Below are 111,950 nucleotides of genomic sequence, written 5' to 3'. Positions count from 1 at the left end.
CAGATCCGCCGTTTGATCGTATCGACCACGCGGCCCTCGCGCGTCAGAAAGATGCGGACAGTATAATCGCCCTCGGTCAGCGCGGCAGGCAGGGCGACATCGGTGCGAAACAGCGTCTGTTCGGTCAGTTGCACCCCGCCTTCGCGCAGGGAGTATTTCCCATCACCCGTGCGTATGCGTTGCAGCGCATCCACGAAGGCGGGCGCCTCGTCCGCCTCGGACGCGATCCCGACCGAGCGGATGGCGCGGGGAATTGTGATGCGATGGCGCAGGTCATCGGTTTCCGACAAGACCTGTGCCAGCGGACCCGAGGTCACTACGGCATAGAAACTGGGCGCCCGGTCAATCTCGACCGCCGCGTTGTTCTGCCATATCCCCCAGACCCGATCCTTGCGCCGCACGGCGACCGGGCCTTCCGGCCCCTCGACCGTAACAATGACCTGGATGGTCGGGCCGCGCGGCGGCGGCGCCTCGCGCTTCACCGCACCGTAGATCAGGATTTCCGCCCCGGCATAATCGGCGGTGATCGACACGGATGACTGGCTCAGCCCCGCGACGATTTCCTCGCCGGGGTCATTGGCAAGGGCAGGCGAGGCGACCAGAAGAAGCGCGAGAAACAGCCCCTTCATGGCAGGCGCCCCGGCGTGATCGAATAAAACTCCTCGGGTGTCAGCAACAGGTCCAGCCCGACGCGGAAACAGACCGCCAGCACCAGAAGCGCCAGCATGATGCGCATCTGGTCGGCCCGCAGCTTCACGCCCACCCGCGCGCCGATCTGTGCGCCGATCACGCCGCCTCCGATCAGGGTCAGTGCAAGAAGGATGTCAACCGTCTGGCTGGACACCGCATGCATGACGGTGGTGAATGCGGTGACGAAGATGATCTGAAACAGCGAGGTGCCGATCACCACCTTGGTGGGCATGCCCAGCAGGTAGATCATCGCGGGCACCATGATGAAGCCACCGCCTACACCCATCACCGCCGACAGGAAGCCCACGATGGCGCCCACGCCCAGCGGCGGCAGCACGCTGATGTAAAGGCCCGAGGCGCGGAACTTCATCTTCAGCGGCAGCCGGTGCACCCAGGTATGGACATGCGCGCGTCGCACCTCCACCTTGCCCGCCTTGCGGGCGCGCAGGATGGCCCGCAGGCTTTCCTGAAACATCATCAGTCCGACGAGGCCCAGAAACAGCACATAGGACAGTTGCACGAACAGATCGACCTGCCCCGCGGCGCTGAGCAGCGAGAAGACCCAGATGCCGAGGGCCGAGCCGATGAAGCCGCCGACCAGCAGCACGACCCCCATGCGGAAATCCACCGCCTTGCGCTTCAACTGTGCCAGAACGCCGGAAATCGACGAAGCAACCACCTGATTGGCTCCGGTGGCCACCGCCACGGCGGGCGGAATGCCGATGAAGAACAGAAGCGGCGTAATCAGAAAGCCGCCGCCCACCCCGAACAGCCCCGACAGAAAGCCGACGATCGCACCGATCCCGATCAGCGCGAAAGCGTTGACAGAGACCTCGGCGATAGGGAGGAACAGCGTCATGGGCGGGTCCGGTCGGCGAAGGGTCTTCAGGGAGCGGGTGTCTTCAGGAAACGGGCAGGCCCGTCCTCAAGACTTGCGTTCTTCCGCCTGCCTTGTCAAACGCTTGTCCGGCGCAGTGGCTGCACCGGACTGTCGCACGTTGCATCCTTGCCGCGCTGCGGCGCGATCAGCGTTCCTTCACATAAGGCTCGCCGCCCGCGCGCGGCGGGACTGCCTTGCCGATGAAACCCGCCAGAATGACCACGGTCAGGATATAGGGCAGCGCCTGGGTGAACTGCACCGGGATCATCACGAAGCCGAGGTCGATGCTCTGATACCGGATCGACACCGCCTCCAGCAGGCCGAACAGCATGCAGGCCGCCAGCGCATACCATGGCCGCCATTTGGCGAAGATCAGCGCGGCCAGGGCAATGAAACCCTTGCCGGCCGTCATCTCACGTCCGAAGCCCGCCGCCAGTGCCGTTGAAAGGTATGCCCCCGCCAGACCGCAAAGAATGCCGGTGATCGCCACCGCCGCATAACGGATGCCGGTGACGGACACGCCGGCCGTATCCACCGCCGCCGGGTTTTCGCCCACCGCCCGCAGCCGCAGGCCAAAGCGGGTGCGATACAGCAGCCAGGCCGAAGCCGGAACCAGCGCGATGGCGACATAGACGAGGATCGAATGGCCCGAGATCAGTTCCGAATAGATCGGTCCCAGCACCGGCACGGGTGCAAGGCTGCCCGCGAAAGGCAGGGTGATCGGCTCGAACCGTGCGGCACCTTCCAGCGAGGGGGTGCGCCCGCCCAGCCCGAACCATTTCTGCCCCAGCAGAACGGTCAGGCCAGAGGCAAGGAAATTGATGGCCACCCCGGAAATCAGTTGGTTGCCCCGGAAGGTGATAGAGGCCAGGCCATGGAGCCCCGCCAGCATCAGCGAGGCGAATATCCCCGCCAACAGCCCCAGCCAGACGGATCCTGTTGCCGCCGCCGCCGCCGCCGAGGCGAAGGCCGCGATCAGCATCTTGCCCTCCAGCCCGATGTCGAACACGCCGGATCGTTCGGAATAAAGCCCCGCCAGACAGGCAAGCAGCAAGGGGGTGGCCAGTCGCACCGTGGAATCAAGAAGCTGGATCAGCGCTGCGAAATCCATCATTGCCCCCCCCGGCCTGACGCAAGGAACATCCGCTTCAGCGGCGCCCGCACCATTTCATCCAGCGCGCCGGTGAACAGGATGACCAGCGCCTGAATGACAGTGATCAACTCGCGCGGGATCTTCGTCCACAGCGCCAGTTCCGCGCCGCCCTGATACAAAAAGCCGAACAGCAGTGCCGCGAAGAACACGCCGACCGGATGGCTGCGCCCCATCAGCGCCACCGCGATGCCGATGAAGCCCGCACCCTCGACGCTGTTCAGCAGCAGCCGGTTTGCCTCGCCCTGCACGGTGTTCACTGCCATCAGACCCGACAGCGCGCCGGAAATCAGCATCGCATACATGGTGATGCGCACGGGGGAGATACCGGCATAGATCGCGGCCTTTTCCGATTTGCCGAAAGACCGGATTTCATAACCCAGTCGCGTGCGCCAGATGATTGCCCAGACCACCACGCAGGCGATCAGCGCGACAAAAAGGCTCACATTGGCGGGGGTGCCCTTGGCAAAGGGAATACCGATCCAGCCCAGCATCTGATGCAGGTCGGGCAAGTTGGTTTCTGCCGGGAAACGGGCCGAGGCCGGGTCCATCTGGCCGCGCGGGCGCATGACATTGACCAGCAGATAGTTCAGCAGTGCCGCCGCGATGAAGTTGAACATGATCGTGGTGATCACGATATGGCTGCCGCGTTTCGCTTGCAGCCAGGCTGGCACCGCCGCCCATGCCGCGCCAAAGGCTGCCGACAGCACGACCGAGGCCAGGAGCGCAAGGCTCCAGTGCGGCCAGGGCAGCATCAGGCAGGCGATGGCCACGCCCAGCCCGCCCAGCGTCGCCTGTCCTTCGCCGCCGATGTTGAACAGCCCGGCGTGGAAGGCGATGGCCACTGCCAGCCCGGTGAAGATGAAGTTGGTGGCGTAGTAAAGCGTATAACCCCAGCCATAGGTGGACCCCAGCGCCCCGGTGACCATGATCTTCAGCGCCTCGACGGGATCTTCGCCGATGGCGAGGATCACGAGACCCGAAATCACGAAAGCGATGATCAGGCTCAACAGCGGCACCAGCACCGCATCGGCCCATTTCGGCATCCGGCCCATGTTACGCGGCCTCCCCGCTGACACCGGCCATCAACAGGCCCAGTTCCCGTTCGTTCGTCTGGTCGGGCAGTCGTTCACCCATGATCCGGCCATCGAACATCACCGCGATACGGTCGGCGAGCGACATGATCTCATCCAGCTCGACCGAGACCAGCAGCACTGCCTTGCCCGCGTCGCGCAGCGCGACGATCTGCTTGTGGATAAACTCGATCGCGCCGATGTCCACGCCGCGCGTCGGCTGCCCCACCAGCAGCAGGTCGGGATTGCGCTCGATCTCACGTGCGACGACGATCTTCTGCTGGTTACCGCCCGAGAAATTCTTGGCGGCCAGTGTCGGGATCGGCGGGCGCACGTCGAAGGTCGCCATCTTCTTTTCGCAATCGGCGCGGATGGCATCATTGTCCATCAAAAGCGCCGACTTCTGATATTCCGGCGCATGGTGATAGCCGAAGGCCACGTTCTCCCACGCCGTGAAATCCATGATCAGCCCCAGAACCTGCCGGTCCTCGGGCACATGGGCGATGCCATCGGCGCGACGGCTTTGCCCATCGGAATGGCGGCCGGTCAGATCCAGCTCGCGCCCGTTCAGCCGGATGGTGCCGGTGCCGCGCGCGATGCCGCCCAGCACCTCCAGCAGTTCCGACTGGCCGTTGCCTGCGACGCCCGCGATGCCCAAGATTTCGCCCGCGCGGATGGTCAGGCTGATTCCTTTCAGCCGCTCGACCCCCTGCGGATCGCGGACGCGCAGGTTTTCGACCTCCAGCACGGTCTGGCCGGGGGTGGCGGGCTTCTTCTCGACCTGCAACAGCACCTTGCGGCCCACCATCAACTCGGCCAGTTCCTCGGGGCTGGTCTCGGCGGTGCGCACTGTCGCTACCATGGTGCCGCGCCGCATGACGCTGACGGTATCGGTGGTTTCCATGATCTCGCGCAGCTTGTGGGTGATCAGGATGATGGTCTTGCCCTGATCGCGCAGTCCTTTGAGGATGCGGAACAGATGGTCCGCCTCGGCGGGTGTCAACACGCCGGTCGGTTCGTCCAGAATGAGGATGTCGGCCTGCCGATACAGCGCCTTGAGGATTTCGACACGCTGCTGGTGCCCCACGCTCAGATCCTCGATCAGTGCGTCGGGGTCCACATCCAGTTCATATTCGCGGGCCAGATCGGCCAGCACCTTGCGCGCCTTCGCCAGAGAGGGCGCCAGCATGCCGCCCTCTTCGGCGCCAAGGATCACGTTCTCCAGCACCGTGAAATTCTGAACCAGCTTGAAATGCTGGAACACCATCCCGATGCCGGCGCGAATGGCGCTCTGGCTGTCGGGGATGGAGGTGACGCGGCCGTCAATGACGATCTCGCCCGCATCGGCCTTGTAGAAGCCATACAGAATCGACATCAGCGTCGATTTCCCGGCGCCATTCTCGCCGATGATCCCGTGGATCGACCCCTTTGCGACCTGGATCGAGATGTCCTTGTTGGCCTGCACCGGCCCGAACGCCTTCGAGATGCCCCGCAACTCGATTGCGAAGGGGGCGGCAGATGCCTGCCGCCCCGAAATGTCTGCGCCGCCCATGCGGATCAGAAATTGGCCGCCGGACAGGTATCGTCCGACATGTAGTCATGCACGACCAGTTCGCCGGACTTGATCTTCTCGGCAGCGGCATCCACCGCGGCCTTCATCTCGTCAGAGACGAGGGGCGCGTTGTTCTCGTCCATCGCATAGCCCACACCGTCTTCCTTCAGGCCCAGCACATTGAAGCCGGGTTTGAGGTCTGCACCTTCCTTGAAAGCCTCGTAAACCGCGACATCGACACGTTTCAGCATCGAGGTCAGAACCTTGCCGGGGTGAAGGTGGTTCTGGTTGCTGTCCACCCCGATGGACAGGATGCCCTCATCCGCCGCGGCCTGAAGCACGCCGATCCCGGTGCCGCCCGCCGCCGCATAGATCACATCAGCGCCTTGCGATTTCTGCGCTTTCGCCAGCTCCGCACCCTTCACCGGATCATTCCATGCGGCAGGGGTGGTGCCGGTCATATTGAGGATCACGGTCGCATCCGGGTTCGCCGCCTTGGCACCCTGGGCATAACCACAGCCGAACTTGCGGATCAGCGGAATGTCCATGCCGCCGATGAAGCCGACAGTGCCGGTTTTCGAGGCCAGGGCGGCCATCATGCCAACCAGATAAGACCCTTCATGTTCCGAGAACACCACCGATTTGACGTTCGGCTGTTCGACCACCATGTCGATGATGGCGAATTTGGTATCCGGGAAATCGGGGGCCACGGTGTTCAGCACATCGCCAAAGGCGAAGCCGGTCATCACCACCGGGTTGGCGCCGGATTCGGCCAGACGGCGCAGCGCCTGTTCGCGCTGGGCTTCCGACTGCATTTCCAGTTCCTTGTAGGAACCGCCGGTTTCCTTGGCCCATTTTTCGGCCCCGTTGAAGGCGGCCTCGTTGAAGGATTTGTCGAACTTGCCGCCCAGATCGTAGATGATCGCCGGATCGGCCGAAGCTACTGCCGAAGACAGCGCCAGCGTTGCCGCCGCGCCGAGCAGGGTTTTCATCAGGGTCATGGAATACTCCCGGTTGTCGTTACAGTGACCAGCCCCCTGCCATCAGTCACGGGGCGGGGGTCTTGCAAGCATTGTAGGGCGGCGAGACCGGGATCGGTCAAGATGGAATCGCGGGATGTGGCTCCGGGGTTTGATCTTCCGGTCAAAATGCCTTCATTTGCTGCATTCCGGGGCAGGGCCAACTGTCCGGGACATGATCAGCCCGTCGATGCGCCGCCCGCCTGACGCTGCGTAATATCCGCGCCTGCAACCGCTTTGAGCGAATCCCTGCTGCTGGTAAAGTGCAATTGCGGGGGTATTTTCGGCCGAGACTTCCAGAAACGCCATTTCGGCCTGCCGCTTCCGCGCGGCGTTGAGGAACCCCGCGACCAGGCGCGCGCCGATGCCCTGACGCCGCGCCTCGGGGAGGACAGCAAGGGTCAGCAATTCCGCCTCGCCAGCCACGGCGCGACCCAGCAGAAAGCCCTGCGGTTCGGTCAGCAAGAAACACAGGGGATCGGTCGCCAGACCGGCAAAGTCGCGCGCCGACCAGGGGGCGGGCGTGGTGAAGCAGCGCGCGTGCAGGGCGGCCATGTCCTCGGGCGTCATGGCAGGATCACAGGCGGTGGGTCGGCGGGGGGCGCCGCATCGGCTCCGCGCAGGTAGAAGGGGGCCGGGCGGGGGCCGGGGGCGCGGGTCGCGGCGATCCGCGCAATCGCCTCGGCCAACGCAACGGCCGGGGGCAGGGCGTCGGGCAGGGCGCTGCCGGTGACATGCGGCGCCTCCGGCAGGGCATTGGCAGGCATCAGCCGTGCTGTTTCCAGCCCCGGCAGGCCGAAACCCTGCACGTAGGCCTCACCGCGCCTTGCATCCTCGGCCACCAGAAGCGGGCGAGGCAGGCCATCGGCCAGCGCCTCCAGCCGTGTGACACCGATCGCCGGGACGCCAAGCCCCAGCGCGAGGCCGCGCGCTGTCGCCACGCTGATCCGCACGCCGGTAAAATTGCCAGGTCCGGTGCCGACGCCAAGCCGCGTCAGATTGCCCCAGCCGATATTGGCTTCGGCCAGAAGCTCCTCTAGCAGCGGCAGCAGACGTTCGGCCTGACCTTTCTCCATCGGTTCCAGCCGGTTCAGCACACGACCGTCCGGCAAAAGCAAAGCGGCCGCGCAATGCGCGGCCGATGTGTCGAAGGCCAGAACGGTCTCAGGCGGCAACGGGGCGCACCTCGGTCACCTCGGGGATGTAGTGGCGCAGCAGGTTCTCGATCCCCATCTTCAGCGTCAGGGTCGAGGAGGGGCAGCCCGCGCATGCGCCCTGCATGTGCAGGTAGACCACGCCGCGATCAAAGCCATGGAAGGTGATGTCGCCACCATCCTGCGCCACGGCCGGACGCACACGGGTATCCAGCAACTCTTTGATCTGGCGCACGATGTCGTCATCTTCCGCCGCGTGATTGCTGGCGTGACCGCCGCCAGAAGCTTCGCCCTGCATCACCGGGGCACCCGACTGGTAATGTTCCATGATCGCGCCGAGGATCGCGGGCTTGATATGGTCCCAAAGGCTGCTTTCCGCCTTGGTTACCGTCACGAAATCCGAGCCGAAGAACACGCCCGTCACACCCGGCACCGCGAAGATGCGGCTGGCCAGCGGGCTTTTCGAGGCAGCCTCGGCGCTTGGAAAATCGGCAGTGCCGACATCCAGCACGGCGCGGCCGGGCAGGAATTTCAGCGTGGCGGGGTTCGGGGTCGATTCGGTCTGGATGAACATGGGTAATCTCCGACGGTATTCATCGGATATGCGCCCGGTGGGCGGTCAAGTCAAGTTTGGAACCGTTCTAAATCTGTCCGCCCGATCACTCGTCCGTGTAATAGGCATACATCTGTTCCAGTGCGGTCATCGGGCGCAGTGGGCGCGTGTCGGCCTGATGCGAGAAATAGACCAGTGAATCCTCTGGCTTTTCAGGAGCCGGCTGCACCGGGGTTGCGGGGGTTTTGCGGAGGCGCATGAACATGGCGGAACCTTTCGTTCGTGTCCGTCCTCCCTGTGGTCAATATATGCTGCATTGCGGCGATAATCGAGTCCGTATGCTGCAATTGCGAAATTCCGTTACGGCATGGCTTCAACCAAGACCGCGCCGCAGCCGGTTCAGCATGATGCGCACGATCAGCCGGTGCGCTGGCCCGACTGGCAGCATGTAGACCCGGCCAAAGCGATTATGCGTCACCACCGAAGCGGTGATCGCTACATCTGGCCCGCTGCAATCGGTCGAGATCATCACATCCAGATGGCGGTCGCGGGCGGTCAGCACAAGCTGGTCGTCGCTGATCGCCTCGACGGTGAAGAAATCCATCCGGTCGCCGGGTTTTGGCACACCCGCCGGGCGGCCACTGAAACCGCCGATGCGTTCCACCCCGAAGCGGGAAGAAATCGCGTCGCGGATGCGGAAGGCGAGTTTCAGTCCGGGCAGCGGGTCCGCCATGATGCGGTTCCAGACCTCAAGCGGGCCAAGGGCGCGGGGCAGGGTGACATGCTGGCTGGCGTAATAGGCCAGCCGGTCACGCGGGGCGACAAGGGCGGGGGTCATGCGCGCCGCCCCGCGAGGGCCGTATCGTCAGGTTCGTGGGTGGTGTTCATGCGCGCCTCCTGCTGTATTCAGAATGCCGCAGCGCGGCGTGCGGGGCAAGGCGGCGCGACGATTTGCCTTTTGCCGCAGCGATGCCCAGATTGCGGGCATGACGCGCCGCCATGCCCCTGTCCGTGCCCCGATCCGTCGCCTTGCACGGCTGGCTCTGGCTCTCCTGCTGTTGGCGTCGCTGGGGGGCGGTTTCCTGAGCCTGCGGGCACTGGCCCGCGATCCGGCGCTGCATCTGTTGGTCGAACGCGGCGCTGAGGAGTATCGCGCCGCTGTCGATGCCGCCCTTGCCCGTCGGGCGACCGAGGGGCGGGTGGCGGGCCTGCTGTCGGGCTATCTGGCCGCCAGCCCGAGCGACTGGGTGGCGTTGCGTGCGGTCGAAAGGGTGGCGGCTGAACGGGGCCTGCCGCTGCACCCCACATTGGTCGGGCGGATTGAAGCCGCCTGGGCCGAGGATACCGCGCCCCTTCGGTTGGCCGCCGATTGCGCCGCCTGTGCCTGGGACATGGGGAATTGTTCCCTGTCGCAAGGGTTGATCTGCAACGCGCCGGTCACGCTCTCGCCCGTGGGCGACATGCTGGGCCTCGCCCGGCAATCCGGCAACTGGTGGGCGGGGGCCGAGGTGGACCGGCTGGATCTGGCGTTATCAGCGGTGGGGCTTGGGGCGACGGCCCTCACCATTGCCTCGGCCGGCACCTCCTCCGGGGCCAGCCTTCCGGTAAAAGCGGGCGCTTCGGGGCTGCGGCTGGCCAAGGGGATGCGGCTGATGAACCCGCGCCTCACCGCACGGCTGCTGCGCGTCGCCGACGAGGCGCTGGACCCGGCCGCCCTGCGCGCCGCGCGCAGCCTCGACGACCTTGGCGCCGCGATCCGTCCGGCCGCGCGGGCCGAGATCACCGGGCTGGCGACCGGCCTTGTGCGGATGCAGGGGGCCACTGATCCCACAACCGCCCTGCGCCTGATGCCTCATATCGATGATGCCGCCGATGCGGCGCGGCTGGCGCGCGGGGCCGAGGCGCTGGGGCCTCGCACCCTTGGCGCGGTGGAGGTGCTGGGCAAGGCCCGGTTCCTGCGGCTGGGTCTGCGGGTCAGCAAGACCGGCGTTCTGCTGGGGGCAAGCCTCGCGGGCCTGATTGCCGCGCTTGCGGGCCTTGCCGGTCATCTGGGCCAAAGCCTCGCGCTGCGTCTGCTGCGCCGGGCTGTGCGCTAGGCGCTTCCGACTCTAAGGCATCGCATGGGGCGGTGCAGGCACAGTTCCGCACAGACCCTGTGCCCGCCTGCGCCTTATCGCAGAGCCCGTCTGGCGCTACCTTGGGGCAAAGCACAGGAGTTTCCGATGACCACCCCGCATATCGCCCCGCCCGACGCCCGCATCGGCCATGTTCACCTCAAGGTCTCCGATCTCGACAGGGCGCTGGCCTTCTATTCCGACATCCTCGGCTTTCCGCTGACCCAGCGCTATGGCCGCGACGCGGCCTTTCTGGGCGCGGGTGGCTATCATCACCATATCGGCCTGAATACTTGGGAGTCGAAGGGCGGCAAGCCGCCTGCGCCGGGCACGACCGGGCTTTACCACACGGCCTTCCTTTATCCTGACCGCAAGGCGCTGGCCAATGTGCTGAAGCGGTTGGTCGAGGCTGGCATCCAGCTTGACGGTGCCGCCGACCACGGCGTCAGCGAGGCGATCTATCTGCGCGACCCCGATGGCAACGGGGTGGAGCTTTACCGCGACCGCGACGAAGCCGACTGGCCGCGTGATGCGGCGGGCAATCTGGCCATGTTCAACGCGCATCTGGATCTGCACAAGCTGCTGTCCGAGGCGGATTGATCGTCAGGCCGGCTGTGGGCTGGCGCGGCGGGCGGGGGCAAACATCACTGCATTCCCTGCCAGTGTCAGTGCCAGCCCGGCCACGGCCAGCGGCGTCCAGACAAAGCCCTCCCACACGGCAGAGGCCATCAGCGCGATCACCGGGAACAGCACGGTCGCATAGGCCGCGCGCCCGGTGCCGATACGCGCTACCAGCATCAGGTAGGTGGTGAAGCCGACGATGGAGCCGATGATGGACAGATAAGCCAGCGCCGCCAGATAGCGGGGCTCGTGCGGCACCACCATCGGCGTCCCGCTGAAGGCCATCGCCGCCAGCAGCATCAGCGCGCCGTAGCCCATGCCCCAGGCATTCGCGGTCAGAGGCGGGATGCCCGCCGCCGAATTCCGGCGTGACACCATGTTGCCCAGTGAAAAACTCAGCGTGCCGCCCGCCGCCAGCGCCAGACCCTTCAGCGTATCCACATCGACGGCATGACCCCAGAGATCGGGCGCGAACAGCAGTGCCAGCCCCGCCGCCCCCAGCGCCGTCGCCAGCAGGGCGCGCGGGCGGATACGGTCGCCAAAGATCAGCCGCGCATTCACCGCGTTGAAGATCGTCGCCAGCGAGAAGACCACGGATACAAGGCCCGAGGGGATGAACCGTGTCGCATTGTAGAAGCACAGGAAGTTGACCGAGAACAAAAACACCCCTTGCAGCAGGATGAAGCGATGCGCGCGCAAGGGCACCGGCGTCAGTCGCCGGAACAACGCCAGGACCGGCAGCATCAGCAGGGCCGCCAGCGCGAAACGGTAGAATACCGAGGTCAGCACCGGAACGGGACCGATCTGGAAGGCAATGGCGATCCAGGTGGTTCCCCAGATCAGGACAGTGGCGGCGAAGAGGGCAATGTTTGTCATGCCGCCTTCCTGCCATGCGGCGCGAGGACGCGCTTGCACGATCTTGCGCAATTCACGCGCCGCCCCGTTCCGGCGGCGCGGGCGGGCTGCTAGTCTGGCGGCATGACCACGCTCGCCGCCTCTGTGTTCCAACGCCTCAGCCGCTCCAACGCGCGACTGCTGGGCGCGCGCGATCTTGGCGCGGGCTTCGGGCTGGCGGCATGGGAAAATGCGCAGGATCGGGTACGCTATGAAGAAACCCGCCATCACGTCCTGAGCCTTTATACAGAAGATGGCACCAAAAGCCGCCGGGTGGACCGGCAGGTCGCCGTGGGGCATCCCGGTGCGCTGTCGCTGATGCCGCAGGGCGCAAGCTCGGAATGGCAGATCGACGGGCGGTTTCGCTTCGTACATCTTTATATCCCCGATGCCGAACTGCGCGCCTTTGCGGCCGAAACGCTGGACCGTCCGCCTGCCGCCGTGGTGCTACCCGAGGTGACTTTTGCGGATGACCCGGTTCTGGCAGGGCTGCTGGGGCAACTGGCGCGGGCTGAAGGCGTGCTGGCCAGCCGGGGGATACAGGTCGAGCTTTTGCACCACCTGCTGACAGCGCCGGGCTGGGGGCAGGCTGCGTCCGCCCCCCGGCGCGGCGGGCTGGCCCCGGCGACGCTGCGGCGTCTGCGCGCCCGGATCGAGGAGGAACTGGATCAGCCTTTGCGCCTTGCTGATCTGGCCGCCACCGCCGGATTGTCGGAGTTCCACTTCCAGCGCGCCTTCCGCGCCAGCACTGGCCTCAGCCCGCGCGCCTGGGTCGAACGCCGCCGCATGGTGCGAGCCGAGGTGCTGATCGCGGAAGGGCAGCCACTGGCCGAGGTGGCTGCCGCCTGCGGCTTTGCCCATCACGCCCATCTGACCCGCGCCTTCCGTAAGGCGCATGGCGTGGCGCCCTCTGTCTGGCGCGCGGGATTGTAACCGCACATCCTCGCGCTGGACCTTGCCCCGCCCGGGTGGTTTAGTGCCGGGGAAAGGAGTCCTCCCATGGCATTCGGCAAGAACATCCGCACCTTTTTTGAAGGCAAATGGCACGAGGGCGACGTTTCCGTCATGCGTGCCGCCGATCACGGCATCTGGCAGGGATCTTCGGTCTTTGACGGCGCGCGCTGGTTCGACGGCATCGCTCCCGACCTTGACCGCCATCTGGCGCGGGTGAACCGTTCGGCCGAGGCGCTGATGATCACGCCGACGATGGTGGTGGAGGACATGCTGGAAATCGCGCGCGAGGGCCTGCGCGCCTATGGCCCGGATCAGGCGGTTTATATCCGCCCGATGTATTGGGCCATCGACGGGTCGGATCTGGGTGTTGCCCCGGCGGAAAACTCGACCGGCTTCGCGCTCTGCCTTGAGGAAGTGCCGATGCCGCCCGCCACCGGGCAAACCACGCTGACCCGCACACGCTTCCGCCGCCCCGTGCTGGAAGATGCGGTCTGCAATGCCAAGGCGGGCTGCCTTTACCCCAACAATGCCCGGATGCTGGTCGAAGCCAAGCAGAAGGGATTCGGCAATGCGCTGGTGGCGGATGCCATGGGCAATGTGGCCGAAACCGCCACGGCCAATGTGTTCATGGTGAAGGATGGCGCGGTCTTCACCCCCATCGCCAACGGCACCTTCCTGTCGGGTATCACCCGCGCGCGCCACATCGCCAATATGCGGGCAGAGGGGATTGAGGTGCAGGAAACCGTGCTGACCTTCGCTGATTTCGAGGCGGCGGACGAGGTGTTCCTGTCGGGCAATTTTGCCAAGGTCACCTCGGTTTCGCGCTTTGACGACACCGAATACCGCAGTCGTGCCATGACCGACCGCATTCGCGGCCTTTACATGGACTGGGCGCACAGCGCCCCGGCCCGTGCGGCCTGACGGCACGATCTTGGAGCAGACGGTCTTCAGCTTCCGTGGCCTGTTCGGCGTGCCTGTCGAGGTGCGCCAGTCGGTCGCCATTCTGGCGCTGATGATGGCAGGATTTTCGCTGATGCGGGGCGGCAGCCTTGTCATCACCGCGATTTTCCTGTGCATCCTCATTGCCTCGGTCTACCTGCACGAGCTGGGCCACGCATGGGGCGCGCGCGTGCAGGGTCTGACGGTCAACCGGATCGTGCTGCATGGCGGCGGCGGCTTCTGCGAACATCGCCGCAGCAGTTTCAAGCAGGACGAGCTGATCGTGGCCATGGGGCCGCTGGTGAACCTCGCGCTCTGGGCCGTGCTGGGGCTGGGGCAGGAGGCGGTGTATCAGCTTGCGATTTCCGACCCGTCCTGGGCGCGGTTCGGCATTGCCATCGTGCCCTGGCTGGGCCTTGCCGCGACGATGAACCTGTTCCTGTTCTTCTACAACATGGTCCCGGTGCTGCCGCTGGACGGTGGGCGGCTGTTGCAGATCGGTCTTCGGCGGTTCTGGCCGCCCGCGCAGGCCATCCGCATCGCAGGGGCCATCGGGGTGGTGTTCTGCATCCTGTGGTTCCCGATGCTGATCTGGGTCTTCCTCAACACCGGCTGGCTTCTGTTCTTCATCCCGTCGCTGGCGTTGCATCTGGCCATGGCGCGGGGTGAGGCGCATTATTGACCCGGCACGGGCCGCGCTTGCCAAGCCGGCGCCGCCCCGCCACTATGCCCGCACCGGGATACCGCCGGGCAGGAGAGAGAGATGCGCAAGTTTCTGGTCGTGCTGGACGACAGCCGCGAATGCCTCAACGCCATGCGCTATGCCGCGCTGCGGGCGGCCCATACCGGGGCGGGGGTGCAGATCCTGTCGATCATCCCTCCCGAGGAATTCCAGCACTGGATGGGTGTCGCCGACCTGATGCGCGCCGAGGCGCGCGAGCGGATCGAGGCGCATTTCGAGGTCTTCGCCAAGTGGATGCGCGACAAGCAGGGGGTGAACCCGGAACTGGTGATCCGCGAGGGCGACCCGGCCAACGAAATCCTTGCGCAAGTGCGCGAGGACACACAGATCGGCGTGCTGGTTCTGGGCGCGGGCACCGAGAAAAGCGGCCCCGGCCCGCTGGTCACCACGCTGAGCCGCAATTCGGGCACCCTGCCGATCCCGGTGACCATCGTGCCGGGGGATATGTCGAAGGAACGGCTGGAGGCCATTACCTGACGGCCAGAGCGGCGGAGGGTGCGGAGGGGGCTCTGCCCCCGCGCCTGCGGCGCCCCCCGGGATATTTAAGGACAGAAAATGCAGATGTGGTGCACCCGGAGGCCGGGCGCACCAACAGTGATCACACCTCGCGCGAGCGGATCATGCCCACGATGTCATAGACCTCGTTGATGATCGGGCGGGCGATGGCTTCGGCCTGTGCAGCACCGCGGCCTAGGATTCGGTCGATTTCGGCCGGGTCCTGCATCAGGCGGTTCATCTCGGTCGTGATGGGCGAGAGTTTCGCCACGGCGAGTTCGGCCAGTTTCGGTTTGAAGCTGCCGAATTGCGCGCCCGCATATTCCTTCACCACATCCGCGGCGCTCATCCCCGCGAGGGCGGCGTAGATGTTCACCAGATTGCGCGCCTCCGGCCGGTCCTTCAGGCCATCGAGCGTGTCGGGCAGCGGCTCGGGGTCGGTCTTGGCCTTGCGGATCTTGGCTGCGATGGAATCGGCGTCATCGGTCAGGTTGATGCGGCTTTGATCCGAGGGATCGGATTTCGACATCTTCTTTGACCCGTCGCGCAGCGACATGACGCGGGTGGCCGCACCCTCGATCACCGGCTCGGTCATCGGGAAGAAGGTCACGCCATAGTCGTTGTTGAATTTGGCCGCGATGTCGCGGGTCAGTTCCAGATGCTGTTTCTGGTCCTCGCCCACCGGAACATGCGTGGCCTTGTAGGCCAGAATGTCGGCCGCCATCAGCGCCGGATAGGCGAACAGCCCCAGCGAGGCGTTCTCGCTGTTCTTGCCGGCCTTGTCCTTCCACTGGGTCATGCGGCCCATCCAGCCCATCCGCGCGACGCAGTTGAAGATCCATGCCAGTTCGACATGCGCCGTCACCTGGCTTTGGTTGAACAGGATCGAGCGCGCCGGGTCGATGCCCGCCGCGATGAAGCCCGCCGCCATCTCGCGCGTCTGGTGGCGCAGTTTGGTCGGGTCTTGCCAGACAGTGATCGCATGCATGTCAACAAGGCAATAGATCGTCTCGCCACCCTCGTCCTGCTTTTCGACAAAGCGCTTCAGTGCGCCAAGATAGTTGCCGAGGGTCAGGCCACCCGAAGGCTGGATGCCCGAAAACACGCGGGGGGTGAAAGTCTGAGGCGTTTGGACCGGCTCGGACATGATGTTCTCCGTCTGGAAATGGCTGTGCCTTCCGCTTACCTTTGGCGCGAAGGGGCGTCAATGAAGGCCCTGCGCGACATGAGGCGAAGATGCAGAACCACGACGATTTGACCGAACCGCCGCTGAACCCCTTGCCCTGGGTGGTCTGGGCGCTGGTGCTGCCCATCCTGGCGATGGAGGTGGTGGTGAGCCTTGGCCAGCGCGGGATCGTGGGCGGGCCGGGCGGCGTGGGCTGGCGGCTGGACGCAATGGAACGCTTTGCCTTTTCGCCCGACCTTCTGCGCTGGATGGCGGAAAATCATGTCTGGCCGTTGGACGGGCTGATCCGGCTGGTCAGCTATCCTTTCGTGCACACGAGCTTCACCCATGCGGTGTTTGTCGTGGTGATGCTGCTGGCGCTGGGCAAGATGGTGGGAGAGATCTTCCGCTGGTGGGCGGTGCTGGTGGTGTTCTTCGGCGCGGCCACGGCCGCGGCGGGGATCTATGCCGCCGTGCCGGGTCTGGTTCAGCCGCTGGTTGGTGGTTATCCGGCGATCTACGGGCTGATCGGGGCCTTCACCTTCCTGTTGTGGGTGCGGCTGGCCGGGGAAGGGGCTAACCAGTATCGCGCCTTCACGCTGATCGGCTTTCTGCTGTTTGCGCAATTGCTGTTCGGGGTGTTTTTCGGCGGCGGCACCGAATGGGTGGCCGACATCGCGGGCTTCGCCACCGGCTTCGTGCTGAGCTTCGTGGTCAGCCCCGGTGGTTTTGCCCGCGTGCGGGCGCGGTTACGCGAACGCTAGGCGCGCTTGCGGCGCAGCGCCGCTTTGAACTCGGCCAGACGGAAAGCGCCGATCAGCGTGCCGAAGCCGAAGTAGCTGACGATACCGCTGGCGACCAGCGCCCCCAGCGCCAGCCAGCGCCAGCGCGCGGCATCCAGCGCAGGCCCCAGCAGCAGCGCGGCCGCCCAGAGCACGACACCCATCACCAGCGCGGCGACCACAATGCGCCAGATCCGGGCGCGGAAACGGGCGTCGAAATGCGCCTCCGGTCCCATGGCGCGTGATCCGCGCCAGAGCTGCCAGACCATGACCCAGCCCGAAACAGTGGTGGCCAGCGCCGCCGCCATGAAGCCGATCACCGGCATCATCCCGATCGCGAAGGCAAGGTTCACCACCATCGACCACAGCGCATAGCGGAACGGGCTGCGGGTGTCTTCGCGCGCATAATACAGCGGCTGGAACACCTTGTGCAGCACGAAGGCGGGCAGGCCAAGACCATAGGCCGCCAGCGCCAGTGCGGTATTGGCGGCGTCGTCCGACCCGAAGGCGCCGCGCTGGAACAGCACCTGCACCAGCGGCAGGGCGATCACCACCAGCGCCACGGCGGCGGGAATGGTCAGCGCAAGCGCGAATTCGGCGCCCCGGTTGAGGCTCGCCCGCCCGCCCTCGGCATCGCCCGCGCGCAGCCGGCGGCTGAGGTCCGGCAGCAGCGCCGTGCCGATCGCAATGCCCACCACGCCCAGCGGCAATTGGTAAAGCCGGTCGGCAAAGGACAGCCATGTCACCGCGCCCTCGGTATGCGAGGCGACCTGACGACCGACCAGCAGGTTGATCTGCACCACCCCGCCCGCAAGGATCGCCGGGCCTGCGATGATCGCCAGCCGCTTCAGATCCGCGCTCCACCGGGGCCAGCCAAGGGTGAAGGTATGCCCGGCGGCGCGGGCCGAAAACCAGACGAAGCCGAATTGCATCACCCCGGTCAGCGGCAGCGTCCAGGCCAGCGTCATTCCCATGTTCCAGCCCTGCCAGTCGGCCAGTCCCATGGCGGCGATGAAGGCGAGGTTCATCAGAACGGGCACAAAGCCCGCCTCGGTGAACCGGCCCTTGGTGACCAGCACGCCGGAGACCAGCGCGACAAGGCTGATGAACAGGATGTAGGAAAACCCGATCCGGCCATAGATCACCGCAAGGTCAAAGCGTTCGTCCCCGGCAAAGCCAGAGGCCATGGCCCAGACGAGCGCGGGCATCGCTACTGTCCCGAGGATGGTGAACACCACCAGCAGCCATGCCATGCCGTTGAACGCCTCTTGCGCAAAGCCCTGCGCATCCTCGCCTGCCTCGACCTTCTTGGCGAACATCGGCACGAACGCCTGATTGAAGGCGCCCTCGGCAAAGAAACGGCGGAACATGTTGGGCAGCGACTGCGCCACGAAGAACGCGTCCGACACCGCGCCCGCGCCCAGATAATTCGCCATCAGGATGTCGCGGGCAAATCCCGCACCGCGCGACAGAAGCGTCCACCCGCCAAGGGTGACGACATTGCGGATCAGGCTTTTCGTCATGTGCTACCCTTGGGCCTGCGCCCGTTTGGCCCCCTCGGCAATGGCTTGGCGCAGCTTCCTGTCCAGCGCCTCCTGCCGGTGTTTCTGGTGCAGTTTCAGGCCGAACATGTCTTTCACATAGAAGCTGTCCACCACCTGCGCGCCGAAAGTGGCGATCACCGCCGAGGCGATATAGACATTGTTCGCCGCCAGTGTGCGGGTCAGATCATACAGAAGCCCCGGACGGTCGCGGGTATCCACCTCGATGATCGTGTAGATTTCGGAGCCTTCGTTGTCGAAGGTGATATGGGTCGGAAAGCGGAACTCGCGCTCGCGCTTCTTCACCTTGTCGCGGTCGGCCAGCGCCTCGCGCGGGACAACCTCGCCGCGCAGGGTCTTTTCGATCATCTGGCGCAGGCGGGGCAGGCGGCTGACCTCGTAAGGGTGGCCGTCGGCATCCTGTATCCAGAAGACGGCCGTGGCATAGCCGTCCTTTGACGTATAGGTCCGCGCATCCACCACATTGGCGCCCACCAGTGCCAGCGCGCCAGCAAGGCGCGAGAAGATGCCAGGATGATCGGCCAGCGCGAAACAGGCCCGCGTCGCGTCGCGCGCCGGATCCGGGTGCAGGTCGATGCGGATTTCGGCATCGTCCAGCCCGCGCAGGAGCCGGGCAAAGACCGCCTGTGTTTCCGTCAGCAAGCCTTGCCAATAAGGGGCGTAGTGCCGCGCCAGCTCGGCCCGCAGATCCTTGGCATCCCAGTCGGCCAGAACCTCGCGCAACTGGCGTTTCGCCTCGTTCTCGCGCCGCTCGCGGTTGACGTTTTCCAGCCCGTTTTCCAGCGCCTCGGCGGTTTCGCTGTGGAGGCGACGCAGCAGCATGGCCTTCCAGTTGTTCCATGTGCCGGGGCCGACGCCGCGAATGTCACAGACTGTCAGCACGGTCAGCAGGTCCAGACGTTTGCGGGTTTTTACCGCCTTGGCGAAATCGCGCACCGTGCGCGGATCACCGATGTCGCGTTTCTGCGCCATGTCGGACATCAGCAGATGATAGCGCACCAGCCATTCGACGGTTTCGCATTCTTCCTCGTTCAGCCCCAGACGCGGCGCCACGCGGCGGGCGATCTGCGCGCCGAGGATCGAATGATCCTCGGGCCGGCCCTTGCCGATGTCGTGCAGGAGCAGGGCGACATAAAGCACCCGGCGGCTTACGCCCTTTTCCAGAATGTCCGAGGACAGCGGCAGTTCCTCGACCAGTTCGCCCCGTTCGATCTGCGCAAGGGTCGAGATACACTGGATGATGTGTTCGTCCACCGTGTAATGATGGTAGACGTTGAACTGCATCATCGCCACGATCGGTTCAAACTCGGGGATGAAGGCGCCCAGCACGCCGAGTTCATTCATCCGCCGCAAGGACCGTTCCGGGTTGCCGTGCTTCAGCAGCAGGTCAAGGAAGATACGCTGCGCCTCGGGGTCTTCGCGCATTTCGTCGTCGATCAGCCGCAGGTTCGCCGCGATCAGCCGCATGATGTTGGGATGCAGCAGATAGCCGGTGCGCAGCCCCTCCTCGAACACCCGCAGCATGTTCAGCTTGTCGGCAAGGAAGGCGCGCGGCTCGGCCGCGTCGATGCGGCCCTGCACCAGACGGAAGCCCGCCCGCACCGATTTGCGGCGGCGGAACAGGCCCATGATTCCGGCCTCGGGCTTGGCATGGCGGGCTTCAAGCTGCGTCAGGAACACGCGGGTCAACTCGCCTACCCGTGTGGCGTGGCGGAAGTAATCCTGCATGAACACCTCGACCGCACGGCGCCCGCCGCTGTCGTGATAGCCCATGCGCGCTGCCACCTCGACCTGCATGTCGAAGGTCAGTTGATCCATGGCGCGCTTGCAGATGTAGTGCAGATGGCAACGCACGGCCCAGAGGAAGTTCTCGGCCCGGTTGAAGGTCTCGTATTCGTCCTGCGTCAGAAGGCCCGCCTGCACCAGCCCCGCCGCATCCGGCACACGGTTGAGGTATTTCCCGATCCAGTAGAGCGTTTGCAGGTCGCGCAACCCGCCCTTGCCCTCTTTGACATTAGGTTCCAGCACATAGCGCTGGCCACCCTGCCTCTTGTGCCGGTCGGCCCGCTCCGCCAGCTTCGCCTCGATGAATTCGGGGCCGGAGTTGCGGAAAAGCTCGGCCCAGAGCGCGGTGTCCAACTCATGCGCCAGCGCGGCGTCGCCGGTGATGTGGCGATGTTCCAGCAGCGCGGTGCGGATGGTGATGTCCTCGCGCCCGAGGCGGATGCAATCCCTGACCGTGCGCGAGGAATGGCCGACCTTCAGCTTCAGATCCCACAGGATGTAAAGCATGGTCTCGATCACGCTTTCGGCCCAGGGGGTCATCTTCCACGGCGTCAGGAACAGCAGGTCCACATCGGAAAAGGGCGCCATTTCCGCGCGCCCGTAGCCCCCGACCGCAAGCACCGACAGGCGTTCTGCCTCGGTCGGGGTGGGCAGCGGGTGGAAATGGTGGCGGGCCAGTTCAAAGGCGGTGCTGACCAGACCGTCGGTCAGATGGCTTTGCGCCCGCGTCAGGGCGCGCGCCTCCAGCGGACGTTCCGCGAAGGCCGTCGCCAGCACCGAATTGGCGGTGGCCTTGGCCTCGGCCAGATGGCGGACGGCTATGGCGCGGGCTTCACGCGGGTCGGTTTCGGCCGCGATCGCGGCACTGATCTGGCTGGAAAGCGCGCGGGGGTCGATGATCTCGACCCCCGGCAGCAGCATGTCCTGCATCGACAGGGCGGCGCGGTGCACGCTTGTCCCCGGCCTCAGAACCCGGCGCCGGCAAAGCTGCGCGGCGCGGGATCGAGGATTGAAATCTGGCCGTTCTGGATGGTGGCGACCGCCAGCCCGCGTTCATTGGTGCCGTCGCCCCGCAGGCGGAAAATGCCGTTCACGCCGACGAAACCCGACCCTTGGGTCAGCCCCGAAGCCGTCAGTGCGTTGCGGTTGCCTTGCTTGACCAGCGCGCCGATGGCGGCAATCCCGTCATAGGCCAACCCAGAAATCGGCAGCGGCGGTTCGCCATAGGCCGCCTGATAGCGGTTCTGGAACTGGTTGTAGAGTGCCGGGTCCGGCAACGCGAACCAGCCGCCCTGCACACCGGGCAGGCTCAGCGTGGCGGCCGGAATGTCCCAGCGCGTCAGGCCGATCAGCGCGGTATTGGGCGGGCTGACACCATTGTCGCGGAGCGTCTGGCTGATCAGCGGCAGCGCGCCTGCGGTATCGGCGGTGAGGAACACGGCCTGCGCGCCGGAATTGCGCGTTGCGGCGGCGATTGCAGGCGCGGCGGAGAGGATGCCGTTCTGCGAGAATTCATAGGATTCGACACCGACGATCTGACCACCCGCGGCCGAGACTCCGCGCTGGATCGCGGTGCGGCCCACTTCGCCCTGGATGTTGCGGTCATGCACCAGCAGCACGCGGCTTTTGCCCGCGCGCACCGCGAAACGGCCCAGCCGGTCGGCCGTGTTCTGGAACGTCGGGCCAAGGACAAAGACATTGCCCCCCGCGATGTCGGTGTTGTTCGAGAACGACAGCACGTTCACGCCCCGGCTTGCGACCGCCACCCCGACTGCATTCGCCTCCTGGGCATAAACCGGGCCAAGGATGATCTTCGCGCCTTCGTCCACGGCCTTGATCGCCTGCGCCTGCGCCCGGCCCGGCTGTCCGGCGGTGGGATAGACGCGCAGGTCGATCCTCACGTCGCCCAGATCCGAAATCGCCAGCCGCGCCGCATTCTGAAGGCTGCGCGCCAGAAGTTCGTCGCTGGCCTGACCCGAGCCCGAGGGAATCAGCAGCGCCACCGGCACCGGCGCGCCGGGGTCGATCTGCTGACCTCCGCCTGCACCCGGCCCCGCAACAGGAACGCAGGCTGCCAGAACGGCAGCGCCGACAACAGCAGTCGCGCGGGCGGCGGCGCGCAGCGGCACCATTCGGGCCAGCGACTTGCGGGCCAGACGGAAAACGGGGAACATACGGACTTCCTCACTGTCAGGGCGTAGCGGTCGCAGGCGAGAATACGCGCCACCGCCGCCGAAGTAAACTTGGAGGCCGCAGCCCATGTCCGATCCGCGCCTGTCCGCCGGCAGACCCCCGCCGAAACCCGCACCGGGGCTGTATTTCGTGGCTACTCCCATCGGTGCTGCCCGCGACATCACGCTGCGCGCGCTGGATCTTCTGGCGACCGCTGATGTTCTGGCGGCCGAAGATACCCGCACCCTGCGGCATCTGATGGAAATTCACGGTATCCCGTTGGGCGACCGCCCGCTGGTGGCCTATCACGATCATAATGGCGAACAGGCCCGGCCCCGTCTGCTTGCAGCACTGGCCGAGGGGCGTTCGGTTGCCTATTCCTCGGAGGCGGGAACGCCGCTGGTGGCCGATCCAGGGTTTCAGCTGGGTCGTGCGGCCATCGCAGCAGGCCATCCGGTGCATACCGCCCCCGGCCCTTCGGCGGCCATCGCGGCGCTGACGGTTTCCGGACTGCCCTCGGACCGTTTTCTGTTCGCAGGATTCCCCCCGCAAACCGGAGAGGCCCGGCGCAAGTTCCTGGCCGGCATCGCCCGCAGCGACGCGACCGTGATCCTGTATGAAAGCCCCAAGCGCGTTAGGAAATTATTAGATGAATTGCCGCAGCATACAGGGGATGAAAGACAGATCGTCATCTGCCGGGAACTGACCAAGCGATTCGAGGAAGTATTGCGCGGCGCGGTCGCCGAAGTGCGTGCCCGGATCGGCGATCAGGATCCCAAGGGGGAAATTGTGGTGCTGATCGACCGGGCGCCGGATCGGTCGGCCAGTGCCGAAGATATGGAAACCGCGCTGCGTCAGGCGCTGCGCGATCATCGTGTGAAAGAGGCTGCCGCATTGGTGGCCGAGGCGCTGGGTCTGCCACGGCGTGAGGTTTATCAACGGGCGCTTCAGCTTGTCGGAGAGGATTGATGCGGAACCAGAGGGCAGATCGCGGGGCAAGGGCGTGGCAGGCGGGGGCGGCGGCCGAAGGCTCGGTTGAACGGCTCTATGAACGCGGCGGGAGGCAGATCGTCGCCCGGCGTTGGCGCGGGCAGGGTGGCGAGATCGACCTTGTGGCACGCGACGGTGCCGAGATCATCTTCATCGAGGTCAAGCAAAGTGCTACACATGCGCAGGCGGCCGAACATCTCGGGCCGCGCCAGATGGCCCGCATTTACATGGCGGCCTCGGAATATCTGGCGCGGGAACCGTTGGGCCAGCTGACGCCTGTCCGGTTCGACGTAGCGCTGGTGGACGGGCAGGGGCGCATCGAGATTCTGGAAAACGCCTTCGCAGCCTGATTGCATCGGCCCGCCCCTTGCGGCAGGAAGGGGCGTCAGCAGGAGGATTGCCCATGCGTCTCAAGGTCGCGTTGCAAATGGACCCGATCGGTTCGGTGAACATCGACGCGGACAGCTCACTCCGTATCGCGCTGGAGGCCCAGGCCAGGGGACACGAGCTGTTCTTCTACACGCCGGACAACCTTGCCTTTGTCGAAGGCCGGGTCATGGCGCGCGGCTACCCGATCGAGTTGCGGCGCGAGCATGGCAACCATGTCAGCTATGGTGCGGAAACCGAAGTTGATCTGGCAGATTTCGATGTGGTCTGGCTGCGGCAAGACCCGCCTTTCGACATGGGGTATATCACCACCACCCATCTGCTTGAGATGATTCATCCGAAAACGCTGGTGGTGAACGATCCGTTCTGGGTGCGCAACAGCCCGGAAAAGCTGCTGGTCCTGCGTTTCCCGGAGTTGACGCCGCCGACCGCCATCGCGCGCGACCTGCGGACTATCCGCGCCTTCAAGGAAAAGCATGGTGACGTCATCCTGAAGCCGCTTTACGGAAACGGTGGGGCGGGGGTGTTCCGGCTGGACCCTAACGACCGAAACCTTGCCTCGCTGCACGAATTGTTCACCTCGATGAGCCGCGAACCGTTGATCGTGCAAAAGTTCCTGCCCGCTGTTTCCAAGGGCGACAAGCGGGTGATTCTGGTCGATGGCGAGCCGGTGGGCGCGATCAACCGTGTGCCGCAGGCGGGGGAAACACGGTCGAACATGCATGTCGGGGGACGGCCCGAAAAGGTGGGGTTGACCGAGCGCGATCTGGAAATCTGCCGCACCATCGGTCCGGTCCTGAAGGAAAAGGGGCAGGTCTTCGTCGGGATCGACGTGATCGGCGACTGGTTGACCGAAATCAACGTGACGTCACCCACCGGCATTCAGGAACTGGAACGGTTCGATGGCACCAATACTGCCGCGCGGATCTGGGAGGTCATCGAGGCGAAACGTCTGGGTTGAACGCGGCTGCGTCGCCTGACCAGGGGCCTTTCGCTCCCGGTCTGGACGACGGGCCTGTTCAGCGCGCGGGGGGATTGCCCAGCGACAGACGGTAGCTGACCGCCTCTGCCACATGCGGGCTGCGTACCTCTGCCTCGCCGGCCAGATCGGCGATGGTGCGAGAGACGCGCAGGATGCGGTGATAGGCGCGCGCCGACAGGCCGAAGCGTTCGGCGACCCGCGTCAACAGCGCGCGCCCTTCGGTGTCGGGGGTCGCGATCTCTTCCAGCAATCTGCCCTCGGCATCGGCATTCACCCGCAACTCGGGGTAATCGGCGAAACGGCGGCTCTGCACCGCGCGCGCCATGGCGACCCGTGCCGCGACGGTGGACGAATCATCGCCCGAGGCCGGCAGGTCGAGGTCGGTGAAGGCGACGGGGGGCACATCGACCCGCAGGTCGAAGCGATCCATCAGCGGACCAGAGATGCGGCCAAGATAATCTTCACCGCAGCCGGGCGCGCGCGCGCAGGCGCGAGAGGGGTCGCTGAGATAGCCGCATTTGCAGGGGTTGGCGGCGGCCACAAGCAGGAAGCGGCTGGGATAGCGGATATGCGCATTGGCGCGTGCGACCACCACATCCCCGGTCTCGATAGGCTGGCGCAGGGTTTCCAGCACGGCGCGGGGAAATTCGGGCAACTCGTCCAGAAACAGCACCCCGTTATGCGCAAGGCTGATCTCGCCCGGTTTCGCGCCGCGTCCGCCACCGACGATGGCGGCCATCGAAGCGGTGTGATGTGGTTCGCGGAAGGGGCGTTCACGCGAGATGCCACCATCGCCCAGAAGTCCGGCAAGCGAGTGGATCATCGAGGTTTCCAGCGCCTCGGCGGCGGAAAGCGGCGGCAGGATGCCGGGCATCCGGGCCGCCAGCATGGATTTTCCCGAACCCGGTGTGCCGACCATTATCATGTGATGTCGCCCGGCAGCGGCGATTTCCAGCGCGCGTTTCGCCCGTTCCTGCCCCTTCACATCGCGCAGGTCACGGGTCTGGGGCGGGCGGGCGATCTCGCCTGCTTCGGCCGGCGTGATCGCGCTTTGTCCGGTGAAATGCCGCACCACCTGATCCAGTGCTCCGGCGCCCAGAACCTGCGTGGCACCCACCCATGCGGCTTCGGCGCCGCAGGCCCGAGGGCAGACCAGCTTTCGGTCGGCTTCGGCTGCGGCCATCGCGGCAGGCAGGGCGCCAACCACAGGCACCAGCCGCCCGTCGAGCGACAGTTCTCCCAGCGAGACCACCTGTTCCACCTCATCGCGTGGCAGGATTTCCAGCGCAGCCAGAAGCGCCACCGCGATGGGCAGATCGAAATGCGAGCCTTCCTTGGGCAGATCGGCGGGCGAAAGGTTCACCGTGATCCGCTTTGACGGCAGGGCAATCGACATGGTCGCAAGCGCGGCCCGCACCCGTTCCTTGGCTTCGGACACCGCCTTGTCGGGCAGGCCCACGACCGAGAAGGAGGGCAGGCCCGCCGCCACGGCGCATTGCACCTCGACCATGCGGGCCTCGACCCCTTCGAAGGCGACGGTAAAGGTGCGCGCGACCATGCTCTGCCCCGTTCAGCTTCGTTAACGGGTAGAGGCGAATGGTTTACGAACGGTAAATGGCCATGAAGGCGGGCCAGGCTTCCGGGTCGGCCACCGTCTTGTCGCGGCAGAAGGCATTGCAGAAACCGAAGCGTCGGCCGTCCAGTTCAAGGGTATGGGTGACGGGCTTGCCGGAATAGGGGCAGGTGTCGTTTTCGGCCTCGGTGCCCTCGACCGCCCGAGCGGGCATCACTGCCGGGCCGGGCCATGCGCGCTGCGGCCATTCGCGGCGGTAAAAGGGCTGATCGGCCCCGTCCACCATACCCATCGCCCGCCAGCGGCGGAAGGCGGGATGCGCCAGATGCGCTGCGACATAGGCCGCAGCTTCCGCCCCCACCGGCAGGTTGTAGCCGACGATCCGGCCCGCGACCGGGGCAAAGAAAACATCGGCAACCGAATAGGGGCCGCAAAGCCAGTCTCCCGTCGCGCCGGTTTCCTTGCGCGCCCAGGCCCAGATCTGTTGCAGGCGTTCCAGATCGGCCAACACCGCGGGGGGCGGTTCGCAGGTTTCATAGGAAACCCGCAGGTTCATCGGGCAATGGCTGCGCAGGGCTGTGAAACCTGCGTGCATTTCGGCCGCCAGCGCGCGGGCGACGGCGCGGGCGCGCGGATCGGCGGGCCAATGCCCGGCCTCGGGGTGGCGGCTGGCGAGTTCCTCGGCCATGGCAAGGCTTTCGGCCACCACCACGCCATCGGGCGTGCGCATCACCGGCACGGTGCGGGCGGGGAAGAAATTGGCCAGAAGGGCCGGGAATTCCTCGGTATAAAGCCGGGCGCGTTGCTGTTTGAAAGGAATGCCAAAAGCCTCGAACAGCAGCCAGCCGCGCAGCGACCAACTGGAATAGGCGCGATCACCGATGGCGAGATCGTAGGAAAGGGTCATCGAAAGCTCCGTCTTTTCCGCACCCTAGCGCGAGACTTTCAAGTGCGGAAACGAAACTCTGTCGGATGATCCATCACGGAATGTGATTGATCGCTTCGGCCCGCCAGCGTCGCCCCTCGAAGGCGAGGCAGGTCACCGACAAAGGGTCGATCCGGTGTCCCAGCGCCTCGGACGGGGTTTCGTCCAGCGCCAGCGCCAGACGGGTCAGGATGACCCCCATATGTGCCACGATGACAAGATCGGGCGTGGCCGCCGACATCAGGGCCTGCACCGCGCCGTCAATTCGCAGCGCGGCGGCGTTCCAGCTTTCGCCACCGGGGGGGGCGATGTCGCCGGGATCTTCCCAGTAGGCGCGGGACAGCTCCGGGTCACGGGCCGAGACCTCGTCGAAGCGCAGCCCTTCCCATTCACCGAAATGCAATTCGCGCAGATCGTCGCGGGCGGGCAGGCGGGGACGGCCCCCCGCAAGCGCGTCTGCCGTGGCACGGGCGCGCAGCAGCGTGGAGCAGACGACCGGCGCCCCTGCGGGCAGATGGGCGGCGAGCCGGGCAATGGCGGCAGTGTCAGACAGATCGGCGGGCACGTCGCGCCAGCCGCAGAAGGCGCGTTCATGCGTCGGCCCGTGCCGGACCCACCAAAGCCGCTTCATGGCAGTTGTCCCTTCAGCACGACAGGTAGCCCGGCGATGACGGCGACAACCAGCCCCGCCTCCTCGGCAAGCCGTTGGTTCAGGCGACCCTGTTCATCCCGGAACCGCCGTGCCAGTGCGTTTTCCGGCACGATGGACCAGCCGACCTCGTTGCTGACCACCACGACCGGCGCCGGGCAGGCAGCAAGGGCGGTGACCAGTCGCGCTGCCTCGGCCGCCAGATCTGCCTCGGCAAGCATGCGGTTCGTGAGCCAAAGCGTCGCACAGTCCACCAGCACCACCGCCTCAGCAGGCACCTTTGCCAATGCGTCGGGCAGATCGTGCGGCGCTTCCATGGTCTGCCAGTCTGCGCCGCGGTCGTTGCGATGGGTGGCGATGCGGTCGCGCATCTCGTCATCCCATGCCTCGGCCGTGGCGATGTAGACGCGGGGGCGGCCTGTCCCGGTCACAAGCCGTTCAGCAAATCGTGACTTGCCGGAACGGGCACCGCCCAGCACGATTGAAAGTTGTGGCAGGGATAGTTGTTTTCCTTGTGATCCGGTCACCGGCTTGCCTCGTATCTCTTGCAACCGGCGACAGATCACACCGGGCACCGACGGGGGAATGTCATGGCGCTTGACGGATATACAGATCAACGCATGTCCCGCCAAGCGATGCGGGCGGAACTGCTGGATGCGGAAACCGAGCTGAAATTGGCCCGTGCCTGGCGCGACGAGCGCGATCAGGCCGCGCTGAACCGGCTGATCCATGCCTATATGCGGCTGGCGATTTCGATGGCGGTGAAGTTCCGCCGCTATGGCACGCCGATGAACGACCTGATCCAGACCGCCGCGCTGGGGCTGATGAAGGCAGCCGACAGGTTCGACCCGGATCGGGGGGTGCGCTTTTCCACCTATGCTGTCTGGTGGGTAAAGGCAGAGTTGCAGGATCATGTCATGCGTGACTGGTCGCTGGTGCGCACGGGTTCTACCTCTGGCCAAAAGGCGCTGTTCTTCAACCTTGCCCGGGTGCGGGCGCGGCTGGACCGCGAGATGGGCCATCCCGGCCCCGGCGCGCTGCGTGTCGCCGTGGCAGAGGAGCTTGGCGTTTCCCTCAGCGATGTCGAGATGATGGAGGCGCGGTTGTCCGGCGGTGACTTCTCTCTCAATGCCGTGCAATCGTCCGAAGGTGAAGGCCGCGAATGGGTGGATCTGCTGGAAGACGACGCCCCCCGCCCGGCCGAGGTGGTGGAGGCCGCGCATGACCGCGATGTGTTGCGCAGTTGGCTGACGCAGGCGATGGCCGGGTTGACAGCGCGCGAGCGGCTGATCGTGACCGAACGACAATTGCGGTCACCGGGCCGGACACTGGAAAGTCTGGGGCAGGAACTTGGCCTTTCAAAAGAGCGGGTGCGCCAGATCGAGGCCGCCGCCCATGGCAAGCTGCGCGTCGCGCTGGAAACCGACGCGCCGGGAATTGCCGATCTGCTTTAGGGGGCCGCACGGGCGATCAGCGCCAGAACCTCTGGCCCCAGCGCCGCGACGATCTTGCCCACCCCTTCGGCATTGGGGTGGATGCCGTCGCCCTGCATCAACCCACGCAACGCTGCGGGGTCTGCGTTGCCCAGACCAGCCATGAAATTCGGCACCAGAAGCGTGCCGTATTTCGCCGCCAGATCAGGATAGATCGCATCGAATTCGGCCTTCCAGTCGGGGCCGAAATTCGCGGGGCCGGGCAGGCCGATCAGCAGGACGGGCAGGTTGCGCATCTGTGCCTTGGCCAGAATGGCATCGAGATTGGCCCGCGTCGTCGCCGGGTCCAGCCCGCGCAGCAGGTCATTGCCGCCCAGCGTCACGATCAAAGCATCGGTTTCCGGCGTCAGCGACCAGTCAAGCCGCGCCAGCCCACCCGCCGTTGTATCACCCGACACGCCCGCATTCACCACCACCGCATCACTGCCCTGTGCCCTGAGCCAGCCCTGCAACTGTGGCACCAGCCCCTCGCCCTCGGGCAGGCCATAGCCTGCGGTCAGGCTGTCCCCCAGTGCAACCACGGTCACAGGTTCGGCACCTGCGGGCAGAACCGTCATCGCAACTATCGGCAAGGCTTTGCAAAATCGCGCCACCGTCCCATATCCAACCGAGGCAGACAGGCAAGAGGCGAAGCGGATGACGGTCAGCGGCATGGGCGATCCCATTCTGGTGTTGCAGGGGGCAGGGCTTACCCTGAACGGAAATGCGGGCGCGGTCGAGATCCTCAAGGGCATCTCACTGACGGTTGATCGGGGGGAGACGCTGGGTCTGATTGGCCCCTCCGGCTCGGGAAAATCCTCGCTTCTGATGCTGATGGGGGGGCTGGAACGCGCCACACAGGGTCAGGTCAGCGCGCTGGGGCAGGATCTGGGCGCGATGGACGAAGACGCGCTGGCCCGCTTTCGTCGGGGCAACATGGGGGTGGTATTCCAGAGCTTCCACCTGATCCCCACCATGACCGCGCTGGAAAACGTGGCCGTGCCGCTGGAGCTTGCCGGCGCCCGTGACGCTTTTGACCGTGCGGAGGCCGAACTGCGCGCCGTGGGCCTTGGCCACCGGCTTGATCACTACCCGGCCCAGATGTCGGGGGGCGAACAGCAGCGCGTGGCGCTGGCGCGCGCCGCGGCACCGCGCCCGGCGATCCTGCTGGCAGATGAGCCGACCGGCAATCTGGACGGGATGAATGGCGCCGCCATCATGGACATGCTGTTCGGCCTGCGCGACCGCCATGGCGCCACGCTGGTGCTGGTGACCCATGCGCCGGAACTGGCCGCGCGCTGCGACCGGGTGGTTCGGCTGGTGGATGGTAAAGTCGCGGATGGGCAGGTGGCGGCATGAGCTGGCCTCTGGCGATTCGGCTGGCGCGGCGTGAATTGCGCGGCGGCATCCGGGGCTTCCGCATCTTCCTCGCCTGTATCGCGCTGGGTGTCGCCGCCATCGCGGCAGTGGGCGAGTTGCGCGGCGCCATACATGCCGGGCTGGATGCGCAGGGCGCGGTTTTGCTGGGCGGCGATGCGCAGATGGAATTTACCTATCGCTATGCCGATGACGATGAACGCGCCTTTATGGCAGGTGTCGCGGGCCGCGTGTCCGAGGTGGTGGATTTCCGTTCCATGCTGGTCGCGGGCGCGGAACGCGGGCTGACGCAGATCACGGCGGTGGACGATCTTTACCCGCTGAAAGGCGAGGTGCTGCTGGACCCGCCGATGCCGCTGGCCGAGGCGCTGGCGCCGCGCGATGGCTTGCCCGGCGCGGTGATCGACCCGGTTCTGATGGACCGGCTGGGCCTTGCACCCGGCGCCACCGTCAAGCTGGGCACACAGGCCTTTCGCGTCGCGGCGGCCCTGATCCGCCAGCCCGACAGTGCAACGGGGGGCTTTGGTCTTGGTCCGCCAACGCTGGTGCGCAGCGCGGATCTGGCAAATTCGGGCCTGCTGGTGCCCGGTGCGCTGTTTGAAACGAAATACCGGCTGGACCTGCCGCCGGGCACCGATCTGGATGCCGTGCAGGCGGCGGCCGAGTCGCGGTTCACCGACAAGGGGTTGCGCTGGCGCGACAGCCGGCGCGCCGCGCCGGGGGTAGAACGCTTCGTGGATCGGATCGGGTCTTTCCTCGTGCTGGTGGGGCTGGCCGGGCTTGCGGTCGGCGGCGTCGGTGTTTCCGCCGCCGTGCGCGCCTGGGCCGAGGAAAAGGTGCCGGTCATCGCCACGCTGAAGACGCTGGGCGCCGAAAGCGGGCTGATCTTCCGGCTGTTTCTGGTGCAGGCGGCCGTGCTGGCGGCGGTGGGGGTGGTCATCGGGCTGGTGCTGGGTGCGCTGGTGCCGGTGCTGGCCGGGCCACTGATCGCCGGTGCGCTGCCCTTTCCGGTGGAATTTGCCGTCTATCCCGGCCCTCTGGTCGAGGCGGCCTTCTATGGTCTGATCACCGCGCTGCTGTTCACGCTCTGGCCGCTGGCGCAGGTGGAACATGTGCGCGCGGCGGCGCTGTATCGCGGGGCCGGGCGGGGCGGCTTGCCTGCGCCGGGCCGCATTCTGGCCATCGCGGCACTGGCGGCGCTGCTGATCGGTGCGGCGGTCTGGCTTTCCGGCATGTGGGGCCTTGCGCTGGGCACGGCGGGCGGCGTCGCGGCGTCGCTCGGCGTGCTGGCCTTGGCGGGATTGGCGCTGCGGCGCGTTGCGCGCGGGCTTGCGCGGCGGATGCGCGGCCGCGTCGCCCTGCGCGCGGCCCTGGGCGCCATCGCCGCCCCGCGCGGCGAGGCATTGCCGGTGGTGCTGTCGCTGGGCCTTGGCCTTTCGGTGCTGGCCGCCGTGGGGCAGATCGACGCAAACCTGCGCGCCGCCATCGACCGCGACCTGCCGACCCGCGCGCCGGCCTATTTCTTCGTGGACATCCAGCCCGACCAGATCGGCCCGTTTCTTGACCGAGTGAACAGTGATCCCGCCATCAGCCGTGTCGAAAGCGCGCCGATGCTGCGCGGCGTCATCACCCAGATCAACGGCCGCCCGGCCAAGGAGGTCGCGGGTGATCACTGGGTGGTGCGCGGTGACCGCGGGCTGACCTATGCCGAAACGCCGCCCGAGGGCACCAAGGTCGTCGCGGGCGACTGGTGGCCCAAGGGCTATGACGGTCCGCCGCAGATCAGCTTTTCGGCCGAGGAGGCCGCCGAGATCGGGCTGAAGCTCGGCGACAGTATCACCGTCAACGTGCTGGGCCGCGACATCACAGCCACCGTCACCAGCCTGCGCGCGGTGGATTTCGCCACCGGCGGCATGGGGTTCGTGATGACGATGAACCCCGGCGCGCTGTCGGGGGCGCCGCATACCCATATCGCCACGATCTACGCCCCGCCGCAGGACGAGGCGCGCATCCTGCGCGATCTGGCGGGCACATGGCCGAATATCACCGCGATCCGGGTGCGCGACGCCATCGCCCGCGTGACCGAGGCGCTGGACGCCATTGCCACGGCAACCGCATGGGCGGCGGCGGCGGTGCTGGCCACGGGTTTCGTCGTGCTGATCGGCGCGGCGGCTGCGGGCGAACGCGCCCGGGTTTACGAGGCGGCGGTGCTCAAGGTGCTGGGTGCCACGCGCGGGCGCATCCTTCTCAGTTTTGCGCTGCGCGCCGGGTTGACCGGGGCGGCGGCGGGGCTGGTCGCGATCTTTGCGGGCGGCGTGGCGGGCTGGGCGGTGATGCGCTTTGTCATGGACGCGCCATTCGCCTTCGAGCCGTGGTCGGCCTTGGCCATCGTCGCGGGCGGCGTCGGGCTGACCTTGCTGGCAGGACTGGCCTTCGCGCTGCGGCCCTTGGGGGTGCGCCCGGCGCGGGTGTTGCGGGCAGGCGACTGAGCCGCACCCGCCGGGCGGGTCTTATGGGGCGCATGGGCAGAGCGGAGTGGCGTTGAACAGGTGCATGGCGGCGTGCAACGATACCTTTGCCACCCTGTCCGGTGGTGGGGGAGGAGAAAGCTTCGATGCGAGATCACAGCCAGACGGTCGCCGTCATTGCGGGGGGCGCGCAGGGCCTTGGCCTTGCGATCGCCGAACGTCTGATTGCAGAGGGGTGCCACCGCCTTGCGATTGCCGACCGTGCGGTTGCACAGGGCGAGGCCGCCGCCGCGCAGTTGCGGGGCAGCGGTGTCGATGTGCTGTTCCTGCCTGCCGACATGGGCGTGGTGGCCGAGGCTTCCGCCATCATCGACCGCGCGGCCGATCACTTTGGCCGGGTGACCGCTCTGGTCAACTCGGCCGCCGCTACCGATCGGGGCTCGATCCTCGACACCACGCCCGAACGGTTCGACCACATCTTCGCCGTCAACACCCGCGGTGCCTTCTTCGCGCTGCAACGCTTTGCCCAGCTTGCGATCCGCAACGGCCATCCTGCGCAGGCGGTGAACATCCTGTCCATGGTCATCCATGGCGGGCAAAGCTTTCTGGCGCCCTATTCCGCCTCCAAGGCGGCGCTGGCGAATATCACCAAGAACGCCGCGCTGACGCTGCGCCGGCATCGCATCCGGGTGAATGGCATCAATTGCGGCTGGATGGATACGCCGGGCGAAGACCTGATCCAGCGGACCTATCACGGCGCGGGCGACGGTTGGCTGGCCGAAGTCGAGGCGAAACAGCCGATGGGCATGTTGCTGAAACCGGCGCATGTGGCCGGGCTTGCCAGTTTCATGCTGTCCGATGCGTCGGGTGTGATGACCGGCGCGCTGGTGGATTTCGACCAGCAGATCGCCGGGGCCTATCCCGAGTGACGGGGGCCGGGTGTCGTGGTGCGCCGGTTATTCCGTCAGCAGCCAGTAGCCGTTCACCCCGTCGCCTGTATTGCGCAGGGTCACGGTGACAAAGCCGCTTTCCGGCAGCTGCAGCGCGCAGGCAAGCGCGGACCCGTCCTGCTGGCACAGCGGCCCGGTCTCGGTGCCGATGGTCAGGTTCAGCGGGCTGTCGCCATCGCCGATGACCCCGATTGCCGTTTCGGCCCCACCATCGACGGCCAGTTGATAGCGATGCACCTCGCCCGGCCGCAGCACGGCCGCGCTTTGGCGCAGGGTTGCCTTTGGCAGCAGCTCGGCCGTGGCGGCGGCATCCTGCAACAGCAGGGCCAGCGTCTCGTCGGCCTCGACCGCGACACGGGCAAGTTCCATCATCGCGGCGGGGTCGCGTGGTGCGGGGCGCTGATCTTTCCCCCCGTCACGGCCGCCCTCGGCCTCGGGCGCGCGCTCCACCGGATGCACCTCGATTCCGGCGGCCAGACGCGCGGCGGCGATCTGGCTCAGCCCGTCCTGCGCCGCCACCCCCAGATCGAACAGCCGATAGGCGGTCACCATCTGATCCACCGCACCGGCCACGGCGGGTGTGGCCGTCAGGACCAGCAGGGCAGGGGCAAGAAACAGGCGCATCGGAACCTCGGGATTGAACGGACGCGAGACTGCCAGCAAGCCCCGGCGAAGAAAAGCCCGAAGCGGCGCTTCGCCGATCCGGGCTTTCGCCGCGTCTCCGGGACGGTTATTTGTGCACACAAATGAAAGGGAACCCGCGATGCGCGACATCTTTGCCCGGCTGATGGAATTCGACACCACAAGCGCCAAGCCGAATATCGCGCTGATGCATTATGTGCGCGATCTGCTGGCCGGTGCCGGGATCGAGGCGGTGCTGATCCCCGATGCGGGGGGCGGCAAGGCCAATCTGTTTGCCACGGTCGGGCCAGCGGGCATGGGCGGCGTGATGCTTTCAGGCCATACCGATGTGGTGCCGGTGGAAGGGCAGGCCTGGACCAAACCGCCTTTTCACCTGACCGAGGCGGATGGCCGTTTCTACGGTCGGGGCGCGGCGGACATGAAGGGCTTCTGCGCGCTGGCGATCGAGGCGATGCTGAAGGCCGCGACCCGCCCGCTGAAGGTGCCGCTTCATCTGGCGTTGTCTTACGACGAGGAAATCGGCTGCATGGGCGTGCGGTCCATGGTCGAGATGCTGGCGCAGGCGCCGGTCAAGCCGCGCTTCTGTATCGTGGGCGAACCGACGGCGATGCAGGTGGCCACTGGCCACAAGGGCAAGGTGGCGCTGCGCGCGACCTGCATCGGGCGCGAGGGGCATTCGGCGCTGGCACCACTGGCGCTGAATGCCCTGCATCTGGCGGCAGATTTTCTGGGCGAGGTGCGGGCACTTCAGGCCCGCGTCGCGGCCAGCGGGTTGCGCGACGGTGATTATGACGTGCCCTATACCACGATCCATGTCGGCAAGATGCAGGGTGGCGTGCAGGTCAATATCGTGCCCAACCGCGCCACGCTGGATTTCGAAATCCGCAGCCTTGCAGGCGACGACCCCGAAACGCTGATCGCCGAATTGCGCACGGGCGCCGAACGTATCGTGGCGCCCTTGCGAGCCGAGTTTCCCGAAGCGGCGATCACCGTAGAACGGCTGTGGGATTACCCCGGCCTCGGCACCCCCTCGGATGCGGCGGTGGTGAATTTCGTCAAGGGCCTAACCGGGGCAAACGGCACGATCAAGGTGGCCTTCGGCACCGAAGGCGGGCTGTTCTCGCGCGATGTGGGCGTGCCGACGGTGATCTGCGGCCCCGGTTCGATGGCGCAGGGCCACAAGCCCGACGAATTTGTCACGGTGGAGCAGATGGAACGTGGCCAGGCTATGCTCGACGCGCTGCTGGTGCGGCTGGAGGCCGGTCTCTGACCCCCGTTGCGCCGTGCCCCGCGCGGCCCTAGTGTCGCGCCCATGGCCATTACGCTTTCTTCCCTGACCGATGTGGCGACCCTCAGGTTCGACACGATCATCGATGCCCGCTCGCCCGCCGAATGGGCCGAGGATCACATCCCCGGCGCCATCAGCCTGCCGGTGCTGAGCAACGAGGAGCGCGCCGTCGTAGGCACGATCTACAAGCAGGAAAGCCCGTTCAAGGCGCGCAAGGTCGGCGGTGCGCTGGTGGCACGCAACGCCGCTGCGCATCTGGAAGGCCCGCTGGCCGAGAAGGACGGCGCGTGGCGCCCGTTGGTCTATTGCTGGCGCGGCGGCATGCGGTCGGGCTCTTTTGCCACCATCCTGAAAAGCGTGGGCTGGCGGGCAGATGTGGTGGAGGGCGGTTATCGCAGCTGGCGGCGGCTGGTGGTGGAACAGGTTTATGACCGCCCTGTCGCAAGCCCCGTGGTGCTTCTGGACGGCAATACCGGCTCTGCCAAGACGGAACTTCTGGCGCTGCTGAAGGCGCAGGGCGCGCAGGTGATCGACCTCGAGGCGCTGGCGCGGCATCGCGGCTCGCTGTTCGGCGCCATGCCGGGCGGGCAGCCATCACAAAAAGCGTTCGAGGGCGCGCTGGCGCTGGAACTGGCGCGGCTCGACCCCGCCCGCCCGGTGCTGGTGGAGGCCGAAAGCGCCAAGGTGGGCGATTGCCGCCTGCCGCCGCGCCTTTGGCGCACGATGGTCGCGGCGCCCCGGATCGAGATCGCGGCGCCGCGCGCCGAACGCGCCGCCTATCTGGCCCGCGCCTATGCCGACCTGAGCGCCGATCCATCGCGTCTGGCCGCCACGGTGGGTCTGCTGCGTCCGCTGCATGCGGGGGAGGTCATCGACAACTGGCTGGAACTGGCCGCGACCGGCGCGCATGAGGCACTGGCCGACAGCCTGATGGCACACCATTACGACCCGCGCTATGCCAAGCATCGCGCCCGGATGGAGGTGCCGCGTCAGGTGGTGGAGACAGACAGCCTGCGCCCCGAGGCGCTGCCCGATCTTGCCGGGGCGATCCTTGCCCGACTTGATGCCCTCTGACACCCGCCCCCGTCAGGTTTGCAATGCAACCTGTCGCATTTCCGCTCGCCATTGCCTGCCGCCGTGGCATGCTGGCGCGAACAGGGAGACGCAGATGACACCGATGACTTTGCTCCGTATGCGGGCGGCCGACTGATGTTCCTTTCGGTTTTCGACATGTTCAAGGTCGGCATCGGGCCGTCCTCCTCGCATACGATGGGGCCGATGGTGGCCGCCGCGCGCTTCCTTCAGACGCTGCGGGACAGCCCGTTCCATGCCCATGGCCTCAGCGCCTCGCTGCACGGCTCGCTGGCCTTCACCGGGGTGGGCCATGCCACCGACCGCGCCACGATCCTCGGCCTCGCCGGGTTCGAACCTGCGAGCTACGACCCTGAAAAGGCCGAGGCCACGCTGGTCACGATCAATGAAACCCGGACCATCTCGCCCCCCGGTCTGGGCACGCTGACCTTCGACCCGAAAACCGACATGGTATTCGACTACGGCCCCTCGCTGCCCGGCCATGCCAATGGCATGATCCTGCGCGCCACCGATGCGCAGGGCGACGTGATCTTGCAGGAAACCTATTACTCCATCGGTGGGGGCTTCGTGCTGACCGCTGCGGAACTGGCGGCGGGCGAGGCGGCGAAGCCGAAGGCAAGCTGCCCCTATCCCTTCGAGACCGCCGCGCAGATGCTGGAGATGGCGCGCGAGTCGGGCCTCAGCATCGCGCAGATGAAGATGAAGAACGAGCTTTGCTTCCGGAGCGAAGCCGAGATCAAGGCAGGAATCGCCCGGCTTTGGGAGGTGATGAACAACTGCATCACCCGTGGCATGGCGGGCGAGGGCATCCTGCCCGGCGGGTTGAAAGTGCGCCGCCGCGCCAAGGGCATCCATCAGGCGCTGGAGGCCGAACGCGGGCTGAACATGACCGCGCCGCATACGATCAACGACTGGATGTCGCTTTACGCCATGGCGGTGAACGAGGAAAACGCCGCTGGTGGGCAGGTGGTGACCGCGCCGACCAACGGCGCGGCCGGCGTGCTGCCCGCCGTGTTGCGCTATTATCTTGACCATGTGCCGGGGGCGACCACGTCGAAGATCCCTGATTTCCTGCTGACGGCTTCGGCCATCGGGGGCTTGTGCAAGCATAATGCCAGCATCTCGGGCGCCGAATGCGGCTGTCAGGCCGAGGTCGGCAGCGCCGCCGCCATGGCGGCGGCGGGGCTTTGCGCGGTGATGGGCGGAACGCCGGAACAGGTGGAAAACGCGGCTGAAATCGCGCTGGAGCATCACCTCGGCATGACCTGCGACCCGGTGAAAGGGCTGGTGCAGGTGCCTTGCATCGAACGGAACGGTCTGGGCGCGATCAAAGCGGTCTCGGCCGCCAGTCTTTCGCTGCGCGGCGATGGCCAGCATCTTGTCAGCCTCGATGTCTGCATCGAGACCATGCGCCAGACCGGCCATGACATGCACGAGAAATACAAGGAAACCTCGCTGGGCGGTCTGGCGGTCAACGTGCCGAACTGCTGACGCGCCGCAACGCCGGGGGAGGGCGCAAATTTCTTGCTCAAGAAATTTGCAAATTCGTTTGGAACGAATTTGCCGCGCCTGAGCCCTGCGGTGGTCGCTTCCGGCTTGGACCTGCCTGCCGGGCCGGGCTAGACAGGGACCATGACACAAGATCGTATCCTCCCCGGCGTTCTGTTGATGATCGCCTTCTGTGTGCTTGCGCCTCTTCTGGACGTCGCCTCGAAACTTGCGACCGCGACCATTCCGGTGGGGCAGGTGACGCTGGCCCGTTTCGTCGTGCAGGGGGCCTTGATGCTGCCCATCGCACTGGCCCTTGGCAGTGCGTGGCGGATGAGCGCGCGGATGGCGGGGCTGGTCATGCTGCGCGCGCTGTTTCTGGTGCTCTCTACCTATTGCTTCATCGCGGCCATTGCGATCATGCCGATTGCCGATGCGCTGGCCATCGTGTTTGTGGAGCCGTTCATCCTGCTGTTCCTTGGCCGTCTGCTGTTCGGCGATGAGGTCGGGCCGCGCCGTATCGCGGCCTCCGTCGTGGGCTTCGGTGGCGCGCTTCTGGTGATCCAGCCTGCCTTCGCCACCTTTGGCGCGGTCACGCTTTATCCGCTGGGGACGGCGTTTCTGTTCGCCTTTTACATGCTGGTGACCAGGGCGATGTCTACAGGGATGCACCCGGTGGCAATGCAGCTTCATACCTCGCTGGCGGGGATACTGTTGTGCCTGCCGGTAATCCTCTGGGCCGAAGGGACGGGCATCGCCGACCTTGATCCGGTCTGGCCAGAGGGGCTGGCATGGCTCTGGCTGTTTGGTGTCGGGTTCTGGGCCGGGGTCAGCCATATGTGCATGACCTATGCGCTGAAATTTGCGCCTTCGGCCACGCTGGCGCCGCTGCACTATTTTGAAATCGTGGTGGCGGTGGCGCTGGGCTATCTGGTGTTCGGCGATTTCCCGAATGCGATGACCTGGGCGGGGATCGTGGTCATCACCGGATCGGGGCTTTACGTCATCTGGCGCGAGCGGCTGGGGGCCAAGGCCCGCGCCACCCGCAGCCTGACGGATGCGAGCTTCTAGGCGGGTTGCGGGGTAAATCCTGCGGACAACAGCCCTGCAAGCTCAGGCGCCGAGTTGCCCCAGCAGTTCCGCCGCCGCCTCGTCCGGGGTGCGGCGGCCTTCGGCGACCTGCGCACCCAGCGAGTGCAACACGCCGCGCATCGGTTCACGGGTCAGGCGGGCAAGAAGGCCCTGACGCACCTCTTCCTCGAACCAGTGGCGGGCCTGTGCGGCGCGGCGGCTGTCCCAATGGCCATGCGCACGGCGCCATGCGGTCAGGGTCTGCATCTCCTCCCAGGCCTGCGCCAGCCCGTTTTCCTCCAGCGCCGAAACGGTCAGCGCCTTGGGAAAGCCCTCGGGGTCTTGCGGGCGGCGGCGCAGCAGGCGCAGCGCACCTGCATAGTCGGCCTGCGTGCGCATCGCGGCGGGTTTCAGATCGCCATCGGCCTTGTTCACGAGGATCAGGTCCGCCATTTCCATGATGCCGCGCTTGACGCCCTGCAATTCGTCGCCGCCGGCCGGGGCCAGCAGCAGAAGAAACAGGTCGCACATCTCGGCCACCATGGTTTCGGACTGGCCGACGCCGACGGTTTCGATCAGCACCACGTCATAGCCCGCGGCCTCGCATAGGGCGACAGCCTCGCGGGTGCGGCGCGCGACGCCGCCAAGGTGGGTCTGGCTGGGGGAAGGGCGGATGAAGGCCATGGGATCGCGGCTCAGCCGTTCCATCCGGGTCTTGTCGCCCAGGATCGACCCGCCCGAGCGGGCAGAGGACGGGTCGACCGCCAGAACCGCGACGCGCAAGCCTTGCGCGGTCAGGAAACAGCCGAAACTCTCGATGAAGGTCGATTTGCCCACGCCCGGCGTGCCCGACAGCCCGATCCGCAGCGCCTGCCGTCCGGCGCGGGCGACCTCGGCCACCAAGGCGCGGGCCTGCGCGCGGTGATCCTCGCGCGCGCTTTCCACCAGCGTGATGGCACGGGCAAGGGCGCGGCGGTCGCCGGATTTCACGGCTTCGGCAAGAATTGTTACATCCATCGTCTGTTCCGGGCGTCAGAAGGCGATCAGGGTCGGTCTTGGCGCCGATCTCGGCAAGGAGGGGCCGATCACGGGCTTGTCGGGATGTAATGCCCGTTTGATCCGATATATTCCAGTGCCGAAGGCGACGGATCGGCGGCAGCACCCGCCCCGGAGCCGCCCGCAAGCATGGAGTGGTTTGGTGAAAGCAGGATTCTCGCGGGCGCTGTGCGCCGGGGTCATGGCGATGACCGTGATGGCAGGCCCGGCACGGGCGGAACAGGCGCAGTTTGACTTCGTGTTGAAAGGGATCACGGCGGGCAGCCTGACCTGGAATGGCGAGGGTCAGCCCGGCGGCGGCTATGCGGTGGCGGGGCGGTTGCAGACCACCGGCCTTGCGGCGCTGCTGAAGAAGGTGCGCTATGACGCGCAATCGCGCGGGCGCATCACCACCAAGGGCACCTATCTGCCGCAGTCCTATACCGAGGATGCCGATACCGGGCGGCGGCAGTCGCAGGTTTCGATGGTCTGGCGCGACGGCGCGCCGTCGATCAAAAGCTACAACCCGCCGCGCGATCCGCGTCCCTATGACGTCGATCCCGCGACGCAGAAAGGGGCAGTCGATCCGCTGACCGCGATGTTCGCCAGCCTGCGGGATGTGAAGGCGGGCGAGGAATGCCGCGTCAATGTCAATATGTTTGACGGGCGCCGGGCCAGCCGACTGAGCCTTTCCGCCCCGAAGGCCAATGGTGACAAGGTGACCTGCTCTGGCGAATACCGCCGCGTCGCGGGCTTTTCACCAGAGGACATGGCCGAAAAGACCCGCTTCCCCTTCACGCTGACCTATGAACCGGCGGGCAACGGGATGATGCGGGTGGTCGAAGTGGCAACAGACACGCTTTACGGCAAGGCCCGTCTGGTGCGCCGCTGATCCCCGGTTCGGGGGAGGGGACGGAATTTTCCGTCCCACTGCCGCTCCGAATCACGCTACGCTGCGGGCGTTGATGCCCGGATCGCATTTTTGGTCGGGCCAAAGTCATTTGACCAGACAGCTTGCGGGGGCATGCAATGGTGTTGATCAGGGGAACTTCCGGCAACGACAATCTTCGTGATAGCGATCCCGATTACATCCGTCGGGAAACGGCAAACCGGATCGAAGGGCTGGCGGGTAACGACACGCTGGAAAACAGCAGCGACAACGATACCATATTTGGCGGTGCCGGCGACGATGTGATCACGCGCAGCATCATTGGCGAATCCGAGGAATTCAATTTTACAGCCGAGAATTACACAGGCCCCTATACCGAGAAAATCATTCCCGCGGGCACAGACATCATCAATGCAGGCTCTGGCAATGACGCCATTCAGGCCAGCGGCGGCGATGACAGCTATGATGGCGGGTCGGGTTATGACCTGCTGGATTACAGCTCGTGGTCTATCGGGTCCGGCACGGGGGTAGTCTATTACATGGCGCGCCGGGTCACCACATCCTTTCCGAAAGGCGTGACCGTTGACCTCGGTCAGGGGCTGGCGACCTTCGATGGCGGCACGGTGACGGTCGAACATTACAGCAGCACGACCGGGAAGGTTTATGGTTCGGGCACCGCCTCGGGTGTCGGGAGGTTTTCGCACAGCTTTGTGGGGTTTGAGGCGGTTGTCGGCTCGATCTATGCTGACCGCCTGACCGGCACCGACCGCACCGATGTGACCGAGTTCTTCGATACTGGCGGCGGCACCGGGGCCGGCAAGGACCGGATCAACGGCGGCAAGGGCGAGGACATCGCCAGTTTTGCCACCAACTATAACGGCGTGGTCGCCGATCTTTCCGCCCGCAAGGCCGAAGTGAATCTGAGGGTCTTTGACGACGGTAGCACAAGTGGCGGAGAAACCGTGATCCTCATCGGGATCGAAGGGCTTTATGGTTCGATCACGGCGGATGTCCTGCGGGGCGATGGCGGTGCAAACACGTTCAATGGTCGTGCCGGAGATGACACGATCGAAGGCGGCGGCGGGGTCGATACCGTCGTTTACAACATGGATGTGTTGCCGAATGCCGGGCGCGCGCTGGGTCTGAATTTCCGCCCGGCGACAGGTGTGAATGTCGATCTGGACGATGGCAGCGCCACCGATGAATGGGGCAATACCGACAGCCTCAGCGGGATCGAGAATGTCGAAGGCTCGCATAACGACGATACGATTGCCGGGGATGATGGCCGCAACATGCTGATGGGTCTTGCCGGTGCCGACGCGATCTACGGCGGCGGCGGGCTGGACGCGATCTATGGCGGTGATGGCGCCGATACGATGGAGGGTGGCGCTGGCGGCGACAAGCTGTGGGGCGACGAAGACGATGACGACATGTCCGGCAATGCCGGAGATGACCTGATGGAAGGCGGCAACGGCAATGACCGGCTGGACGGCGCGGCCGACAATGACCGCCTGCGCGGGCAGGCGGGCGATGACACGCTGCTGGGCGGCAAGGGCGAGGATACGCTGGACGGTGGCGACGGCAATGACAGCCTCGACGGCTCCAAGGGCGATGACACGCTGGAAGGCGGGGACGGGGCAGACACCCTGATCGGCGGCGCAGGCGACGACAGCCTGATCGGGGGCGACGGCGCCGATGTGGTGAAGGCGGGCGGCGGCGGTGACCGTATCATCGCGGGCGACGGGGCCGACAGCTATGATGGCGGCAGCGGCAAGGATTATCTCAATACCTCTGAGGCAACCGGCGGACTGAAGCTGGATCTGGCCGCCGGGACGATGAATGCCAAGGGTCTTGGTGCCAATACGCTGAAGGCGATCGAGAATGTCTATGGCACCGATTTCGCGGATCGCATGGTCGGCGACGGCAAGGACAACCGGCTTTACGGTTTCAACAAAAAAGACCTGATCGACGGCGCAGGCGGCAATGACACGCTGCTGGGCGGCGCGGGGAATGACAAGATCGAGGGCGGTGCTGGCGACGACAAGATCGACGGCGATGCCGAGTTCGAAACCACCGGCCGGTCGACCGGTTCGGGCCGCGACACTTTGTTCGGCGATGGCGGCGATGACCTGATCCTCGGGGGCGGCGGAAACGACAACCTGTTTGGCGGCACGGGGGCCGATACGCTGAACGGTGGCGATGGCGAGGACGTTCTGAACGGGGGCGGTGGTGCGGATGTCTTCGTCTTTTCCAGGGGCAGCGACACGATCCGCAACTTCAATCTGAAAGAAGATGTGATTGACGTGGCAGGGGGCGACAGCATCGCCCGCTTCCGCAATCTGGAGGATCTGGGCGCGGCTGTCACCGAACGCCGTGGCAACCTGACAATCGAGGTTGGCGGGCACAGCCTGACCATCCTGGGCGTCAGCTTCGAGCAGCTGAAGCCGCATAACTTCGATTTCCTGTGACCGGGCCATGATCCGGGCAGCGGCGATGGGCTCTCGCACTATGGGCGGTAACATCCTATAAGGCTGCGCAGCAAAAGCCGAGGAGTTGCCATGCCCGCCGATCTTTCGCCCATCGACAAGGCCAAGTTCGTCGCCGCCAAACGCGCGGTGGAATATGTGGAATCGGGCATGAAGCTGGGCCTTGGCACCGGCTCGACCGCCGCATGGATGGTGCGTTGCCTGGCCGAGCGCATCCGCGAGGAGGGGCTGAAGGTCAAAGGTGTGCCAACCTCCAGCCGCACCGCCGAACTGGCCCGCAGCCTTGGCGTACCGGTGGTCTCGCTCGACGATGCGAAATGGCTTGATCTTACCATCGACGGGGCCGATGAAATCGACAGCCAGCTGAACCTCATCAAGGGCGGCGGTGCGGCGCTGTTGCAGGAAAAGATCGTCGCGACGGCCAGCGACCAGATGATCGTCATCGCCGATGCCGCGAAAGAGGTGGCGCAGCTTGGCGCCTTCCCGCTGCCGGTCGAGGTGATCCCCTTCGGTTGGCAGACCACCAAGGCGCTGATCGAGGAAACGCTGGTCAGCCTCGACGTGCTGAACCGCGACTGCACGCTGCGCATGAACGGCGATGCGCCGCTGGTGACGGACGAGGCGAATTACATCGTCGATCTGCATCTGAAACGCATCGGCAATCCGCGCCAACTGTCGCTCGTGCTGAACCAGATTCCGGGCGTGGTGGAAAACGGGCTGTTCATCGACATCTGTGACATCGTGGTCGTCGGCCATGGTGATGGCCGGGTGACGGTGCGCGACATCAATTCGGGCGAGGTCGAGGAGGATCACATCGACCTCGTGCCCAGCGATAACATCTTCTCGGATTCGGATGACTGACATGGCTTTCGACTACGACCTTTTCGTCATCGGCGGCGGCTCGGGCGGGGTGCGCGCGGCGCGGATCGCGGCTTCCGAAGGCGGCGCCAAGGTCGCGCTGGCCGAGGAATACCGCATGGGTGGCACCTGCGTCATTCGCGGCTGCGTGCCCAAGAAGCTGATGGTCTATGCCAGTGAATATCCGGGCCTGATCGAGGATGCCCGTGCCTATGGCTGGAAGGTCGAGGCGGGCGCCTTCAACTGGGGCCATTTCCGAGTGCAGCTTGAGGCAGAGCTGAACCGGCTGGAGGCGGCCTATCGCGGCGGCCTGACCGGCGCGGGCGTGGAAATCTTCGATCAGCGCGCCACAGTCGCCGATCCGCATACGGTGGAACTGGCCGATGGCCGTCGCTTCACCGCGAAACACATCCTGATCGCCACGGGCGGGCGGCCCTTCATGCCCGATGTGCCGGGTGCAGAACTTGCCGTCACTTCGAACGAGATGTTCCGGCTGGACATGCTGCCCAAGCGGGCGCTGGTGGTGGGCGGTGGCTTCATCGCCTCCGAATTCGCCTGTATCCTGAACGGTCTAGGTGTCGATGTCTGCCAGTATTATCGCGGCGCGCAGATTCTGCGCGGCTTCGATGACGAGGCGCGCGGCCATGTGGCGACGGCCATGCAGGCAGCAGGCGTGACCATCCATTGCGGCACCGATGTGCTGCGGATGGAGAAAACGCATACCGGCATCCGCGTCGTGGCGACCGATGGAACCGAACGCGAATTCGATCTGGTGCTTTACGCCACCGGCCGCAAACCCAATACCGCCGGTCTGGGGCTGGAACCGCTGGGCGTAGAACTCGGCCGCAATGGCGAGGTCAAGGTGGATGAATGGAGCCAGACCGCCGTGCCTTCGATCTATGCGGTGGGTGATGTGACCGACCGCATCAACCTGACCCCTGTGGCGATCCGCGAGGGCCATGCCTTCGCCGATACGGTGTTTGGCGGCAAGCCGCGCAAGGCCGATCACGAACTGGTCGCCTCGGCCGTGTTTACCCAGCCGGAACTTGGCACCGTCGGCCTCAGCGAGGAAGCCGCCCGTGAACAGGAGCCGGTGGAGGTTTACGTCGCCAGCTTCCGGCCGATGCAGACGCTGTTTGCCGGCCGTCAGGACCGTGTGATGATGAAGCTGGTGGTCAGCCAGTCCAGCCGCAAAGTGCTGGGCTGCCATATCGTCGGCCCCGGCGCGGGAGAGATGATCCAGCTTGCGGCGGTGGCCGTAAAGATGGGGGCGACGAAGGAAGATTTCGACCGAACGGTCGCGGTCCATCCGACCATGGCCGAGGAATTGGTGACAATGCGCAACCCGGTGCGCCGCGGATAGGGGCAGGGCTGCGGCCAAAGCTCTCATACCGGGGGATCAAGGGTTGATTTCCGCGCCGGAATGACCAGTTAGCTGGAAACGAAAACAGTTAGGGAAAAGTCGATGTCGAATGGAGGACCGTGGGGCGGTGGCGGTGGCGGGGGCGGTGATGACCGCGACAGCCGCGACAACGGGCGTGGCGGGCCGCGCAGGCCCGGAAACGATGGACCCCAGATCCCCGAGATCGACGAGATCGTGAAGAAGGGGCAGGAACAGCTTCGCGTCCTGATGGGCGGGCGTGGCCGTCCCGGCGGGCCGGGCGGTGGCGGCGGCAACGGCGGCTCGCCCGTCGGGCCGATCCTGTCGAAACCCGGCATCGCGCTGGCCGCGCTGGTGCTGGCGGGGCTGTGGTCCTATGCCTCTTTCTATACGGTCAAGCCCGAAGAACGCTCGGTCGAGCTGTTCCTTGGCAAGTTCAGCGCAGTGGGCAACCCCGGCCTGAACTTTGCGCCCTGGCCTTTTGTCACCGCCGAGGTGGTGCAGGTGACCGGCGAACGCACGACCGATATCGGCGCCGGCCGCAATGGCGAGATGGATGGCGGGCTGATGCTGACCCGCGACCAGAATATCGTGGACATCGATTTTCAGGTCGTCTGGAACGTGTCTAACCCGGCCGATTACCTTTTCAACCTTGCCGACCCGGCCGATACGATCCGCGCGGTTTCGGCCTCGGCCATGCGCGACATCATCGCGCGGTCGGAGCTGATCCCGGTCCTGAACACCGGGCGCGGCCCGATTGCCGCCGAACTGCGCGAGGCTGTGCAGAACACGCTCAACAGCTATCAGGCGGGTATCAATGTGGTGCGGATAAACTTCAACCGCGCCGATCCGCCGGACGAGGTGCGCGACGCCTTCCGCGAGGTGCAGGCCGCGCAGCAAGAGCGTGACCGGCTGGAGAAGGAAGCCGATGCCTATGCCAACCGTGTGACTGCGGGCGCACGGGGGGAAGCCGCGCGCATCACCCAGGATGCCGAAGCCTACCGCGCCCAGGTGACCAATGCTGCCGAGGGTGAGGCCAGCCGCTTCAACGCCGTCTATCAGGAATATGTCAAGGCGCCGGATGTGACGCGCAAGCGGATGTATCTGGAAACCATGGAAAATGTTCTGGGTGGCATGAACAAGGTCATTCTGGACGAGGCCGATCAGGGTGGTTCGGGCGTCGTGCCCTATCTGCCGCTGAACGAACTGGTCCGCCCGGCGGATCAACCCAAGCAACAGGGGAGCAACTGACATGTCGAAAGCCCCCTTCCTGCTTGGCGCCGCCTTCGTGGCCATCGTTACCGGCCTGTCGTCCATCTTCATCGTGGATGAACGCGATCAGGTGCTGGTTCTGCAATTCGGTCAGGTCAAGCAAGAGGTGACCGAGCCGGGTCTGGGCTTCAAGCTGCCGTTCATTCAGGACGTCGTCAGCTATGAAGACCGGATTCTGGGCCTGCAAACCCAGCCGCTTGAAGTGACGCTCAGCGACAACCGCCGTCTGATCGTCGATGCCTTCGCCCGCTGGCGGATCGACAATCTGATCGACTTCCGCGAGGCGGTGGGCGCCGGTGGTGTCGATGCGGCGCAAGCGCGGCTTGGCTCGGTGGTTTCCGCAGCGATCCGCGAGATTCTGGGTTCGGTGCCGCTGAACGCTGTGACTTCGGATGACCGGACCGCGCTGATGAACCGCATCCGCGACATTGCCGGGCGTGAAGCGGCCAGCCTTGGGGTCGAGGTGATCGACCTGCGGCTGACCCGCACCGATCTGCCCGACCAGAACCTTGCCGCGACCTTCGCCCGGATGCGGGCCGAACGGCAGCGCGAGGCGGCAGACGAGATCGCGCGTGGTAACGAGGCCGCCAGCCGTGTGCGTGCCGCCGCGGACCGGAGTGTGGTCGAGGTGACCTCGGACGCCAAACGTCAGGCCGAGGTGATCCGCGGCGAGGCCGATGCCAAGCGGAACGCGATCTATGCCGACGCCTTCGGCAAAGACCCGGAATTCTTCGCCTTCACCCGGTCGCTGACCGCCTATGAACGCGCGCTGAAATCCGGCAATTCCTCGATCGTGATGTCGCCGGACAGCGAGTTCTTCGATTACCTGCGCGACGCGCAGGGCCCGCAGCAGCAGTAACGGGCATGGCGCTGATCCTCTGGCTGATCGGCGCGGCCTGCGTGGTGGAGGGGCTGGTGCTTGCACTGGCCCCTTCGCGCATTCCGCAGCTTCTGGCGCTGATTGCGGCGATGGAAGTTTCGCAACGCCGTCTGATCGGCCTCGCGGCCCTTGCGGCGGGCGTCGGCCTGTTGTGGCTGGCGCGCAGCCTGGGCTTCGGGCCGGTGGGCGGCTGAACAGGCGGTTGAAACAGTATCTCACACCCAGTTGACGCGGCGCGACTTGGTTTGCATTGCGCCGGAACCGGCTTACTGTTGTCTATAGCGCCATAGCCGGACCGCGTCCGGGACGGAACTTGCAACCGAAAGGAGAGAGCGGTGCAATCCAGAGCCATTTCCATGGAAACCGCATCGGCCCCGCCGCGTGCCGGGGTGATCCGGCTGGCGGGTGCGATGCTGCTGGGCCTCGCCGTGGCCATGGGCCCGGTGGCCCGTGCCGAGGCGCGCGGCGCCCCTGAAAGCTTTGCCGATCTGGCGCAGCAGATCAGCCCCTCGGTGGTAAATATCACCACCTCGGCCGTGGTCGAAACCTCGACCGAAAACATGCCGCAATTGCCCGACGGTTCGCCCTTCAAGGATTTCTTCGACCAGTTCCAAAGCCCGAACGGCGAGCCGCGACGGTCCGAGGCGCTTGGCTCGGGCTTCGTGATTTCCGAGGACGGCTATATCGTCACCAACAATCACGTCATCGAGGGCGCGGATCAGATCGAGATCGAGTTCTTCTCGGGCGACCGTCTGCCCGCGAAACTGGTGGGCACCGACCCCAAGACCGACATCGCGCTGCTGAAGGTGGAAAGCGACAAGCCGCTGCCCTTCGTCAACTTCGGTGACAGCGATCTGATGCGCGTGGGCGACTGGGTGGTGGCCATGGGCAACCCGCTGGGACAGGGCTTCTCGGTTTCGGCCGGGATCGTCTCGGCCCGCAACCGGGCGCTGGCGGGCACCTATGACGATTATCTGCAAACCGATGCGGCCATCAACAAGGGCAACTCGGGCGGGCCGCTTTTCAACATGGACGGGCAGGTGATCGGGGTGAATACCGCGATCCTGTCGCCCAATGGCGGCTCTATCGGCATCGGCTTTTCCATGGCCTCGAATGTGGTCAACAAGGTCGTCGATCAGCTGCGTGAATTCGGGGAAACCCGCCGCGGCTGGCTGGGCGTGCGCATTCAGGACGTGACGCCGGATGTGGCCGAGGCGATGGGCCTTGCCAAAGGCTCCAAAGGGGCGCTGGTGACCGATGTGCCGGATGGCCCTGCCAAGGACGGCGGCATTCTGGCGGGCGACGTGATCTTCAGCTTCGCGGGCAATGAAATCAAGGACGTGCGCGACCTGACCCGCCGCGTGGCCGATGCGCCTGTGGGCGAGGCCGTCAAGGTCATGGTGTTGCGCGAAGGCAAGTCCGAAACGCTCAGCGTGACGCTGGGCCGCCGCGAAGAGGCCGAAAAGGTTGAAAGCGCGGCTGCCAAGAAGGAAGGCACCGCCCCGGCAAAGCAGGAGCTTCTGGGCCTTACCCTGTCCCCGGTGACCGAAGAGCTGTCGGCCGAGATGAACCTGCCGGAAGGCACCGAGGGCCTTGTGGTCACCAAGGTCGATGGCACCTCGGAAGCCTTTACCAAAGGTCTGCGCGAGGGGGATCTGATCACCGAGGCGGGCCAGCAGAAAGTCAGCCGGATTCAGGATCTGCAAGACCGGATTTCGGAAGCCAAGGATGCGGGCCGCAAGTCGATCCTGCTGCTGATCCGTCGCGACGGCGACCCGCGCTTCGTGGCGCTGTCGGTCGAATAAGCTGCCATTTGGCAAGACAACAGGGCGGCGGGGAAACCTGCCGCCCTTTTTGTCTGTCCGGGGCTGACGGGGCTTCCCCCCTGCGCCGCATCGCGGCATTCTTGCGCTGCAAACAGGAGCCACCGCCATGCCAGACACCCTTCCAACGCCGCCCGACCACGAGCCGGTGATCCGCACCATTGCGATGCCCGCCGATACCAACCCTGCGGGTGACATCTTCGGCGGCTGGCTGATGGCGCAGATGGACCTTGCGGCGGGCAACCTTGCCGCCCGCATCGCGCGGGGGCGGTCGGTCACCATCGCGGTGGACGGGATGACCTTCCTCAAGCCGGTGAAGGTGGGGGATGTGGTCTCGATCTATGCCGATCTGGAAAGCACCGGCCGCAGTTCCATGCGCATCCATGTCGAAGCCTGGCGCCGCCACCGCTATGACACTGAAAACATCAAGGTGACCGACGCCACCTTCACCTTCGTCGCCATCGACGAAACCGGCCGATCCCGGCCAATCCCGCAGGATTAACCGATCTCGCGCAGCAGGCGGGACCGGAAGGACATCAGCCATTCGGCGCCTTCTTCGGCCATGCGGCGGCCCTCGGTCGTCTGCATGGTCTCGACCAGCGGCAGCAGCTTCACCTCGATATGGTCAAGCGCGAAGGCACGGTCGTCCAGCGGGCGTCGGCTGGCCAGCGGGTCGTCGGCATCGAAAAGCGCCCCACCCATCGCCCCGGCGACATAGAACATCCGGGCAACTCCCAGTGCCCCCAGCGCCTCCAGCCGGTCGGCGTCTTGCAGGATGCGCGCCTCTGTCGTTTCGGGCGGAATGCCGGCGGAAAAACTGTGGGCGGCGATGGCATGTTCGACGGCTGGCAGTTTCTCGGCCGGAAAGCCCTGCGTTTCCAGCCATTCCGCGGCTGTGCGGCCCGACAGCCGCGAAGCCTGCGCCCGGTCCGGATGGTTCTTCGGCAGGTTGACCAGATCGTGAAAGAAGGCGGCGGCCAGCAGCACTTCGGTATCGGCGCCACCTTCGACCAGTGCGATCGTCTGGCAATTGCGCCAGACGCGGCGCAAATGGCCCAGATCATGCGCGCCGTCGCTTTGGTCTTGCCAGCGGCGAGCCACTTCTGCCTCGTAGGTCGCCTGTCGTTCGGTCAGGGTCATTCCAGGTCGTCCAGATTGGTGGTCACAATTCCCAGCGCCCGTGCTGCGCGGAGGGACAGCGTGGGGCTGTCGAGGCCCAGCGGCTCCTGAAAGCGGCGGATCGCCTCGGCGGTTTCGGCATCCATCGTGCCGCTGACCGGCGCCATGTAATAGCCGCGCGCCTTCAGCGCCCGTTGCAGCGTTGCCACGAAAGCCACGGTCATCTGATCGGGGCAGGGGGTGCGGAAATGCACCGCCTCGCGTTCCTTCACGACGCGCTGATGCGCTTCGCTGCTGTAGACGGGGGGCACGATGACATTGCCCGCCTCATCGCGCTGCGCCTCGGTCACCAGCACCTGTTCGGTCACGGTCTCGAACACGGCGGGGGTGACATCGGCGGCCCAGCATTCGCCGGGGCCGCCCTTGGGCAGCGGATCGAAGGGCGAGGGTGGGCGGATCACGTCGGCGGCCAGATTGGCGGTAGATGGCGCCTGCGTGCCGGGCTGGCAACCCGCCAGCGCGATCATCACAAGAAGGCAGGCGACCGGGAGGGCGCGGGATCGGATCATCGGGTCTCTGGTCGCTCGTTCTGCCTCGGGGCCGGGGGCAGAGTAGCGGCAAAGCCTGCGCGGCGGAAGGGGGGCGCGACCTGTCGCCGCCGGGCTGGAAGCCCGCGCCGAATTCGCCTATGTCTTTGCCGCAACCTCGTGAATAAAGGCCCGGCGAAATGGCGAAGATCACCTATGTGGAGCATAACGGAACCCAGCATGTCATCGAGGTCGCAACCGGCCTGACGGTGATGGAAGGTGCGCGTGACAATGGCGTGCCGGGGATCGAGGCCGATTGCGGCGGTGCCTGCGCTTGTTCCACCTGCCACGTCTATGTCGCGCCGGAATGGGTGGACCGCCTGCCCAAGAAGGATGCGATGGAAGAGGACATGCTGGATTTCGCGTGGCAGCCCGACCCCGTGCGCTCGCGCCTGACCTGCCAGCTGAAAGTTTCCGACGCGCTGGACGGTCTGGTCGTCAATCTGCCGGAAAAACAGATCTGAGGGCGCTTGCGGCCCTTCTGTTGATGGCGGTGCCGGCAGAAGCTGCACCGCGCATCCTTGCGGCGGACTATGCACAGCCGGTGGATCGTTATGATCACCGCATCCTTGGCGGGCTGCCTGATCATGGCACGCTGAGGATAAGGCTTGCCCCCTGCGCGGGCTGCACAGCCGAAACGCGGCTGTTCCGTCTGCCCGAGACCCATGTGTTCGAGGATGTGCGGCCGCGTCTGGCCGATGTGACTGGCGATGGCCTGCCCGAGGTCGTGGTGGTGGAAACCGACATCCGGCGCGGTGCCTCGCTTGCGGTCTATGGCCCCGAAGGGCGCATCGCCGCCACCGAGCCGATCGGGCAGACCCACCGCTGGCTCGCGCCCGCCGGGATCGGTGATTTTGACGGCGATGGCCGGGTGGAAATCGCTTATGTCGACCGCCCGCATCTGCGCCGCGAACTTGTCTTTGTGCGGCTGGAGGGTGGGGCGCTGGTCGAACGCGCCCGCCGCGCCGGCTTCAGCAATCACAATATCGGGGATGAAGTTATCCTCAGTGGCACGCGCGATTGCGGGCAGGGGGATGAACTGGTGCTGCCCGATGTGCAAGGGCGGCTTGTCGCACTGGGTCGGGATGCAGGCTTCGCGGGGCGGCCACGCGATCTGGGCAAGGCCAGCCCCACACGGCTCCGCGCGGCGCTGGCCTGCCGCGACTAGGCTTCAGAACGGATGGGATCGGCCGTCCCAGGTTTCAAACCGGCCGGTCGTCTGCACCGTCAGCGCGTCCAGCCGGTCCAGAATGCCTCTGGCAGCCGCATCGGGCGAGATCTCGGCCGCCGCGCCGCCCATATCGGTCTGCACCCAGCCCGGATGCAGGATCGAGACGGCGATGCCGTCGGGGGCCAGATCGGTTGCCAGATTGCGTCCGAGGTTCAGCACCGCCGCCTTGGACGCGCGATAGGCATAGCTGCCGCCGGGCGCGCGGGTGGTCGATCCCATCTGCGATGACAGGATGACGATGCGCCCTCGTGCTGCCCGCAATTGCGGCAGCAGCGCCTGCACCGTCAGAAAAACGCCTGTGACGTTGGTGGCAAAGCTTTCGGCCCAAAGCTCCGGCGCATAGCCATCTTCCAGCCGTTGCCCGCGATCCAGCAGCACACCCGCATTGCAGATCACCGCATCCAGCGGGCCAAGCCGCGCGGCGAGTGCAGCCTGCGACGCGGGATCGGTGACCTCCAGCCGCTCCCACCGGATTGCGGGGCTTTCGGGTGGGGCACCGCGGGTGGTGCCTGTGACCTCCCAGCCGCGCGCCAGCGCCGTGGTGGCCAGCGCCCGGCCAATGCCGCGCCCGGCGCCGGTGATCAGAAGATGGGACATCAGTTGGTTTTCCGTGCGGGCAGGAAGGGCAGGGGCGCGACGGGCACGCCTTCTTCAATCAGCTTGCGTGCCTCATCGGGGCGGGCCTCGCCATGGATGGCGCGTTCGGGGCTTTCACCCGCATGCATGCGCCGCGCTTCCGAGACGAAATTCACGCCGACATATTCGGAATTGGCCTCCACCTCGCGCCGCAATGCGGCCAGTGCGGTTTCGACCTCCGAGCCGGGCGCCTTCAGATCGGGACGTGCAGGGGACGCAGCCGGAGTGGCGACGGCGGGCGTCATCAGCGCCTTTTCCACTTTGCCGCCGCCGCAGATCGCGCAAGTCACCAGCCCGCGCGCTTTCAGATCATCGAAAGCGGCGGCCGAGGCGAACCAGCTTTCGAAATCATGTTCTTCGGCACAGTGCAGCGAGTAGCGGATCATGGCCTTTTCCTGTCGGGTCTGAATCACACATGGCGCGACCGGGCAGTGAAATCAAGCGTGCCGGACCGGAGGCTCCGGCTTCAGGCCCGGCGGGCGGGTTTGCTTTTGCCCTGCGCAAGCGACTGGCGGTCAAGATCGGCCAACAGGGCCTGCAACTCCGGCTCTGCCACCTTGCGGGCGGCTTTGCGCGGGGGAAACCACTTGCGGCGGCGCTGCTTTTCCTCGGGGAAGCTGCTGGCCAGTGCCGAAACCTGCAACGGATAGACCGCCACGACACAGGGCACCGTCTCGCGTTTTGGCCCCTCGCCACGTCCCAGCCCCTTGTCGTAGGAATAGAGGCCGAGACAATGTGCATCAGGCTGTCCCTGAACACCTGCCTCCTCCCAAGCCTCGCGTGCGGCAGAGGCTTCGGGGCTGAGCCCGTCGATCGGCCAGCCCTTCGGGATGACCCAGCGCCCGGTATCGCGGCTGGTGATCAGCAAGACCTCGATCCCTTCGCGCCCGGCACGCCAGCACAGCGCGGCATATTGCGTCCTGGTTGCGGATGGGTCGGAAATCTGAAGCGAGGACTTGGGGTCAATCGTCACGTCTTTGCCTGCCTGTCGCGGCCCGCTACACAAGTTCGGGTATGATTTGTTGCGGGATTCTCTGTATCTTGGGTTGTCAGTGTGATCAGGAAATCTAGGTTTTCCAGAGCAAATGCGCAACCTCTGTCGAAAAATGTTGATTTGGCAGGAACAGGTGAGGCGCAAGCACGTTGAAAGAGCCGCAAGCGGCGGATCGCGGGAGGACAGGAAGATGGGGCCGATCTATCGTCGTTCATTCATCAGTGCGATGGTTTTCGCCAGTCTTGCCGTGCCCCTTCGGGCGGCCGGTGCGCCCGGTTTCCGCTTTGATGCCATTGAGGGCGGAACGCTGGATACTGCTGATTGGCGCGGGCGCCCGGTTCTGGTGGTCAACACGGCCTCCCTCTGTGGGTTCACCCCGCAATATGATGCGCTGCAAGAGTTGCAGGATCGTTATGGCCCGCGCGGGCTGGTGGTGCTGGCCGTGCCGTCAGACGACTTTGCGCAGGAGTTGAAGGACGATGCCGCAGTGAAGGAATTCTGCACCCTCACCTTCGATCTGACGCTGCCGATGACCCGCATTACCCATGTCAAGGGCAAGGGCGCGCATCCGTTCTATCGCTGGATGGCTGATGAGCACGGTTTCACCCCCGGCTGGAATTTCAACAAGGTGCTGCTTGGCCCCGACGGGCTGCCGCGCGGCACCTGGGGCGCGCCGGTCACGCCGATGTCCTCGGCCATCACAGGGGCGGTGGAGGCTGTGCTGCCGTGACAGGGGCGCCAGTCGGGCCGCTGTTCCTTGGGTCCGAAATCTATCGTGGGTCGTCTTATGGCGGGCTGCATCCGCTGCGTGTGCCGCGTGTGCCTGTGGTCATGGATCTGTGCCGTGCGCTTGGCTGGCTTCCGGCCGGGCAGTATCGCACAAGCCCACGCGCCAAACCGGCAGCGCTGCGGCTGTTGCATGACGCTGATTACCTTGAGGCACTGGCCAGAGCGGAGGCCCTGACCCGTGCGGGACAGGCGATCCCGGATGACTGGCGCGCGCGCTTCGGGCTGGGCACCCTGACGAACCCCTGCTTCCCGGAAATGTTTCGCCGCCCCGCCACCGGGGCGGGGGCGATGCTTTGGGCGGCGGAGGTGCTGGCCGCGGCGCCTTCGGGTGTCATCCACGCGCCAGGCGCGGGCACACATCACGGGCTGGCGGGGCGGGCGGCGGGCTTCTGCTATCTGAACGATGTGGCTTTGGGGGTGGCGGCGCTGCGTCGGGCAGGGCTGGAGCGTGTGGCCTATGTCGATCTTGATGCCCATCATGGCGATGGGGTTGAGGCGGCCTTTGCCGGGCAGCCCGAGGTCTTGCTGATCTCGGTGCATGAGGAAAACCGCTGGCCCTTCACCGGGCGGCTGGAGGAGGATGCGGGCGGCAATGCCTTCAACCTTCCGGTGCCGCGCGGCTTTCACGATGACGAACTGGCGCTGGTAATGGACCGTCTGGTTCTGCCGCGTGTAGCGGCGCACCGGCCCGATGCCATCGTGCTGCAATGCGGGGTGGACGGGCTGACCGAAGACCCGCTGGCGCGGCTCGCACTGTCGAATCGCGCCTATCTGGCGGCGGTGGCGGCGCTGCGCCCTCTGGCGCCCCGGCTGATTGTCACGGGTGGCGGTGGCTACAATCCCTGGACGGTGGGGCGGGCCTGGGCCGCGATCTGGGGGCTGCTGTCGGGGCAGGAGATGCCGGACCGCCTGCCGCCCGAGGCCGAGGCGGTGCTGCGCGGGTTGGGATGGAACGGCGGTTCGCGTCCGCTGCCACCTGAGCCGATCCTTACCACTCTGCTGGACCCGCCGCGCGGGGGGGCGGTGCGGCCCGAAATCCGCGACCGGCTGGCAGTTCTGGCGCGGCGCTGAAGGCTTGCGACCAGGCGTCCGCGCGGGCAGCATGGCACCATGTCGATCCGCGCTTTCATCGCCATCGGTCTTCCCGAAGGTATCCGTCGTGACCTGATGCTGCTTCAGGCCCTGTTACCCTTGCCCCGGCGGCAAGAGCCCGAAGACCTGCATCTGACGCTGGCCTTTCTGGGGGAGCAGCCCGAGCCGCTGCTGGAGGCGCTGCATGACGGGCTGACGGCGCTGCGCGCGTCGCCGTTTCCGTTGCTGCTGCAAGGGGCAGGGCTGTTCGGCGGGGCCAGGCCGCGGGTGATCTGGGCCGGTGTCGCGGAAAATCCCGCGCTACGGCATTTGCAATCCCGTGTTGCGCGGGTGGCAGTGCAGGCGGGCATCCCGGTGGCGGCGCAGGGCTTTGCCCCGCATGTCACGCTGGGTCGCGCCGGGTCGCTGGAACCTGACCAACGCGCCCGGCTTGAGGCGGCGGCGGTGGCCGCCGATGGTTTTCGCGCCGGACCTTGGCAGGTGGAGGCAATCGGGCTTTACGCCTCATACCTTGGGCGCAAGGGCGCGCGTTATGATGTGCTGGCAGAATATCCGCTGGCCGGTTGAAGCTGTGCCAGCAGGGCGGCCAGCAGTGCTTCGGCGGCATCGGCGCCGCCCAGAAGTTCGGTTGCGCAGGTGGCCAGACGTTCCTGTTGCGCCGCATCGCATCCGGCCAGTGCCGGGCCGAGGGTTTCGGCCTGCGCCGCCTGCGCCCCTCTGCCTGTGTCCAGCGCGGCAAAGACCTCTGTGAAGTTATGAACCGACGGGCCGTGCAGGATTGCCGAGCCATGGGCGGCGGGTTCAAACGGTGTATGCCCGCCTTTGGGCACGAAGCTGCCGCCGATCACCGTAGCCCCGGCCATGGCATACCAGAACGGCATCTCGCCCAGCGTATCCGCAAGATAGACAGCGGTTTCCGGCCCCGGAACCTCGCCCGCCGACCGCGTGGCAAAAGGTAACCCGCGCGCAGCGATCAGCGCCGCAATGGCCGCGGCGCGGCGCGGGTGGCGGGGGGCAAGGATCAGCAGATCGAAATTCCCGCGGGCGGCGGCGAAGGCATCCAGAACCACCGCATCCTCCCCCTCATGGGTCGAGGCGGCCAGCAATATCTGCGGACGCGGATGCGGCGGCGCGAAGGGCAGGGTGACCGGCATGATCCCGGCGGCGCGCGCCTTCAGCATCAGTTGTGGGCCAAGGCTGCCTTCGGGCAGGCCCAGCGCGACCAGCCGCGCCTCGGACGCGGCATCCTGCGCCGAGGCCAGCGTGACCCTGCCCAGAATCGCGCGCACCAGATCCGGCGCCAGCCGTGCCCAACGCGTGGCCGAGCGTTCGGACATCCGCGCACCCAGCAATATCACCGGGCCGCGTTCTGATATGCGTCCGATCCGCTCGGGCCAGAGTTCATTTTCAAGCAGGATCAGCGCGCGGGGCTGCCAACCCGCGATGAAACGGGCGACTGCGCCCGGCGTGTCGAAAGGCGCCAGCCGCGCCTCCAGCCCCGGCAGGGCCCAGCCTGCCACCATGGTCCGAGCTGTTCCGGTGTTGCAGGTTACCACCAGCCGCATTCCGGGCCGTGCCGCGACGATCCGTTCCACCAGCCAGCGCACCGAGGCCAATTCGCCGTTCGAGGCGCCATGCAGCCACAGATCGACCGGCTGCCCGCCATGCCCCAGCCGCTCGGCCAGTGCCCCGGCACCGCTGCGCCCTGTCAGCCGCTGCCAGAGTGCCACGCCCAGCAGAACCGGAAATGCAAGCCGCAGGATCAGGCGATAAAGCCGCATTCGGGCATCCTTTGAAACTCTGGACCCGTGCTTAGGCGGGACTCGCGCGGCTGGCAAGCATGGCGGAGGAAGGCTCTATCTCAGATATTAGATTTAGAATTGATCTAACTCAAGGTTTCAGGGAACGAGTCGGGGCAGTCTGTCCCCGGACGCGCTGCAAAGACTCGAGGAGAGACAGGGATGCGCAAGCTGACCATCCTGCTTCTGGCCACGGCCCTCACGACGGGGGCTGCGCAGGCCGACGCCCTGCGCGATGCCGCGCTGGAAGTGTTCAAGCCGCTGCCTTCCACCGTTCCGGCGGTGAAGGACAACCCGGTGACACCGGACAAGATTGACCTCGGCAAATCGCTGTTCTTCGACCCGCGGCTTTCCGCCTCGGGGGTATTCTCCTGCTATTCGTGCCACAATCTCGCGACGGGTGGTGACGACAATATGGAGACCTCGGTCGGCCATGGCTGGCAGAAGGGGCCGCGCAATGCGCCGACCGCGCTTAATGCCGTGCTGAACGAGGCACAGTTCTGGGATGGCCGCGCCGACGACCTGAAGGCACAGGCCAAGGGGCCGGTGCAGGCCGGGGTCGAAATGGCGAACACGCCCGAGAATGTCGTGGTCACGCTGAAATCCATGCCCGCTTATGTGACTGCTTTCGGCGCCGCCTTCCCGGGCGAGGCCGATCCGGTGACATTTGACAACATGGCCAAGGCGATCGAGGCGTTCGAGGCCACGCTGATCACCCCTGCGCCCTTCGACGCGTGGCTGAACGGCGATGACAATGCCATGTCCGCCGATGCGCTGGCCGGATTGCAGCTGTTCATCGACAAGGGCTGTTCTTCCTGCCATTCGGGCGTGAACGTGGGTGGCCATGGCTATTACCCCTTCGGTCTGGTCGAAAAGCCCGGCGCTGATGTGCTGCCCGTTGGCGACAAGGGTCGCTTTGCAGTGACCGAGACGGCGGATGACGAATATGTTTTCCGCGCAGCGCCCCTGCGCAACATTGCGCTGACCGCCCCCTATTTCCATTCCGGCAAGGTCTGGGATCTGGATGTCGCGGTGGAAATCATGGCCGAAAGCCAGCTTGGCGAGGCGCTGAAGCCTGAAGAAACCGCGCAGCTTGTTGCCTTCCTTGACAGCCTGACCGGCACGCTGCCGCAGATCACCGTGCCCGTATTGCCGCCGGAAACCGGGGCAACCCCGCGTCCGACGCAGGAAATCCGCTGATCCCTGATTGCGTTCCGGGTGTTGCCCACGACACCCGACTGCCCTCGCCCCCAAACGGGCGGGGGCTTTTGTCCCTGTTCCCAGGCGCCGGCTTTTGGCAGGATGCGGCGACCTGATTGACTGCGGAGTGCCATGCGCCTGTTGACCGCCCGTCTGCTTTGCCCGGCCGCTGCCGTTCAGGCCGAACCCTCCGGCCCGCTGGCCGGGTGCGAGCCTGGCTGGGGCGGTCACCGTCCTTGACCGGCAAGCCTTGGCCGTCATAGCGGGCGAGGAGGCGGGGCTTTGTCGCCTGCGCTTCGACAGCGGCGAGCAAGACCTGCGTCACCCGGCGCTGCTGATCCCGACCCCCGCAGGCGACAGCCCGCCCGAGGCTCTGCCCGAGGCTCAAAGCACGGGCGTTCACAGCATGGGCGGCTGACGCCCCGGCCAATCAGTCGCGCGGTGATATTGCTGCCCGATGGCCAGCACCTTCGCATCCGCCCCGGTCGGGCCGAAAATCTGCATCCCCATCGGCAGGCCCTGCGGCCCGAAGCCGCAAGGAACGGCCAGCGAAGGAAGGCCGATCAGGCTGACCGGCACCACCACCTCCATCCAGCGGTGATAGGTGTCCATCTTCCGCCCCGCGATTTCCTGCGGCCAGCGCCATTCGGCCGGGAAGGGCCAGACCTGCGCCGTCGGCATCACCAGCGCATCATACTGCCGGAACAGCTTTGCCGCCCGGGCATACCAGCGCGAGCGGATCACGCTCGCCTCATGCACCTCGGCGGCGGTGACGCGCAGGCCTTGCTCGATCTCCCATTGCGTCTCGGGCTTCAGCAGATCCCATTTTGCCGGATCGTCGCGCATCACCCCCTTGGCGCCCGCATTCATGAAGGCCCGCAGCGTGAGCCAAGCCTGCCACAGCTTTTCGGCCGGGAAGGGCGGGGCGATCGGCTCGATCACCGCGCCCAGATCAGCCAGCACCCGCAACCCGGCCTGACACAGGTCCAGAATTCCCGGCTCGCAACCATAGGCGCCGCCCCAGTCGCCCAGCCAGCCGATGCGCATGCCGCTGAGGTCGATCTCCAGCCGCTCGGCGTAAGGCTCGGCCGCGCGGCCAAAGGGCACCTCCGGGTTCTCACCCGCCAGCACGCCCAGCAGACGCGCCACATCCTCGATCGTGCGGCCCATCGGCCCCTCGGTCGCCATAGTGGCGATGAAACTGTCGCCCACCGCATCGGCGGGGACTAGACCCCAGGTCGGGCGGAAGCCATAGACATTGCAGAAGGCGGCCGGGTTGCGCAGCGAGCCCATCATGTCGCTGCCATCCGCAACCGGCACCAGCCGCGCCGCCAGCGCCGCCGCCGCCCCGCCCGACGACCCGCCCGCGGTGCGCGATAGGTCATAGGGATTGCGCGTGACGCCGAACACCGGGTTGAAGGAGTGGCTGCCATGTCCCCATTCCGGCGTATTGGTCTTGCCGGTGAAGATCGCCCCGGCCGACCGCATCCGCGCCGCCACCAGATCGTCTGCCGCCGGCACGAAATCCGCAAACAGCGGCGAGCCATAGGTGCTGCGCAGCCCCTTCACCGCCACCAGATCCTTCACCGCCACCGGCAGCCCGTGCAGCCAGCCGCGCGGTGCCATCTCGTCCGCTGCCCGCGCCTCGGCCATCAGCACCTCGGGATCGCGCACTGACACCACGGCATTCAACGTCCCGTTCACCGCCGCCATGCGGTCGAGATGCGCCGCCATCACCTCGGACGGCTTCACCTCGCGCGCCGCGATCAACCGCGACAGATCCGAGGCCGAAAGATCGCTCAGCGCCAAGGCCGTCTCCCATTTTCTGTCTGAAAATATCCTCGGGGGGTGCGGGGGGCAGACAGCCCCCCGCCCTGACATCGAAGCCTGCGCTTACTTCTGAAGCTCGGTCCAGATTGCGGTCATGTATTCCTGCGCCTTGGGCGAGCAGGTGGGCAGGAAGTGGCCCGATGCCTTGAATTCCTCGGGGATCACCACCTCGGGCGCGTCCTTCATGTCATCCGGCATGAAGGCTTCCGACCCGGCGACGCCATTGGCATAGCGCGCGAAGGCCGAGATCAGCGCCGCATTCTCCGGCATCAGGATGAAATCCAGAAACTTGTAGGCTTCTTCGACGTTCTTGGCGTCCTTCAGCAGGCCGACCGAATCCATCCACAACGGATAGCCTTCCTTCGGATAGCCGTATTTCACCGCCGGATTGGCCAGACGCGCCCGCATGGTGGAGCCGTTCCAGTTCACGCTGGCCGCCCAGTCGTTGTTCGACAGCTTCTCGGTCGCGCCGTAATCCATGGAAATCCAGTCAGGCTTGGCGGCCAGCAGGCCGTCGCGCACCTTTTTCAGCACCTCGGTATCCTCGGTGCAGGCCTCGCCGCCGTAATACATGATGGCAAGGTTCACCACGTCGTTCATCTCGGGCACGACGTTGATCTTGCCCTTCAGCGCATCCGGCACGTCGAGGAAGATGGCCGAGGTATTCACATCGCCATCATAGACAGAGGTATTGACGGCCACGCCGGTCGAACCCCATTGCCACGGCACGGTGAACTTGCGGCCCTCGTCCCACGGCACATTCACCCATTCGGGCGCGATATTGCCGATATTGGCCAGTTTCGAACGGTCCAGTTCGGTGATCAGGCCCTTTTCGACCCAGATCTGCACATAGTTGGCCGAGGGCACCACCAGATCGAAGCCGTGACCGCCGGCCTCGACCTTGGCCAGCGCGGTGTCATTGCTGTCGTAATCGGTGACGGTGACCTTGATGCCGGTCTCTTTCTCGAATTTCTCCAGCAGCTCGGGGCTGGTGTAATTGCCCCAGTTGAACAGTTGCAGTTCGCCCGCGGCCTGCGCAAGGCTCGCGCTTGCCAGCAGCATCGCGGTGGCGGATAGCAGTTTCTTCATGTCGTCTCTCCTTGTCGGTTTCTGGTTATGGACGGGGCTTCAGCCCTTCTTGCGGGTCAGCAGGAAGAACGCTGTCAGAAGAACCACGGTCAGCGCAAGCAGCCCGGTGGAAATCGCGTTCACCTCGGGGGTAATGGCGCGGCGCATTTGGCCGAGCATATAGGTCGGCAGCGTGTCCTGCCCGCCTGCCTTGACGAATTCGGTGATGACCACATCGTCAAGGCTGATGACGAAGGCCAGCATTGCCCCTGCGATGATGCCGGGAAACAGCAACGGCAGGGTGACATAACGGAAGGTCTGCCAGTCGGAGGCGTAAAGATCGGCCGCAGCGGTTTCAAGGCTGAGGTCCATCCCCTCCAGACGGGCGCGGATCGGCAGATAGGCGAAGGGGATGCAGAAGGCGGTATGGGCAAGGATCAGATAGCCCAGACCCTGATAGCCGGTCGCCTGCTTGACCACGCCGAAGAAAATCAGCAGTGCCACGGCCGTCACGATTTCCGGCACCATCAGCGGCTGGTTGATCATCACATAGATGAAGGTCTGCCCCCGGAAATTCGGGCGGCGGGTCGTGCCAAGGGCGGCCATGGTGGCGACGCTGGTGGCGATGGCCGAGGCGGAAACCGCGATGACCAGCGACCGCAGCGTGGCGGATTTCACCGCCTCGTTGTCCCAGGCGCGGGCGAACCAGTGCAGCGACACGCCTTCCCATACCGCGATGCTTTGGCCCGCGTTGAAGGCATAGATGACCAGCGTGAAGATCGGCAGATACAGGATCACGAAGGCGGCGATGGCGATGGCGGCGAAGCCCGGAATGCGGGTGGCCGAAAAGTTGCGGTCAGCCATGCGGGTTGCTCCCCTTCGTCGCAGCGCGCACATAGACCAGCAGCGCCACCATGACGATCATCAGAAGCGCCATCGATAGCGCGGCGCCCAGCGGCCAGTTGCGACCCTGACCGAATTGCAGTTCGATGAAATTGCCGATCATCATGTTCTTGCCGCCACCCAGCACCCGAGGCGTCACATAGGCCCCCAGCGAGGGCACAAAGACGAGGATCGAGCCCGCCACGATCCCCGGTTTCACGATGGGCAGGATCACCCGGCGCAGCACGGCCAGACGGCTGGCGTAAAGGTCGTATCCCGCTTCCAGCAGCCGCATGTCGAAACGGTCGATCGCGGCGAAGAGCGGCAGCACCATCAGCGGCAGATAGACATAGGCCATGCCCACCAGCACCGCGAAATCGGTGTTGATCATGCGGATCGGTGCGTCGATCAGCCCCGCTCTTGTCAGCACGGTGTTGATGATGCCCTCGTTACGCAGCACCTCGTTGATGGCGAAGGTGCGGATCAGCAGGTTGGTCCAGAAAGGAATGGTGATCAGGAACAGCCACAGCGCCCGTGCTTTTGGGGCGCGGGTGGCGATGAACCACGCCGTCGGGAAGCCCACGGCGAAGGTGATGATCGTGGTCAGCAGCGACAGTTTCACCGACCGCCAGAAGATCGTCAGATGCGCATCGGCGAGTTTCAGCGTGCCGTCGAAAATATCGCGCGTGTAAAGGATGCCGCGCCAGCCATCGAGGCTGAAGCCCCATTCCACATTGCCGTATTTGCCCGGCAGCAGAAAGGAATAGACCAGCACGATCATCAGCGGCCCGGCGGCCGCAAGGAACAGCAGGAACAGCGCCGGGGCGGAAAGTGCCCATGCGCGGCGGGTCTGACGGGAACGGGCCTCGCTTTCCATGCTCATGGCTCAGTCCCCCAGGATCTGTAGCGCGCCATCGGTGAAGCGCAGGCCTACCGCCGCGCCCTTTGTCAGGGCGCTGTCGCCGGTCGCCTCGCTTTGCAGGCGGGCCACCACCTCGGTTCCGTCGCGCAGTGCAAGGTGCACATGGGTATCCGTGCCGAAATAGACCCAGCCGGTGATGGTGGCGGGCAGGCTGCCCGGCTCGCCCGCCGACACGATGCGCACCTGTTCGGGGCGCACGGCAAGCGTCGCCGGGCCGGTCTTGCCGCCCGCGTTCAGCGCCAGCGCGTCGCCGCTGCCCAGCACCGCCTCGGTTGCGCCCAGCACGGCGGGCAGGAAATTCGTCTCGCCGATGAAGCTCGCGACGAAGCGGTTGACCGGGGTCGTATAGATCTCGCGCGGGGCGCCCACCTGTTGCAGCTTGCCCGCGCTCATCACCCCGATACGGTCACTCATGGTCAGGGCTTCTTCCTGATCGTGGGTGACGAAGACGAAGGTGATGCCGGTCTCGGTTTGCAGGCGCTTGAGTTCGACCTGCATTTCCTTGCGCAGCTTCAAGTCCAGCGCTGAAAGCGGTTCGTCCAGCAGCAGAACCTTCGGTGTGGGGGCCAGTGCGCGGGCCAGTGCCACGCGCTGTTGCTGCCCGCCCGAAAGCTGCGAGGTCTTGCGCCCGGCCATCGGCTCCAGCTTCACCAGCGCCAGCATGCGCTCGACCGTCTGATCGACTTCCGCTTTGGGGCGGCCCAGCATCTGAAGCCCGAAGGCCACGTTCTGCGCTACCGTCAGATGCGGAAACAGCGCATAGCTTTGAAATACCGTGTTCACCGGGCGTCGGTTCGGGGGCAGGGCGGTGATGTCCTGCCCGTCGAGCAGGATTTGCCCCGAGGTCGGCGTTTCAAACCCGGCGATCAGCCGCAGAAGCGTGGTCTTGCCGCAGCCCGAGGGGCCAAGCAGGGTGAAGAATTCTCCCTTTCTGATCTGGATGGAAACGTCGTCCAGCGCCCTGACCGCCACATCGCCTTGCCCGAACGCCTTGACCGCGTTGCGGGCCTCGATCGCATATTCCGTCACTGGATTGGCCCCCTGTTGCCGATTCCGTTATGGATTTTGATCATATTTTCCGGGTTATCCCCGTGGCGCAAGCTATTTTGCCCGCAGTTTGGGCTTTCTTCCTGACCAAGGGGCTGCTTTTTCGACTTCTGCACACAAAGCGATCAGTTCCTCGTCGGCGCCGAAACGGGCCGCCAGATGGATGCCGACGGGCAATCCGCCCTTCGTCATGCCCAGCGGGACCGAGGCCGCGGGCTGGCCCGAGGCGTTGAACACTGCGCAGAAGGGCGAGTAATCGAAGATGCCACCGGGGCCGGTGCGGTAGCCGACGTAATCCTCGGTGCCATGGGCGAAGCGGCCCACCTTCGCAGGCGGCTCGGCCAGCGTGGCGGACAGGATGATGTCAAACCCAGGTCCGGTTTCGGGGTCGAAGACCGCAGCCATCTGCCGCCCGAAGGCGTGAATCTGGCCTACCGCCTCCAGATAGCGGGTGGGGTGCAGTGTTTCGGCATGGGCCACCGCGCCGCGGCCGACGCCCTCGACCAGATCGGGGGTCAGGGGGCGCCCTTTCAGCGCCTTGACGATGCCCAAAGCGGTGCCGACACCCACGATGTCGGTCCATGCCCGCATCATCATCGGCACATCGGCGGCGGGCAGGCCCGGCGTCACCTCATGGCCAAGGCTTTCCAGCAGGCGCGCGGCGGCAAGCACCGCCTCGCGCACCTCGGGGTGAATCGCTGTGCCGGTAAAGGTGGTGTTCACCAGCATCACCCGCAACCGGCGCGGTGGGCGGCTGATCGCATCGGCATGGCTGCGCGCCAGCGGCGGCGCGTGATAGGGCGCGCCAAGGTCCGGCCCGGCGCAGGCGTCCAGCATCCGCGCGGTGTCGCGCACCGAATGGGTCAGGAAGCCGTCGATCGCCATGCCGGCCCAGCCCTCGCCCGCATAGGGGCCGTCGGGCAGCCGCGCCCGCGTCGGCTTGAACCCGAACAGCCCGCAGGAGGAGGCCGGGATGCGCACCGATCCACCGCCGTCCGACCCATGCGCAAAGGGCACGATCCCCGCCGCCACTGCCGCCCCGGCCCCGCCGGACGAGCCGCCCGAGGTATGGTCAAGGTTCCACGGGTTGCGCGTCGGCCCGCCGTAAACGGCGGATTCGGTCGCGGCGCCCACGCCGCCCTCGGGGCTGGTGGTGCGGCCCCAGGTCACCACGCCTGTCGCGCGGATGCGGGCATAGATCGCGCTGTCGCGATCATAGCGTGTATCGGCCAGCAGGCGCGAGCCGTTGTGCGAGGGAAACTCCACCGCCTCGCAACCAAGATCCTTCAGAAGGAACGGAACGCCGGTGAAAGGGCCGCGTGGCAGGCCCCCGGCGATGTGGTGTTCGGCCACCTCGATCTGCGGCAGCACCACGGCGTTCAGCTTCGGGTTCAGCGCCGCCGAAGCGGCGACCGAGGCATCCAGCAATTCCTGCGGGCTGACCTCGCGCCGCGCCACCAGCGCGGCCAGATCGGTGGCATCCTGTGCGCCAAAGGTTTCCAGCATGTCTACTCCCCGTCGTTTTCAATCATGCTGGACCAGCGACAGGCGGGGGGGCAATGCCCGTGGCGACGGGCTTGCGTCGGTTTTGCCTTAGCGGGGGATCGTGATTTCCTGTCTCAGCGCCCCGTCGGGCGCAAAGACGAACATCCGCCCGTCGGTCGTGACAACGCCGATCCAGCCGGGGCCGCGCGTGATCGCCTCGGGCGTGGCGCCTTCGGGCAGGACGAGGCTCGCCGGAAAGTCGGCCACCGGGGTCACGCCCAGCGGCAGGCGGGTGACAAGCAGGCCGACGATGGTTATGACGCCGAGGATCAGGGTAACGGTCAGCGCCGTCACCAGCCATTTCAGCCAGCGCAGGCTGGGCGGCAGTTCCAGCTTATCCGAGGTATCATCCATGTCCCGGCCCCTTGAAGATGACGATGACGCGCCCGAAGGCGGGCTGCTGCGTGTGGTGATCGGGGAAAACCCGCCTGACCGTCTGGATAAGGCACTGGCGCGCGAGGTGCCAGAGGAAGCCGCCCTGTCGCGCTCGCGGCTGATGAAGATGATCGCGGCGGGCGATGTCACGCGCGACGGCGTGGCGGTGACCGATCCCAAGACGAAGGTGGCCGAGGGCGAGGCCTATGACCTTGCCGTGGGGCGTGTGGCCGAGGCGGATACACTGCCCGAGGACATCCCGCTGGAGGTGATATGGGAAGATGCTGACCTGATCGTGATCAACAAGCCGGTCGGGATGGTGGTCCACCCCGCGCCGGGGTCTTACAGCGGCACGCTGGTCAATGCGCTGCTGCATCATTGCGGCGATACACTGTCGGGTGTGGGGGGCGCGCGCCGCCCCGGCATCGTGCACCGGATCGACAAGGATACCTCGGGTCTGCTGGTTGTCGCCAAAAGCGACCGGGCGCATCACGGGCTGGCTGCGCAGTTTGAAAAGCATACGGTGAACCGCCATTACCTTGCCGTGGTGAACGGCGCGCCTTCCGCCGCCGATCCTCGCTTGCGCGGGGTGCGGGGCGTCAGCTTCGAATCCGGCGGTATCCTGCGCATCGCTACCCATCTGGCCCGTCACCGCACCGACCGGCAGCGGCAGGCGGTGGTCTGGAACGAGGGCCGCCATGCGGTGACCCGCGTCCGGGTGCTGGAATCCTACGGCACGCCCGAGGCGGCGAGCCTGGTGGAATGCTGGCTGGAAACCGGGCGGACCCATCAGATCCGTGTGCATATGGCCCATGCCGGGCATGGCCTCATCGGCGACCAGACCTATGGCGGCAAGCGCCGGGTGGCGGCCAAGGCGGTGGGCGAGGCGGCTGCCGATCTGGCCAATGCCTTCCCGCGTCAGGCGCTGCACGCGGCGACGCTGGGGTTCATCCATCCGGTGACGGGCGAGGAATTGCAGTTCGAGGCGCCGCTGCCCGAGGATATGGGCGTGCTGGTCGCGGCGCTGCGCGGGGCGGGGACGTAACCCTTACCCGCGCGCGGCCTTCTCGGCGATGCCCGAGGTGCCCTCGCGCCGGGCCAGTTCAGCCTCCACATCCGCGAGTGTGACGTCGCGGGCGGCAAGCATGACCAGCAGGTGATAAAGCACATCCGCCGCCTCGGCGGTCAGCTTGGCGCGGTCACCCTTCACCGCTTCGATGATGGCCTCCACCGCCTCTTCGCCGAATTTCTCGGCGCATTTCTCGGGGCCTTTGGCGAACAGATTCGCCGTCCACGAGCTTTCGGGGTCAGCCCCCTTGCGGGAGAGGATGGTGGCGGCAAGATCGTGCAGCGTGCTCATGTCAGTCTCACCGGGATACCGGCGGCGGCCATATGGGCCTTGGCCTCGCCGATGGTATATTCGCCGAAGTGGAAGATCGAGGCAGCCAGCACCGCGCTGGCGCCGCCTTTGGTGACGCCCTCGACCAGATGGTCCAAGTTGCCGACGCCGCCCGAGGCGATGACCGGCACCTTCACCGCATCGGCGATGGCGCGGGTCAGCGGCAGGTTGTAGCCGCCCTTGGTACCGTCGCGGTCCATCGAGGTCAGCAGGATCTCGCCCGCGCCTTTTGCCTCGACCGTGCGGGCAAATTCCACCGCGTCGATGCCGGTGGATTTGCGCCCGCCATGGGTGAAAATCTCCCACCGCCCTAGCTCGACGGTCTTGGCGTCGATGGCGACGACGATGCACTGGCTGCCGAACCGATCGGCCGCCTCGGCGACCACATCCGGGTTGGCCACGGCGGCGGAGTTGAATGACACCTTGTCGGCGCCCGCCAGCAGAAGTGCCCGCACATCCGCATGGCTGCGCACGCCGCCGCCCACGGTCAGCGGGATGAAGCATTGTTCGGCCGTGCGGGTGACCAGATCGAACATCGTGCCGCGGTTTTCATGCGTGGCATGGATGTCAAGGAAGCAAAGCTCGTCCGCGCCCGCCGCGTCATAGGCACGCGCGGCCTCGACCGGGTCGCCTGCGTCGATCAGGTTGACGAAATTCACGCCTTTCACCACGCGGCCATCGGCCACGTCGAGGCAGGGGATGATGCGGGTTTTCAGCATGGCCGGACCTTAGCGCGGGGCGGGGGATGTGGGAAGGGGGGCTGTCTGCCCCCCTCGGCCTGCGGCCTCACCCCCCGAGGATATTTTCGGACAGAAAATCATCAGGCTTTCAGGGCAAGGAGGGCGGTGGCGAGGTCGATGGCGCCATCATAAAGCGCGCGGCCCGAGATGGCGCCGGCGATGACGCCGGTGTCGCGCAGCGCGATCAGGTCTTCCATGCGCGAGACGCCGCCCGAGGCGATGACGGGGATGGTGACGGCCCGCGCGAGGGCCTCGGTTGCTTCGATATTCGGGCCCTGCATGGCACCGTCGCGGTCGATGTCGGTGTAGATGATGGCGGCGACACCGGCGTCTTCAAAGCTGCGGGCGAGGTCGGTCGCCTGCACGTCAGTTTCTTCAGCCCAGCCCTTGGTGGCGACAAAGCCCTTGCGGGCGTCGATGCCAACCGCGACCTGACCGGGGAAGGCGCGGGCGGCCTCGCGCACCAGCGCGGGGTTTTCCACCGCCACGGTGCCGAGGATGACGCGCGACAGGCCCTTTTCCAGCCACATGCCGATGGTTGCCATATCGCGGATGCCGCCGCCAAGCTGCGCGGGCACGGTGCAGCGGGCGAGGATCGCCTCCACCGCCGCCGCATTGACCGGCTGACCGGCGAAGGCGCCGTTCAGATCGACGAGGTGCAGCCATTCACAGCCCGCGGCCTCGAACTTCGCGGCCTGCGCCGCCGGATCGTCGCCGAACACGGTTGCCGCCGACATCTCGCCGCGCAGGAGGCGCACGCATTGGCCGTCTTTCAGGTCGATCGCGGGATAGAGGATCATGGCGGGCTCCGTATGCGGGATGCGGGTCGCGCGCGGTTTGGCATGCGGGCGACGTGACGGCAAGGGCGAAGCGGGGGCCGTAGCGTCACGCTTGCGGGAATCGTGGTGCCGGGCCGATGATCGCGGGATCGAAGGGGAGGAGGAACCCATGCGGACTTATCTTTTGGCGGCGGCCCTTGTCGGGCTGGCCGGTGCGGCATCTGCCGATCCGGTGGAAGGGGTGTGGCAGACGCAGGTGGATGACGGGGCCTATGCCCATGTTACCATCGCGCCTTGCGGCAGCGCCTTCTGCGGCAAGATCAGCCGGACCTTCAAGGATGGCGCCGAATACAAATCCGAGAATATCGGCAAGAAGATCGTCATCGACATGGTGCCGGTCGGTGGCGGCAAATACGAGGGCCAGGTCTGGCGGCCGTCGAACAACAAGGTCTATTCGGGCAAGATGAACGTCTCGGGCAATGCGATGAAGCTGGCCGGGTGCGTGGCGGGCGGGCTTCTGTGCAAGTCGCAGGACTGGAAGCGCGTGAAATGAGCAGGAACCGGGTCGCCCTGTGCGGCCCGGTGCTGCGACATCGGGCCAGACCATGGAGTTTGGCATGAAATCCGATGACTGGGCTCGCCTGATTGCGCTTTCGGTGCTGTGGGGCGGGTCTTTCTTCTTTGTCGAAATCGCGCTGACCGGGCTGCCGCCGTTTTCGGTAGTCTGGGGTCGGGTGGCGCTGGGCGCGCTGGCGCTGGCGGTGATGCTGCGCGGGCGGTTGCCGCAGGGCTGGGCGGTGTGGCGGGCGCTGGCCGTCATGGGCTTTCTGAACAATGTGGTGCCCTTCTGCCTGTTCGCCTTCGCGCAGGGCGAGATCAGCGGAGCCTTGGCCGCCATTCTGAATGCCACGACCCCGCTGTGGGGTGTCGTTGTCGCCCATCTGGCCGGGGCCGAGCCGCTGACGGCGCGGCGACTGGGCGGTGTGGCGGCGGGGATCGCGGGGGTGGCAGTGATGGCCGGGGGCGGGGCGGGGGCGCTGCCTGCGATGATCGCCTGTCTGGCGGCGGCGCTGAGCTACGCTTTCGCCGGGCTGTGGGGGCGGCGGTTCCGCGAGATGGGTGTGCCCCCCTTGCAGGCGGCCTTCGGGCAGGTGACGGCGGCGACGGTGATCCTGTTGCCGGTCTGGCTGGCGGTGGATGCGCCCTGGCGGCTGGCGATGCCGCCCGCGCAGGTCTGGGCGGCGGTGGTGGGGATCGGGGTTCTGTCCACTGCGCTGGCCTATGCGCTCTATTTCCGGCTGCTGGTGACGGCCGGGGCGGTGAACCTGATGCTGGTGACCTTCCTGATCCCGGTCAGCGCGGCGGCTTTGGGGGCGCTGGTGCTGGGCACGCGGTTGGGTCCGCAGCATTTCGCCGGGTTCGCGTTGATCGCGCTGGGGCTTTGGGCGGTGGCGAAGCGGGGCTAGCCGAACACCGACCAGCCGGTCGCCCGCGCCAGCCGCTCCACCGCCAGTGTGCCAAGCTGCGAATTGCCCTGTGCGTTCAGCCCCGGCGACCAGACCGCGATCGAGGCGCGACCGGGCGCGATCACCAGAATCCCGCCGCCCACGCCGGATTTGCCGGGCAGGCCCACGCGATAGGCGAATTCGCCCGAGCCGTCGTAATGGCCGCAGGTCATCATCAGCGCGTTGATGCGCCGGGTGCGACCGGGCGCCAGCATACGCGGCAGGTCCGGCGCGCCGATCAGGAAGCGCCCGGCAAGGGCAAGCTGCCGGGCCGACATCTCGATGGCGCATTGGTGGAAATAGGTGCCGCAGGTCAGGTCTGGCGCGTGCAGCAGATTGCCATGTGCCGCCATGAAATGCGCCAGCGCCAGATTGCGGTGCCCGGTCGCCTGTTCCGAAGCCGCTACGGCCTTGTTGATGTGGATGTCATCCTCGCCCGCTGCCTCGCGCAGGAAGCGCAGGATTTCCCCCAGCAATTCCCGCGGCTTGTGACCGGCAAGGATCGCATCGGTCACGACAAGGGCGCCCGCGTTGATGAAGGGATTGCGCGGGATGCCGCGTTCATATTCCAACTGGACCATGGAATTGAACGCCAGTCCCGAAGGCTCGCGCCCGACGCGGGTCCAGAGTTGGTCGCCCAGACGGCCAAGCGCGATGGCAAGGGTAAAGACCTTGCTGACCGACTGGATGGAGAAGGGCGTGTCAGCTTCGCCGGTGATGAAGGTCTGCCCGTCGGCAGTGCAGACCGCCATGGCGAAGTGACGATCCGAGATGCGGGCAAGCTCGGGGATGTAATCGGCGACGCGGCCCCGGTCGGGGGCCGCCGCCATTTCGGCGCCGATCCGGTCGAGGATGGCGCCCAGATCGCTCATGGCGCCCAACGCAGGAAGTTGCCGATGATGCGCAGACCCACGGCCTGCGATTTCTCGGGGTGGAACTGGGTGCCGACCATGGTGCCCGCGCCGATGATGGCGGTGATGTCGCCCGCGTAATCGACATGGGCCAGACGCTCCGCCGGGTTCGCCACGCGGAAGGCGTAGCTGTGCACGAAATAGGCGTGATCGCCGGTGGCGATACCGTCGAGCACCGGATGCGGATGGTCGATCACCAGATCGTTCCAGCCCATATGCGGCACTTTCAGATGCGGGTCGGCCGGGGTGATGCGGGTGACCTCGCCGCCGATCCAGTCGAAACCGGGGGTGTCCTCGTATTCGCGACCCCAGGTCGCCATCATCTGCATGCCGACGCAGATGCCCATGAAGGGGCGGCCCTTTACGCGCACTGCCTCGGCAATCGCCTCAAAGAGGCCGCCATGATCGCCGAGGGCGCGGCGGCAGGCCGGGAAGGCGCCGTCGCCCGGCAGGACGATCCGGTCGGCGCGGGCCACATCCTCGGGGCGCGAGGTCACGATGACCTCGCCCGCGCCGGTTTCCGCCGCCATGCGCTGAAACGCCTTTTCGGCGGAATGCAGGTTGCCGCTGTCGTAATCGACGAGGACGGTGAGCATGGCGCTTCCTTTCCGGCTGTGGCGCGGGCGGAGGCGGCGGGAGCCTCCGGCGGGGATATTTGAAGACAGAAAATGACCAGGCGGTCAGAGCTTGCCCTTGGTCGAGGGTATCTCGTCGGCCTTGCGCGGATCAGTCTCCACTGCCATGCGCAGGGCACGGGCCACGGCCTTGAAGGCGGCTTCGGCGATGTGATGGCTGTTCACGCCATGGCGCATGTCGATGTGCAGGGTGATGCCGCCATGCGTGGCCAGCGCCTGAAAGAACTCGCGCACCAGTTCAGTGTCGAAGGTGCCGATCTTCTGGCTGGGGAAGGTGACGTTCCAGACGAGGAAGGGGCGGCCCGAGAGATCCAGCGCGCAATGCACATGCGCGTCATCCATCGGCAGGCTGCATTCGCCGTATCGGCGGATGCCCTTCTTGTCGCCCAGCGCCTTCACCAGCGCCTGACCCAGCGCGATGCCGGTATCTTCAACCGTGTGATGGTCGTCGATATGCAGGTCGCCCTTGGCGCGCAGGGTCATGTCGATCAGCGAATGGCGCGAAAGCTGATCCATCATGTGATCGAAGAACCCGACACCCGACTGCATGTCGTAGCGGCCCGTCCCGTCGAGGTTGATGGACAGGGCGATCTCGGTTTCCGAGGTGCTGCGGGTGACTTCGGCCTTGCGCATGGGGCTCTCCGGCGTTTGCTTCGGGGGCCTTATAGGACGGGGGCGGGCATGGGGGAAGGGATTCCGGGTGGCCCAAGACGGCAGGGCAAGGAAAACGAAAAAGGCCGCCCGAAGGCGGCCTGTTTTTCGATTGGAGCGGGCGATGAGATTCGAACTCACGACCCTAACCTTGGCAAGGTTATGCTCTACCCCTGAGCTACGCCCGCGCAACAATCGGTTCCGAACTGGAGCGGGCGATGAGATTCGAACTCACGACCCTAACCTTGGCAAGGTTATGCTCTACCCCTGAGCTACGCCCGCGCTGCCGGTTCGGTGGAGGCGGATTTAGTCCGGGGGCGCGGGGGGCGCAAGGGGAAAAACGCGGGGGGCAGAAAATTTTCTGCGCGGGCAGCAAGGTGGCGGTTCGCGGGAACCGGACGCGGGGGGCGGGGGTTGTTCTGGCACAGCGGCGACGATGGATGCCGCCGCGCGAAACCCGAAAGGAATGCACCATGAACAGCGACCAGATTGCCGGCAAGTGGAAGCAGCTGAAGGGCGAGGCCAAGATCATGTGGGGCAAGCTCACCGATGACGAGCTGGACCGGATCGAAGGCCACAAGGACAAGCTGGCCGGGCTTGTGCAGGAACGCTATGGCCGGTCGAAGGAAGAGGCCGAGAAGGAAGTGAACCGCTTCTTCGATGACAGGGCCTGAGACCGGGCCTGATCTGGCTGCATCACGGCCGGAACGGAAAAGGGGGCCTTTCGGCCCCCTTTGTCATTCTAGTTCGATCAGCAGATCCTTGGCGTCGATCTGGCTGCCGGGCGTGACGTGGATCGCCTTCACCGTGGCCTCGCGGTCGGCATGCAGGCCGGTTTCCATCTTCATCGCCTCGATGGTCAGCAGCAGATCGCCCGCCCGCACCTTCTGGCCCGCCGTCACTGCAACCGAAGCGATGGAGCCGGGCATCGGCGCACCGATGTGATTGGCGTTGGCGCTGTCGGCCTTGGGTTTGGCGGCGGTTTTGGCCTTCACCGCGCGGTTCGGCACCCGGATCACGCGGGGCTGGCCGTTCAGTTCGAAGAACACCTTCGCCTCGCCATCCTCGCCGGTTTCGCCCACGGCTTGCAGACGGATTTCCAGCGTCTTGCCGGGGTCGATCTCGGCGGTGATCTCGTCTCCGGGTTGCATGCCGTAGAAGAAGGTCTGGGTCGGCAGGGTGCGGACCGGGCCGTAAAGCCGGTGGCGGCCCATGTAATCCAGAAAGACCTTCGGATACATCAGATAGCCGTTCAGATCCTCGTCATCGACGGTGAATCCGTTCAGCTCGGCCGAAAGTGTGGCCCGCGTCTCTTCCAGATCCACGGGCGCCATGCCAAGGCCGGGGCGCGCGGTCTGCGGCTTTTCGCCCTTCAGAACCTTCTTCTGGATGCCCGCGGGCCAGCCGCCATGCGGTTGACCCAGATTGCCCTTCATCATGTCCACGACCGAATCGGGGAAAGCCACATCAACGGCAGGGTCTTCGACCTGACTGCGCGACAGGCCCTGTGCCACCATCATCAGCGCCATGTCGCCCACCACCTTGGACGAGGGCGTGACCTTCACGATGTCGCCGAACATCTGGTTGGCATCGGCATAGGCCTGCGCCACCTCGGGCCAGCGTTCCTCCAGCCCCAGACTGCGGGCCTGCGCCTTGAGGTTGGTGAACTGGCCGCCGGGCATTTCGTGCAGATAGACCTCGGATGCGGGCGCGGCGAGGCCGCTTTCAAAGGCGGCATATTGGGCGCGCACATGCTCCCAGTAGTTCGAGATGTCGCGGATCGCGCCGATGTCCAGCCCGGTGTCGCGTTCGGTATGGCGCAGCGCCTCGACGATGGAGCCAAGGCAGGGCTGCGAGGTGCCGCCCGAGAAGGCATCCATCGCCGCATCCACCGCATCCACACCCGCATCGCAGGCGGCGAGGATGGTCGCGGCCGCGGCGCCGCTGGTGTCGTGGGTGTGGAAGTGGACCGGCAGGCCGACCTCCTGCTTCAGCGTCTTGACCAGAACGCGGGCGGCGGCGGGCTTCAAAAGACCCGCCATATCCTTCAGGCCCAGCACATGCGCGCCTGCGGCCTTCAGTTCCTTCGCCATGCCGACATAGTATTTCAGGTCATATTTGGCGCGCGCCGGGTCCAGCAGATCGCCGGTATAGCAGATCGTGCCTTCACAGACCTTGTTCGCCTCGATCACCGCATCCATGGCGACGCGCATGTTCTCGACCCAGTTCAGGCTGTCGAACACGCGGAACACATCCACCCCGGTCTCGGCCGACTGTTTGACGAAAGCCTGCACGACATTGTCGGGATAGTTGGTGTAGCCCACGCCGTTGGAGGCGCGCAGCAGCATTTGCGTCATCAGGTTCGGCATGGCGGCGCGCAGGTCGCGCAACCGCTGCCACGGGCATTCCTGCAAGAAGCGGTAAGCCACGTCGAAGGTGGCCCCGCCCCAGCATTCCACGCTGAAAAGCTGCGGCAGGTTGGCGGCATAGCTGGGTGCCACGCGGATCATGTCGATGGAGCGCATGCGGGTGGCCAGAAGGCTCTGGTGCCCGTCGCGCATGGTGGTGTCGGTGATCAGCACCTTGGTCTGGGCGCGCATCCAGTCCGCCACGGCCTGCGGGCCCTTCTGTTCCAGCAGGTTGCGGGTGCCCATCGCAGGCTCGGCGCACGGGGCGGGGGCCTTGGGCGTTTTCACCTCGGCCGGCGGTTTCGGGCGGCCTGCCGTTTCGGGATGTCCGTTCACCGTGATGTCGGCGATATAGGTCAGGATCTTGGTCGCGCGGTCGCGGCGCTTGCGGAACTGGAACAGCTCGGGCGTGGTGTCGATGAACTTGGTGGTATAGGTGTCGTTCAGGAAGACCGGGTGTTTCAGCAGGTTGATGACGAATTCGATATTCGTGCTGACACCCCGGATACGGAATTCGCGCAGGGCGCGGTCCATCCGGTGAATCGCCTTGTCGGGCGTCTGGGCATGGGCGGTCACCTTCACCAGCAGCGAATCGTAATAGCGTGTCACGACCGAACCCGCATAGGCGGTGCCGCCGTCCAGACGGATGCCGTTGCCGGTGGCGCTGCGGTACGCGGTGATGCGGCCGTAATCGGGGATGAAGTTGTTCTGCGGGTCTTCGGTGGTCACCCGGCATTGCAGGGCGTGGCCGTTCAGCCGCACGCCATCCTGACTGGCAACCCCGGTGGCTTCGGCCAGCGTCTTGCCTTCGGCGATCAGGATCTGCGCCTGCACGATGTCAATGCCGGTCACCTCTTCGGTGACGGTATGTTCCACCTGCACGCGGGGGTTCACTTCGATGAAGTAGAACTTGCTCTCATCCATATCCATCAGGAATTCGACGGTGCCGGCGCATTCGTAATTCACATGGGCACAGATCTTGCGGCCCAGCTCACAGATCTCGGCGCGCTGTTCATCCGTCAGATAGGGGGCGGGGGCGCGTTCGACGACCTTCTGGTTGCGGCGCTGCACGGTGCAGTCGCGTTCATAAAGGTGGTAGATCTCGCCATGCTTGTCGCCGAGGATCTGCACCTCGACATGACGGGCGCGCTGGATCATCTTTTCCAGATAGCCCTCGCCATTGCCAAAGGCGGCTTCTGCCTCGCGGCGGCCTTCCAGCACCTTGGTTTCCAGTTCCTCGGCGTTCAGGATCGGCCGCATGCCGCGTCCGCCACCACCCCAGGAGGCTTTCAGCATCAGCGGAAAGCCGATCTCTGCCGCTTCCTTGCGGATCGCGTCGAAGTCATTGCCCAGAACCTCGGTCGCGGGGATGACCGGCACACCGGCGGCGACGGCCACGCGACGGGCGCTGGCCTTGTCGCCAAGGGCGCGCATGGTTTCGGCGCGCGGACCGATGAAGGTTATGCCGTTCGCCTCGCAGGCCTCGACGAAATCGGGGTTTTCCGACAGAAGCCCGTAGCCGGGGTGAATGGCATCGGCACCCGCAAGCTTGGCTACGCGGATGATCTCGGGGATGCTCAGGTAAGCGCTCACCGGCGACATGCCCTGACCGATCAGATAGGCCTCGTCGGCCTTGAAGCGGTGCAGAGACAGCTTGTCCTCTTCGGCATAGACGGCGACCGTCTTCTTGCCCATTTCATTCGCGGCGCGCATCACGCGAATCGCGATTTCGCCTCGGTTGGCGATCAGGATCTTGCGAAATTCGGTCATCTGTTCCTCCCCGAAGCTCTGCACGGCTGGGTCACTTTAGGGGTGCTGCGGTGCAGCGCAAGGGCAGGAACCGACGTCAATGCAAAGTTTTGCGAAATATTCAGGGACACTTTGCAATTGCAAACTTTCGGGCGCAAAGATTCTTGAATATGCAGAATTGGCGGAACATTGATGGAACACAGGCTTCCCAAGGCCGACCCGCGCGTCTATCTTGCGGATATGAGCGGATATGATGATTCAGAGGCTTTCGAAGCCGCCATTCCCCTGTCGCAGCGTGCCATGGCGGCGCGGCCAGCGCCCTATCTGGACGATCTGAATCCCGCACAGCGGGCAGCCGTGCTGGCGCTGGACGGGCCGGTCCTGATGCTGGCAGGGGCGGGCACTGGCAAGACCAAGGCGCTGACCTCGCGCATCGTGCATCTGCTGGCCACCGGCAAGGCGCGGCCAAATGAGATTCTGGCGGTGACCTTCACCAACAAGGCCGCGCGCGAGATGAAGGAGCGCGTGGGCCGGATGCTGGGGCAGGTCGAGGGTATGCCCTGGATGGGCACCTTCCATTCCGTCAGCGTGAAGATCCTGCGCCGCCATGCCGAGCTTGTGGGGCTGAAATCCAACTTCACCATTCTGGATACCGACGACCAGCTTCGCCTGCTCAAACAGCTGATCGTTGCCGCCAATATGGACGAAAAGCGCTGGCCCGCGCGGCAGTTGGCCGGGCTGATCGACCACTGGAAAAACCGCGCCTGGACGCCGGAAAAGGTGCCTTCGTCCGAAGCCGCCGGGTTCAACAATCGCGGGACCGAGCTTTATGACCAGTATCAGGCGCGCCTGCGCAGTCTGAACGCCTGCGATTTCGGCGATCTGTTGTTGCATTGCGTCACCATCTTTCAGGCCCATGCCGACATCCTGACACAATACCAGCGCTGGTTCCGCTATATCCTTGTCGACGAATATCAGGATACCAACGTCGCGCAGTATTTGTGGCTGCGTTTGCTGGCGCAGGGCCATCGCAACATCTGTTGCGTGGGTGACGACGACCAGTCGATCTACGGCTGGCGCGGTGCCGAGGTGGGCAATATCCTGCGGTTTGAAAAGGATTTTCCGGGCGCGCAGGTGATCCGGCTGGAACAGAACTACCGCTCTACCGAACATATCCTTGCCGCAGCCTCGGGTGTGATTGCCGCCAATGCCGGGCGTCTTGGCAAGACGCTCTGGACCGAAGCCGAGGGGGGCGAGAAGCTGCGCCTGATCGGCCATTGGGACGGCGAGGAAGAGGCACGCTGGATCGGCGACGAGATCGAGGCGCTGCAACGCGGCTCGCGCGGGCTCGGGCCTTTCGGGTTGAACGATCAGGCGATCCTGGTGCGCGCCAGCCACCAGATGCGCGCCTTCGAAGACCGTTTCCTCACCATCGGGCTGCCCTATCGCGTCATCGGCGGCCCGCGATTCTATGAACGGCTCGAAATTCGTGATGCCATGGCCTACTTCCGCCTCGCCGTCAGCCCCGACGACGATCTGGCGTTCGAGCGTGTGGTGAACACCCCCAAACGCGGCCTCGGTGACAAGGCGCAACAGGAAATCCAACGCGCGGCCCGCGAAAACGGTGTCAGCCTGCTGGAAGGCGCGCGCGAATTGCTGGCGCGCGGCGGGATCGGCGGCAAGGGTGCCGGGCAGTTGCGTGCCTTCGTCGATGGGGTGGACCGCTGGCACGATACCGTGGTGAACAGCCGCCCCGAAATCGCCGACGCGGTGATCGAACCCCTGCTGCCCGAAACCGCGCCCGCGCGCGATCATGTGCATGTGCGGCTGGCCGAGGTGATTCTTGAAGAATCCGGCTATGTCTCGATGTGGCAGAACGACAAGACACCCGAAGCGCCGGGTCGTCTGGAAAACCTCAAGGAACTGGTGAAGGCGCTGGAACAGTTCGACAGCCTGCAAGGCTTTCTGGAACATGTCGCGCTGATCATGGACAATGAAACCGAAGAGGCGGCGGAAAAGGTCACCATCATGACGCTGCACGCCGCCAAGGGGCTGGAATTCCCGGTGGTCTATCTGCCGGGATGGGAGGACGGACTTTTCCCCAGTCAGCGCAGCATGGATGAAAGCGGCCAGAAGGGGTTGGAGGAGGAGCGCCGTCTGGCTTATGTCGGGATTACCCGCGCGGAACGGCTCTGCACCGTCAGCTTTGCCGCCAATCGCAGGGTCTATGGTCAGTGGCAAAGCCAGTTGCCTTCGCGCTTCATCGACGAACTGCCCGGCGCCCATGTCGAGGTGCTGACCCCGCCGGGCCTTTACGGCGGTGGCTTTGGCGCGGCGGCGCCCGCCTTCGGCGGCTCGCGGATCGAAGAGCGCGCGACGCGGGCCGATGTCTACAACTCGCCGGGCTGGAAACGTCTGCAAGATCGCGCCGGCCAGCGCCCCGTCGCACAGCCGCGCGAAAGCCGGAACATGACCATCGACCTTCATGCGGTCTCGGCCTACGCCTTGCAAGACCGCGTGTTCCATCAGAAATTCGGCTATGGCAGCGTCATCGGCATCGAGGGCGACAAGCTGGAGGTTGCCTTTGACAAGGCCGGCACCAAGAAGGTGGTCGCGGGCTTCATCTCGCCCGCGCATGAGGCGGGCGACCTGCCGTTCTGACGCTTTTCATCTTGGTCTAAATATCCTCAGGGGGTGAGGCCGCAGGCCGAGGGGGCGCGAGCGCCCCCTAGCGCCGTTTCAGCCGTTCCAGCGCGTGAAAGGCAAGCCCCGCCATCAGCCCCCAGAAGGCTGCGCCTATCCCCAGCACCGCCGCACCCGAGGCGGTAACCGCCAGCGTGATCGCGGCCGCAAAGCGGGTTTCCGGCGGCGTGAAGGCATGGGTCGCCGCCCCCATGAACGGTCCCAGCAGCGCCAGCGCCACGATAGCGGTGATCAACTCGACCGGCAGCGCCGACAGCAGCGCCAGAATCGGTTGCGTAAGCAAGCCCAGCAGCACCCAGAAACCGGCATAGACCAGCCCGACGATCCAGCGGCGGCTGCGGTCGGGATGCACGTCGTCGCCCAGACAGATCGCGGCGGTGATCGCGGCCATGGAAATCGTATGCGCGCCAAACAGCCCGATCACGGCGGAAATCCCGCCCGTCGTCACCAGCCCGGCGCGCACCGGCGGCTCGTATCCGGCGGCCCGCAGCGTGGCGAATCCCGGCAGATTCTGCGAGGCCATGGTCACCAGATAAAGCGGCAGGCCAAGGCCGATCAGCGTGCCGGGGTCGAATTCGGGCGCAATGAAGGTCAGGTTTGGCAGCGGCAGGCTCAGCGCGGGCAGGGTGGCCATGCCGCTGGCGAAGGCCGCACCGATGCCCAGCACCAGCGCCACCAGAACCGCAAGGGCCGGATTGCGCAGCCGCACCAGCGCGAAGGCGGCGATGACCGGCAGCACCAAAACCGGCACCGCCTGCGCCGCGGCAGGCAGCTTCATGCAAAAGGGCAGCAGAACGCCGGCCAGCATCCCCCCGGCAATGCCATCGGGTATACGTTGCGCCAGACGGCCCAAGGGCTGAATCAGCCCTGTCGCCAGCACCAACAACCCCGCCAGCACGAAGGCGCCCACCGCCTGCGCCATACCGATGCCCTCGGTCGCGGCAATCAGCGCGGCGCCGGGGGTGGACCAGGCCAGCACGACCGGGATGCGGTTTGACCAGCTCAGCCATGCGGAGCCGACGGCCTTTCCGATGCAGATTGCCAGCACCCAGCTTGCGGTCTGCGCGGGCGAAGCCCCCAGCGCCGCCGCCGCCGCCAGAACCAGCGCGATGGTGGAGCCATAGCCAACCAGGGCGGCAACAAGGGCAGCGGAAATGACGGAAATCGGCACGGGCGCATCCTCTGGTGGCAATCTGCCGGACCATGGGCGCGGGCGTGGCGTGATGCAAGGGGGGGGATGGCCCACCAAAATGGAAACGGCGACACCCAGGGAGGAGGAGGGGTGCCGCCGTCCATTTTCAACATCCGCCCAGGGAGGAGGAGGGGCGGCTGTTTCGGTGCGACACCCCAGGGAGGAGGAGGGGGCGCCGCGTTTTCCATGGCCCAGGGAGGAGGAGGGGCCATGAACCTGTTGGGTCATACGACCCGAATGGATTGCGACAACCCCAGGGAGGAGGAGGGGGCTGTCGCCGATCCCACGGCCTAGGGAGGAGGAGGGGCCAGGGAACCGTTCCGGGCAGGTAAGGCCCGTATGGCTTGCGGCAATCCCAGGGAGGAGGAGGGGATCGCCGCTTTTGCGACAGGCCCAGGGAGGAGGAGGGGCCGCGCAAACTCTGGAAACCGGGGTTTCCGTTATAGAAGGGCGGCGACATCTAGGGAGGAGGAGCGATGTCGCCGCTTTTGCATCGGGTTCCGGGAGGAGGTGGAACCCGGCAAAGATACTTATTTGCCGTAGGCCGCTTCTTGCGCCAGACGGGTGATCATCGAGCGATGGATGCCCAGATCCGCCAGTTCGCGGGTGCTCAGCGCATTCAGTTCACGCAGGGTCTGCCGGTAGATCGCCCGGCGGGCCTGCATCTTGCGGATGCCGTCCACCAGACCCATGATACGGTCGGCAACGCTGATATGCGCGACGCGGGTGGTGTTTACATAAGCCATTTCAGTCAGCCTCAAGTCTTCGGTTTAGCGCTCACATCTTCGGGTCTGTCGATCCCTGTCCTGCGCTGTTGAGATCAAAATGGGGCAAATGCTGCATGTGCACAATCCTGTTTCGCCGCATTGCAGCTATGCGGCTTCCGCATGGCTGACGCGAGGAAAATCTTGATCATTTCCAAGCGCATCGCCAGTTTTTTGAGCAAATGGTAAACGGGCCTTGCACTTTGACGTAACGTGAACAAGGCTCTGCCCGCAAGACAGGAGGTCCGCATGACGGTTTCACGCGAAGAGGTTCTGGCGGTTCTGGCGCGGGTCGCGCTGCCGGGGGGCGGCAATCTGGTCGACCGCGACTTGATTCGCGCGCTGCGGGTCGAAGGCGATACCGTGGCCTTCGTGATCGAGGCGCCCACCCCGGCCGAGGCGCAGGTGTTGGCGCCGGTGCAGGCCGCGGCCGAAGCGGCGCTGCGGGCGCTGCCGGGTCTGCGCAATGTTCAGGTCGTGATGACAGCCCATGGTCCCGCGCCCAAGGCAGCCCCGCCGCAGGGGCTCAAGATCGGTGGCCATGCCGCGCCGCATCAGGGCGGACCCAAGCGGGTCAGCGGGATCGACCGCATCGTGGCCATCGGCTCGGGCAAAGGGGGCGTCGGGAAATCCACCGTCTCGTCGAACCTCGCGGTGGCGCTGGCCCGGCAGGGCCGACGGGTTGGGCTGCTGGACGCCGATATATATGGCCCCAGCCAGCCGCGCATGATGGGGGTGAACAAGCGCCCCGCCAGCCCGGACGGCAAAACCATCATCCCGCTTCAGGCGCATGGTGTCACCGTCATGTCCATCGGCTTCATGCTGAAAGAGGACGAGGCGGTGATCTGGCGCGGCCCGATGCTGATGGGGGCGCTGCAACAACTGATCGAGCAGGTGGCCTGGGGCGATCTGGATATTCTGCTGATCGACCTGCCACCCGGCACCGGCGATATTCAACTGACGCTCAGCCAGCGGTTTGCGCTGACCGGGGCTGTTGTGGTTTCCACCCCGCAGGATGTGGCGATGCTGGATGCGCGCAAGGCGCTGGATATGTTCGGCAAGCTCAAGGTTCCGGTGCTGGGTCTGATCGAGAACATGTCTACCTATGTCTGCCCCAACTGCGGGCATGAGGCGCATCTGTTCGGCCATGGCGGCGTGGCGGCCGAGGCGGCAAAACTCGGCGTGCCCTTCCTTGGCGAATTGCCGCTGGATCTGGACACGCGGCTGGCGGGCGACGCCGGCACGCCGATCGCGGCGGGGCAGGGGGCGATGGCCGAGGCCTATGCCCGGCTTGCCCGTCGCCTGATTGACGGTGGCATGGCCTGAGCCGCCTTTCCCATGCGATCCCGGACGCCCGCCTTCTGGCGGGCGTTTTCGTTTGTGCAGCCCGAAACGGGATTTTCCGGATCGGGACGGCATGGGGCTGCCGAGAAATCAGGGGAAGACCGGGAATTCATGGGAACGGCCTTCCAGAAATCAGGGAATCCCATGGGATCGGGCCGGGCTTCACGCGGAATCGCGCTGTCTCACGAATCACTGAGGCGTGATTTAGCCCCGAGTCGGGTGTGAGATCCGCGATTTCGGGGGTGAAATGTGCTTTTCAGGTCAGTTGTCGCGGTGCCATACGATCCCATGGGGCAGAAGTGGCTGCTCCGTGGCGAAAAAAACACGCCCCAATATCTAGTGGGCGCCTGCTGATGTTTTCGCCACAATTAGCCGGATTTGCGACCTTGCACCTACCAGATGCTGTAACTCTTTGGGGTGCTTCTCAACATCTTCCAGGTCTGGGCCGAAAAATCCCATTGATTACCATGAAGTCCCATGGCATCCCTTGGTCATCGAGTGGCGGCGGAAATGAAAAGCACGGGGCAGCAAGACCCCACAGGCGAAAAGTCAGGCTTCATACAGGCACCTCCGTTACTCGACGATACGACCGGCGCGCGGGCGAGCAGACATCTCCCCCAGGTGGCGCGTGCAGCCGGGCCGACCCAGCGATGGGACAGACGGCGGATCGGGCAGTGGCAGCCGCCCGATCCGCCGCTTTCGTTTCTGGGTCTCGACCACGAATCATGCCTGAGAGGGGACTCCGGCGCAACGAAAATAACAGGACCGGGCAGGGACAGCAGACCGTGTCGGAAAGCTTCAGAGGCGAGTTCAACCAAAAGGTTGACGGAAAGGCGCGGGTCTCGATTCCTGCATCGTTCCGGCGTGTCCTCGAAGCAGGTGATCCTTCCTTCGACGGCAGCCGCCCGAAATTCGTTCTGGTCTACGGCCGCCCCGGCGCGGAATTCATCGAAGGTTATACCATGGCGCAGATGGCGCGGCTCGAAGCCCGCATCCGGCGCATGCAGATCGGCTCCAAGCCCCGCCGCGCGCTGGAGCGCAATTTCATCACCCTCTCGCAACAGGTTGAAATCGACGACGACGGCCGGATCGTTCTGCCGCCCAAGGCGCGCGACAAGATCGGTCTGGATGCCGAGATGCTGAAGGACGGTGCCGAGGCGACCTTTGCGGGCACGCTGGATACCTTCCAGATCTGGCGCCGCGATTCCTATGACGCGCTGAATGCCGCGGCCGAGGAAGAGGACGATCTGGACGATCTGATCCCCGAGGGCGCCGACCTGCTGGCGCTGCTGTCCGACGAGCCGGAGGAATAGCCGGTGGAGGAGCGCGCACCGCATATCCCGGTGCTTCTGCGGCCGCTGCTGGATGCCTGCGCCCCGGTTTCGGGCCGCTGGCTGGATGGCACATTCGGGGCAGGGGGCTACACGCGCGGTCTGCTGGCGGCCGGGGCCGATCATGTGACGGGCGTGGACCGTGACCCGCTGGCGTTGCAGATGGCCGCCGCATGGGCCGGCGACTATGGTGACCGGCTGAGCCTCGTGGCCGGAAACTTCTCGCAACTGGATGAATATGCACAGGATCTGGACGGTATCGTTCTGGATCTGGGTGTCTCGTCCATGCAACTTGATCAGGCGGATCGCGGCTTTTCCTTCCAGAAGGATGGCCCGCTGGACATGCGGATGAGCCAGGATGGCACCTCTGCCGCCGATCTGGTGAACGAGGCGGATGAGGCCGTGCTGGCCGATATCCTTTATCACTATGGTGAGGAGCGCGCCTCGCGTCGCATCGCGCGCGCCATTACCGAGGCGCGTAAGGTCGAACCGATCACCCGCACCCTGCAACTGGCCGAAATCGTTGCGCGCTGCCTGCCACGCCCGAAACCGGGGCAAAGCCACCCGGCAACGCGCAGCTTTCAGGCCATCCGCATCGCGGTGAACGCCGAATTCGACTCGCTGGCCGAGGGGCTGGCGGCAGCGGAACGCGCGCTGCGCCCCGGCGGGCTGCTGGCGGTGGTCACCTTCCACAGCCTTGAAGATCGCATCGTCAAACGGTTCTTCCAGAGCCGCAGCACCGAATCGCAGGGCAACCGCTATGCCCCCGCCGCGCAGACGCAGACACCCAGCTTCGCCATGGTCACCCGCAAGGCGGTGGGGCCGGATGATGTGGAGCTGGCGGAAAATCCGCGGGCGCGCTCTGCCCGGCTGCGTGTCGGTCGCCGGACCGAAGCGCCCGCGCACCGGCTTGACCCTGCGGCGATGGATGTGCCGCTGCTGCCCCGCAAAGGAGGACGCCGCTGATGCGTGCCCTTGTCTATCTGCTGACCTTCGCGGCTGTCATCGGGCTGGGCTTCTGGGCCTACAAGGAAAACTACGCGACGCAACAGGCGCTGAAAGATGTGTCGCGGCTGAACTCGGAAATTGCGGATCTGCGCGAGGCATTGTCGATCCAGCGTGCCGAATGGGCCTATCTGAACCGCCCCGACCGGCTGCGCGAGCTTTCGACCATCAACTTCGACAGGCTGCGCCTGTTGCCGATGGAGCCGGAACAGTTCGGTCTGGCCAGCGAAGTGGCCTATCCGGTGCCGGTCGTGCCGCTGCCGGATGTGAATGCACCTGTCGATGTTTCCGGCGAACAGGAGGGGAATCCATGACCCGCACGCCGCTTCGTCCGCTGGCCCGTATCCTTTCGGCCCGTGCAGCCGGGGAAAACCCCGACAGTATCGAACGCGAGAACCTGCGTGCCCGGCACGAAGTGATGCGGGAAAAATCGCGCAAGCGGGCCGAAGGGCGGCTTCTGCTGCTGGGCCTGTCGTTCTTCATGGCCTTCACCGTGGTCGGGGCGCGCATGGGGCTGCTGGCGGCTTCCGAACCGATGGAGCCGCGTTCCGCCGCGCCGGGTGCGGCGATCCTCGCGCAGCGTGCCGACATCACCGACCGCAATGGCCGGGTGATGGCCACCAATCTGGTGACACACGCACTTTATGCCCAGCCCAAGGATATGGTGGACCCGTCCCGCGTGGCGCGCGAACTGGCGGTCATTTTCCCGGATCTGAAGGAAGAAGACCTGCACCGCCGCCTGACCGATGGCCGCAGCTTCCTGTGGATCAAGAAGAAGCTCAGCCCCGAACAGATGCAGAAGGTGCACGAGATCGGCGATCCGGGTCTGCTGTTCGGCCCGCGCGAGATGCGGCTTTACCCCAACGGGCGGTTGGCCGCGCATGTGCTGGGCGGGGCGTCCTTCGGCACCGAGGGCGTGAACAGCGCTGAGGTGATCGGCACGGCGGGGCTTGAGAAGTTCCTCGACGACCGGCTGCGCGATCCGGCGCAGACGGCGGAACCTTTGCAACTGTCGCTGGACCTCACGCTGCAATCGGCGGTGACCGAAGTTCTGGACACCGGCATGAAGATGATGAACGCCAAGGGTGCTGCCGCCGTGCTGATGGATGTGCGCACGGGCGAAATCCTCAGCCTCGTGTCGCTGCCCGATTTCGACCCGAACGATCGTCCGAATCCGCTGGTGAAGGGCGATCCGGGTGACAGCCCGCTGTTCAACCGCGCGGTGCAGGGGGTGTATGAGCTTGGCTCCACCTTCAAGATTTTTGCGGTGGCGCAGGCGCTTGAACTGGGTCTGGTGAAGCCCGACACGCTGGTCGATGCCAATGCGCCAATGGTGTGGGGCAAGTTCCGCATCAAGGAATTCCGTAACCACAATTACGGGCCTTATCTCTCGGTTGCGGATGTCATCGCGAAGTCGTCGAACGTCGGCACGGCGCATGTGGCGCTGATGGTGGGGGGGCTGAAACAGCAGGCGTTCCTGAAGTCTCTGGGCTTCTTCGAGCCGACCCCGATCGAGATGGTCGAGGCGAAAAGCTCGCGTCCGCTGGTGCAGAAGAACTGGTCCGACATCGTGACGATCACGGTGTCTTATGGCCATGGCCTGTCGGCCAGCCCGATGCACCTGGCCGCTGCCTATTCCGCCATCGCCAACGGGGGAATCGCGGTGCCGCCGACGCTGCTGCGGCGCAAGACCGCGCCCGAAGGCACGCGCGTCATGTCGGAACGGGTGGCGCGGCAGGCGGTGGATATGCTCGCTGGCGTGGTCGAACATGGCACGGCGTCTTATGCAAAGCTGGAAGGCTATGCCATCGCGGGCAAGACCGGCACCGCTGACAAGCCCAAACCCACCGGCGGATATTACAAGGACAAGGTGATCAACACCTTCGCCAGCATGTTCCCGGCGGAAAATCCGCGGTATGTGCTGATCGTGACGCTGGACGAGCCGGTTGATACCTCAGGCCCCGAGCCGCGCCGGACCGCCGGTTACACTGCCGTGCCGGTCGCGGCCGAGGTGGTGCGTCGTGTCGCGCCGCTTCTGGGGATCAGGCCGCAGATTGAACTCCCCCCCGCGAATGCGCTAACAGCCGTCGTCCATAACTGAGACGGGGGCTGTCCCATGACAGAACGCAGCGCGACACTGGCTGAACTGGGGCTGACCGCCAAGGGCGGGGCAGAGGTCCGGGTGACCGGGCTTGCGGTGGACAGCCGGGCGGTGAAGCCCGGCTTTCTGTTCGCAGCCATGCCGGGCAGCCGGATGCATGGGGCGGAATTCGTGGAATATGCCCGCCGCATGGGCGCCGTCGCGGTGCTGACCGATGCCGAGGGCGCGCGCATCGCCGCACCCGTGCTGGAGGGCATGGCGCTGGTGGTGGTGGCCGATCCACGTCAGGCACTGGCGCTGGCGGCAGCGCTCTGGTTCGGGGCGCAGCCCGAAACCATGGTGGCCGTCACCGGGACCAACGGCAAGACCTCGGTCGCGACCTTCACCCGGCAGATCTGGATGGCGCTGGGCCATGCCGCCATCAATATCGGCACCACCGGGGTCGAAGGTGCCTGGGCCGCGCCCTCTGCCCATACCACGCCGGACCCGATCACCCTGCATGCCATGCTGGCGGCGGCGGCCGGGGCGGGCGTGACCCATGCCGCGATGGAGGCGTCGAGCCACGGGCTCGACCAGCATCGCATGGATGGTGTGCGGCTGAAGGCCGGGGGCTTCACCAATTTCACGCAGGACCATCTGGATTACCACGGTACCTTCGAGGCCTATTTCGCCGCAAAGGCGGGGCTTTTCGACCGGGTGCTGCCGCCCGACGCAACGGCGGTCATCAACATGGACGATCCGCGCGGCGCCGATATGGCGGCGATCGCCGAGGCCAAGGGCCAGCGGCTGCTGACCGTGGGGCATGACGCGGGCTGCGATCTTTGCATCGCAGGCCAGCGGTTCGATGCGACCGGGCAGGATGTGCGCTACCTCTGGCAGGGGCAGCCGCATCAGATCCGGCTTGATCTCATCGGCGGTTTCCAGGCCGAGAATGTGGCGTTGGCCGCCGGTCTTGCCATCGGCGCGGGCGAGGCGCCGGGCGATGTGTTCCGCGTGCTGCCGCAACTGACCGGCGTGCGCGGGCGGATGCAGCTTGCGGCGACGCGGGCCAATGGTGCCTCGGTCTTTGTCGATTACGCCCATACGCCCGATGCGCTGGCGACTGCGCTGAAGGCGCTGCGCCCGCATGTCATGGGTCGGCTGATCGTGGTTTTCGGCGCCGGTGGTGACCGTGACCGGGGCAAGCGCCCGCTGATGGGCGCTGCGGCGCGCGAGGCGGCGGATGTTCTGTTTGTGACAGACGACAACCCCAGAAGCGAGGAGCCGGCGGCTATTCGTGCAGCAATTCTGCAAGCCTGCCCCGAGGCCAACGAAGTCGGCGACCGGGCCGAGGCCATCTTGCGGGGCGTCGATGCCCTGCAACCGGGGGACGCGCTGCTGATCGCCGGCAAGGGGCATGAAACGGGGCAGGTCATCAAGGGCGACGTCTATCCCTTCGACGATGTGGAACAGGCGTCGATTGCCGTCGCCGCGCTGGACGGGATGATCTGATGGCCGCGCTCTGGACCTCTGCCGATGCCATCGCCGCCACCGGCGGCACCTCGCCCTGCGACTGGGCGGCGAATGGCGTTTCCATCGACACCCGCAGCCTGCGACCGGGCGATCTGTTCGTGGCGCTGAAGGATGTGCGCGACGGCCATGATTTCGTGGCGCAGGCTTTGGCGCAGGGCGCCGCCGCCGCGCTGGTCAGCCGTATTCCCGAGGGGGTTTCGCCGGAGGCGCCGCTGCTGCTGGTTCCCGATGTTCTGAAGGGGCTGGAGGCGCTGGGCCGTGCCGCCCGTGCGCGGACGGCGGCGAAGGTCGTGGGTGTCACCGGCTCGGTCGGCAAGACCTCGACGAAAGAGATGCTGCGCGCCACGCTGACCGGGCAGGGGCATGTGCATGCCGCCGAGGCCAGCTACAACAACCATTGGGGCGTGCCGCTGACGCTGGCGCGGATGCCTGCCGATACCGATTTCGCCATCATCGAAATCGGCATGAACCACCCCGGCGAAATCGCACCGCTGGCGCGCATGGCCGATCTGGACGTGGCCGTCATCACCACAGTCGCGCCCGCCCACCTGTTCGCCTTCGACGGGCTTGAAGGAATCGCGCAGGAAAAGGCCGCGATCCTTGACGGGCTGCGCCCCGGCGGTATCGCGATCCTGCCTGCGGGGCTGGACGTATCGGACATCCTGCTGGCGAAAGCCACCGAAACCGGCGCCCGTGCCGTCACCTTCGCGGCAACCGGCGCCGACTGGCAGATTGACCGCGCCGACTGGGGCGCGGAGGCCAGCGCCGTGCAGGCCATCACCCCCGCCGGACCGCGCCTGTTCCGCGTGCAGTCGCCAGGCCGCCATTTTGCCGTCAACGCGCTCGCCGTTCTGGCTTCGGCCGAGGCGCTGGGCGCCGATCCCGCGCTTTCGGCGCAGGGGCTTGGCCGCTGGTCGCCCCCGGCAGGCCGGGGTCAGCGCGAGCGGATCACCACCGATCCGGTCGCCGATGAAGGGTTCGAGCTGATCGACGACGCCTTCAACGCCAACCCGGCCTCGATGGCCGCCAGCCTTGACGTGCTGTCGATCCTGCGCCCCGAGGATAACGTGGGCCGCATCCGTCAGGGCCGTCGCATCGCCATTCTGGGCGACATGCTGGAGCTTGGCCCGACCGAACTGGCGCTTCACGCCGAAATCGCCCACCACCCAGCGTTTGCCAGCCTTGCCATTGTGCATTGCGTCGGCCCGCGCATGAAGGCGCTGCATGAGGCTCTGCCGCAAGGCCGACGCGGCGAATGGGTGGAAACGGCGGCCGAGCTGCTGCCGCGCCTGCGCGCGCTGGTCGATGCCGGTGACATCGTGCTGGTGAAGGGATCAAAGGGCATCAAGGTCAGCCTGCTGGTCGAGGCGCTGCGCAAACTGGGGCAGGCCCGCCCCCAAGACGACAAGGGAACAGAGTAATGCTGTATCTTCTCACCGAGTTTTCGGACGGGGGCGACGTGTTCAACCTGTTCCGCTACATCACTTTCCGCGCGGGGGCAGCCTTTGCCACCGCGCTGATCTTCGGATTCCTGTTCGGCAGACCGCTCATCAACCTTTTGCGCCGCAAGCAGGGCAAGGGCCAGCCGATCCGCGACGACGGCCCGGCCTCGCATTTCTCCAAGGCGGGCACGCCGACCATGGGGGGCTTGCTGATCCTGTCGGCGCTGATGGTTTCGACCCTGCTTTGGGCGCGGCTCGACAACCCCTATGTCTGGATCGTGCTGCTGGTGACGCTGGGCTTCGGGCTGATCGGCTTTGCCGACGATTATGCCAAGGTCACCAAACAGAACACCAAGGGCGTCTCGGGCCGGGTGCGCATGGCGCTGGGCCTGCTGATTGCCGCGCTCGCCGCCTATGCCGCCGCGCGCTTCCATCCCGAAGCACTGACCAATCAGCTTGCCTTGCCGCTGTTCAAGGACGCGCTTCTGAACCTCGGCTGGTTCTTCGTGCCCTTTGGCATGATCGTCATCGTCGGCGCCGCCAATGCGGTGAACCTGACTGACGGGCTGGACGGCCTTGCCATCATGCCGGTGATGATCGCGGGCGGCACGCTTGGGGTGATCGCCTATGTCGTCGGCAACTTCAACTTCACCGAATATCTGGGCGTGCATTTCGTGCCGGGCACCGGGGAACTCTTGATCTTCTCGGCTGCACTGATTGGCGGCGGGCTGGGCTTCCTGTGGTATAACGCGCCCCCGGCGGCGGTGTTCATGGGCGATACCGGCAGCCTTGCGCTGGGTGGCGCGCTGGGCGCGATCGCGGTCTGCACCAAGCACGAGATCGTGCTGGCCATCGTCGGTGGGCTTTTTGTGGTCGAGGCGCTGAGCGTCATCATCCAGGTGCTTTACTTCAAGCGCACCGGGCGGCGGGTGTTCCTCATGGCGCCGATCCACCACCATTTCGAAAAGAAGGGCTGGGCCGAGCCGCAGATCGTGATCCGCTTCTGGATCATCTCGCTGATCCTTGCGCTGATTGGCCTGGCCACGCTGAAGGTGCGCTGATCCGGTGGCGGGTGCGCGGCGGCGCGAGGCCGAGCTTTACCCCGCGCTGAAAGCCTGGCTGGAAGGGCAGGGCTATGCGGTGAAGGCCGAGGTCGGCCACTGCGACATCCTCGCCCGTCGGGGCGAGGAGGCGCCGGTGGTGGTGGAGATGAAGACCAGCTTCACTTTGCCTCTGGTGCTGCAAGGCGTGCGGCGGCTCAGCCTTTTTGACACCGTCTACCTCGCTGTGCCTGCGCCCGGCCCGCGTGGCTGGCCCGCGCGCTACCGCGACATCCTTGCCCTCTGCCGCCGTCTCGGTCTTGGCCTGCTGGCGGTAGAGGAAAGCGGCAAGGTGCAGGCCCATCTCGACCCCGGCCCTTACCGCCCGCGGCCGCAGAAGCAACGGGCCGGAAGGCTCCTGCGCGAGTTCGACCGGCGGGTGGGTGACCCCAATACCGGCGGCACGCCCGGTGGCGCGCGCATGACCGCCTATCGGCAGGATGCGCTGCGCCTTGCCCGCGCGCTGGCGACCGGCCCCGCCGCGCCGAAAACACTGGCCTCCGCTACCGGTGTTGCCTGCGCGGGCGAGATGCTGCGGGCCGATCACTACGGCTGGTTCGAACGCGCCGCGCGCGGGATCTATGCGCTGACCCCGAAGGGCTGCGCCGCGCTGGAAGATCACGCAGGGGCGCTGGCGGAGCTGTAGCAAGGTCAGGGGCGCTGCCCCTCCGGGCCTGCGGCCCGTTCACCCCGGGATATTTATTGCCAAGATGAACGCCCTTGCCATTCATCTTGGTCCAAATATCCCGGGGGGGGCGCCAAAGGCGCGGGGGCAGAGCCCCCTTACGACAGCAGCGCTTGGACCTGAGCGGTGAAATCCTCGCCGCGTTTTTCGAAGTTCGGATACTGGTCAAAGCTGGCGGCAGCGGGGGCAAGCAGCACCACATCGCCCGGCTCGGCTTCCTCTGCTGCGCGGGCTACGGCGCGCGCCATCGTCTCGCAGATTTCGTGCGGGGTGCTGCCGATCTGAAGCGCGAAGTCGCGGGCGGAATGGCCGATGAGATAGGCTTTCACCACCGAGCCGAGGAAGGGCTCCAGCGCGGTGATGCCACCATCCTTGCCCATGCCACCGGCGATCCAGCGGATCTTTGGAAAGGCTTGCAGCGCCTTGGCGGCACTGTCGACATTGGTGGCCTTGCTGTCATTCACGAAGCGGACGCCATTCCTTTCGCCGACCAGCTGGCTGCGATGCGGCAGGCCGCCGAAGGATTGCAGCGCCTGTTCAATCAGCTTGGGTGCCAGCCCCAGCGCGCGGCAGGCGGCATAGGCGGCGCAGGCATTCTGGTGGTTGTGGGCACCGGGCAGCCCCGAAATCTCACGCAGGTCGATGGAGGCCATCTGCTTGCCGCGCCGCCATTCGGCAAGGAAACCCTTGCGGGCAAAGACCGACCAGCCAAAGCCTTCGAGCTTCGTGCCGGAGGAGACGCGGATCACCCGGTCGTCTTCTGGTCCCTGCGCCATCTGGTTGGCGAGGAAGCGCCCCTCGGTCTCATCCACGCCGACGATGCAGCGATCCGGGCCGCCCTCGGCGAACAGCCGGCGCTTGGCCGCGAAATAGCCGCCCATGCCGTTGTGGCGGTCCAGATGATCGGGCGAGAGGTTGGTGAACACCGCCACATCGGGCGTCAGGGCGCGAGCGAGGTCGGTCTGGTAGCTGGACAGTTCCAGCACGATGACCTCGCCATCCTGCGGCGGGTCGATATCCAGCACACCGCGGCCGATATTGCCCGCCATCTGTGTTGGCCGCCCGGCGACTTGCAGGATATGGTGGATCAGTGCCGTGGTGGTGGATTTGCCGTTCGATCCGGTGACGCAGATCACCCGGGGGGCGGTGTCGAACTTCGCCCAGTCGGCGGCACCGAGGCTTTGGAAGAACAGGCCGATGTCATTATCGACCGGCACACCAAGGTCGAGCGCGCGGGCGATCACCTTGTTGGGCTGCGGATACAGATGCGGGATGCCGGGCGAGGTGATCAGACAGGCCACGCCGTCAAAGGCGCCCTGTTTCATCAGATCGGTGCAGGCAAAGCCCTCGGCCTCGGCCTTGGCCCGCGCTTCCGGGCTGTCGTCCCACAGCAGGGGTTCGGCCCCGCCTGCCTTCAGCGCACGCGCCGTGGCGAGGCCCGAACGTCCCAGCCCCAGAACTGCCACCTTGCGCCCTGCATATCCCTGAACCGGAATCATCCCGCCCCCCGCCGTCATTTCGGCGCGCAGAATGGGCGACGGGGGCGGCGCCTGCAAGCGGTGGAATTTCCGGGCGGGCCCGTGTTTTTTCCGGCACCCGCGCACGGTAGCGTGATGCCTCGGGCGCCGAACCTGCCATGCAATTCCACTGGCCTTGCGGGCGGAATCCCGTTAGGCTGATCCTCAAGCCGGGCAAACCGGCAGCTTTAGGCAAGCAGGCAAATCAGGCGGTTCCCATGACTGAGATGGTCTATGGTTCGATGCCCGTACGGGTCACCGAGCCGGTTCTCCCCCGTTGGTGGCGGACGCTCGACAAATGGACATTGGCGGCGGTGTTGATCCTGTTCGGCATCGGCATCCTGCTGGGACTGGCGGCCTCGGTTCCGCTGGCGACGCGCAACGGGCTGGATCCGTTCCATTATGTGCAGCGGCAGGCGTTCTTTGGTGCGCTGGCGCTGGTGGCCATGCTGGGCACTTCGATGCTGCCGCCCGAGATGGTGCGGCGTCTGGGAATCGTTGGTTTTGCATTGTCCTTCGTGGCGCTTGCGTTGCTGCCGGTCTTCGGGACCGATTTCGGCAAGGGCGCGGTGCGCTGGTTCTCGCTGGGCTTCGCCTCGTTCCAGCCTTCCGAATTTCTGAAACCCGGTTTCATCATCGTGACCGCTTGGCTGATGGCGGCCAGTCAGGAACTGAATGGCCCGCCGGGCAAGAGCATTTCCTTCGTCATCACCCTTGCCGTGGTAGGCTTTCTGGCGACGCAGCCCGATTTCGGGCAATCCATGCTGGTGCTGTTCGGCTGGGGCGTGGTCTATTTCGTTGCAGGTGCTCCCTTCCTGCTGATTTCTGTCGTTCTGGCGCTGATCGCGGGCGGCGGGGTTGTGGCCTATGGTGCCTCGGAACACTTCGCGCGTCGGATTGACGGGTTCCTCGCCGCCGACATCGACCCGCGCTCGCAGCTTGGCTATGCGACCAATGCCATTCAGGAAGGCGGCTTCTTCGGCGTGGGCGTCGGTGGCGGTCAAGTGAAATGGACGCTGCCCGACGCGCATACCGATTTCATCATTGCGGTGGCGGCCGAGGAATATGGCCTGCTGCTGGTGCTGTGCATCCTTGCGCTTTATGGCACGGTTGTCGTGCGGTCGATGTTCCGCCTGATGAAAGAGCGCGACCCCTTCGTGCGGCTGGCCGGTGCCGGGCTGGCTTGCATCTTCGGTGTGCAAGCGATGATCAACATGGGTGTGGCGGTGCGTCTGCTACCCGCCAAGGGAATGACGCTGCCTTTCGTCAGCTACGGGGGATCGTCGGTTATCGCGGCGGGCATCACTGTCGGCATGTTGCTGGCGCTGACCCGGACCCGGCCGCAGAACGAGCTGCACGACCTGCTGTTCCGTCGGGGGCGCTGAGATGACAGCGCAGGCACCACTTCTGCTGATCGCGGCCGGGGGGACCGGGGGTCATATGTTCCCGGCGCAGGCCCTGGCCGAGGCGATGATCGCGCGGGGCTGGCGGGTGAAACTGTCAACCGATGCGCGCGGTGCCCGCTATGCCGGGGGCTTCCCGACCAAGGTGGTGGTGGAACAGGTGGCCTCGGCCACCTTCGCCCGTGGCGGGGTCGCGGCGAAAGCGCTGGTGCCCTTCCGCATCGCGGCGGGCGTGGGCTCGGCGGTGCTGGCGCTGCTGCGCGACCGGCCCGAGGTCGTGGTGGGCTTCGGTGGCTATCCGTCGATCCCGGCGCTGGCCGCTGCGACCCTGCTGCGGCTGCCGCGGATGATCCACGAACAGAATGGCGTGCTGGGGCGGGTCAATCAGGTCTTTGCCCGCCGTGTGAACCTTGTCGCCTGCGGCACTTGGCCCACGGCCCTGCCCGACGGGGTCGAGGGCATCCATACCGGCAATCCGGTGCGGCAGGCGGTGCTGGATCGCGCCGGCGCCCCCTACATTCCGCCCGGTGACTATCCGATGAGCCTTGTGGCCATCGGTGGCAGTCAGGGCGCGCGTATCCTGTCGGATGTGGTGCCCGCCGCCATCGCGGCACTGCCCGAAGAAGTGCGCCGCAACCTGCGTGTCGCCCATCAGGCGCGCGCGGAGGATATGGATCGGGTGGCGGCAGCCTATGCAGAAGCCGGGATCATGGCCGAGGTCGAACCCTTCTTCGCCGACATCCCGCGCCGCCTGTCCGAGGCGCAGCTTGTGGTGTCGCGCTCGGGGGCTTCGTCCATCGCCGATATTTCGGTGATCGGGCGCCCGGCGATCCTGATCCCCTTCGCGGCGGCCACCGCAGACCACCAGACCGCCAATGCGCGGGGGCTGGTTTCGGCCGAGGCCGCCATCCTGATCCCCGAATCCGCCCTTGACCCCGCCACCCTGACCGCGCAAATGGCCGCCGTGCTGACGCAGCCGCAGGCGGCCGGGCGTATGGCCGCCAATGCCCTTGCGCAGGGCCGACCCGATGCCACCGAACGGCTGGTCGACCTGGTTCTGCGCCTTGCCCGGAAAGAGTGACCCATGAACGCGACCAAACTGCCCCTTGAACTGGGGCCCATCCACTTTGTCGGCATCGGCGGCATCGGCATGTCGGGTATTGCCGAGGTTCTGATGACGCTGGGCTATCGCGTGCAGGGGTCGGATGCAAAGGCCTCGAAGATCACCGACCGGCTGGTCAGCCTTGGCGCGCGTTTCTTCGAAGGCCAGCGGGCCGAGAACATCGGCGATGAGGTCGGCGTCGTGGTGATCTCTTCCGCCATCAAGAAGGGCAACCCGGAACTGGAGGAAGCCCGTCGCCGCAAACTGCCGGTGGTGCGCCGTGCCGAGATGCTGGCCGAGCTGATGCGGATGCGGTCAAACATCGCCGTTGCGGGCACGCATGGCAAGACCACGACCACGACCATGGTGGCGACGCTTCTGGACAAGGGCGGGTTTGATCCGACCGTCATCAATGGCGGCGTGATTCACGCCTATGGCTCCAACGCCCGCGCCGGCGCCGGGGAATGGATGGTGGTCGAGGCCGATGAAAGCGACGGCAGCTTCAACCGCCTGCCCGCGACCATTGCCATCGTCACCAATATCGACCCCGAACATATGGAGCACTGGGGCAGCTTCGATGCGCTGCGCAAGGGCTTCCTCGACTTCGTGTCGAACATCCCCTTCTATGGTCTGGCTGTCTGCTGCACCGATCACCCCGAGGTGCAGGCGCTGGTTGGCCGTGTCACCGACCGCCGGGTGGTGACCTTTGGCTTCAACGCGCAGGCGGATGTGCGCGCGGTGAACCTGACGTTCGAAAATGGCATAGCCCACTTCGACATCCTGCTACAGAATGAAGGCGAAGGTTCGAAAATCGAAGGCTGCACCCTGCCGATGCCGGGCGATCACAACGTCTCGAATGCGCTTTCGGCGGTCGCCGTGGCCCGCCATCTGGGCATGAAGAAGGAAGAAATCCGCGACGCGCTGGCCAATTTCGCCGGTGTGAACCGCCGTTTTACCCGCGTGGGCGAGGTGAACGGGGTGACCATCATCGACGACTACGGCCACCATCCCGTCGAGATCGCCGCGGTGCTGCGCGCCGCGCGTCAGGCCACCAAGGGCCGCGTGATCGCGGTGCATCAGCCGCATCGCTATACCCGTCTGTCGTCGCTGTTCGACGATTTCTGTACCTGTTTCAACGAGGCCGATGTGGTGGCGATTGCCGAGGTCTACGCGGCGGGGGAAGACCCGATTCCGGGCGCCAGTCGTGATGATCTGGTTTCCGGTCTCATAGCTCATGGTCACCGCCATGCCCGCGCGCTGATCGACGAGGCCGATCTGGCGCGGCTGGTGCGGGAACAGGCACGGCCGGGCGACATGGTGGTCTGTCTTGGTGCGGGCACCATTTCGACCTGGGCCAATGCTCTGCCGACACGTCTGGCGGAGCACGCGGCATGAGCGTTTCGCTGGCCCTTGCCTGTGTCTGGGTGCTGCTGGCCTCGGCCGTGGCCATGGGGCCGCGCCGGTTTCACTGGCCTGCCGCATTGATACTTGCGGCCAGTGGCATTCCGCTTCTGGGCTGGGTCACCTGGGAGAACGGCGCCTATTGGGGCCTTGGCTGCCTGATCGGTGGCGCCTCGATCCTGCGCTGGCCGCTGATCCATGTGGCGCGCCGCCTTGCCGGTCGTGCGACGCCCTAAACGAGTTCCTTCACCGCCTCCATCGCCACATAGGTCGAGGTCGCCGCGACATGGGGCAGGGCGCTGATGCGTTCGGCCAGAACGCGGCGGTAATCCTGAATATCCGCCGTCCGCACCTTTAGCAGATAGTCGAAGCGCGAGGCGATCATGTGGCATTGTTCCACCTCGGGGATCAGCCGCACCGCCTTGTTGAAGGCTTGCAGCGCCAGTTCGCGCGTATCCGACAGCCGCACTTCGACGAAGGCGACATGGGCAAGGCCCATGGCGATCGGGTCCAGCATGGCGCGGTAGCCCGCGATCACCCCGCCTTCCTCCAGCCGTTTCAGCCGCGTTTGCGTCGGGCTTTTCGACAGGCCGATACGGCGGGCAAGCTCGGTCGCGGTGATCCGGCCTTCCGCCGCCAGAACCCGCAGAATCGCCTTGTCGTAGGAATCCAGCTCCATCCGCGCGTTTGACATCGAAAGACCTTTCATCTTCGGGCGATCCGCCTGCATGTCGCCATATCATCGGGAAAATCGCCTGCGCAATCCACTGTATTCTTCCGGGAACTGACAGCGGATTTCCACGAGGTTTCCCCATATGCCGCGCGACATGGCCGATAGCTGGAGCATCATCGACACACAAAGCCTGCGCGACGAGGCGGCGCTCTTGCGCAGCCTGATCGCCGAGGCGGGACTGTCCCCCGAAGATCGCGCGCGCATCACTGCCGCCGGGGCTGATCTGGTGCGCCGCATCCGCGCCAGCGTGAAACCGGGGCTGATGGAGGTGTTTCTGGCTGAATATGGCCTGTCCACCGACGAGGGCATCGCGCTGATGTGTTTGGCCGAGGCGCTGCTGCGCGTGCCGGATGCCGAAACGATGGATGCGCTGATCGAGGACAAGATCGCGCCGTCGGACTGGGGCCGCCATCTGGGCCATTCCGCATCGAGCCTCGTCAATGCCTCGACCTGGGCGCTGATGCTGACCGGCAAAGTTCTGGACGACCGCGAGCCGGGCGTGGTGGGCCATCTGCGCGCCGCGATGAAGCGACTGGGCGAGCCGGTGATCCGCACCGCGGTGGGGCGCGCGATGAAAGAGATGGGCCGGCAATTCGTGCTGGGCGAAACCATCGAAGCCGCGATGAAGCGCGCGCGTGAACTGGAGGCCAAGGGCTATACCTACAGCTATGACATGCTGGGCGAGGCCGCGCGCACCGAGGCCGATGCCCGCCGTTACCACCTGTCCTACTCCAAGGCGATCACCGCCATCGCCGCCGCCGCGACGACCGGCGATATCCGCAGCAACCCCGGCATCTCGGTCAAGCTGTCGGCGCTGCATCCGCGTTACGAGGTGGCGAAGCGCGAGCGGGTGATGGAAGAGCTGGTGCCGCGCGTCCGTGCGCTGGCGGGGCTGGCGAAATCGGCGGGCCTTGGCTTCAACATCGACGCGGAAGAGGCTGACCGGCTTGCCCTTTCTCTGCAAGTGATCGAGGAAGTGCTGAAAGACCCGGCGCTGCGCGGCTGGGACGGGTTCGGCGTGGTGGTGCAGGCCTACGGGCGTCGCGCCGGTGCGGTGATCGACTGGCTTTATGCGCTGGCCACGAAGCTTGATCGCCGCATCATGGTGCGGCTGGTGAAGGGCGCCTATTGGGATGCCGAGGTGAAGCGCGCGCAGGTCATGGGTCTGGACAGCTTCCCCGTCTTTACCCGCAAGCAGGCGACCGACGTCAGTTACATCTCCAACGCGCGCAAGCTTCTGGGCATGACCGATCGCATTTATCCGCAATTCGCCACCCATAACGCGCATACTGTGGCGGCGATCCTCGACATGGCGACCGATCCGCGCGCCTTCGAGTTCCAGCGCCTGCATGGCATGGGCGAGCGGCTGCATGATCTGGTGCTGACCGACCGGGGCACCCGCTGCCGCATTTATGCTCCGGTGGGCGCGCATCGTGATCTTCTGGCCTATCTGGTGCGGCGCCTGCTGGAAAACGGCGCCAATTCGTCCTTCGTGAACCAGATCGTGAACGAGGATGTCAGCCCTGAAACCGTGGCGGCCTGCCCGCTCAGTTTCATGGAAACAGTCGATCCGGTTGCCAATCCGGCGATCACCACCGGGCCGCGGCTGTTTGGCGCGCGGCAGAACTCCAAAGGTTGGGATCTGACCGATACCGCGCATCTGGCGGCGATCGAAGCGGCACGTGCACCGCATCTGACGGCGATCTTCGATGCCCGGCCGCGCATTGCCGGGCCGGTGGCGGGTGGGCAGCGGCTGGATGTGGTGAACCCGGCGACGGGGGAGCATGTCGGCAATCTGATCCCCGCCGCGCAGCCGGATGCCGAAATGGCGCTGGCCGGTGCGCGCATCTGGGACGCCGCCGCGCCCGAACGGGCCGAGGTGCTGCGCCGCGCTGCTGACCTGTATGAGGCCGAGTTTGGCGCCATCTTCGCCCTTCTGGCGCGCGAGGCAGGCAAGAGCCTGCCCGACGCCGTGGCCGAACTGCGTGAGGCGGTGGATTTCCTGCGCTATTACGCCGATCAGGGGCAGGCACTGACAGCCGCGCCGCGCGGGGTCTTCACCTGTATCAGCCCTTGGAACTTCCCGCTGGCCATCTTCACCGGCCAGATCGCCGCCGCGCTGGTGGCCGGGAATGCCGTGCTGGCGAAACCGGCGGAACAGACGCCGCTGATCGCCACGCTGGCGGTGGATCTGCTGCACAAGGCCGGTGTGCCGCAAACCGCGCTGCAACTGTTGCCGGGCGACGGGCGGGTGGGCGCCATGCTGACCTCGGACCCGCGTGTCAACGGCGTGGCCTTCACCGGCTCGACCGAAACCGCGCTGATCATCCGCCGCGCCATGGCCGCCAATCTGGACCCCGCAGCGCCGCTGATCGCGGAAACCGGCGGGCTGAACGCGATGATCGTCGATTCCACCGCCCTGCCGGAACAGGCGGTGCGCGACATCCTCGCGTCCTCCTTCCAGTCGGCCGGGCAACGCTGTTCGGCCTTGCGCTGCCTTTATGTGCAGGAGGATGTGGCTGAAAATCTGCTGGAGATGCTGTCCGGCGCGATGGATGAGTTGCGGCCCGGCAACCCCTGGCATCTGGCAACCGATGTTGGCCCGGTGATTGACGCCGAGGCGCGCGATGCCATTGCCGCCTATGTCGATGCGGCGCGGGCCGAGGGGCGGGTGCTGAAGGAAATGACCGTGCCGAACGCGGGCACCTTCATCGCCCCGGCGGTGATCCGCGTTTCTGGCATCGAACAGATGGAACGTGAGATCTTTGGCCCGATCCTGCACGTCGCCACCTTCCGCGCCGCCGATCTGGACAAGGTGATCGGCGCGGTGAATGCCACCGGCTATGGCCTGACCTTCGGCCTGCACACCCGTATCGACGACCGGGTGCAGCGCGTGGTGGACCGGCTGCATGTCGGCAACATCTACGTCAACCGCAACCAGATCGGTGCCGTGGTCGGCAGCCAGCCTTTCGGGGGCGAAGGGCTGTCGGGCACCGGGCCGAAGGCGGGCGGGCCGGACTATCTGGCCCGTTTCACCGCGCAACCCGCGCCGGTGGTGGAACCGGGCGCTGCTGGCACCGCGACCGAGGCCGAGGTGAGCCGCGCGCTGAAGGCCGCGGCGGGCGTGGGCGAGGTGATGCAGGTGCATGACCTGCCGGGGCCGACCGGCGAAAGCAACCGCCTTTCGGCGCATCGCCGCGCGCCGCTGCTGTGCATGGGCCCCGGCACCGCCGCCGCGCTGGCGCAGGCCGAGGCGGTGCGCCGTCTGGGCGGCACGGCGGTGGAGGCGGCGGGGCTTGACCCGCAGGCGCTGAGCCGGCTCGACGGGTTCTCGGGCGTGCTGTGCTGGGGCGAGGGCGCGCGCGCCTGCGCCGAGGCGCTGGCCACCCGCAAGGGCCCGATCCTGCCGCTGATTGGCGGCCTGCCCGACACCGCCCATGTGGCGCTGGAACGCCACGTCTGCATCGACACCACCGCCTCGGGCGGCAATGCGCAACTGCTGGCCGAGGTCTCCGGCGCCTGACCCGAAATCCCGCCGATACCCGATCCGGGCGCCCCTGTGGCGCCCGGTCACCTTTCGTAGCGATACATTTCGCTCGACCTGTCCAGATGGCGGCGCATGGCATTCACTGCGCCCTCCGGGCCTTTCTGGCCGATCAGGGGCGGATTTCTTCATGCTCCGCCAGGGTTTTGTGCTCGTTTTCAGGCCCACGCAGCAGCGCGGCATTGATGCCGAGACGGTTGGGGTCACAAAGAGGTAACGGTCCCCCCGTCCGACATCTTCCGCGCTGTTTTTGAAGACTTGGCATTCTTGCAGGCATTGTCGGTCAAAGTCATGTTGGTATCGTCTCGCCGCCCGATACCAGCAATCGTATGGACGTATAGGGGCAAATGAAAAAGATCATCTATCAAAAATGCCTTGTTTTCATGCGTCTAAGCCGATGTGTCGGGCGGCTCTGGACGCATGAAAAAGGCGAATGGTAGGCCCGGAGGGACTCGAACCCCCAACCAAGGCGTTATGAGCGCCCTGCTCTGACCATTGAGCTACAGGCCCGGCCGATCTTGCGTTTAGCACAAGGGGGCAGGGGGTCAAGTCTGCGGGCGGGGGCTGTTTCCTCTGGTCCCGCTGGCCGCCTTGCGGTAAGCGCAGGGCCGGATGAATCGCCGTGACGAGGGGCCCGCCATGACCACGCAGAAGAACGGACTGACCTATGCCGACGCCGGTGTGGACATCGACGCGGGCAATGCGCTGGTGGAACGCATCAAACCGGCGGCGAAGCGCACCAACCGTTCGGGCACCGTTTCGGGGCTGGGCGGCTTTGGTGCGTTGTTCGATCTGAAGGCGGCGGGCTACAACGACCCGATCCTTGTTGGCGCCACCGATGGCGTGGGCACCAAGCTGCGCATTGCCATCGACACCGGCAATGTCGATACGATCGGGATCGACCTCGTGGCGATGTGTGTCAACGATCTGGTCTGCCAAGGCGCCGAGCCGCTGTTCTTCCTTGATTACTTTGCCACCGGCAAGCTGGACGTGGATCAGGCCGCCCGCATCGTCGAGGGCATTGCAGAGGGCTGCGTTCAGTCGGGCTGCGCGCTGATCGGCGGCGAGACGGCCGAAATGCCGGGCATGTATCACAAGGGCGATTTCGACCTTGCCGGTTTCGCGGTCGGCGCGATGGAACGCGGCGAGGATCTGCCGAAGGCTGTGGCCGAGGGCGACGTGCTGCTGGGGCTGGGTTCCAACGGGGTTCATTCCAACGGCTACAGCTTCGTGCGCAAGGTGGTGGAACTGTCGGGTCTTGGTTGGGATGCCGCCTCGCCCTTCAGCGAGGGCACTCTGGGCGCGGCCCTGCTGGCGCCGACGCGGCTTTATGTGAAACAGTCGCTGAAGGCGGTGCGGGCGGGCGGCGTGCATGCGCTGGCCCATATCACTGGCGGCGGCCTGACCGAGAACCCGCCCCGCGTGCTGCCCGAGGGGCTGGCCTGCGAGATCGACCTTGGTGCATGGACCCTGCCGCCGGTGTTCCGCTGGCTGGCGGAAACCGCGGGGATGAGCGAGCCGGAGCTGCTCAAGACCTTCAACTGCGGCATCGGCATGATGCTGGCGGTCGCCGCCGACCGCGCGGACGAAATCGAGGCACTGCTGCGCACCGAGGGCGAGACGGTCTGCCGCATGGGCCGCGTGGTGGCGGGCGAGGGCGTGATCTACAAGGGCCGCCTGCTGTGAAGCGCGTCGCCATCCTGATTTCCGGGGGTGGCTCCAACATGGTGGCGCTGGTCAATTCGATGACCGGCGATCACCCGGCGCGCGCGGTTCTGGTCGCGTCGAACGATCCGGGCGCGGGTGGGCTGGCGAAAGCGGCAGCGTCCGGGATTACGATGGCGGCGGTGGATCACCGCCCCTTCGGCAGGGACCGCGCGGGCTTCGAGGCCGAACTTCTGAAACATATCGAGGCGGCGGAGCCGGATATCTTGTGCCTCGCGGGCTTCATGCGGGTGCTGACCCCGGCTTTTGTTAGCCGGTTCGAAGGGCGGATGCTGAACATCCACCCCTCGCTCCTGCCGAAATATCCCGGCCTGCACACCCATCAGCGCGCGATTGACGCGGGCGATGCGGAGGCGGGCTGCACGGTGCATGAGGTGACGGCGGTGCTGGATGACGGCCCGATCCTTGGTCAGGCGCGGGTGCCGGTGTTGGCGGGCGACAGCGCCGATGACCTTGCGGCGCGGGTGCTGGTGCAGGAACACCGGCTTTATCCGGCAGTGCTGCGCCGCTATTCCAGCGGTGACCGGACGCCGATCTTCCTGCCCTGATCCTTAGCGCGCCACGATGCGCGGCGGGCCGTCGGTGATGGTGCCGATGCGCTGCGCCGGGCTTCCGGCCGCGTGCATCGCCTGAACCACCGCCTCTGCCCGATCCTCAGGCACGGTTGCCAGAAACCCGCCTGAAGTCTGCGGATCGAACAGAAGCGCTGTTTCCGGCCGGTTTGCAGGCGCGTTCAGCCGCCCGACCAGCAGCGCGCGGTTCGATGGTGCCAGCGTCGAGGCCACGCCTACGGCCGCCAGAGCCTTCGCGCCGGGCAGCAGAGGCAGGGCATCCAGCACCAGTTCGGCACCAGTGCCCGAGGCCTCGCAGATCTCCAGCAGATGCCCGGCAAGGCCGAATCCTGTCACATCTGTCAGCGCCCGCGCCTCGGTTGCCAGCAGCTTTGCCGCTGCCAAAGGCGCGGTGGTCATCGAGACCAGAGCCGCCGCATAAGCCTCGCCCAGCAGACCGCCTGACAGGCGGGTGCCCGCCATCTCGGCCGCCAGAATGGTGCCGGTGCCTAAGGGTTTGGTCAGCAGGATCGCGTCACCCGGTTGCGCGCCGCCCTTGCGACGTATTTGCGTGGCTTCGCCGGTGACGGTGAAGCCCAGCGTCAGTTCCGCGCCGATGCTGGTATGCCCGCCGATGATGGTCGCCCCCGCCTCGGCGAAGGCGGCGCCGGCCATGGCCATGATCTCGGCCAGCATTTCCGCCTGAAGCCGGTCTGACAGGCGAGGCAGGGTGATCTGCGCCAGTGCCGCGCGCGGGGTGGCGCCCATGGCCCAGACATCGCCCATCGCATGCAGCGCGGTGATGCGGGCCATGATGCCGGGATCGAGGCTGAAGGCGCGCAGATGATCGGTAGTCAGCACCTCGAACCCCGTGCCGCGCCGGATCACCGCCGCATCGTCGCCGGGGCCGGTGAGGATGTCGGGGTCGGTCGCGCCGGGCAGCCGCGCCAGTGCCCTCGCCAGCGTGCCCGCCCCCACCTTCGCCCCACAGCCCCCACACAGGGGTTTCGGTCCCAGCGCCTCGGCCAGACCGGCGGCGGCGGGTTGCGGCAGGGCTGGCTGCGGCATCGCAGGGTAGGCCGCGAATTTCGCCATGAAGGCGCGGTCGATCCGGTCTTTCCAGCGCCAAAGCAGCGGATGCGACAGCCGCAGCCCGAATTTGTCGGCCACCGCGTTCCGCCGCCCGGTCGAGACCAGCTTCAGGTAATCGCGTTGCGGCTGATAGGGGCGCATTGTGCCGGTTTCTGCCAGAGCCACGCGCAGGTTATGCAGCAGCACCGGCGCTTCGCGCACCGCGAAGACCCCGGCTTTGGGGCGGGGCGCATGGGACAGATGCGCGCAATCCCCTGCGGCAAAGATCGCAGGGTCCGAACTTTGCAGCGTCGGGCCGACGGTGATGAAGCCCTCGTGCAGATCCAGCCCGGTTTCCGCAAGCCAGCCCTGCGGCCGCGACCCGGCGACGGAAAGCGTGAAATCCGAGGGTAGCTGGCGCCCGTCGGTCAGCGTCACGCTGTCCACCCCGATCCGCGCAGGCGTAGCGCCGGTCAGCAGCGTCACACCCTCGCGCGTCAGTTCTGCCAGCAGGGCGGCACGCGCACCTGCGCCGATATGGGGAAGGGCGGTTGCCTCGCGCTCCAGCAGCGTGACCTGTGGGGTTGTGCCAGCACCGCGCAGCCGATGCGCCGAGGCCAGCGCCAGTTCGACCCCGCCGACCCCGGCGCCCACGATCACCACGCGCGGGGCGGGCAGGGCGCGGGCGACGAAGGACTCCCACGCCTCGGCATAGGCACCCAAAGGCTTGGCAGAAACGCCATGCGCGGCATAGCCCGGAAGCTCGGGCAGGCCCGAGCCAATGCCGATGTCGACCGAGGCGATGTCATAGGCGATCGGCCCGCGCCCCTCCAGCAGCACATGGCGGCTGGTGCGGTCGATCCCCACAGCCCGGTCAAGGATCACCCTTGCCCCGGCAAAACGTGCCAGAGGCACAAGGTCGATCATGATTTCGTCGCGCCGGTAATGCCCGGCGATCAGGCCGGGCAGCATGCCGGTATAGGGCGCCACCGGGCCGGGGTTGATCACGGTCAGCCGTGCGCCGGGAAGCGGCCGCATCCCCCACATCCGCAGCACCAGCGCATGCGCATGGCCGCCGCCCACCAACACCAGATCCTTTGTTTGCGGTAAACCCTGCATCCTGCCCCCGTCGCGCCTGCCGCAGCCTATCTGCCTCCAAGGGCCATGGCGAGAGGCGCGGCTGCGACATCTTGGGTCGCAGGCGGGGATGACCAGTCCCCGTGCGGCGGCTATCGGAAAGAGACGGAACAGGAACGGCGAGACATGAAATATCTTCTGGGCGTGGATACGGGCGGCACCTACACCGATGCGGCGATCATGGACGAGGCAGCGACGCAGGTGGTGGGCAAGGCGAAATCGCTGACCACGCGCGGCGACCTCAGCCTCGGGATTGGACGCGCCGTCGATGCGGCACTGGCGGTGGCGCAGGTCGCACCCGCCGATGTGGCGATGGTGTCGCTGTCCACGACGCTCGCCACCAATGCGCTGGTTGAAGGGCAGGGCGGCCGCGTCGCGCTGGTGTTCATCGGTTTCGATACCGCCGATCTTGAACGCGGCGGGCTGACCGAGGCTTTGGGCGGCGATCCGGTGATCCGTCTGGCGGGCGGGCATGAACATTCCGGTGCCGAATCCGCACCGCTGGATCTTGCCACGCTGGAGGCTGAAGCCGCGCGGCTCGCCCCCGATGTCATGGGCTTTGCCGTGGCCGCGCGTTTTGCCACCCGCAACCCGGCACATGAGGTCGCGGCGCGTGCCGCGATCCGGGCGGCGACCGGGCGGCCGGTGACCTGCTCGCACGAGCTTTCGGCCGGGCTGAACGGCCCGAAACGCGCGCTGACCGCCGTTCTGAATGCGCGGCTGATCGGGATGATCGACCGGCTGGTCGCGGCCTGCGAGCGGCATCTGGCCGCCGTGGGCATCGACGCGCCGCTGATGGTGGTGCGCGGCGACGGGGCGCTGATTTCCGCCGCGATGGTGCGGGAGCGTCCTATTGAAACCATCCTCTCCGGCCCCGCCGCCAGCATCGTCGGCGCGCGCTGGCTGACGGGCGAGCCTGATGCGCTGGTCTCCGATATCGGTGGCACCACCACTGATGTAGCTCTGCTGAAAGACGGGTTGCCCGAGATCGACCCCGAAGGCGCCCGCGTCGGCGGCTTTCGCACCATGGTCGAGGCCGTGGCGATGCGCACCACCGGCCTTGGTGGCGATTCAGAGGTGCATCTGCTGCAAGCAGGGCTTGAGGGCGGGTTGCGGCTTGGCCCCCGGCGGCTGGTGCCCGTCTCGCTTCTGGCTGTCGATCATGCGGAGATGGTGCATGCGGCACTGGACCGCGCGCTGTCGGCTGAGGTGTCGGGCGATTTCGACGGGCGTTTCGTCATCCCGATGCAGGGCCAGACCGGCGGGCTGACCGCGCGGGAGGCCGCGCTGCTTGCGCGGATTGACGTGCCGATGCCGATGGCCCGCCCCATAACCTCGCGGCTGGAGGTGGCGGCGATGGACCGGCTTGTCGCGCGCGGGCTGGTGATGATTTCCGGCGTCACCCCTTCGGATGCCAGTCACGTTCTGGGCGGTCTGGCCGACTGGGATGCCGCAGCCGCCGAAAAGGCGCTGCGCCTGCTGGGACGGCGGCGGACAGGCCGGGGCGAGCGTTTCGCCACCGATCCTGCGGTTCTGGCGCGGATGATCGTCGATCAATTGACCGCGCAGACCATTGATTGCCTGCTGGAGGCCGCCTTCGCCGAAGACCCGGCTTTCGCAGGTGAGGCGCCCGAGGTGCTTGCCCGTCACCTGCTGACCCGGCAAGGGCTGGTGCGGCATCGCGGCGTGGTCGATCTGGGGCTGCGGCTGGCGGTGCCGGTGATCGGCCTCGGCGCCTCGGCGCCCTTTTATTACGGCGCGGTCGGGGATCGGCTGGGCAGCCGGATGATCCTGCCGGAACATGCCGGGGTTGCCAATGCCATTGGCGCCGTGGTCGGCCAGGTCAGCCAGCGCGCCACCGGCCTTGTCACCAGCCCCGGAGAAGGGCGCTTCATTGCCCATCTGCCCGCCGGCAACGTGCTGTTTTCCAGTGCTGATTCCGCCATGGCCGCGCTGGAGACCGCACTTGCCGACGAGGCGCGCAGCCGCGCCGCCCGTGCCGGTGCCGAGGACGTGCATATCGCCACCCACCGCGATATCCGCGAGGCCGAGGTGGAGGGCAACCGCATGTTTCTGGAAGCCACGCTCAGTGTCACCGCCTCGGGGCGGCCGCGCGTGGCGCATGGCTGAAGCGGCAGGTGAGAAAAGTTGCGATTCCCGCTTGACCTCCCCGCCGCGCTTCACTAGGAACCGCGCCAGTGGCTAGGTAGCTCAGTTGGTTAGAGCACACGACTCATAATCGTGGGGTCGGGGGTTCAAATCCCCCCCTCGCCACCACTCAATCAAGAAATGATAACATGCGGTTGGGTGGTTTGCGCTGCTGGGTGCAGTATACCGTTCCACCAGTCATTCGTGTTCTGGCGGTTTTCTCGGACAAAAGGCGGGCAGTCTTTCGGCGATGCCATGCCATGCAATGCATTACGAAGGTCTCGCCTGCCTTGAGGCCCCGAAAACCGCCCACCTTCAGCACCCGGCAGGCCGTGGTGTCGTTGGGATATGATGTCGAACGAGGCCGAGCGTGGCGCGCATCCGGCAGATATGAGGGACGCGAGTGCGCTTTGGCTATCGGTGTGTCCACACTCGGCCGGCTGTACCGAAAGGTCGGCTATCCGCAGACCGTGTCGGCCGATCAGGTCGCAAGCTCGTCCCGCGCGACATGGACTTCCGGGCTTATCGGCGCGGCGTGGTTCTGGATTACTCGCACCCCGGAAAGCCCACCTGTAACGCCTTCATCGAAGCGTGCAATGGTCGGTTCCGGACGGAATGGTTGAACCGGCACGGATTCATGGCCCTTGCGGATGGCACCGAAAGGCGGGAGGCTTGGCGCAGATGCCACATCGAGGAACGGCCACGCGGTGCGACCGAGAACAAGGTTCCGATCATGCTGACGCAATCGGGGGCGCCACCAGCCCGTCACCCTGAGCGAAGCCGGAACCCTGCTTCTTGACGGCTCGACATTGGCGGGCGGATCAGCTTGGACGGACTTTACAAAGTATGGATGAGGTTCAGGGGCTCAGGTCATCACCCCAGAAAGAAAATTCGTTCACCTTACCATCGAAACTGCTTGTCTCTCGGATACCCAGAAAATATACGGGGCGACGGAGACGTGGCCGAGTGGTCGAAGGCACACCCCTGCTAAGGGTGCAGGCCCGGAAGGGTCTCGAGGGTTCGAATCCCTTCGTCTCCGCCACCACCTCAAAATTTCCCTTGTTTTTATGGCCATTGGCCATATTGTCGTGTCTCGAATTGTGGTTCAAAATGTGCATCGTTCTGGGTGTGGCGCAGGAGGCAGCGCGGCGGCTTTGGGTGCCGCAGGTCGCGGGTTCGATCCCCGCCGCCCAGACCACGGAATCACTGAGGTTTGACACTGAGTGAGGTTTGACAGATAATCTTGCAGTCAACCCGGAAGATCCCAACTGACCCCGGAAGACCTCGGATAGGTCAAGAAAAACATTGGTTTGCACTGATTACAGGCAGATTTCAGCGCCGAGGCGGGCTGTCATGCAGTAAGCCGTGAAAAGCCCCTTCAATAGGTGTTGAAAGCCGATAGACGGGATTGCGGACGCAATGTGCTGGAAGGCCGAACACCCAAGAAAACAAGGCGGAATCAAGGGACTTGGAAAGCAGACCGCCGATGAGCGCCGGTTCCGAACCTGCAAATCAGGCCGCAAGTTCGCTCCAGCAGTTGCATGTTCGATTAAGATGCTGAAAAATATATAAAACTTTTGGGCATGCCACCGTTTTGAACGGTCGAGAACCTGCAACGGATTTTACAGCCCTTTTCCGGTTCGAGATCTTGATAGGCACTGCCCGTTCGGCGCCGCTCAAGGTGCAGAGTCTGCGCATCTTGCACGGCAGGAACGGCCCAAAGCTGCCATCCAACCCGATTTTCGATGCTGCGGTCGCAGCCCTCATTGCTGCCATTCGCAGCAAGGGTCAAATTAGCGTCGTTCGATTCTCGGGGTTAGTAGGGCAAACAACCCATACTAACTGCGCTTCTTCTTGCGCCTGCCTTTTGCTTTCTCACGTCGCCGCTCGGCACGATTGAAGCCCGTGCTCTTGTTAGACGAGGGCTTCCTTGCCCGTACGCGCCTCAATGCTTCGACGACGGGTGGATTCTGGACATCGGAAGGGATTATGGGATCGTGATCAGGTTTTAGGACGATACAGTCAGGATCGTGCTCGCCGATCTCCCAGGCGCTCCTAACACTCAGGTGGCGTTTTCCTAGGCCAAACTCAGGCATGAATTTTCCATCCGACAGATCGCTCTTGGCGAAAATTGGCGCAAGAATGTAGGGTCAGGACCCATTGATCGTCAAAGCCAGAAGATGACGGTTGCAGCGAGGGCGACTGCTGACAGGAAGACCTTGGGGCATCTGTCATAGCGGGTGGCGACGCGGCGCCAGTCCTTGAGCCTGCC

General features: G+C 65.8%; 105 protein-coding genes, 6 tRNA genes and 1 pseudogene (1 of these 112 running past the window's edge). 60 read left to right on the top strand and 52 right to left on the bottom strand.

The window, feature by feature from the left end; all coding sequences use genetic code 11:
• From D2N39_RS17605 to D2N39_RS17560, 11 genes are all read right to left on the bottom strand, one after another.
• Nucleotides 1-629: the 5' portion of a TIGR02186 family protein gene (locus D2N39_RS17605; RefSeq protein WP_119136080.1), read on the bottom strand. The gene continues 139 nt to the left of window position 1, outside the view; 629 of the gene's 768 nt are visible here — the first part of the coding sequence; it begins with the start codon at nt 627-629; the stop codon falls past the left edge of the window.
• Entirely contained in the window at nt 626-1,549 is a 924-nt protein-coding gene (locus D2N39_RS17600) for a sulfite exporter TauE/SafE family protein (protein ID WP_119136079.1), read from the bottom strand. The genes D2N39_RS17605 and D2N39_RS17600 overlap by 4 nt, the downstream gene beginning before the upstream one ends.
• Before the next feature lie 166 nt (nt 1,550-1,715).
• Nucleotides 1,716-2,684, bottom strand: a complete 969-nt coding sequence (locus D2N39_RS17595) for an ABC transporter permease (RefSeq protein WP_119136078.1) — start codon at nt 2,682-2,684, stop codon at nt 1,716-1,718.
• Entirely contained in the window at nt 2,681-3,775 is a 1,095-nt protein-coding gene (locus D2N39_RS17590) for an ABC transporter permease (protein ID WP_119136077.1), read from the bottom strand. The genes D2N39_RS17595 and D2N39_RS17590 overlap by 4 nt, the downstream gene beginning before the upstream one ends.
• 1 nt (nt 3,776) lies before the next feature.
• Entirely contained in the window at nt 3,777-5,345 is a 1,569-nt protein-coding gene (locus D2N39_RS17585) for an ABC transporter ATP-binding protein (protein ID WP_119136076.1), read from the bottom strand.
• Nucleotides 5,346-5,350: 5 nt separating this feature from the next.
• Nucleotides 5,351-6,346 carry a BMP family lipoprotein gene (locus D2N39_RS17580; RefSeq protein ID WP_119136075.1) on the bottom strand — a complete coding sequence of 332 codons (996 nt, stop codon included), beginning with the start codon at nt 6,344-6,346 and terminating at the stop codon, nt 5,351-5,353.
• A gap of 153 nt (nt 6,347-6,499) precedes the next feature.
• Entirely contained in the window at nt 6,500-6,934 is a 435-nt protein-coding gene (locus tag D2N39_RS17575; RefSeq protein ID WP_119136074.1) for a GNAT family N-acetyltransferase, read from the bottom strand.
• On the bottom strand, nt 6,931-7,539 hold the full coding sequence (gene tsaB, locus D2N39_RS17570; RefSeq protein WP_119136073.1) for a tRNA (adenosine(37)-N6)-threonylcarbamoyltransferase complex dimerization subunit type 1 TsaB: 609 nt from the start codon (nt 7,537-7,539) through the stop codon (nt 6,931-6,933). The genes D2N39_RS17575 and tsaB overlap by 4 nt, the downstream gene beginning before the upstream one ends.
• Entirely contained in the window at nt 7,529-8,092 is a 564-nt protein-coding gene (locus D2N39_RS17565) for a NifU family protein (protein WP_119136072.1), read from the bottom strand. The genes tsaB and D2N39_RS17565 overlap by 11 nt, the downstream gene beginning before the upstream one ends.
• 85 nt (nt 8,093-8,177) lie before the next feature.
• Complete coding sequence (locus tag D2N39_RS22970; protein ID WP_158589864.1) at nt 8,178-8,336, bottom strand: hypothetical protein; 159 nt, start codon at nt 8,334-8,336, stop codon at nt 8,178-8,180.
• Nucleotides 8,337-8,444: 108 nt separating this feature from the next.
• Nucleotides 8,445-8,909 carry a DUF2867 domain-containing protein gene (locus D2N39_RS17560; protein WP_119136071.1) on the bottom strand — a complete coding sequence of 155 codons (465 nt, stop codon included), beginning with the start codon at nt 8,907-8,909 and terminating at the stop codon, nt 8,445-8,447.
• Between the two features lie 148 nt (nt 8,910-9,057).
• Here D2N39_RS17560 and D2N39_RS17555 point away from each other — a divergent pair, with 148 nt between their 5' ends.
• A complete protein-coding gene (locus D2N39_RS17555) occupies nt 9,058-10,167 on the top strand; it encodes a hypothetical protein (protein WP_147373511.1) in 1,110 nt (369 codons plus the stop codon).
• A gap of 126 nt (nt 10,168-10,293) precedes the next feature.
• Nucleotides 10,294-10,785 (top strand): VOC family protein, encoded by a 492-nt coding sequence (locus D2N39_RS17550; protein ID WP_119136069.1) that lies wholly within the window; start codon nt 10,294-10,296, stop codon nt 10,783-10,785.
• 3 nt (nt 10,786-10,788) lie between these two features.
• On the opposite strand, the gene D2N39_RS17545 is transcribed toward D2N39_RS17550, so the two are convergent.
• Entirely contained in the window at nt 10,789-11,682 is an 894-nt protein-coding gene (locus D2N39_RS17545) for a DMT family transporter (protein WP_119136068.1), read from the bottom strand.
• A gap of 102 nt (nt 11,683-11,784) precedes the next feature.
• On the opposite strand from D2N39_RS17545, the gene D2N39_RS17540 reads away from it, so the two are divergent.
• The 4 genes from D2N39_RS17540 to D2N39_RS17525 all read left to right on the top strand — a co-directional run bounded on the left by D2N39_RS17540 (nt 11,785) and on the right by D2N39_RS17525 (nt 14,812).
• Complete coding sequence (locus tag D2N39_RS17540) at nt 11,785-12,633, top strand: helix-turn-helix transcriptional regulator (RefSeq protein ID WP_119136067.1); 849 nt, start codon at nt 11,785-11,787, stop codon at nt 12,631-12,633.
• A 66-nt stretch (nt 12,634-12,699) separates the two neighbouring features.
• Nucleotides 12,700-13,575, top strand: a complete 876-nt coding sequence (locus D2N39_RS17535) for a branched-chain amino acid aminotransferase (protein ID WP_119136066.1) — start codon at nt 12,700-12,702, stop codon at nt 13,573-13,575.
• Between the two features lie 10 nt (nt 13,576-13,585).
• A complete protein-coding gene (locus tag D2N39_RS17530; RefSeq protein WP_147373510.1) occupies nt 13,586-14,275 on the top strand; it encodes a site-2 protease family protein in 690 nt (229 codons plus the stop codon).
• Between the two features lie 81 nt (nt 14,276-14,356).
• The gene (locus tag D2N39_RS17525) at nt 14,357-14,812 is read left to right on the top strand and encodes a universal stress protein (protein ID WP_119136064.1); all 456 of its coding nucleotides are present in this window, start codon (nt 14,357-14,359) and stop codon (nt 14,810-14,812) included.
• Nucleotides 14,813-14,933: 121 nt separating this feature from the next.
• Here D2N39_RS17525 and trpS read toward each other — a convergent pair whose 3' ends face one another.
• Entirely contained in the window at nt 14,934-15,977 is a 1,044-nt protein-coding gene (gene trpS, locus D2N39_RS17520) for a tryptophan--tRNA ligase (protein ID WP_119136063.1), read from the bottom strand.
• A gap of 89 nt (nt 15,978-16,066) precedes the next feature.
• Here trpS and D2N39_RS17515 point away from each other — a divergent pair, with 89 nt between their 5' ends.
• On the top strand, nt 16,067-16,759 hold the full coding sequence (locus D2N39_RS17515; protein WP_119136062.1) for a rhomboid family intramembrane serine protease: 693 nt from the start codon (nt 16,067-16,069) through the stop codon (nt 16,757-16,759).
• On the opposite strand, the gene murJ is transcribed toward D2N39_RS17515, so the two are convergent.
• The 3 genes from murJ to D2N39_RS17500 are packed head-to-tail and all read right to left on the bottom strand — an operon-like array spanning nt 16,756 to nt 22,298.
• On the bottom strand, nt 16,756-18,300 hold the full coding sequence (gene murJ, locus D2N39_RS17510; RefSeq protein WP_119136061.1) for a murein biosynthesis integral membrane protein MurJ: 1,545 nt from the start codon (nt 18,298-18,300) through the stop codon (nt 16,756-16,758). The two genes, D2N39_RS17515 and murJ, sit on opposite strands and share 4 nt — an antisense overlap.
• A 3-nt stretch (nt 18,301-18,303) precedes the next feature.
• A complete protein-coding gene (locus D2N39_RS17505; RefSeq protein ID WP_119136108.1) occupies nt 18,304-21,054 on the bottom strand; it encodes a [protein-PII] uridylyltransferase in 2,751 nt (916 codons plus the stop codon).
• A 35-nt stretch (nt 21,055-21,089) separates the two neighbouring features.
• A complete protein-coding gene (locus tag D2N39_RS17500) occupies nt 21,090-22,298 on the bottom strand; it encodes a penicillin-binding protein activator (protein ID WP_119136060.1) in 1,209 nt (402 codons plus the stop codon).
• A gap of 85 nt (nt 22,299-22,383) precedes the next feature.
• On the opposite strand from D2N39_RS17500, the gene rsmI reads away from it, so the two are divergent.
• The 3 genes from rsmI to gshB are packed head-to-tail and all read left to right on the top strand — an operon-like array spanning nt 22,384 to nt 24,634.
• Nucleotides 22,384-23,265 (top strand): 16S rRNA (cytidine(1402)-2'-O)-methyltransferase, encoded by an 882-nt coding sequence (gene rsmI / locus D2N39_RS17495; protein ID WP_119136059.1) that lies wholly within the window; start codon nt 22,384-22,386, stop codon nt 23,263-23,265.
• Nucleotides 23,265-23,636: a YraN family protein gene (locus tag D2N39_RS17490; protein WP_119136058.1), complete on the top strand. Its 372-nt coding sequence runs from the start codon at nt 23,265-23,267 to the stop codon at nt 23,634-23,636. The genes rsmI and D2N39_RS17490 overlap by 1 nt, the downstream gene beginning before the upstream one ends.
• Before the next feature lie 53 nt (nt 23,637-23,689).
• Nucleotides 23,690-24,634 (top strand): glutathione synthase, encoded by a 945-nt coding sequence (gene gshB / locus D2N39_RS17485; protein WP_119136057.1) that lies wholly within the window; start codon nt 23,690-23,692, stop codon nt 24,632-24,634.
• Between the two features lie 58 nt (nt 24,635-24,692).
• Here gshB and D2N39_RS17480 read toward each other — a convergent pair whose 3' ends face one another.
• The 4 genes from D2N39_RS17480 to cobU form a co-directional block, all read right to left on the bottom strand.
• Nucleotides 24,693-26,213: a YifB family Mg chelatase-like AAA ATPase gene (locus tag D2N39_RS17480; RefSeq protein WP_119136056.1), complete on the bottom strand. Its 1,521-nt coding sequence runs from the start codon at nt 26,211-26,213 to the stop codon at nt 24,693-24,695.
• A 43-nt stretch (nt 26,214-26,256) separates the two neighbouring features.
• Nucleotides 26,257-27,135 (bottom strand): glutathione S-transferase, encoded by an 879-nt coding sequence (locus D2N39_RS17475; RefSeq protein WP_119136055.1) that lies wholly within the window; start codon nt 27,133-27,135, stop codon nt 26,257-26,259.
• 73 nt (nt 27,136-27,208) lie between these two features.
• Nucleotides 27,209-27,784, bottom strand: a complete 576-nt coding sequence (locus D2N39_RS17470; protein WP_119136054.1) for a histidine phosphatase family protein — start codon at nt 27,782-27,784, stop codon at nt 27,209-27,211.
• Nucleotides 27,781-28,329 (bottom strand): bifunctional adenosylcobinamide kinase/adenosylcobinamide-phosphate guanylyltransferase, encoded by a 549-nt coding sequence (gene cobU, locus D2N39_RS17465; RefSeq protein WP_199725291.1) that lies wholly within the window; start codon nt 28,327-28,329, stop codon nt 27,781-27,783. The genes D2N39_RS17470 and cobU overlap by 4 nt, the downstream gene beginning before the upstream one ends.
• 63 nt (nt 28,330-28,392) lie before the next feature.
• On the opposite strand from cobU, the gene D2N39_RS17460 reads away from it, so the two are divergent.
• Complete coding sequence (locus D2N39_RS17460) at nt 28,393-29,256, top strand: RNA polymerase factor sigma-32 (protein ID WP_119136053.1); 864 nt, start codon at nt 28,393-28,395, stop codon at nt 29,254-29,256.
• On the opposite strand, the gene D2N39_RS17455 is transcribed toward D2N39_RS17460, so the two are convergent.
• Entirely contained in the window at nt 29,253-29,852 is a 600-nt protein-coding gene (locus D2N39_RS17455; protein ID WP_119136105.1) for an arylesterase, read from the bottom strand. The two genes, D2N39_RS17460 and D2N39_RS17455, sit on opposite strands and share 4 nt — an antisense overlap.
• A 94-nt stretch (nt 29,853-29,946) precedes the next feature.
• Here D2N39_RS17455 and D2N39_RS17450 point away from each other — a divergent pair, with 94 nt between their 5' ends.
• The 3 genes from D2N39_RS17450 (at nt 29,947) to D2N39_RS17440 (ending at nt 34,048) form a co-directional block, all read left to right on the top strand.
• Nucleotides 29,947-30,633 carry an ABC transporter ATP-binding protein gene (locus tag D2N39_RS17450; RefSeq protein WP_119136106.1) on the top strand — a complete coding sequence of 229 codons (687 nt, stop codon included), beginning with the start codon at nt 29,947-29,949 and terminating at the stop codon, nt 30,631-30,633.
• Nucleotides 30,630-33,140: an ABC transporter permease gene (locus tag D2N39_RS17445; RefSeq protein ID WP_119136052.1), complete on the top strand. Its 2,511-nt coding sequence runs from the start codon at nt 30,630-30,632 to the stop codon at nt 33,138-33,140. The genes D2N39_RS17450 and D2N39_RS17445 overlap by 4 nt, the downstream gene beginning before the upstream one ends.
• Nucleotides 33,141-33,265: 125 nt before the next feature.
• Nucleotides 33,266-34,048, top strand: a complete 783-nt coding sequence (locus D2N39_RS17440; protein ID WP_119136051.1) for an SDR family oxidoreductase — start codon at nt 33,266-33,268, stop codon at nt 34,046-34,048.
• Nucleotides 34,049-34,075: 27 nt separating this feature from the next.
• Here D2N39_RS17440 and D2N39_RS17435 read toward each other — a convergent pair whose 3' ends face one another.
• Nucleotides 34,076-34,693: a hypothetical protein gene (locus tag D2N39_RS17435; protein WP_147373509.1), complete on the bottom strand. Its 618-nt coding sequence runs from the start codon at nt 34,691-34,693 to the stop codon at nt 34,076-34,078.
• On the opposite strand from D2N39_RS17435, the gene argE reads away from it, so the two are divergent.
• From argE to D2N39_RS17415, 4 genes are all read left to right on the top strand, one after another.
• The gene (argE, locus tag D2N39_RS17430) at nt 34,650-35,981 is read left to right on the top strand and encodes an acetylornithine deacetylase (protein ID WP_325048515.1); all 1,332 of its coding nucleotides are present in this window, start codon (nt 34,650-34,652) and stop codon (nt 35,979-35,981) included. The two genes, D2N39_RS17435 and argE, sit on opposite strands and share 44 nt — an antisense overlap.
• A 42-nt stretch (nt 35,982-36,023) precedes the next feature.
• Nucleotides 36,024-37,073 (top strand): tRNA 2-selenouridine(34) synthase MnmH, encoded by a 1,050-nt coding sequence (mnmH, locus tag D2N39_RS17425; protein WP_119136048.1) that lies wholly within the window; start codon nt 36,024-36,026, stop codon nt 37,071-37,073.
• Between the two features lie 135 nt (nt 37,074-37,208).
• Complete coding sequence (locus D2N39_RS17420) at nt 37,209-38,582, top strand: L-serine ammonia-lyase (RefSeq protein ID WP_119136047.1); 1,374 nt, start codon at nt 37,209-37,211, stop codon at nt 38,580-38,582.
• Between the two features lie 141 nt (nt 38,583-38,723).
• Nucleotides 38,724-39,650, top strand: coding sequence for a DMT family transporter (locus D2N39_RS17415; protein WP_233557246.1), 927 nt, complete (start codon nt 38,724-38,726; stop codon nt 39,648-39,650).
• A 42-nt stretch (nt 39,651-39,692) separates the two neighbouring features.
• On the opposite strand, the gene meaB is transcribed toward D2N39_RS17415, so the two are convergent.
• Complete coding sequence (meaB, locus tag D2N39_RS17410) at nt 39,693-40,667, bottom strand: methylmalonyl Co-A mutase-associated GTPase MeaB (RefSeq protein WP_119136045.1); 975 nt, start codon at nt 40,665-40,667, stop codon at nt 39,693-39,695.
• Nucleotides 40,668-40,848: 181 nt separating this feature from the next.
• Between meaB and D2N39_RS17405 the strand changes: the two genes are divergently transcribed.
• The 9 genes from D2N39_RS17405 (at nt 40,849) to D2N39_RS17365 (ending at nt 50,776) form a co-directional block, all read left to right on the top strand.
• Nucleotides 40,849-41,577 (top strand): DUF3108 domain-containing protein, encoded by a 729-nt coding sequence (locus D2N39_RS17405; RefSeq protein ID WP_233557244.1) that lies wholly within the window; start codon nt 40,849-40,851, stop codon nt 41,575-41,577.
• Between the two features lie 137 nt (nt 41,578-41,714).
• On the top strand, nt 41,715-44,042 hold the full coding sequence (locus D2N39_RS17400; protein WP_119136043.1) for a calcium-binding protein: 2,328 nt from the start codon (nt 41,715-41,717) through the stop codon (nt 44,040-44,042).
• A 90-nt stretch (nt 44,043-44,132) separates the two neighbouring features.
• Nucleotides 44,133-44,921: a ribose-5-phosphate isomerase RpiA gene (gene rpiA / locus D2N39_RS17395; protein ID WP_119136042.1), complete on the top strand. Its 789-nt coding sequence runs from the start codon at nt 44,133-44,135 to the stop codon at nt 44,919-44,921.
• A 1-nt stretch (nt 44,922) separates the two neighbouring features.
• Nucleotides 44,923-46,281: a glutathione-disulfide reductase gene (gene gor, locus D2N39_RS17390; protein WP_119136041.1), complete on the top strand. Its 1,359-nt coding sequence runs from the start codon at nt 44,923-44,925 to the stop codon at nt 46,279-46,281.
• Between the two features lie 102 nt (nt 46,282-46,383).
• The gene (gene hflK, locus D2N39_RS17385) at nt 46,384-47,550 is read left to right on the top strand and encodes an FtsH protease activity modulator HflK (protein ID WP_119136040.1); all 1,167 of its coding nucleotides are present in this window, start codon (nt 46,384-46,386) and stop codon (nt 47,548-47,550) included.
• Nucleotide 47,551: 1 nt separating this feature from the next.
• Nucleotides 47,552-48,430 carry a protease modulator HflC gene (gene hflC / locus D2N39_RS17380; RefSeq protein ID WP_119136039.1) on the top strand — a complete coding sequence of 293 codons (879 nt, stop codon included), beginning with the start codon at nt 47,552-47,554 and terminating at the stop codon, nt 48,428-48,430.
• Nucleotides 48,431-48,435: 5 nt separating this feature from the next.
• A complete protein-coding gene (locus D2N39_RS17375) occupies nt 48,436-48,645 on the top strand; it encodes a DUF2065 domain-containing protein (protein ID WP_119136038.1) in 210 nt (69 codons plus the stop codon).
• A gap of 162 nt (nt 48,646-48,807) precedes the next feature.
• Complete coding sequence (locus tag D2N39_RS17370) at nt 48,808-50,256, top strand: DegQ family serine endoprotease (protein ID WP_199725292.1); 1,449 nt, start codon at nt 48,808-48,810, stop codon at nt 50,254-50,256.
• Between the two features lie 127 nt (nt 50,257-50,383).
• The gene (locus D2N39_RS17365; protein WP_119136036.1) at nt 50,384-50,776 is read left to right on the top strand and encodes an acyl-CoA thioesterase; all 393 of its coding nucleotides are present in this window, start codon (nt 50,384-50,386) and stop codon (nt 50,774-50,776) included.
• Here the strand turns inward: D2N39_RS17365 and D2N39_RS17360 are convergent.
• On the bottom strand, nt 50,773-51,414 hold the full coding sequence (locus tag D2N39_RS17360) for an HD domain-containing protein (RefSeq protein ID WP_119136035.1): 642 nt from the start codon (nt 51,412-51,414) through the stop codon (nt 50,773-50,775). The genes D2N39_RS17365 and D2N39_RS17360 overlap by 4 nt on opposite strands.
• Nucleotides 51,411-51,962, bottom strand: a complete 552-nt coding sequence (locus tag D2N39_RS17355) for a peptidoglycan-binding domain-containing protein (protein ID WP_119136034.1) — start codon at nt 51,960-51,962, stop codon at nt 51,411-51,413. The genes D2N39_RS17360 and D2N39_RS17355 overlap by 4 nt, the downstream gene beginning before the upstream one ends.
• A 158-nt stretch (nt 51,963-52,120) precedes the next feature.
• Between D2N39_RS17355 and D2N39_RS17350 the strand changes: the two genes are divergently transcribed.
• Both D2N39_RS17350 and D2N39_RS17345 read left to right on the top strand, forming a co-directional pair.
• A complete protein-coding gene (locus D2N39_RS17350; RefSeq protein WP_119136033.1) occupies nt 52,121-52,444 on the top strand; it encodes a 2Fe-2S iron-sulfur cluster-binding protein in 324 nt (107 codons plus the stop codon).
• A 23-nt stretch (nt 52,445-52,467) separates the two neighbouring features.
• Nucleotides 52,468-53,148, top strand: a complete 681-nt coding sequence (locus D2N39_RS17345; protein ID WP_119136032.1) for an FG-GAP repeat domain-containing protein — start codon at nt 52,468-52,470, stop codon at nt 53,146-53,148.
• Nucleotides 53,149-53,151: 3 nt separating this feature from the next.
• Here D2N39_RS17345 and D2N39_RS17340 read toward each other — a convergent pair whose 3' ends face one another.
• From D2N39_RS17340 to D2N39_RS17330, 3 genes are all read right to left on the bottom strand, one after another.
• A complete protein-coding gene (locus tag D2N39_RS17340; RefSeq protein ID WP_119136031.1) occupies nt 53,152-53,808 on the bottom strand; it encodes an SDR family NAD(P)-dependent oxidoreductase in 657 nt (218 codons plus the stop codon).
• On the bottom strand, nt 53,808-54,233 hold the full coding sequence (locus D2N39_RS17335; protein ID WP_119136030.1) for a DUF1178 family protein: 426 nt from the start codon (nt 54,231-54,233) through the stop codon (nt 53,808-53,810). The genes D2N39_RS17340 and D2N39_RS17335 overlap by 1 nt, the downstream gene beginning before the upstream one ends.
• An 80-nt stretch (nt 54,234-54,313) precedes the next feature.
• Nucleotides 54,314-54,820: an NUDIX hydrolase gene (locus D2N39_RS17330; protein ID WP_233557242.1), complete on the bottom strand. Its 507-nt coding sequence runs from the start codon at nt 54,818-54,820 to the stop codon at nt 54,314-54,316.
• Between the two features lie 211 nt (nt 54,821-55,031).
• On the opposite strand from D2N39_RS17330, the gene D2N39_RS17325 reads away from it, so the two are divergent.
• Genes D2N39_RS17325 through thpR form a run of 3 tightly spaced genes read left to right on the top strand, consistent with a single transcriptional unit; the run spans nt 55,032 to nt 57,289 of the window.
• The gene (locus D2N39_RS17325; RefSeq protein ID WP_199725290.1) at nt 55,032-55,571 is read left to right on the top strand and encodes a glutathione peroxidase; all 540 of its coding nucleotides are present in this window, start codon (nt 55,032-55,034) and stop codon (nt 55,569-55,571) included.
• On the top strand, nt 55,568-56,701 hold the full coding sequence (locus D2N39_RS17320; RefSeq protein WP_119136029.1) for an acetoin utilization protein AcuC: 1,134 nt from the start codon (nt 55,568-55,570) through the stop codon (nt 56,699-56,701). Before D2N39_RS17325 ends, D2N39_RS17320 begins: the two co-directional genes overlap by 4 nt.
• Before the next feature lie 39 nt (nt 56,702-56,740).
• Nucleotides 56,741-57,289 (top strand): RNA 2',3'-cyclic phosphodiesterase, encoded by a 549-nt coding sequence (thpR, locus tag D2N39_RS17315; RefSeq protein WP_119136028.1) that lies wholly within the window; start codon nt 56,741-56,743, stop codon nt 57,287-57,289.
• Here thpR and D2N39_RS17310 read toward each other — a convergent pair.
• Nucleotides 57,253-58,503, bottom strand: a complete 1,251-nt coding sequence (locus D2N39_RS17310; RefSeq protein WP_119136027.1) for a 3-deoxy-D-manno-octulosonic acid transferase — start codon at nt 58,501-58,503, stop codon at nt 57,253-57,255. The genes thpR and D2N39_RS17310 overlap by 37 nt on opposite strands.
• A gap of 180 nt (nt 58,504-58,683) precedes the next feature.
• On the opposite strand from D2N39_RS17310, the gene D2N39_RS17305 reads away from it, so the two are divergent.
• Together D2N39_RS17305 and D2N39_RS22965 are read left to right on the top strand one after the other, a co-directional pair.
• On the top strand, nt 58,684-59,721 hold the full coding sequence (locus tag D2N39_RS17305; RefSeq protein ID WP_119136026.1) for a cytochrome-c peroxidase: 1,038 nt from the start codon (nt 58,684-58,686) through the stop codon (nt 59,719-59,721).
• Nucleotides 59,722-59,971: 250 nt separating this feature from the next.
• Entirely contained in the window at nt 59,972-60,139 is a 168-nt protein-coding gene (locus D2N39_RS22965; RefSeq protein ID WP_158589863.1) for a hypothetical protein, read from the top strand.
• On the opposite strand, the gene D2N39_RS17300 is transcribed toward D2N39_RS22965, so the two are convergent.
• The 7 genes from D2N39_RS17300 to D2N39_RS17270 all read right to left on the bottom strand — a co-directional run bounded on the left by D2N39_RS17300 (nt 60,121) and on the right by D2N39_RS17270 (nt 67,369).
• Nucleotides 60,121-61,530, bottom strand: coding sequence for an amidase (locus tag D2N39_RS17300; RefSeq protein ID WP_119136025.1), 1,410 nt, complete (start codon nt 61,528-61,530; stop codon nt 60,121-60,123). The genes D2N39_RS22965 and D2N39_RS17300 overlap by 19 nt on opposite strands.
• 84 nt (nt 61,531-61,614) lie before the next feature.
• Nucleotides 61,615-62,640, bottom strand: a complete 1,026-nt coding sequence (locus tag D2N39_RS17295) for an ABC transporter substrate-binding protein (protein WP_119136024.1) — start codon at nt 62,638-62,640, stop codon at nt 61,615-61,617.
• Between the two features lie 39 nt (nt 62,641-62,679).
• On the bottom strand, nt 62,680-63,483 hold the full coding sequence (locus D2N39_RS17290) for an ABC transporter permease (RefSeq protein ID WP_119136023.1): 804 nt from the start codon (nt 63,481-63,483) through the stop codon (nt 62,680-62,682).
• Nucleotides 63,476-64,384, bottom strand: a complete 909-nt coding sequence (locus tag D2N39_RS17285) for an ABC transporter permease (protein WP_407645597.1) — start codon at nt 64,382-64,384, stop codon at nt 63,476-63,478. Before D2N39_RS17285 ends, D2N39_RS17290 begins: the two co-directional genes overlap by 8 nt.
• Before the next feature lie 3 nt (nt 64,385-64,387).
• Nucleotides 64,388-65,452, bottom strand: a complete 1,065-nt coding sequence (locus D2N39_RS17280; protein WP_119136022.1) for an ABC transporter ATP-binding protein — start codon at nt 65,450-65,452, stop codon at nt 64,388-64,390.
• A 72-nt stretch (nt 65,453-65,524) separates the two neighbouring features.
• Nucleotides 65,525-66,976 (bottom strand): amidase, encoded by a 1,452-nt coding sequence (locus tag D2N39_RS17275; protein ID WP_119136021.1) that lies wholly within the window; start codon nt 66,974-66,976, stop codon nt 65,525-65,527.
• Nucleotides 66,977-67,063: 87 nt separating this feature from the next.
• Nucleotides 67,064-67,369 (bottom strand): DUF6476 family protein, encoded by a 306-nt coding sequence (locus tag D2N39_RS17270; RefSeq protein WP_119136020.1) that lies wholly within the window; start codon nt 67,367-67,369, stop codon nt 67,064-67,066.
• On the opposite strand from D2N39_RS17270, the gene D2N39_RS17265 reads away from it, so the two are divergent.
• On the top strand, nt 67,368-68,435 hold the full coding sequence (locus tag D2N39_RS17265; protein WP_119136019.1) for an RluA family pseudouridine synthase: 1,068 nt from the start codon (nt 67,368-67,370) through the stop codon (nt 68,433-68,435). The genes D2N39_RS17270 and D2N39_RS17265 overlap by 2 nt on opposite strands.
• Before the next feature lie 3 nt (nt 68,436-68,438).
• Here the strand turns inward: D2N39_RS17265 and D2N39_RS17260 are convergent, their stop codons facing one another.
• From D2N39_RS17260 to hisA, 3 genes are all read right to left on the bottom strand, one after another.
• Entirely contained in the window at nt 68,439-68,750 is a 312-nt protein-coding gene (locus tag D2N39_RS17260; RefSeq protein WP_119136018.1) for a phosphoribosyl-ATP diphosphatase, read from the bottom strand.
• Nucleotides 68,747-69,508, bottom strand: a complete 762-nt coding sequence (gene hisF / locus D2N39_RS17255) for an imidazole glycerol phosphate synthase subunit HisF (RefSeq protein WP_119136017.1) — start codon at nt 69,506-69,508, stop codon at nt 68,747-68,749. The genes D2N39_RS17260 and hisF overlap by 4 nt, the downstream gene beginning before the upstream one ends.
• Before the next feature lie 101 nt (nt 69,509-69,609).
• Entirely contained in the window at nt 69,610-70,329 is a 720-nt protein-coding gene (hisA, locus tag D2N39_RS17250) for a 1-(5-phosphoribosyl)-5-[(5-phosphoribosylamino)methylideneamino]imidazole-4-carboxamide isomerase (protein ID WP_119136016.1), read from the bottom strand.
• Nucleotides 70,330-70,477: 148 nt separating this feature from the next.
• Between hisA and D2N39_RS17245 the strand changes: the two genes are divergently transcribed.
• Both D2N39_RS17245 and D2N39_RS17240 read left to right on the top strand, forming a co-directional pair.
• Nucleotides 70,478-70,861 carry a DUF2147 domain-containing protein gene (locus tag D2N39_RS17245; protein WP_119136015.1) on the top strand — a complete coding sequence of 128 codons (384 nt, stop codon included), beginning with the start codon at nt 70,478-70,480 and terminating at the stop codon, nt 70,859-70,861.
• Nucleotides 70,862-70,925: 64 nt separating this feature from the next.
• Nucleotides 70,926-71,774: a DMT family transporter gene (locus tag D2N39_RS17240; RefSeq protein ID WP_119136101.1), complete on the top strand. Its 849-nt coding sequence runs from the start codon at nt 70,926-70,928 to the stop codon at nt 71,772-71,774.
• Here the strand turns inward: D2N39_RS17240 and D2N39_RS17235 are convergent.
• The 5 genes from D2N39_RS17235 to D2N39_RS17215 form a co-directional block, all read right to left on the bottom strand.
• Nucleotides 71,771-72,685 (bottom strand): glutaminase, encoded by a 915-nt coding sequence (locus D2N39_RS17235; protein WP_119136014.1) that lies wholly within the window; start codon nt 72,683-72,685, stop codon nt 71,771-71,773. The two genes, D2N39_RS17240 and D2N39_RS17235, sit on opposite strands and share 4 nt — an antisense overlap.
• Nucleotides 72,682-73,320, bottom strand: coding sequence for an imidazole glycerol phosphate synthase subunit HisH (gene hisH / locus D2N39_RS17230; protein WP_119136013.1), 639 nt, complete (start codon nt 73,318-73,320; stop codon nt 72,682-72,684). Before hisH ends, D2N39_RS17235 begins: the two co-directional genes overlap by 4 nt.
• A gap of 84 nt (nt 73,321-73,404) precedes the next feature.
• Nucleotides 73,405-73,992 carry an imidazoleglycerol-phosphate dehydratase HisB gene (hisB, locus tag D2N39_RS17225; protein ID WP_119136012.1) on the bottom strand — a complete coding sequence of 196 codons (588 nt, stop codon included), beginning with the start codon at nt 73,990-73,992 and terminating at the stop codon, nt 73,405-73,407.
• Between the two features lie 131 nt (nt 73,993-74,123).
• Nucleotides 74,124-74,198 (bottom strand) — tRNA-Gly (locus D2N39_RS17220).
• 19 nt (nt 74,199-74,217) lie between these two features.
• Nucleotides 74,218-74,292 (bottom strand) — tRNA-Gly (locus D2N39_RS17215).
• A gap of 191 nt (nt 74,293-74,483) precedes the next feature.
• Here D2N39_RS17215 and D2N39_RS17210 point away from each other — a divergent pair.
• A complete protein-coding gene (locus D2N39_RS17210) occupies nt 74,484-74,684 on the top strand; it encodes a CsbD family protein (protein ID WP_054302236.1) in 201 nt (66 codons plus the stop codon).
• 63 nt (nt 74,685-74,747) lie between these two features.
• Here the strand turns inward: D2N39_RS17210 and D2N39_RS17205 are convergent, their stop codons facing one another.
• On the bottom strand, nt 74,748-78,188 hold the full coding sequence (locus tag D2N39_RS17205; RefSeq protein WP_119136011.1) for a pyruvate carboxylase: 3,441 nt from the start codon (nt 78,186-78,188) through the stop codon (nt 74,748-74,750).
• A gap of 219 nt (nt 78,189-78,407) precedes the next feature.
• Between D2N39_RS17205 and D2N39_RS17200 the strand changes: the two genes are divergently transcribed.
• Nucleotides 78,408-80,828, top strand: a complete 2,421-nt coding sequence (locus D2N39_RS17200) for an ATP-dependent helicase (protein ID WP_119136100.1) — start codon at nt 78,408-78,410, stop codon at nt 80,826-80,828.
• A 67-nt stretch (nt 80,829-80,895) separates the two neighbouring features.
• On the opposite strand, the gene D2N39_RS17195 is transcribed toward D2N39_RS17200, so the two are convergent.
• Both D2N39_RS17195 and D2N39_RS17190 read right to left on the bottom strand, forming a co-directional pair.
• Complete coding sequence (locus tag D2N39_RS17195) at nt 80,896-82,041, bottom strand: benzoate/H(+) symporter BenE family transporter (RefSeq protein ID WP_119136010.1); 1,146 nt, start codon at nt 82,039-82,041, stop codon at nt 80,896-80,898.
• 551 nt (nt 82,042-82,592) lie between these two features.
• A complete protein-coding gene (locus tag D2N39_RS17190) occupies nt 82,593-82,808 on the bottom strand; it encodes a DUF1127 domain-containing protein (protein ID WP_199725288.1) in 216 nt (71 codons plus the stop codon).
• Nucleotides 82,809-83,075: 267 nt separating this feature from the next.
• On the opposite strand from D2N39_RS17190, the gene D2N39_RS17185 reads away from it, so the two are divergent.
• The 9 genes from D2N39_RS17185 to D2N39_RS17145 all read left to right on the top strand — a co-directional run bounded on the left by D2N39_RS17185 (nt 83,076) and on the right by D2N39_RS17145 (nt 93,307).
• Complete coding sequence (locus tag D2N39_RS17185) at nt 83,076-84,152, top strand: Mrp/NBP35 family ATP-binding protein (protein ID WP_119136009.1); 1,077 nt, start codon at nt 83,076-83,078, stop codon at nt 84,150-84,152.
• Nucleotides 84,153-84,955: 803 nt separating this feature from the next.
• Nucleotides 84,956-85,483, top strand: a complete 528-nt coding sequence (mraZ, locus tag D2N39_RS17180) for a division/cell wall cluster transcriptional repressor MraZ (RefSeq protein ID WP_119136008.1) — start codon at nt 84,956-84,958, stop codon at nt 85,481-85,483.
• A 3-nt stretch (nt 85,484-85,486) separates the two neighbouring features.
• Nucleotides 85,487-86,467 carry a 16S rRNA (cytosine(1402)-N(4))-methyltransferase RsmH gene (gene rsmH, locus D2N39_RS17175; RefSeq protein WP_119136007.1) on the top strand — a complete coding sequence of 327 codons (981 nt, stop codon included), beginning with the start codon at nt 85,487-85,489 and terminating at the stop codon, nt 86,465-86,467.
• Nucleotides 86,467-86,820 carry a cell division protein FtsL gene (ftsL, locus tag D2N39_RS17170; protein WP_119136006.1) on the top strand — a complete coding sequence of 118 codons (354 nt, stop codon included), beginning with the start codon at nt 86,467-86,469 and terminating at the stop codon, nt 86,818-86,820. Before rsmH ends, ftsL begins: the two co-directional genes overlap by 1 nt.
• Nucleotides 86,817-88,607, top strand: coding sequence for a peptidoglycan D,D-transpeptidase FtsI family protein (locus D2N39_RS17165; RefSeq protein ID WP_119136005.1), 1,791 nt, complete (start codon nt 86,817-86,819; stop codon nt 88,605-88,607). Before ftsL ends, D2N39_RS17165 begins: the two co-directional genes overlap by 4 nt.
• Nucleotides 88,608-88,622: 15 nt before the next feature.
• Nucleotides 88,623-90,098, top strand: a complete 1,476-nt coding sequence (locus D2N39_RS17160) for a UDP-N-acetylmuramoyl-L-alanyl-D-glutamate--2,6-diaminopimelate ligase (protein WP_119136004.1) — start codon at nt 88,623-88,625, stop codon at nt 90,096-90,098.
• Nucleotides 90,098-91,540: a UDP-N-acetylmuramoyl-tripeptide--D-alanyl-D-alanine ligase gene (locus D2N39_RS17155; RefSeq protein WP_119136003.1), complete on the top strand. Its 1,443-nt coding sequence runs from the start codon at nt 90,098-90,100 to the stop codon at nt 91,538-91,540. Before D2N39_RS17160 ends, D2N39_RS17155 begins: the two co-directional genes overlap by 1 nt.
• Nucleotides 91,540-92,622 (top strand): phospho-N-acetylmuramoyl-pentapeptide-transferase, encoded by a 1,083-nt coding sequence (mraY, locus tag D2N39_RS17150; RefSeq protein ID WP_119136002.1) that lies wholly within the window; start codon nt 91,540-91,542, stop codon nt 92,620-92,622. Before D2N39_RS17155 ends, mraY begins: the two co-directional genes overlap by 1 nt.
• Before the next feature lie 4 nt (nt 92,623-92,626).
• The gene (locus D2N39_RS17145) at nt 92,627-93,307 is read left to right on the top strand and encodes a DUF2161 family putative PD-(D/E)XK-type phosphodiesterase (protein WP_119136001.1); all 681 of its coding nucleotides are present in this window, start codon (nt 92,627-92,629) and stop codon (nt 93,305-93,307) included.
• A gap of 137 nt (nt 93,308-93,444) precedes the next feature.
• Here the strand turns inward: D2N39_RS17145 and murD are convergent, their stop codons facing one another.
• Nucleotides 93,445-94,845, bottom strand: coding sequence for a UDP-N-acetylmuramoyl-L-alanine--D-glutamate ligase (gene murD / locus D2N39_RS17140; protein WP_119136098.1), 1,401 nt, complete (start codon nt 94,843-94,845; stop codon nt 93,445-93,447).
• A gap of 236 nt (nt 94,846-95,081) precedes the next feature.
• Here murD and D2N39_RS17135 point away from each other — a divergent pair, with 236 nt between their 5' ends.
• From D2N39_RS17135 to D2N39_RS17120, 4 genes are read left to right on the top strand one after another with little or no spacing between them, the layout of a single operon-like run.
• The gene (locus D2N39_RS17135; protein WP_119136000.1) at nt 95,082-96,248 is read left to right on the top strand and encodes a peptidoglycan glycosyltransferase FtsW; all 1,167 of its coding nucleotides are present in this window, start codon (nt 95,082-95,084) and stop codon (nt 96,246-96,248) included.
• A 1-nt stretch (nt 96,249) separates the two neighbouring features.
• Entirely contained in the window at nt 96,250-97,347 is a 1,098-nt protein-coding gene (locus tag D2N39_RS17130; RefSeq protein ID WP_119135999.1) for a UDP-N-acetylglucosamine--N-acetylmuramyl-(pentapeptide) pyrophosphoryl-undecaprenol N-acetylglucosamine transferase, read from the top strand.
• Nucleotides 97,348-97,350: 3 nt separating this feature from the next.
• On the top strand, nt 97,351-98,763 hold the full coding sequence (gene murC / locus D2N39_RS17125; protein WP_119135998.1) for a UDP-N-acetylmuramate--L-alanine ligase: 1,413 nt from the start codon (nt 97,351-97,353) through the stop codon (nt 98,761-98,763).
• Complete coding sequence (locus D2N39_RS17120; RefSeq protein WP_119135997.1) at nt 98,760-99,005, top strand: DUF2484 family protein; 246 nt, start codon at nt 98,760-98,762, stop codon at nt 99,003-99,005. The genes murC and D2N39_RS17120 overlap by 4 nt, the downstream gene beginning before the upstream one ends.
• On the opposite strand, the gene D2N39_RS17115 is transcribed toward D2N39_RS17120, so the two are convergent.
• Entirely contained in the window at nt 99,002-99,478 is a 477-nt protein-coding gene (locus tag D2N39_RS17115) for an Lrp/AsnC family transcriptional regulator (protein ID WP_233557240.1), read from the bottom strand. The two genes, D2N39_RS17120 and D2N39_RS17115, sit on opposite strands and share 4 nt — an antisense overlap.
• 106 nt (nt 99,479-99,584) lie before the next feature.
• Here D2N39_RS17115 and putA point away from each other — a divergent pair, with 106 nt between their 5' ends.
• Entirely contained in the window at nt 99,585-103,025 is a 3,441-nt protein-coding gene (putA, locus tag D2N39_RS17110) for a bifunctional proline dehydrogenase/L-glutamate gamma-semialdehyde dehydrogenase PutA (protein ID WP_233557238.1), read from the top strand.
• A gap of 455 nt (nt 103,026-103,480) precedes the next feature.
• On the opposite strand, the gene D2N39_RS17105 is transcribed toward putA, so the two are convergent.
• Nucleotides 103,481-103,556: transfer RNA gene (locus D2N39_RS17105), tRNA-Ile, on the bottom strand.
• A gap of 129 nt (nt 103,557-103,685) precedes the next feature.
• Between D2N39_RS17105 and purM the strand changes: the two genes are divergently transcribed.
• Both purM and purN read left to right on the top strand, forming a co-directional pair.
• The gene (purM, locus tag D2N39_RS17100) at nt 103,686-104,732 is read left to right on the top strand and encodes a phosphoribosylformylglycinamidine cyclo-ligase (protein ID WP_119136095.1); all 1,047 of its coding nucleotides are present in this window, start codon (nt 103,686-103,688) and stop codon (nt 104,730-104,732) included.
• The gene (gene purN / locus D2N39_RS17095; RefSeq protein ID WP_119135996.1) at nt 104,729-105,319 is read left to right on the top strand and encodes a phosphoribosylglycinamide formyltransferase; all 591 of its coding nucleotides are present in this window, start codon (nt 104,729-104,731) and stop codon (nt 105,317-105,319) included. The genes purM and purN overlap by 4 nt, the downstream gene beginning before the upstream one ends.
• A 3-nt stretch (nt 105,320-105,322) precedes the next feature.
• Here the strand turns inward: purN and selD are convergent, their stop codons facing one another.
• Nucleotides 105,323-107,512, bottom strand: a complete 2,190-nt coding sequence (selD, locus tag D2N39_RS17090; protein ID WP_119135995.1) for a selenide, water dikinase SelD — start codon at nt 107,510-107,512, stop codon at nt 105,323-105,325.
• 144 nt (nt 107,513-107,656) lie between these two features.
• Here selD and D2N39_RS17085 point away from each other — a divergent pair, with 144 nt between their 5' ends.
• From D2N39_RS17085 to D2N39_RS17065, 5 genes are all read left to right on the top strand, one after another.
• On the top strand, nt 107,657-109,660 hold the full coding sequence (locus D2N39_RS17085; protein ID WP_119135994.1) for a hydantoinase/oxoprolinase family protein: 2,004 nt from the start codon (nt 107,657-107,659) through the stop codon (nt 109,658-109,660).
• A 70-nt stretch (nt 109,661-109,730) separates the two neighbouring features.
• Nucleotides 109,731-109,807: transfer RNA gene (locus tag D2N39_RS17080), tRNA-Met, on the top strand.
• A 379-nt stretch (nt 109,808-110,186) separates the two neighbouring features.
• Nucleotides 110,187-110,477, top strand: coding sequence for an integrase core domain-containing protein (locus D2N39_RS23695; RefSeq protein WP_119135993.1), 291 nt, complete (start codon nt 110,187-110,189; stop codon nt 110,475-110,477).
• 153 nt (nt 110,478-110,630) lie between these two features.
• Nucleotides 110,631-110,720: transfer RNA gene (locus tag D2N39_RS17070), tRNA-Ser, on the top strand.
• An 80-nt stretch (nt 110,721-110,800) separates the two neighbouring features.
• Nucleotides 110,801-110,876, top strand: a tRNA-Pro gene (locus D2N39_RS17065).
• Between the two features lie 969 nt (nt 110,877-111,845).
• On the opposite strand, the pseudogene D2N39_RS17060 reads toward D2N39_RS17065, so the two are convergent.
• A pseudogene (locus tag D2N39_RS17060) lies at nt 111,846-111,950 on the bottom strand (IS5/IS1182 family transposase); the annotation flags it as partial.

The sequence above is a fragment of the Gemmobacter lutimaris genome, from assembly GCF_003570715.1.
Classification (GTDB): Bacteria; Pseudomonadota; Alphaproteobacteria; order Rhodobacterales; family Rhodobacteraceae; genus Gemmobacter; species Gemmobacter lutimaris.
This window is presented reverse-complemented; position numbering and strand designations above follow the sequence as displayed.

Excerpts from the sequence above, each read along its gene's own strand:
- D2N39_RS17585 (WP_119136076.1), bottom strand. The coding sequence starts at position 5,345 with ATGGGCGGCGCAGACATTTCGGGGCGGCAGGCATCTGCCGCCCCCTTC.
- D2N39_RS17445 (WP_119136052.1), top strand. The coding sequence starts at position 30,630 with ATGAGCTGGCCTCTGGCGATTCGGCTGGCGCGGCGTGAATTGCGCGGC.
- hisB (WP_119136012.1), bottom strand. The coding sequence starts at position 73,992 with ATGCGCAAGGCCGAAGTCACCCGCAGCACCTCGGAAACCGAGATCGCC.
- D2N39_RS23695 (WP_119135993.1), top strand. The coding sequence starts at position 110,187 with ATGGACTTCCGGGCTTATCGGCGCGGCGTGGTTCTGGATTACTCGCAC.
- D2N39_RS17490 (WP_119136058.1), top strand. The coding sequence starts at position 23,265 with ATGCGGAACCAGAGGGCAGATCGCGGGGCAAGGGCGTGGCAGGCGGGG.
- D2N39_RS17200 (WP_119136100.1), top strand. The coding sequence starts at position 78,408 with ATGAGCGGATATGATGATTCAGAGGCTTTCGAAGCCGCCATTCCCCTG.
- ftsL (WP_119136006.1), top strand. The coding sequence starts at position 86,467 with ATGCGTGCCCTTGTCTATCTGCTGACCTTCGCGGCTGTCATCGGGCTG.
- D2N39_RS17525 (WP_119136064.1), top strand. The coding sequence starts at position 14,357 with ATGCGCAAGTTTCTGGTCGTGCTGGACGACAGCCGCGAATGCCTCAAC.
- hisA (WP_119136016.1), bottom strand. The coding sequence starts at position 70,329 with ATGATCCTCTATCCCGCGATCGACCTGAAAGACGGCCAATGCGTGCGC.
- D2N39_RS17270 (WP_119136020.1), bottom strand. The coding sequence starts at position 67,369 with ATGGATGATACCTCGGATAAGCTGGAACTGCCGCCCAGCCTGCGCTGG.
- D2N39_RS17265 (WP_119136019.1), top strand. The coding sequence starts at position 67,368 with ATGTCCCGGCCCCTTGAAGATGACGATGACGCGCCCGAAGGCGGGCTG.
- D2N39_RS17295 (WP_119136024.1), bottom strand. The coding sequence starts at position 62,640 with ATGAAGAAACTGCTATCCGCCACCGCGATGCTGCTGGCAAGCGCGAGC.
- D2N39_RS17235 (WP_119136014.1), bottom strand. The coding sequence starts at position 72,685 with ATGAGCGATCTGGGCGCCATCCTCGACCGGATCGGCGCCGAAATGGCG.
- D2N39_RS17595 (WP_119136078.1), bottom strand. The coding sequence starts at position 2,684 with ATGATGGATTTCGCAGCGCTGATCCAGCTTCTTGATTCCACGGTGCGA.
- D2N39_RS17130 (WP_119135999.1), top strand. The coding sequence starts at position 96,250 with ATGACAGCGCAGGCACCACTTCTGCTGATCGCGGCCGGGGGGACCGGG.
- D2N39_RS17535 (WP_119136066.1), top strand. The coding sequence starts at position 12,700 with ATGGCATTCGGCAAGAACATCCGCACCTTTTTTGAAGGCAAATGGCAC.
- D2N39_RS17185 (WP_119136009.1), top strand. The coding sequence starts at position 83,076 with ATGACGGTTTCACGCGAAGAGGTTCTGGCGGTTCTGGCGCGGGTCGCG.
- D2N39_RS22970 (WP_158589864.1), bottom strand. The coding sequence starts at position 8,336 with ATGTTCATGCGCCTCCGCAAAACCCCCGCAACCCCGGTGCAGCCGGCT.
- D2N39_RS17115 (WP_233557240.1), bottom strand. The coding sequence starts at position 99,478 with ATGAAAGGTCTTTCGATGTCAAACGCGCGGATGGAGCTGGATTCCTAC.
- D2N39_RS17375 (WP_119136038.1), top strand. The coding sequence starts at position 48,436 with ATGGCGCTGATCCTCTGGCTGATCGGCGCGGCCTGCGTGGTGGAGGGG.
- D2N39_RS17455 (WP_119136105.1), bottom strand. The coding sequence starts at position 29,852 with ATGACGGTTCTGCCCGCAGGTGCCGAACCTGTGACCGTGGTTGCACTG.
- D2N39_RS17155 (WP_119136003.1), top strand. The coding sequence starts at position 90,098 with ATGGCCGCGCTCTGGACCTCTGCCGATGCCATCGCCGCCACCGGCGGC.
- D2N39_RS17275 (WP_119136021.1), bottom strand. The coding sequence starts at position 66,976 with ATGCTGGAAACCTTTGGCGCACAGGATGCCACCGATCTGGCCGCGCTG.
- D2N39_RS17290 (WP_119136023.1), bottom strand. The coding sequence starts at position 63,483 with ATGGCTGACCGCAACTTTTCGGCCACCCGCATTCCGGGCTTCGCCGCC.
- D2N39_RS17565 (WP_119136072.1), bottom strand. The coding sequence starts at position 8,092 with ATGTTCATCCAGACCGAATCGACCCCGAACCCCGCCACGCTGAAATTC.
- D2N39_RS17505 (WP_119136108.1), bottom strand. The coding sequence starts at position 21,054 with ATGCAGGACATGCTGCTGCCGGGGGTCGAGATCATCGACCCCCGCGCG.
- D2N39_RS17545 (WP_119136068.1), bottom strand. The coding sequence starts at position 11,682 with ATGACAAACATTGCCCTCTTCGCCGCCACTGTCCTGATCTGGGGAACC.
- D2N39_RS17240 (WP_119136101.1), top strand. The coding sequence starts at position 70,926 with ATGAAATCCGATGACTGGGCTCGCCTGATTGCGCTTTCGGTGCTGTGG.
- D2N39_RS17305 (WP_119136026.1), top strand. The coding sequence starts at position 58,684 with ATGCGCAAGCTGACCATCCTGCTTCTGGCCACGGCCCTCACGACGGGG.
- rsmI (WP_119136059.1), top strand. The coding sequence starts at position 22,384 with ATGTCCGATCCGCGCCTGTCCGCCGGCAGACCCCCGCCGAAACCCGCA.
- D2N39_RS17460 (WP_119136053.1), top strand. The coding sequence starts at position 28,393 with ATGGCGCTTGACGGATATACAGATCAACGCATGTCCCGCCAAGCGATG.
- D2N39_RS17350 (WP_119136033.1), top strand. The coding sequence starts at position 52,121 with ATGGCGAAGATCACCTATGTGGAGCATAACGGAACCCAGCATGTCATC.
- D2N39_RS17325 (WP_199725290.1), top strand. The coding sequence starts at position 55,032 with ATGGGGCCGATCTATCGTCGTTCATTCATCAGTGCGATGGTTTTCGCC.
- D2N39_RS17345 (WP_119136032.1), top strand. The coding sequence starts at position 52,468 with ATGGCGGTGCCGGCAGAAGCTGCACCGCGCATCCTTGCGGCGGACTAT.
- meaB (WP_119136045.1), bottom strand. The coding sequence starts at position 40,667 with ATGGATGTAACAATTCTTGCCGAAGCCGTGAAATCCGGCGACCGCCGC.
- D2N39_RS17135 (WP_119136000.1), top strand. The coding sequence starts at position 95,082 with ATGACTGAGATGGTCTATGGTTCGATGCCCGTACGGGTCACCGAGCCG.
- murD (WP_119136098.1), bottom strand. The coding sequence starts at position 94,845 with ATGATTCCGGTTCAGGGATATGCAGGGCGCAAGGTGGCAGTTCTGGGG.
- D2N39_RS17415 (WP_233557246.1), top strand. The coding sequence starts at position 38,724 with ATGACACAAGATCGTATCCTCCCCGGCGTTCTGTTGATGATCGCCTTC.
- D2N39_RS17085 (WP_119135994.1), top strand. The coding sequence starts at position 107,657 with ATGAAATATCTTCTGGGCGTGGATACGGGCGGCACCTACACCGATGCG.
- D2N39_RS17440 (WP_119136051.1), top strand. The coding sequence starts at position 33,266 with ATGCGAGATCACAGCCAGACGGTCGCCGTCATTGCGGGGGGCGCGCAG.
- D2N39_RS17400 (WP_119136043.1), top strand. The coding sequence starts at position 41,715 with ATGGTGTTGATCAGGGGAACTTCCGGCAACGACAATCTTCGTGATAGC.
- selD (WP_119135995.1), bottom strand. The coding sequence starts at position 107,512 with ATGCAGGGTTTACCGCAAACAAAGGATCTGGTGTTGGTGGGCGGCGGC.
- mraY (WP_119136002.1), top strand. The coding sequence starts at position 91,540 with ATGCTGTATCTTCTCACCGAGTTTTCGGACGGGGGCGACGTGTTCAAC.
- gor (WP_119136041.1), top strand. The coding sequence starts at position 44,923 with ATGGCTTTCGACTACGACCTTTTCGTCATCGGCGGCGGCTCGGGCGGG.
- purM (WP_119136095.1), top strand. The coding sequence starts at position 103,686 with ATGACCACGCAGAAGAACGGACTGACCTATGCCGACGCCGGTGTGGAC.
- D2N39_RS17340 (WP_119136031.1), bottom strand. The coding sequence starts at position 53,808 with ATGTCCCATCTTCTGATCACCGGCGCCGGGCGCGGCATTGGCCGGGCG.
- D2N39_RS17205 (WP_119136011.1), bottom strand. The coding sequence starts at position 78,188 with ATGACCGAATTTCGCAAGATCCTGATCGCCAACCGAGGCGAAATCGCG.
- trpS (WP_119136063.1), bottom strand. The coding sequence starts at position 15,977 with ATGTCCGAGCCGGTCCAAACGCCTCAGACTTTCACCCCCCGCGTGTTT.
- gshB (WP_119136057.1), top strand. The coding sequence starts at position 23,690 with ATGCGTCTCAAGGTCGCGTTGCAAATGGACCCGATCGGTTCGGTGAAC.
- D2N39_RS17370 (WP_199725292.1), top strand. The coding sequence starts at position 48,808 with ATGGAAACCGCATCGGCCCCGCCGCGTGCCGGGGTGATCCGGCTGGCG.
- D2N39_RS17335 (WP_119136030.1), bottom strand. The coding sequence starts at position 54,233 with ATGATCCGCTACTCGCTGCACTGTGCCGAAGAACATGATTTCGAAAGC.
- D2N39_RS17500 (WP_119136060.1), bottom strand. The coding sequence starts at position 22,298 with ATGTTCCCCGTTTTCCGTCTGGCCCGCAAGTCGCTGGCCCGAATGGTG.
- hisH (WP_119136013.1), bottom strand. The coding sequence starts at position 73,320 with ATGCTCACCGTCCTCGTCGATTACGACAGCGGCAACCTGCATTCCGCC.
- D2N39_RS17360 (WP_119136035.1), bottom strand. The coding sequence starts at position 51,414 with ATGACCCTGACCGAACGACAGGCGACCTACGAGGCAGAAGTGGCTCGC.
- D2N39_RS17190 (WP_199725288.1), bottom strand. The coding sequence starts at position 82,808 with ATGGCTTATGTAAACACCACCCGCGTCGCGCATATCAGCGTTGCCGAC.
- D2N39_RS17560 (WP_119136071.1), bottom strand. The coding sequence starts at position 8,909 with ATGACCCCCGCCCTTGTCGCCCCGCGTGACCGGCTGGCCTATTACGCC.
- D2N39_RS17435 (WP_147373509.1), bottom strand. The coding sequence starts at position 34,693 with ATGCGCCTGTTTCTTGCCCCTGCCCTGCTGGTCCTGACGGCCACACCC.
- rpiA (WP_119136042.1), top strand. The coding sequence starts at position 44,133 with ATGCCCGCCGATCTTTCGCCCATCGACAAGGCCAAGTTCGTCGCCGCC.
- D2N39_RS17475 (WP_119136055.1), bottom strand. The coding sequence starts at position 27,135 with ATGACCCTTTCCTACGATCTCGCCATCGGTGATCGCGCCTATTCCAGT.
- murJ (WP_119136061.1), bottom strand. The coding sequence starts at position 18,300 with ATGACGAAAAGCCTGATCCGCAATGTCGTCACCCTTGGCGGGTGGACG.
- D2N39_RS17600 (WP_119136079.1), bottom strand. The coding sequence starts at position 1,549 with ATGACGCTGTTCCTCCCTATCGCCGAGGTCTCTGTCAACGCTTTCGCG.
- hflK (WP_119136040.1), top strand. The coding sequence starts at position 46,384 with ATGTCGAATGGAGGACCGTGGGGCGGTGGCGGTGGCGGGGGCGGTGAT.
- D2N39_RS17165 (WP_119136005.1), top strand. The coding sequence starts at position 86,817 with ATGACCCGCACGCCGCTTCGTCCGCTGGCCCGTATCCTTTCGGCCCGT.
- hisF (WP_119136017.1), bottom strand. The coding sequence starts at position 69,508 with ATGCTGAAAACCCGCATCATCCCCTGCCTCGACGTGGCCGATGGCCGC.
- D2N39_RS17580 (WP_119136075.1), bottom strand. The coding sequence starts at position 6,346 with ATGACCCTGATGAAAACCCTGCTCGGCGCGGCGGCAACGCTGGCGCTG.
- D2N39_RS17590 (WP_119136077.1), bottom strand. The coding sequence starts at position 3,775 with ATGGGCCGGATGCCGAAATGGGCCGATGCGGTGCTGGTGCCGCTGTTG.
- D2N39_RS17540 (WP_119136067.1), top strand. The coding sequence starts at position 11,785 with ATGACCACGCTCGCCGCCTCTGTGTTCCAACGCCTCAGCCGCTCCAAC.
- D2N39_RS17450 (WP_119136106.1), top strand. The coding sequence starts at position 29,947 with ATGGGCGATCCCATTCTGGTGTTGCAGGGGGCAGGGCTTACCCTGAAC.
- D2N39_RS17420 (WP_119136047.1), top strand. The coding sequence starts at position 37,209 with ATGTTCCTTTCGGTTTTCGACATGTTCAAGGTCGGCATCGGGCCGTCC.
- D2N39_RS17355 (WP_119136034.1), bottom strand. The coding sequence starts at position 51,962 with ATGATCCGATCCCGCGCCCTCCCGGTCGCCTGCCTTCTTGTGATGATC.
- thpR (WP_119136028.1), top strand. The coding sequence starts at position 56,741 with ATGTCGATCCGCGCTTTCATCGCCATCGGTCTTCCCGAAGGTATCCGT.
- hflC (WP_119136039.1), top strand. The coding sequence starts at position 47,552 with ATGTCGAAAGCCCCCTTCCTGCTTGGCGCCGCCTTCGTGGCCATCGTT.
- D2N39_RS17480 (WP_119136056.1), bottom strand. The coding sequence starts at position 26,213 with ATGGTCGCGCGCACCTTTACCGTCGCCTTCGAAGGGGTCGAGGCCCGC.
- D2N39_RS17575 (WP_119136074.1), bottom strand. The coding sequence starts at position 6,934 with ATGACGCCCGAGGACATGGCCGCCCTGCACGCGCGCTGCTTCACCACG.
- D2N39_RS17245 (WP_119136015.1), top strand. The coding sequence starts at position 70,478 with ATGCGGACTTATCTTTTGGCGGCGGCCCTTGTCGGGCTGGCCGGTGCG.
- D2N39_RS17470 (WP_119136054.1), bottom strand. The coding sequence starts at position 27,784 with ATGAAGCGGCTTTGGTGGGTCCGGCACGGGCCGACGCATGAACGCGCC.
- D2N39_RS17515 (WP_119136062.1), top strand. The coding sequence starts at position 16,067 with ATGCAGAACCACGACGATTTGACCGAACCGCCGCTGAACCCCTTGCCC.
- mnmH (WP_119136048.1), top strand. The coding sequence starts at position 36,024 with ATGGCCATTACGCTTTCTTCCCTGACCGATGTGGCGACCCTCAGGTTC.
- putA (WP_233557238.1), top strand. The coding sequence starts at position 99,585 with ATGCCGCGCGACATGGCCGATAGCTGGAGCATCATCGACACACAAAGC.
- D2N39_RS17285 (WP_407645597.1), bottom strand. The coding sequence starts at position 64,384 with ATGAGCATGGAAAGCGAGGCCCGTTCCCGTCAGACCCGCCGCGCATGG.
- D2N39_RS17160 (WP_119136004.1), top strand. The coding sequence starts at position 88,623 with ATGACAGAACGCAGCGCGACACTGGCTGAACTGGGGCTGACCGCCAAG.
- D2N39_RS17120 (WP_119135997.1), top strand. The coding sequence starts at position 98,760 with ATGAGCGTTTCGCTGGCCCTTGCCTGTGTCTGGGTGCTGCTGGCCTCG.
- D2N39_RS17260 (WP_119136018.1), bottom strand. The coding sequence starts at position 68,750 with ATGAGCACGCTGCACGATCTTGCCGCCACCATCCTCTCCCGCAAGGGG.
- murC (WP_119135998.1), top strand. The coding sequence starts at position 97,351 with ATGAACGCGACCAAACTGCCCCTTGAACTGGGGCCCATCCACTTTGTC.
- D2N39_RS17310 (WP_119136027.1), bottom strand. The coding sequence starts at position 58,503 with ATGCGGCTTTATCGCCTGATCCTGCGGCTTGCATTTCCGGTTCTGCTG.
- D2N39_RS17555 (WP_147373511.1), top strand. The coding sequence starts at position 9,058 with ATGACGCGCCGCCATGCCCCTGTCCGTGCCCCGATCCGTCGCCTTGCA.
- D2N39_RS17365 (WP_119136036.1), top strand. The coding sequence starts at position 50,384 with ATGCCAGACACCCTTCCAACGCCGCCCGACCACGAGCCGGTGATCCGC.
- D2N39_RS17550 (WP_119136069.1), top strand. The coding sequence starts at position 10,294 with ATGACCACCCCGCATATCGCCCCGCCCGACGCCCGCATCGGCCATGTT.
- D2N39_RS17210 (WP_054302236.1), top strand. The coding sequence starts at position 74,484 with ATGAACAGCGACCAGATTGCCGGCAAGTGGAAGCAGCTGAAGGGCGAG.